Genomic DNA, 113714 nt, shown 5'->3' with positions numbered 1-113714 from the left:
CTCATAATCCAGCGACAGCGGCGCCTCGTGACGCGTAGCGCGCCAGATACTCAGCGCCTCAAGTAACCAGCCGTAGTGCCCCTCCTCCGTGCGTAGCATCACGCCCTGGTTATCCCAAAGCGTATCGTCTAAATCAAACGTGATAGCTGCTAGTGCGGTCATGGTGTGTTTCCAGAAGGGCGGCGCTTGGCGCGTGGGTGGGCGGCGTCATAGCTGGTCGCCAAATGCTGCCAGTCGAGCCGAGTATATACCTGGGTGGTGGAGAGGTTTGCGTGGCCTAACAACTCCTGAACCGCACGCAGATCCTGGCTTGATTCAAGCAAATGGCTGGCAAACGAGTGGCGCAAGCGGTGAGGATGCAAGTGCTCGGGCAAGCCCCGGCTAACAGAGAGTTGGGCAAGACGTTTTTGAATGGCTCGATGCCCCAGCCGCGCCCCACGCTGGCCCACAAAAAGCGCCGTTTCACCCTCTGGTGCCATGGTTGCCCGGCAGGCAATCCACTCCGCCAGGGTGTGCTGGGCGCGCTGCCCGACAGGCACCTGGCGTGGCTTACTGCCTTTGCCTATCACACGTACGCGGTTGGTCTGCAGATCGTGAAGGTCCAGCGCGGCAAGTTCTGCCAGGCGCAAACCACTGGAGTAAAAAAGCTCCAGCATGGCCTGGTCGCGTACGGCCAAGGGGGAGCCATCATGCGGGCTATCCAGAAAATGGGCCAATGCATCCACATCGACCGGGCGCGGCAGGTGGCTGGGTTGCTTAGGCGTGCGCAGTAGCGCGACCGGGTTATCGGCAAGAATTCCCTGCTTGACCAGGTCATCGGCAAAGCGCGAAAGCGCCGCTCGGCGTCGTGCAAGGCTGCGTGCGCCAAGCCCACGGCTGCGCTCTGTGCCTAGAAAAGTGCGCAGCAGCGCCGTATCCAGCAGCGCTGGGTCCTGTATTTCGCGCTGCTCGGCAAACCGGCACAGGGCGCTTAAATCCTGCTGATAGGCGGCGACGGTTGCCGGGCTTGCATGTTGGCCTAGCGCGCCGATATAGCGTGCCACCGCTGCGGCAAGAAGCGACTCAGCCATACGTTTCCAAGCGAATTAAAAGCCGTGCCACGATATCCCCAAGATACTCGGTAAACAGCGTATCCATGCTGGCGCGATAGCAGTCAGGGTTGGGGCTTGCCAGTAGCAGGTATCCCAGCGACTCGCCCGCCGAGAGGCGCGAGATAGCGCAGGAGCCCGCTTTACGTGGCGCTTTAGTATGCGGCAATAGGCACTTCCAGTCGCTAACGCTTAACTTGGCACAGCGGCTGGTTTTACCGTCCAGTAACGCGGCCAAACGTGTACTGGCGTGCTGGTCCAGCACATGGCGCGGAGGCTGGGGCATGGTGGGTTCGCTATCGCTTAACGACGCCGGGCACCAAAGCGCCATCGCGGGCGTATCAAAGCGCTCGTTAAGCTGAGTCGCCAGAGCTTGCGCTAAGGCGTCACGGCTATCCGCTTCGACCAGCGCCATCAGCGTTTCCCGTAGGCGCCGATACTGAGCTTCGTTGTGCCGAGCAGTTTCCAGTAAATGCTCCAGACGATCTTCAGCCTTTTCCGCCCGCTGACGCAAGTCCAGCACCAGCCTCTCAAGCAGCGATACCGCACCATCAATATGCGGGTGCGGCACTTTAAGCTGCTGCAACAACCCTTCACGGCCTACAAAAAAATCGGGATGCCGGGCAAGCCAAAATGCTACCTGGTCTGGATCGAGCGTCTTGCGCGGTTCAGGGGCTTGAGACATCACCGTTCTCCTTGTATCCGTTACGCGTCACTATCAATTAAGTGCTACGCGACCATCAAAAACGCGTGTAGCCGGGCCGACCATAATCAGCGACGCTTCCGGGTCGGGCCACTCGATCGTCAGCTCGCCGCCGGGCAGGTGAACGCTCACCGGGCTTTTCAGGATGCCCTGGCGGATTCCGCTAGCAACGGCGGCGCACGCACCGGTACCACAAGCAAGCGTTTCGCCACTGCCCCGCTCAAATACCCGTAGACGAATCTGGTTAGCCGAAAGAACCTGCATAAAGCCCACGTTAACACGCTTGGGGAAGCGAGGGTGCGCTTCCATCAACGGCCCAAAACGCTCAACCTGGGCGCGCTCAACGCTTTCCACCTGCAATACCGCGTGGGGATTACCCATGGATACCACACCAATGTGAAGCGTTTCACCGTCGACCTCAAGTTCGTGTAATGGTTGGTCGCCTGGGGCCTCAAAGGGTAGTGCTGCCGGGCTAAAGCGCGGCCGCCCCATATCGACACGCACAAGGCCATCGTGCTGTACGTGCAACACCAGCGGGCCACCGGCTGTTTCTACGTGAATCTCATGCTTGTGGGTCAAGCGCTGGTCGCGCACAAAGCGCGCAAAGCAGCGAGCGCCGTTGCCACAGTTCTCCACTTCACTTCCGTCGGCATTGAAAATACGGTAGCGAAAGTCCATCTCGGGGTTGCGGGGCGGCTCAACCACCAGCAACTGATCAAAACCAATCCCAAAGCGACGATCAGCCAGCTGTTGGATATGCTCCTCACGCAGCCGGGCACGCTGGGTTACCAGGTCAACGACCATAAAGTCGTTGCCCAGGCCGTGCATTTTGGTGAAATGCAGAAGCATTAGTGCGCTCCTTCAGGCAGCAGCGCTTCGCCCGCCCAAAGGCTTTCGACCGTTTCACGGCGCCGTACCACGTGACACGTATCGCCATCGACCATTAGCTCGGCAGGGCGCGGACGGCTGTTGTAGTTGGACGCCATAACAAAGCCGTAAGCACCCGCTGAACGCACCGCCAGAAGATCGCCTTCGGCAATCGCAAGCTCACGCTCTTTACCCAGAAAGTCGCCGGTTTCGCACACCGGGCCGACCACGTCATACACCGCACTTGGGCGAGTTTCACGAGTGTCCACCGGCACGATAGCCTGCCACGCCTGATACAGCGCCGGGCGAATCAGGTCGTTCATGGCCGCATCAACAATGGCGAAGTTCTTGGTTTCGCCGGGCTTCAGGAATTCAACCCGCGTCAGCATGACGCCTGCATTGGCGGCAATAGAGCGGCCTGGTTCAAACAGCAGCGTCAGATTTTCGCCACCTTCCCAGCGCGACAGGCGAGCTAACAGCTGGCTTGCATAATCAAACGGCTGCGGGGGCGTTTCATCCCGGTAAGGCACGCCCAAGCCGCCGCCCAAATCCAAATGATCAATCTCGATACCCCGTTCGCGCAGGCGCTCCATCAGCATCAATAGCCGATCCAACGCGTCCAAAAACGGAGCGGTTTCGGTCAACTGCGAACCAATATGGCAATCCAGCCCCTTCACCTCAAGATTCGGCAGGCTGGCCGCCAGCTCGTAAACCTCAAGCGCGTCATCGACCGCGATGCCAAACTTGTTGTCCTTGAGCCCGGTGGAAATATACGGATGAGTGCCCGCGTCCACGTCCGGGTTAACGCGCAGCGAAACCGGGGCAACGTTACCCAGCTCCCCCGCTACAGCGTTTAAGCGCTCCAGCTCAGGGCGAGATTCAACGTTAAAACACTTGATGCCGACTTCAAGCGCACGGGCCATTTCGTGGGGCTGCTTGGCAACACCTGAGAACACCACTTTTTCAGGGTCTCCTCCGGCTGCCAGCACGCGCTCAAGCTCACCAATGGAGACAATATCAAACCCGGCGCCTAGCCTTGCAAGCAGGCCCAACACCGCCAGGTTAGAGTTGGCTTTAACGGCGTAGCAGATCAAATGCGGGTGACCGCCAAGCGCTTCGGTGTAAGCGCGAAAGTGGCGCTCAAATGTTGCCTTGGAATAAACGTAACAGGGCGTGCCGTGCTCTGCGGCAATCTGCGAAAGCGGCACATCTTCGGCGTAAAGCACGCCGTCGCGATAGTTAAAATGATCCATAATGTCGTCTCTCCTGCAGCCGCTTACCCAGCCTGTTCGGCCACACCGTTATCGGGTGAGTTATCGTCGGGCAGGTAAAGCGGTCCCTTCTGACCGCAACCCGCGACGAATAAAGCGATGATCGCGATAAGCGCTAATGTTTTCATGCCTGACCCTGCAGTAACGAGAGCGCCTCGCGGGCGCGCTGTGCTGCGGCACGCACCTGATTGGGCGCCGTACCGCCAATGTGATTACGCGCGGCTACCGAGCCTTCCAGCGTCAGTACGTCAAAAACATCCTGCTCGATGATAGAGGAGAACTGTTGAAGCTCTTCCAGACTCATTTCCGAGAGATCTTTTTGGGTTTTCAGGCCGTAAGCAACCGACTGGCCGACGATTTCATGGGCATCGCGGAAGGCAACGCCTTTACGGACCAGATAGTCGGCAAGGTCGGTGGCGGTAGAGAACCCACGCCGCGCCGCTTCATACATGCTGTCTTTTTTCGGCTCAATGGCAGGCACCATATCCGCGAACGCTTTCAAGCAGTCGCGCACCGTATCCACCGCGTCAAACAGCGGCTCTTTATCTTCCTGATTATCCTTGTTGTAGGCCAGCGGCTGCGACTTCATCAGCGTCAGCAGGCCCATCAAATGACCATATACGCGGCCTGTTTTACCGCGTACCAGCTCCGGCACGTCAGGGTTTTTCTTCTGCGGCATGATGGAAGAGCCGGTGCAGAAGCGGTCAGGCAGGTCGATAAAGTCAAACTGGGCACTGGTCCACAACACCAGTTCCTCGCTCATGCGCGACAAGTGCATCATTAAGATGCTGGCAAAGCTGGTGAATTCAATCGCGAAGTCGCGATCCGATACGGCATCCAGCGAGTTTTCTGCCGGACGCTCAAAGCCCAGCAGCTCAGCGGTGACGTGGCGGTCAATCGGGTACGTAGTCCCCGCCAGCGCAGCGGCGCCCAGCGGCAGTACGTTAACGCGTTTACGGCAATCCAGCAGGCGCTCATGGTCACGGGCGAGCATTTCCTGCCAGGCCAGCAGATGATGACCAAAGGTGACCGGCTGGGCGGTTTGCAGGTGGGTAAAGCCGGGCATGATGGTATCGGCTTCGCGGTCGGCAAGCTCGATCATGCCTTCGCGCAGGCGCTTTAATTCCACCTCAATGACGTCAATCTCGTCGCGCATAAACAGGCGGATGTCGGTCGCTACCTGATCATTACGCGAACGACCGGTGTGAAGCTTCTTGCCAGTGATACCGATCTTGTCGGTCAGGCGTGCTTCGATATTCATGTGGACGTCTTCAAGCGGCACCGACCAGTTAAATTCGCCGCGCTCGATTTCACCTTGAATTTCGGTCAAACCGTTAATAATCGCGTCGCGTTCTTCGTCGGTCAGCACGCCTACGCGGCTAAGCATGGTGGCGTGGGCAATAGAGCCCTGAATATCCTGGCGCGCAAGGCGCTGGTCAAAGGTGACAGACGCGGTAAAACGCGCAACAAAGGCATCGGTAGGCTCGCTGAAGCGACCGCCCCAGGACTGATTCGTAGCTTGGCTCATCGGAGGTATATCCTGCTGACAAAACAAAAGAGTCGATGGCGGAAAGTGTAACAGAGTCATTGCGCTTATGGCTTGAGTTCGGGCCGCCCACGTTTGCAGAATAATGGCGTTTGGCCCGCCGAGCACTTATCTTTAAGGCAATTCTTTAAGACTGCTCTTGGAGACAGCTTTTGAAGACAGTGGCTTAAAACAGCTTCTTAAAAACAGCCAGTTATTTTTACTGTGCGCCCGGGTGCTTTATGATGAGACACATCATAGCTTGACGCGCCGCGTTAGCGGCAAAGGGAGAATAACGTGTCATCCATCACCAAACTGCGTATTGCTACGCGGAAAAGTCAGTTGGCCATGTGGCAAGCCGAGCACGTCCGTGACCGCTTGATGGCTGCCCATGAGGGCCTTGAGGTTGAGCTGGTCGCGCTCTCTACTAAAGGCGACAAAATTCTCGACACCCCTCTGTCTAAAATTGGCGGCAAGGGGCTATTTGTTAAAGAGCTGGAAGACGCCATGCTGGATGGCCGCGCGGATATTGCCGTCCACTCGATGAAGGATGTCCCCATGCTTTTCCCCGAAGGCTTAGGGCTTTCGGTTATTTTAGAGGGCTCAGACCCTACCGATGCGTTTGTATCCAACCATTATAAAAGCATCGATGAATTGCCTGAAGGGGCCAAAATAGGCACCGCCAGCCTGCGTCGCGGACTCCAACTTCGTGAAGCTCGCCCTGACCTGCAAATTCTCAGCCTGCGCGGCAACGTGCAAACCCGACTGGCCAAACTGGACGATGGTGAATTCGATGCCATTATCCTGGCGACCTCTGGCTTAAAACGCCTGGGCCTTGAAGAGCGTATTGCCCAGGCACTGCCGCCAGAAGTGTGCCTGCCCGCCTGCGGCCAAGGCGCGCTGGGCATTGAGTGCCGCCTGCATGACCCGGAACTGATCGGCCTGCTGGCTCCGCTGGATGACCCGGACACCGCCACCCGCGTACGTGCCGAACGCGCCATGAATACGCGCCTGGAAGGCGGCTGCCAAGTACCGATTGCCGGTTTCGCGGTGCTCGACAAGACCAATGAGACGCTGTGGCTGCGCGGGCTGGTGGGCAATCCTGAGGGCACCGAAGTATTGCGTGCTGAAGGCCGCGGCTCAATGTACGAGCCTGAAGCACTGGGCATCCGTATTGCCGAAGAGCTGCTTGACCAGGGTGCAGGCGATATTTTGGCCGAGGTCTACGGCAACCACGTATGACACAGCCAGTGCTGATCTGCCGACCAGGCAAGCGCGGTGAAGTGCTTGCCAATACGCTGCGCGCAACGGGCGCTTGGGTAGAGCCAATGGCGGTGATGAGCCTTCAAGCGCTACCAGAAGACCCGCTGATGCGCCGTGTCTGGCTGGATATTGACCAGTACGACAAGATAATAGTGGTTAGCCCCTTCGCAGCCCTGTGTTTAGGTAACGCGTTGGACCGCTACTGGCCACAGCTGCCCACTGGCATTGCTTATTATGGCGTGGGGAGCGCTACGGCAGAGGCACTGTTTGACCAGTTGGGCGTACGGGTACGCATCCCATCAGCAGCGGCTGACAGACCCGGTGCTGACCAACAAAAGGCTGGAAATGAGCGCGGCGATAACACCAGCGAGGCACTTTTAGCGCTCGCCTCACTGAAGAATGTCGCACATCAGCGGATATTACTGGTGGCGGGAGAAGGTGGCCGAACGCTACTGGCCGAGACGCTGACAGAACGCGGTGCTCAGATGACCCGGGTCGCTGTGTATCGGCGCATTTTTCAGCCGCCTTCGGCCTCACTCCAGGCCCGCCTTGCTACGGGAGATTTTCGAGCACTCATCGTCACCAGCAGCGAACTGCTCGAACATCTGGCAAAATGGTGTGATCAAACAGCGTTGAACCAACCGCTAATCGTTTCCAGTCAGCGTTTAGCTACACTGGCCGGTACACTGGGTTTTTGTGACCTCAAGGTGGCGTCGGGAGCAACGCCAGCTGCCCTTGCAGCTGCGTTGTGCAGGTCCTGTAATCCTATGGGTGCCGATGTCGATCAAGGAACTTAATTAAGGGCTAGCGACAGATGAGCAAACAACCAAACGACCAGGAAGACGTACAAAAAGCGTCCGCCGACGCGCCTCAAAAAAGCGCCACGCCGGGCGAAACTGCCGCGTCTACCTCAGCTCCCTCGCCATCAAGCGCGGTTGAAAGCAGCCCACCCGCAAGCTCGGCTGCCGAACCATCAAGCAACGCGCCTAAAAATGCTAGCTCTCGTCGGCGTGGCAAAAACAGCGGCAAACCTGACGCGGCCTCTGCCACCGCCCCCCCTCCCAGTACGACGCCTAACAGCGAAAAACCGACAGCCAGCGTTACAGAACCTGCCACGGCTAAAAAAGAGCCCGATGGCAATACGGCAACGCCCAATCGCCCCTCCGGTAACGGTGGAAAAGGCACAACGCCGCCTCCCCCAAGTGGAGGTGAGCAGCATAAAGGCCGCAAAGGCGGCCTGTTAGCCTTGGTGTTGGTACTGGTGCTGGGCGTGGCGCTTATTGTGGTGGCCTGGCAAGGCTGGCAACGCCTTAATAGCCAGCAACAGCGCATCAATGCGTTAAGCCAACAGACTGACAGCAGCGCGACGCAGCAATCCGTGAGCGAGCTTGAATCACGCATTGAAAGCAGCGAACGCGAACGTACCCAGGCCCTTGATGGCACGCTGGAAGAGTTACGCAGCGAGCTTGATAGCTACCGCAGCGACGTCAACAGCACGCTGGATGACGTGCTGAACCAGCTTTCCCAGACGCAAGACACCGACGACCGCGATTGGCTACATGCAGAAGCGGCCTATCTGCTGCGCCTGGCAAATCAGCGCCTCCAGCTTGAAGGCGATGTTGACGGTGCTGCTGCGCTGCTGCGTACCGCCGACGCCCGCCTGGCGGATGCTGACAACCCAGCGCTAACCGCCGTGCGTCGTGATATTGCTAACGAGCTTGCCGAACTGGATGGCGTGCCGCGTGTGGATCGTACGGGACTCTATCTAGCGCTTAATGCGCTGCAAGAACGCGTTTCCAGCCTGCGTCTTTCGCAGGAAGTGGAAGAAAGCGCCGTCACCTCCGGCATTGAGCAGCCGCCTACCGGCAACTTCCAGCGTCAACTGGCACGTTTTGGTGAAGAGCTTAAAGACCTGGTCGTGATTCGTCATCACGACGAACCGATGGAAATGCTGGTCACTCCCGAGCAAGAGTCGTACCTGCGCCAAAGCCTGCGCTTGATTCTTGAGCAGGCCCAGCTTGCCCTGTTGAAAGAGGAGCAGCCGCTGTATGAAGCCAGTATCGATAAAGCGCTGGAATTACTTAACGGCTACTACGACCTGGACAGCGAGGCCACGCAAAGCGTGATCTCAAGCCTTCAGGAGCTTAAGCAAGCGGATATTGAGCCCGAACTGCCGGATATCAGCGCCTCCCAGCAGGCCATGACCCACTTTATTGAAAACCGCTTCAGGACGCGCCAGCAAAATGGCGAAGAGGGAGGTGATGCATGAGAAAACTTATTCTCCTGCTGGTCGCGGGCCTAGCCGTCGGTGCCCTGTTTGGGCACCTGATGATGTCAGTACCTGGTTATTGGTTAATTCGGGTAGGTGAAACCTCGGTCCAGACCTCGTTCTGGTTTGGCCTGATTCTGCTGCTGGCCGCATTTATTGTGGTGCATTTTGCACTGCGGCTGCTGACCGGCATCCTTCGTCCTGTGGGCCGTTTCCGTACCTGGAACAGCCGTGCGCGTAATCGCCGTGCCATGAAGCGTACCGTGCGTGGTTTGGTCGCCTTGACGGAAGGCCGCTGGAAAAAAGCCGAAAAAACCCTGGTCCACGCCGCCAATGACTCCAGCACGCCGCTAGTTAACTACCTGTCGGCCGCCCTGGCAGCACACTACCAGGGTAACCACACTAAATCTCAAGAGCACCTGAACCAGGCCCAGCTCACCACCGAAGGCGCCGACACGGCCATTGGCTTGATGCAGGCGCAGCTGATGATTGATCGACAGCAGCCTGAAGAGGCGCTGGCAATTCTGAATCGCCTGGACAGAAAACTAAGCGACCACCCGCAGGTACTGAAACTGCTCAAGCAGGTACACCTGAGCGTCAACGACTGGGAGGGCTTGCGCTGGCTGCTGCCACGCCTGGCTGCCCAAAAGCTGATTGCCCAGCAGGAGCGCGAGCAGCTTGAATTCAAGGCGTACCGTGAGCTGATTCTGTTTGAAGCTAAAAATCCCGGTAATATCGAGCGTGTTCGCGGCCTCTGGGCAGACATGCCCGAGTACCTGCGCGGCAACACCGAACTGGTCGTGCTGTATACCGATGCGCTGGTCCAGTCGAACGAAGAGAGCATCGCCGAGCGTCTGCTAAACCACTCGCTGGATCATCACTGGGATGCCCGGTTGGTGAAGCGTTATGGCCTGCTTAACGTGCATGCGGCGCGCCAACTGACAAAAACTGAAAAGTGGCTGCAAGAGCGCCCCAATGACCCCGAGCTACTGCTAACCTGTGGCCGCCTCTCCCTGCGTACCGGCAAGTGGGAAAAAGCCCTGGAGTACTTTGAGGCCAGCCAGCGCCAGCGTCCCAATGGAGAGGTGTGCGCCGAGCTTGCGCGTCTCTACGCAAGCCTTGGCGAACACAATAAAAGCCAGCTTTACTACCGCCACAGCGTAGAAATGCTAGCGCAGTCACTGCCTTCGCTCCCTCAACCCAGCGATGCCAGCGACAGCCAAAAACCGGATACGAAAGCGACCACAAAACGCGCTTAAGGTACGCTACGAAAAAGGGGCGCCCTGCGAGGTGCCCCTTTTTTTATGCCGTTGATCCGTCCTGAATAGCGTTTCCCGTCACGCCTGCGGTGGAGGCGTTGCCGCCCCTAGAGACTGCTCTTCAGCTTGCGTGGGTACGGGCAGCTCTGACGTACAGTGTCCGCAGCGGGTCGCTTTGATAGGCACCGTCATAAAGCAGTAGGGGCAGGGTTTTTCGACCGGACTTTTGGGCGCCTCTACCTCTTCGCGCTTTAAGCGGTTGATGGTTCTCACCAGCATGAAGACCACAAAGGCAACAATCGTAAAACTGACGACCGCATTGATAAACAGGCCAAGGTTGAGGGTCACCGCACCATCTGCCTGAGCCGCCGCAAGTGTGGGGTACGGTGCTGACGTTGCTCCTTCTCGGAGCACGACAAACAGGTTAGAGAAATCGATACCGCCGACCAACAGGCCGATCACCGGATTCATGACATCTTTTACCAGGCTTTGCACAATCAGTGTAAACGCGCCGCCGATAATGATGCCCACCGCCATGTCTACCACATTGCCTTTAACGGCAAACTCGCGGAACTCCTTGAAAAACCTGGCCATTGATGCCTCCTTACGCATTCAGATTATGAGCTTATAGCGTTTTTGTGTGCAAAGCCTTTGGGTTCAATGACTTATTAAAACGACGCTGAATGTTGAAAAAACGTTTCGCTAATCACTGACACCCGCTTAGTATCGGTATTTACCGCCTTTAAAACGACCTCAAGCATTCTATTTGCGACACCCGTTGAGTTGCCTTTCAGATTGCTTTGTCAGTATAAGCGTCATTCGTGCCAATATGCAGGCAAGCAGCACGTATCTAGCGCAGGGGCTCACAACAAGACACCAGCGACATAGAACGATAATAAAAAGAACATCAATGATGTTAGGTGATAGAGGTAAAGACCATGACCACCGATCAATCCCAAAAAACCATGCCAGTAGGTCACTCGCACATACCGCAAACGCTCGGTTTTCTGCTGCTGGACAACTTCACCCTCATTTCGCTGGCGTCAGCGATTGAACCACTGCGTATGGCAAACCAGTTGGCGGGGCGAGAGCTTTACCGCTGGTATACCTTGACTCAGGACGGTGCACCGGTGCGCGCCAGCGACGGCCTTAATGTGACGCCGGACGCCTCTATCCATGCGCCGCTCTCACTTGATTGGGTAGTCGTATGTGGCGGGGTCGCTCCTCAGCACAGCGTTAGCCGCGAGCATATTCAATGGCTACAGGCTCAGTCGCGCCAGCTGCGACGCTTGGGTGCTATCTGTACCGGTAGCTGGGCGCTGGGTCAGGCGGGTTTACTGGATCATTATGAAATCAGCATTCATTGGGAGTGCCTGGCCTCTCTTCAGGAAGCATTTCCGAAAATCGTCCTGACGACGCGGCTGTTTTCCATTGACCGTGACCGTTTCACTGCCTCGGGCGGCACGGCGCCGCTGGATATGATGCTCAACCTGATCGCTCACGATCACGGCAAGGAGCTTTCCGCCGGTATTTCCGAAATGTTCGTCTATGAGCGTATGCGCAACGAGCAGGATCAGCAGCGCGTGCCGTTAAAACACGTGCTGGGTACGACGCAGCCCAAGTTGCTGGAAATCGTCGCGTTGATGGAATCCAACCTTGAAGAGCCGCTTGAGCTTGATGAGCTGGCAAGCTATGTCGATGTTTCCCGCCGCCAGCTGGAGCGACTGTTCCAGCGTTACTTACACTGTTCGCCTTCCAGGTATTACCTGAAGCTGCGCTTGGTCAGGGCGCGCCAACTGCTCAAACAAACGCCTCTCTCGATCATTGAGATTGCCTCGGTATGCGGCTTTGTTTCTACCCCGCATTTTTCCAAGTGCTATCGGGAATGTTTTGGTATTCCACCACGCGATGAGCGCCTGGGCATCCATACACGCCAAAAAGCGCCGGAAAAAATTCCTCCGCTGCTGAAGCGCTGGGGAGCAGAACCTGTCAGCAACGAGCCGGCATCAAGCGCGCTGCTGGCTCTGGCCTATGCCCAGGGCGAACCCACCTTTGCCAGCGTTCCTCTTGGCTAAACGGGTGTACCACCGCTGAACTAGAGCTGCCGCAAGGCGGCTCTTTTTTTGTACCGTGTTTTCTGTTTATTCACCAGGCTTCCTGCGCCTGCATTTCTCATGATGACGCTTTTGGAATTTCCATCGTCGTTTCCAAGAGCAGATAGGCACCACCTCAGCGCTATGCTCCCTACATAAACAATTCAGGAGCCACGTTATGAACCCTGCCGAATTACACCAGGACGCCATCATCATTGACGGCCTAATCATTGCCAAATGGAATCGCGAACTGCTGGAAGACATGCGCCGTGGCGGCCTGACGGCAGCCAACTGCACTGTCTCGGTTTGGGAGGGGTTCAAGGCAACGGTGGACAATATTGTCGCCTCCAACAAACTGATGGAAGAGTGCAGCGACCTGGTTCGCCCGGTGCGTACCACTGCCGACATCATGCGCGCCAAGGAAGAGGGCAAGACCGGGATCATCTTTGGGTTCCAGAATGCGCACGCCTTTGAAGATCAGATCGGCTACGTCGAGATCTTCAAACAGCTCGGTGTGGGCATTGTGCAGATGTGCTACAACACCCAAAACCTGGTCGGCACCGGCTGCTACGAGCGTGACGGCGGGCTGTCCGGCTTTGGCCGCGAGATCGTTGCCGAAATGAACCGTGTGGGTATGCTGTGCGATCTTTCCCACGTAGGCGCCAAGACCTCTGAAGAAGTCATTCTTGAGTCCAAAAAGCCGGTGTGCTACTCCCACTGCCTGCCCTCCGGACTCAAGGAACACCCGCGCAACAAGTCGGATGCAGAGCTCAAGTTCATCGCCGACCACGGCGGCTTTGTCGGCGTCACCATGTTCACCCCGTTCCTCAAGAAGGGCGTTGATTCGACCATCGACGACTACTGCGAAGCGATTGAGTACATCATGAACATCGTGGGTGAAGACGCCATCGGTATCGGCACCGATTTCACCCAAGGCCATGACCAGAACTTCTTTGAGTGGCTGACCCACGACAAGGGCTACGCCCGCCGCCTGACCAGCTTCGGCAAGATCATTAATCCCGAAGGTATCCGTACTATCGGCGAATTCCCCAACTTGACAGAGGCGCTTCTCAAGCGCGGCCTGAGCGAATCTCAGGTCAGAAAAATCATGGGCGAGAACTGGGTTAGAACCTTGAAGGATGTGTGGGGCGAATAAGTACATGCACAGTCTGTACTGCCGTTCGACGAGACCCTGGAAGCCACTGAATAACTCAATGTCTTTTGAATAAATATAAGTGTAAGGAATACAACCGTGACCAAAACCGCCCCCGAACTCCCGATTGACGTCGACAGCGAAACCGGTATCTGGACAACCGACGCGCTGCCGATGCTGTATGTCCCGCGCCACTTCTTCGTCAACAACCACGTCGCCATTGAAGAGGCCCTGGGTGCTGAAAAATACGCCGATATCCTCTACCAAGCGGGCTATAAAAGCGCTTGGCACTGGTGTGAAAAAGAGGCCGAACTCCACGGTATGGAAGGCGTGGACGTGTTCGAGCACTACATGAAGCGTCTTTCGCAGCGCGGCTGGGGCATCTTCGTGACTGAAGAGATTGACCTGAATGCAGGCACGGCCCGCGTGCGCCTTGAACACAGCGCCTTCGTGTATCAGATGGGCAAAGTGGACCGTAAAATCGAGTACATGTTCACCGGCTGGTTTGCCGGTGCCATGGACCAGATTCTGAGTGCGCGTGGAAGCTCGCTGCGCACGGTTGCCGAACAGACCCAAAGCGGCGCCGAAAAGGGCTGTGAGTACGGCCTGTTTGTTGTCACGCCCAAGAACTGAGGATCGCTGCCATGGCATTTGAGGCACTGTTCAAGCCGATCCAAATCGGCAACCAAACCATTCGTAACCGTGTGGTCAGTACGGCCCACGCCGAGGTGCACGCCACCGACGGCGGCATGACCACAGACCGCTACGTCAAATACTACGAAGAGAAGGCCAAGGGCGGCTGCGGCCTGTGCATCTGCGGCGGCTCGTCGATTGTTTCCATCGACAGCCCCCAGGGCTGGTGGAGTTCGGTCAATCTCTCGACCGACCGCATCATCCCGTACTTTCAGAACTTAGCCGATGCCGTGCACAAGCATGGCGGCAAGATCATGATCCAGATCACCCACATGGGCCGTCGCTCACGCTGGGATGGCTTCGACTGGTCGACGCTGGTATCGCCGTCGGGCATTCGCGAGCCAGTGCATCGCTCGACCTGCAAGACGATCGAAGTAGAAGAGATCTGGCGCATTATCGGTGACTTCGCCCAGGCCGCGCGCCGGGCGAAGGAAGGCGGTCTCGACGGCGTTGAACTCTCTGCCGTACACCAGCACCTGATTGATCAGTTCTGGAGCCCGCGCGTCAACAAGCGAACCGATGAGTGGGGCGGCAGCTTCGAAAATCGCATGCGTTTTGGCATGGAAGTGATCAAGGCGGTGCGCGCCGAGGTGGGCAATGACTTCGTGGTGGGCCTGCGCATTACCGGGGACGAGTTCCACCCCGATGGCCTCGACCACGAGGAGATGAAGCGCATCGCGGCCTATCATGACGCCACCGGCATGATCGACTACTTCGGCGTGATAGGCTCTGGCTGTGATACCCACAATACCTTGGCCAACGTCATTCCCAACATGTCGTTTCCGCCGGAGCCCTTCCTGCACCTGGCCTCGGGCATCAAGGAAGTGGTCAATGTGCCGGTCATCCATGCCCAGAACATCAAGGACCCCAATCAGGCCCAGCGTATTCTTGAAGGTGGCTACGTGGACCTGGTGGGCATGACCCGTGCTCATATTGCCGACCCGCACATCATCGCCAAGATCAAGATGGGCCAGATCGACCAGATTAAGCAGTGCGTGGGTGCCAACTACTGCATCGACCGGCAGTACCAAGGACTCGACGTGCTGTGTATTCAGAACGCCGCGACCGCACGTGAATACATGGGGCTGCCGCATATTGTCGAGAAAAGCGAAGGCCCCAAACGCAAGATAGTCATCGTGGGCGGTGGCCCGGGGGGCATGGAAGCGGCACACGTATGTGCCAAGCGCGGTCATGATGTCACCCTGTTTGAAGCCCAGGATCAGCTCGGTGGTCAGATAACCCTGGCCTCGAAAGCCCCCCAGCGCGATCAGATTGCTGGCATCACTCGCTGGTACCAGCTGGAGCTGGCACGCCTTGAGATCGACCTGCGCCTGAGTACCCGTGCCGACGAAGCGACCATTGCTGATCTGCGCCCGGACATAGTAATTCTGGCCACCGGCGGGCAGCCGTTCCTCTCCCAGGTACCGGAGTGGGGTTACGACAGCGACCTGGGCAAGAGCCTGGTGGTCAGCACTTGGGACATTCTTAGCGGCAGCGTAGCGCCGGGCAAGAATGTACTGGTCTACGACACTATCTGCGAGTTCTCCGGCGTTTCAGCGGCCGACTACCTGGCAGACAAGGGATCAAAGGTCGAGATCGTTACCGACGATATCAAGCCGGGTGCCGCGGTGGGTGGCACCACCTTCCCGACCTACTACCGCAGCCTGTACGAGAAAGAGGTGATCATGACCTCGGATCTCGCCCTGCATAAGGTATATCGCGAAGGCGACTCACTGGTGGCGGTGCTTGAAAACGAGTACTCCGGCGCGTTAGAAGAGCGGGTGGTGGATCAGGTGGTGGTAGAAAACGGCGTGCGCCCGGATGAAGCCCTCTACTACAGCCTCAAGGAGCAGTCGCGTAACAAGGGCCAGACCGATATCGAAGCGCTCTACGCGATCAAGCCTCAGCCCTGCCTGTCTGAAAGCGGCAATGGCTTCGTGCTGTTCCGTCTGGGTGACTGCACCGCGCCACGCAACACGCATGCCGCCATTTATGACGCGCTGCGGTTATGCAAGGACTTCTGACCCACTAACGCTGTAAGCTGAATGTCATGGGCCATCAGGCTCATGACATTTCGTACTTACGGTGTCTCTGAGAGGAGAGACGCCATGCTTGATACCCTCCTACCGATACTGCTGTTTTCTGCGCTGTTACTGGCTGCCATTGGTGCTGTGCGCCGTGTGCGTCTGTGGCGCCAGGGGCGGCCCTCTCCTGCACCGATTATCCGCGGCCTGATGCAGGTACCCAGGCGCTACCTGGTGGATCTACACCACGTTGTCGAGCGGGATAAACTCATCTCCCATACCCACGTGGCCACCGCGGGCGGCTTTGTGCTGGCCGCATTACTGGCGATTGTGGTGCATGGCTTTGGGCTTGATAGCACTATCTTGGCCTGGGTATTGCTGGCCGCCACGGTGAGCATGTTCCTGGGTAGTTTAGTGGTTGCCAAGCGGCGCAGCCCGCCACCTTCACGGCTTTCCAAAGGCCCTTGGATGCGCCTGCCCAAGAGCCTAATGGCGTTCTCCATCGGCATGTTCGTGGTGACACTGCCCACTGCCGGTGTTCTGCCAGAAGGCTTTTTCCAAAGCGGAGCAGGCTGGCTGGCTGCACTGGTGCTGGCCGGTGTCATCACTTGGGGCCTTGGCGAGATGTTCTTCGGCATGACCTGGGGCGGGCCGATGAAACACGCTTTTGCCGGCGCCCTGCACCTGGCCTTTCATCGCCGCCCCGAGCGTTTTTCCAAGCGCGCTGGCGGAGAGCACCGCTCAACCGGGCTCAAACCGTTGGCGCTGGATGACGAAAGTGCCAAGCTCGGCGTTGAGGTACCGGCTGACTTCACCTGGAACCAGCTGTTAGGCTTTGATGCCTGCGTTCAGTGTGGGCGCTGTGAAGCCGTCTGCCCGGCCTTTGCCGCCGGTCAGCCGCTCAACCCCAAGAAGCTGATTCAGGACATGGTGGTCGGCATGGCAGGCGGCACCGACGCCCACTATGCAGGCTCGCCCTACCCCGGCAAGCCGGTCGGCGAGCATGGCGGCAGCCCCCACGACCCGATTGTTGCCCGCACGGGTAGCGCATTAGTGGATGCCGAAACGTTGTGGTCCTGCACGACCTGCCGCGCCTGCGTTGAAGAGTGCCCCATGATGATTGAGCACGTTGATGCCATCGTCGATATGCGCCGCTTTCTGACCCTGGAACACGGTAATACGCCCAATAAGGGCGCCGAAGTGCTAGACAACCTGATTGCGACCGACAACCCCGGCGGCTTCGAACCTGACTCACGCCTGCACTGGGCGGCAGACCTCAATCTGCCGCTGATGGCCGACAAGCGCGAAGCCGAGGTGCTGCTGTGGCTGGGCGATGGCGTGTTTGACATGCGCAACCAGCGCACGCTGCGCGCGTTTATCAGTGTGCTGCGTGCTGCCGAGATCGACTTCGCCGTACTGGGTAATGAAGAGCGTGATAGCGGCGATGTCGCCCGCCGTCTGGGCGATGAGGCTACTTTCCAGAGTTTGGCGCGGCGCAACATTAAGACGTTGAGCCAGTACCGCTTCGCACGCATCGTTACCTGTGACCCGCACAGTTTCCACGTGCTGAAAAACGAGTACGCCGATCTCAGCACCGCCGACATGCCTTCCCGGTATGAGGTTTTCCATCACAGCACCTATATCAACCAGCTCGTCACCGACGGCAAGCTCACGTTCAAAGCCTGGAAAGGCGGCAACGTGACTTATCACGACCCCTGCTACCTGGGCCGCTATAACGGCGAATACGAAGCCCCACGCGCGGTGCTCAAGGCGCTAGGGATTGAGGTTAAGGAGATGGCCCGCTCTGGCTATCGCTCGCGCTGCTGTGGCGGCGGTGGCGGTGCACCGATCACCGATATCCCTGGCAAGCAACGGATTCCCGATATGCGTATGGAAGATGTTCGCGAAACCGGTGCTGACCTGGTCGCGGTAGGCTGCCCACAGTGTACTGCGATGCTTGAAGGCGTGGTAGAACCCCGCGCTGACATCAAGGATATCGCCGAACTGGTCGCCGACGCGTTGATCATCACAACGTCTGACGAAAAGGCGACCCAAAGTAAGCCCGCGCCAGCATCACCGCGCGCCACCCTGGAGGTAATGCCATGAGCGAGCTTGTTCGTCGTGACCCTCGTAAAGAGTGGATCGCCCGCAACCGCCTGCACCCGCAACATCTTGAGATGCTCGCCGAACTGGGTGGCGGCGCAGTAGCCAGCGAATGGATGGGGCCTAACGGCGTGATGCGCCGCAACCCCCATGCGGTCGGCTTCATCGGCCCCAACGGCATTCGACGCATTGATCGTAGCGGCGTCCAGCAGGCGGCACAGGCGCCAGGGCGCAGCGTTGAGGCCAAGGATACGAGGACGCCGGTCGCTGTCGATACCCCCGCCTTTATGGTGGCGGTCGTACCGGATATGGCTGGTGGGCGCCTTTCCTCCCACGACCGTGATCTGTTAGGGCTTGCCCGCCAGCTAGCCGATGCCGACCCGGCCCAGCCTGGTGCCGTACTGGCCGTAGTGTTTGGCGAGCATAAAGAAACCACCTTTGACGAGGCGGGTATTGACCGGCTACTGCACCTGGAAGGCGAGCGTTTCTCGGGCTACCTGCCGGAGCTTAGCGTCGCCACCCTACAGAGCGTAGATCGTGAAATGACGCCCCGCTACTGGCTGCTACCCGACTCAAGCGTTGGCGGTGAGCTCGGCAGGCGCCTCGCCACAAGGCTTGGCGAGCGCCCGGCCGCTCAGGTCTGGCAGGTCGAGGCAGACACTGAAAGCGCAACCGGCTGGCGCTGTACCGCACGTGGTGCGGCAGGTAGAAACGACATTACCCGCGCCCTGCCCCGTATCGTACTGGCCTTAGCCGAGTGCGCCGACCCGGTCAGCGAAACCCGCCACGCGGCTGAGCCGATCACACTTTCTAACGGGCTTCCCGAAATACTCGGCCGCATTGAGGACATGGGCGAAGTCGCGGTGGACCCGGCCAGCGTATCGCTCGCGGAAGCAGAATTTATCCTTTCTGCTGGCAATGGCGTGAAAAGCTGGGATAGCTATCATCACGCTGCCGAGGTGCTCGGCGCCACCAAAGGCGCCTCACGGGTGGTGGTGGATGACGGCTTTATGCCGCGCGACCGCCAAGTGGGCGCCACCGGCACCTGGGTCTCTGCCCGCGTTTATGTAGCGGTAGGAATTTCCGGCGCTATCCAGCATCTTCAGGGCATTCAGAGCTGCGAGAAGGTGGTGGCGATCAACCTCGATGAAGGCTGCGATATGGTCAAACGTGCCGACCTGGCAGTGATCGGCGATGCCAGCCAGATACTCGCTGCCCTTGTTACACGGGTTGAGCAGTACCGCGCTGAACAGCAGGAGAATCGCGATGCCGCATGATGTCAGTAACAAAAGTGCCAAGCAATCAACCGCCAACGCGCTGAACATCGCTGTACTGGTTTCGGTAGGCCAACACCCACTGACCGCGCGCGCACGCCGCGCCGACCAGGATGCCCGAGCGGTAGAAATGGCCCTGACGCTGGAAAACGCCTCGGTCAGCCTGCTACATGCCGGCCAGCAAAATAGCGATCATGAAGAGGCCATCCGCGGCTATCTCGGCATGGGTATCAACTCTGTTGGCTTGATCGAGCAGCAACCCCACGCCGATGTAATCCCCGCGCTGGCCAACGCGTTACGCGCCAGCGCCCCGCAGCTGGTGCTGACCGGTACTCGCGCCGAAACCGGCGAGGCCTCGGGTGTAACGCCCTACCTACTGGCTGAGGCGCTTGGCTGGCCGATCATTACCGGTCTAGCGGCGGTAGAAAAGGTCGAGCAGGGAGTGATCACGGTGCTGCAAGCATTGCCGCGCGGCAAGCGGCGGCGCCTGCGCATTCGTCTACCGGCGCTTGCCACGGTGGACAGCAGCGCGCCCGCTGCCCGCCAAAGTGCCTTTGGCCCCGCCAGGCGCGGCGAGTTAGCCCATCAAAAAGCGGCCAGCGAGCTTGATGAAGCACTAAGCACTTGGCAGTTCCAGCCAGCGCGCAAGCGTCCCAAGCGGCTTAAGATCGTTAAGTCATCATCGGCGCGTGACCGTTTCAAAGCCGCCGCTGCCAAGTCCGGCGGTGGTGGTGGGCAGACGCTTAACGACGTCACCCCAGAACAGGGTGCCGAAGCGATCTTCAAACTGCTCAAGGAGGAAGGAGTACTGCGTTAGGCGCACTGCTTCATGATAACGATACTGTCAGCCCGCCTTCTCGGCGGGCTTTTTAGTCCAGGTTCACAAGCGGCAAACGGTCAAACGTACTACTTCCCCATAAAGCCCGGGTATAGCCGCAGGCGCTGCCTTTCCAAATGCAGGCCAATCCCCGCATGTACCATCAGCACGCTGATCACCACCGCCCCGCCCGCAAGCGTTGAGGCTGTGGGCTGCTCGCCCAACAACCACCATACCCAAAGCGTACCCAGCGCGGTTTCAACCAGATAGAACAACGCCACTTCCGTCGACGGCAGATAGCGGGTAGCGCTGTTGATCAGCACGGTGGCCAGCGGCATCTGAATAAGCCCCATCACCGCGAGGACGCCATAGCGCGGGGCATCCAGCGCAAACGGCGAAGCCAAAGGCAGCGCGATTGCCGCAGAAAGCAAGCCCCCGCCAGCAATCACCACGATGCGATCAATGCTCGGAAAGCGGCGCAGCACCGTCAAATTACCGCCAATCGCCGCTGCCGCCGCCAGCGCATAAAGATTGCCTACCAGCATGCCGTGAGCGCCCTCGCCCATAAAGACCAAACTCATGCCCAGCATGCAGACGGCGATCGCAACCAGCGTGCGCAAAGCGACACGCTCTTTGAGAAACACCCGTGAAAACAGGGCGGCGAACAACGGCGCAGTGCTAAGGATCACCACCACGTTGGCTACGTTGGCGTTCATCACCGCGAGTACGAAAAGCGCCGAAATCAGCCCCAACAGTATTGCCGAAACCAGCGATGAAAAAGGGTTCACGCGTAGCGTGGCCAGTCGGTTGCCTCGACAACACGCAAGCCCCAGCACACAGAACATCAAAAAGCCGCGCCAGAAGACGATGGTCCAACCCTCGGTATCGGCAAGGCGGATCAGCAGGCCGTCGAAACTGAGAAACACCACCCCCAGTACCACCATCAACAGACCGCGCTGATAACCACTTAACTGCATGATATTGACTCCCGGTTGGCAGAAAAAGATAACCGCTCACGCATGGGCGAGCGGTTAAGCGTAACAGTTGAGCGCAGGCTCACGGCCCAGGCCGTGTTAACGGCCAGGTGACACGGCCACCGGCGCAGTTGAAGCCTTCTGCTGGCGAGGGCGAACTACCCAGAACCCTACGGCTCCCGCCATCAGCAACATGCTCCCGCAGCCGACCGCCAGCATATAGCCACCCTGCACGGCACTGCCAGGCACACTGAACTGCTCGGCGAACCCGGCCAGCGTGACCGCGTACTGTTGCCAGAGAAATACCCCAATGGCGCCACCGGAAAGTATGGTGCACAGCGCAATCACACGGGTGCCTGTCACCCAGCCACTGACGGCCTGAGCATCAAATGTATGCAGAAACGTCTGGTACTCTTTCTCGGCCTGGCTGACATGGGTAAACCTGGAAGCCAGCGTAATCGCCACCAGCGCCATCAAGGTGCTTAGCAGTACCGGGTGCAAATATACCGGCAGGCTAAGCCACTCGGCCTGAATCATCATCGACAGCGCGACGTTGCCCACAAAGCCCACCGCCAAGCCCCAGCCCGCGCCTGCGGCGGTAATCCGCTTGCTCCAGATGCTCATCAAGGCAACCGGCCCCCAGGAAGAGGCAAATAGCGTGGCGGCAAACCATACCACTGACATAACCGCAGGCGGTTGAAACAGCGCCAGCAGCAGTGCTATCAAGCCCGCAGCGAGCACCGCAATACGGCTTTTTCGCATGGCCGACGTCTCATCTTGCGAGGCTGAGAGGATATCGTTGGAGAGGCTAAAGCCGATGATCGACAGAAACGTCGAGCAAGACGATAGCCCCGCCGCAAAGACGCCCGTTAGAATGACCACGCCAAGCCAGGTTGGCAGCACGTTGAGCGCCACCCAAATCATGGAGCGCTCCGGGTCCAGCCCAGCATCGTAAAGATTGATGGCCGCCCCGGTCATCATCATCAATGCGTAGAAGATGGCCAGCGCCACCGCCGTCAACATGGCCGAACGCATCACCACGTGCTCATTGCGGGCCATCAGGTAACGGCTGGATTGCCAAGGGCTCGCCGCCAGCACCGCCGCCCACACAAGGCCGAGTGTTAGTCCCCAGGTAAGCGCCTCGCCAGGCGAAGAGAAGCTGGCCTCAGGCCCTTCCAGCACGCCGTGCCATAGCGCAATGCCGGGCTTGTCGGTTTGGGTAAGCAGGCCTTCCACCACACCGTTCCACCCGCCCAAATCTTGAATCACATAGATCGAACCGCCCAAGGCTGCCAGCGAGAAGATCACAAACATGATGGTGTCGGTGAGCATGACACCGGGCGATCCCGAATAGAGAATAAAACCCGTATACGTTGCCCACACCAATACCAACCCGACCCAGTACGGCATACCGGTCAGCTCAGAGAACATGATGCCCGCGCCCTGCATAACGCCTAACAGATACGCGCCCAGGCCGATAATTGTGGTCAGCCCGGCAATTACCTGAACACGGCGTGAGGCAAAGCGCTTGCCAAAAAATTCCGGCACGGTACGTGCCCCGCTACGCCGAAGGTAACGCCCAAACACCAGCGCACCCAGCAGGCATCCCGAGGTGCTGACGGCCGCGAAGATCAGCATCACAAACGGATAGCCCTGATAGGCAAAACCCGTTTCACCGAGAAACGCGCTGGTGCTGAGATAGCTTGCTACCAGCGTGCCCAAGATAAAAAACGTGGGGGCATTGCGGCCAGCAACCAGATAATCATCCAGACCTTTGACGCGCCGTCCGGCGAGATGCCCGATAACAAAGTAGCCCACCAGGCTGAGCAGTATTGCGATGGTGTAAATCATGAGAATAGCCGTCAGGTTATTAATATTGTTTAGCCATGGTGCAATGCTTTGGCTGTCTACTCTTTGCTATTAGCGGCAACGCATGCAGGAATCACGACACGATATCCGCTAACCAATAGGGGCGCCATTGAAATGGCGCCCCTATTGGCAACAACAAAGTACAGCAACAAAATCTGACTATCGCGCTATTTTGGGCACCGCATTGAGCTCGCGCCACTCCTTGTGAAGCCCTTTATAAAGGCTGAAACACATCAGCAGAAGCACCAGCGTAAAGGGTAACCCTGTCGCCACCGCGCCTGCTTGCAGCGCGCTAAGCGCCGCGCTACCGCCACCGTAAAGCAGCACACCAGCGATGACACCTTCAAGCGCGGCCCAGAACACCCGCTGCCCCTTGGGCGCATCGGTTTTCCCGCCCGCGGTGATATTGTCGATGACGAGGGAGCCAGAATCCGCCGAGGTAATGAAAAAGACCAGCACCAGCACAATCGCCAGCGTCGAGGTGATGCCAGTGAACGGCAGTAGCTCCAGCATGTGGAACATGGCAAGCGAAACGTCGCTGATGCCGTTGGCTAATTCGCCCATGCTATTTTCGGCCTGAAACAGTGCCGCGCCGCCAAAGGTGCTCATCCATACCAGCGTGACCAGCGTCGGCACCAACAGCACCGCAATCAGGAACTCGCGTACCGTGCGCCCCCGGGATACGCGGGCAATAAACATCCCCACAAACGGCGACCAGGAGATCCACCACGCCCAGTAGAAGATGGTCCAGCCGTGATACCAGACGTCATCATCGCGGCCAATCCAGTTCGAAAGCGGCAGGATATGGCTGACATAGTCCACTGCTGTGGTGCCAATTCCCGTTATAATCATCAGCGTCGGTCCGGCGATTACCACAAACAGCAGCAGCACTGCCGCGACCACCATATTGATGTTCGAGAACAGCTTGACGCCGCCGTCGATTCCCCGCCATACCGAAAACAGTGCAATCACCGTAACCACCAGGATGATTGCCATCTGTGTTCCAAGGGTATTGGGTATGCCGAAAAGATAGGCAAGCCCGCCAGCCGCTTGGGTAGCGCCAAAGCCAAGCGACGTTGCCAAGCCAAAGATGGTTGCCAATACGGCAAGAATATCAATGGCATGGCCTGCCCAGCCGCGTGTTCGCTCACCCAAAATCGGGTAAAAAGCAGAGCGCAGGGTTAGCGGCAAGCCTTTATTGTAGGTAAAAAAAGCCAAGGATAGCGCGACAACGCCATAGATCGCCCATGGATGAAGCCCCCAATGAAACATGGTGGCTCCCATAGCGGCGCTAGCGCCCTCCGGTGTACCTGGGGGAATATTCAAGGGTGTACCGTACCAATCGGTGTAGTAGGCCACTGGTTCAGCAACACTCCAGAACATCAGCCCGATACCCATACCCGCCGCAAACAGCATGGCGAACCAGGAGGTGCGCGAGTATTCCGGCTTGGCATCACTTCCGCCCAAGCGTATCCGCCCAACCGGAAGACAGATAAGCGCCAGACAGAACACTACAAAAATATTACCCGCAATCATGAACAGCCAGTCGAAATGCTCAATCGACCAGTTCTTGGCAAGGCCAAGCTGGGTATTCGCAGCATCGGGATAGATCAGCGCATAAAGAATAAACAGCAGAATGGCGAGTGCGGAGAGCGGAAAGACGGGGTTATGGAAATCCAGCCCCATCACCTGCTTGTTATCCTGACCGGGGGTCAAAACAGGATCATCATGGTCCATAGGTTATCCTCGTTGTTATTTTTTTCTGTACGCTAACCGCCGAGGTGGCGGATAGGGCGTTTAAATTTTTAGGCGATACTCACTTGCCCAGTTATTCAAAACCGACCCCGGCATAGCTATTGCCGCGTTGCCAGCGCTATTGCCAGCCGATTTATAGGTACACTGACAGACCAACAACCAACACAAGAGAGGATGCCGTCATGATGATTGTCGAACTGATTGATGGTGATGATTTTCGGGCACAGCTGACCGCGCTGGGTATCGATATTCCAGAGAACGCCGACCCCGATACATGTGCTCAAATCGCCGCTGAGGCCCATCGCAAGCAGGCGGTTACCGAGCTGCCAACGTTGGTGCGCAAGCTTATCGATCAAAAGGACATTCTGCTGCCTTCGGTGCGCCACGCTATTGAGCGTTTTCTGCCCTTTGAGTAAGGGCATGAGCTGATTGATTAATGCGTTGATGAACGGATTGGCAATTGCTAAACGCAGGCTGGCCCGCCAACGCGGGCCAGCCCATCATCAGCGTGCAGTTAGCCCTGCGCCAACTGCAGCGATACGCTATCGCTTCCCAGATTGCTGAGCATGCGCTCGGAGTACCAATCAATAAAGTCGATGACGCCAAACTCGTAGGTTGGTGAATAGGGGCCGGGCTGGTAGGCCTTGGAGTTGATACCGCGCTGATTCTCTTCCGCCAGTTGGCGATCCTGATCGTTGGTGGCGTCCCACACGCGACGCATGTTTTCCGGGTCGTAATCCACGCCCTCTACCGCGTCCTTGTGCACCAGCCACTTGGTCGTGACCATGGTTTTCTGCGGGCCAAGCGGCAATACACGGAACACGACGGCATGGTCGCCCATGAAGTGGTTCCAGGAGTTGGGCAGGTGCAGAATGCGCAGCGAGCCCATGTCCGGGCTGGTCAACCGGCCCATCAGCTTGTTACACGCTGGCTTGCCATCCATGGTCATGGACACCACGCCATCAAGTAGCGGTGTGCGCGTCAGGCGGTTACGCTTGTCAAAGCGCTTGAGCCGCCAAGGCACCTGCTCGCCGTTCCAATCGGCCTGCTTGCGGGTCACCAGGTCTTTATATTTGTCCGTCGCGCGCGGGTCTTCGGTATCGTCAAACTCGATTAGCGAGTTCAAAAGCTCTGGGTGCGCACCATTACAGTGATAACACTCGCGGTTATTCTCGATGACCAGCTTCCAGTTGGCCTGCTCAATAATACTCGACTCTACAGCGACCTTGACGTTATCCATCTGGTACGGCTCAAGGTAGTGCTCAAGCGTCTCCAGGAGGTCGTCGATGGCGGGCGGGTTATCGCTCAGATTAATAAATACAAAGCCCCCCGCCGTGCGCACGTTAACCGGCTTCAGCCCGAACTGGTTAAGGTCGAAGTCCGTACCCATGTCGCTTCCGGCAAACAGCAAGCGGCCGTCAAGCTCGTAAGTCCACTGATGGTAGGGGCATACCAGTTTAGCGACTTTTCCTTTGTCCTTGGTGCACAGCCGTGAGCCACGATGGCGACATACGTTATGAAAAGCATAAATCTGGCCTTCACCGCCACGCACAATCACAACGGGATTATCACCGATTTCCAAGGTCATAAAGTTGCCCTTGGCCGGGATCTCGCAGGTCATCCCTGCGAATAGCCACTCTTTTTCAAAGACTTCCTGCATGTCGAGCGCAAACAAGCGGGCGTCGTTATAGAACGGTTGGGGTAGAGAAAACGCGTGCGCGCGGGACTGTAGCATATCAACCGTCGCTTCACGCATGGCAGCCAGAGGGTCGTTGAGTGTGTCATCCATTGTCTTGTTCATACCAGATATCCTTTTAAATACCGCCTCCCTTACCCAGGGTGGCGACAGAGTCATTAACCAAACGTAATTGTGTTGTTGTTAAGTTGCTGAACCTGGCGATTGTGTGAAGCGCGCAGCGCTTGCTACTTGTTGATGGATTGTGGTCCACGCCATTTGCTTTCAATTGTCTGCCCACGACACTATGTGGCGTGGCGACGACGTGGGCGGAGATTTTTGATAGGCAGAAGGTGCCGCAAGGTAAGTGCGTGTCGCTAACAGGCAAGCTGGTCATAAAGCGCGTACCCAGAATGCAGGTTAATGGTGCTGGACCGTGCAGACAGGACGGGCCGGTGAAGGCAACGCGATAGCACGGCCATATTGAGACGACGATGACAACGAACTTCTTTAATCCCGTCACGACCCAAACCTGGACCAACGGCCGCCACCATGTGCGGTGCGTCAAGATCATTCAGGAAACCTGGGACGTTCGCACGTTCTGCTTTATGGCTGAACAGCCGGTAATGTTCTTCTTCAAGCCGGGCCAATTTGTGACACTAGAGCTCGAAATTGATAATCAGCCCGTTATGCGCTCCTATACGATTTCAAGCTCTCCCTCTGTGCCTTACAGCTTCTCAATCACGGTCAAGCAGGTGCCGGGAGGCCAGGTCTCCAACTGGCTGCATGCCAATTTAAAGGTCGGCGACGAGCTGGTGGTCCATGGCCCGGTGGGCAACTTCAACTCCATCGACTTTCCTGCCGAAAAGGTACTGCTTCTCTCAGGCGGTGTAGGCATCACACCGCTAATGTCGATGACGCGCTGGCTCTTCGATACCAACGCCAACGTCGATGTGGAGTTCATCCACAGCGCCCGTGCCCCGCGCGATGTCATTTTCCATCGCGAGCTGGTGCACATGTTCTCGCGCATCCCCGAATTCAAGCTCCATATCGTGTGCGAGAAGAAAGAAGATATCGGTGAGGCATGGGCTGGCTACCGCGGGTTTCTAACCCAGCCCATGCTTGAGCTGATGGCACCGGACTTCCTTGAGCGGGAGATCTTCTGTTGCGGCCCCGTACCGTATATGAATGCCATCAAAGCGATTTTGCGCGCCAACAACTACAACATGGACCACTACCATGAAGAGCTGTTTGGCGAGACGCCGGTTGACGTTCAGGAAGACGTCCTGGAGCTTGCCGAGCAGGCCGAAGTGGAAGCCGAGCTAGCAGAGCCTGAGGATCTGATCAACATCGAATTTGCCCAGTCGGGCAAAAGTGTACGTATACAAGCAGGCGAAACGGTTCACGCCGCAGCCGCCAAGCTGGGGCTGCATATTCCCAAGGCTTGCGGTATGGGCATCTGCGGCACCTGCCGAGTGGAGCTGAAATCTGGCGAGGTGGAAATGGAGCATAACGGCGGTATCACCGACGAAGATATTGAAGAGGGCTACATCCTGTCCTGCTGCAGCAAACCGAAAGGTGACCTGGTAGTCGACTTCTAATGCGGTAGCCCTTCACTCACCACTAGCCCGACCCAAAACGGATACTGAGCTCCTCGGTATCCGTTTTTTGTGGCGTACACTCGCCTTAAGCGAACACAAAAAACGCCCATGGCACGTAGCCATGAGCGTTATTAGCGTTGGTTACCGCTTCTTTTAGCGCTTAATCAGGCAACACCAAGCAATCCATGCGGATCAAGCACGAACTTGCTGGCCACGCCCGCATCGAACTGCTCGTAACCTGCTGGCGCATCTTCCAGCGAAATCACCTGGGCGTTAACGATCTCGGCAATGTTCAAACGCCCGTGCAGAATGGCCTGCATCAGCTGGCGGTTGTACTGCACTACCGGCGTCTGGCCGGTATGGAACGAGAGCCCCTTGGCCCAGCCCTGGCCAAAGCGCAGGCTCAGGCTACCAGTTTGTGCAGCTTTCTCGGTCGCACCCGGATCTTCCGTTACGTATAGACCTGGAATGCCGATAGAACCGCCTTCGCGAGTGACTTCCATCATCTGGTTAAGCACCACTGCCGGCTGTTCTTTACCGCCATGCCCGATCGCTTCAAAGCCCACCGCATCAATGGCGCTGTCCACACTAGGCTCGCCGACCACCGCAGCAATCATCTCGCCCAAACGGTCATGCTTGCTTAGATCAATCGGTACAAAGCCCATCTTGCGGGCGTGCTCCAGGCGATCCTTGTTGAAATCGCCAATCATCACTACCGCTGCGCCTAACAGGCGTGCCGAGGCGGCAGCGGCCAGCCCTACAGGGCCTGCGCCCGCTACGTACACGGTGGAACCCGCACCAACGCCCGCTTTCAAGGCGCCGTGGAAACCGGTCGGAAGAATATCGCTCAACATGGTTAGATCGCGAATCTGGCTCATGGCCTGATCACGGTCCGGGAACTTGAGCAGGTTGAAGTCAGCGTAGGGCACCATTACGTAGTGCGCCTGACCGCCCACCCAGCCACCCATATCAACATAGCCGTAGGCACCGCCCGCTCGGTCATCGTTAACATGCAGACAAAGACCGGTGTGGCCCTCTTTACAGGTGCGGCAGCGGCCGCAAGCGACGTTGAAGGGAACGGATACAATATCGCCAATGTTTAGAAACTCGACGCCCTTGCCTTTTTCGATCACCTCACCGGTGATCTCGTGCCCCAGCACCATACCGGTAGGCGCCGTGGTGCGTCCGCGCACCATGTGCTGGTCGGAGCCGCAAATATTCGTGGACACTACTTTCAGAATGACACCGTGATCAATGGGCTTGCCATGGGGCGTTTCCATTTTCGGGTAGGCGATATCCTGAACTTCGACTTTACCGTCGCCGATATAAACAACACCACGATTGTTGGACATGCGAAATCCTCTCTTCCGGGTGCTGGCGCAGTCTCAAGAGGTTTTCTCAGAGAGCGGTCTCAAGGACGCTATCAAGGGCCACTCCAACAACTGCGCTGGCATCATTATTTTAAATCGAGCTGGCGTATGTGAAGCGCTTTCGAGAAACGCTTCCTGATCAGCAGGCCAATTAAAGATTAGCCTGTTGCCGCAGCATGACGCACCCGGCCTACCCGCAATTACTTATAAACGACGTCGAGCAATAAATGAGCGACGCCTTATAAAGGCCCATAAAAAATTCACGTCGATGTCGCAAATACGCCGAGCGGTGACGTCGGTAAGCATCTTGGGGGGCAAGCCCAGCGATACTATCGCGGCACGATAGCGTGAATGGTGATGCCATTCCTGACGCTAACAAACTCCCAGACCGAATATAAGCGACTAGCCTGGAGACCCAGATGACTCACAATAATTTTTCTCCCGAAGCCCGCTTGGCCAACTACGACACGGCCCTTGCCTCGGCAATCGCTGAAGAGACAGCGCGTCAAGAAGCCCACATCGAACTGATCGCCTCTGAGAACTACACCAGCAAGCTGGTGATGGAAGCACAAGGCACCCAGTTGACTAACAAGTACGCCGAAGGCTATCCCGGTAAGCGCTATTACGGCGGCTGTGAATTCGTCGACAAGGTGGAAGCGCTGGCTATCGAGCGGGCTTGCAGCCTGTTTGGTGCCAACTATGCCAACGTACAGCCCCATTCCGGCGCTCAGGCCAATGCGGCGGTATTCATGGCGCTGGTAAGTCCTGGCGACACTATTCTGGGCATGAGCCTGGCCCACGGCGGCCACCTGACCCACGGTGCAGCCCCCAACTTCTCGGGCAAGCACTACAACGCTATCCAGTACGGCCTGGTCGAAGGCACCGGCGAAATCGACTACGACGAAGTAGAGCGGCTGGCGCGAGAGCATAAGCCGAAAATGATCATTGCGGGTTTCTCGGCCTATTCACGCGTGGTCGACTGGCGCCGTTTCCGTAACATCGCCGATGAAGTCGGCGCCTATCTGATGGTCGATATGGCCCACGTAGCGGGCCTGGTAGCTGCTGGTCTCTACCCGAGCCCGCTGCCCTATGCCCATGTCGTGACGACCACGACCCACAAGACACTGCGCGGCCCGCGCGGCGGCCTGATTCTCTCCGCCGATGGCGACGAGACGCTTTACAAGAAGCTCAATGGCGCGGTATTCCCCGGCCAGCAGGGCGGCCCGCTGATGCATGTGATCGCGGCCAAAGCGGTGGCATTCAAAGAGGCCATGAACCAGGACTTCGTTAACTACCAGCGTCAGGTTATCGCCAACGCCCGTGCGATGGCGCGCATCTTCGTTGAGCGTGGTTTTGATGTGGTTTCCGGCGGTACCGACGATCACCTGTTCCTGGTCTCGCTGATCAAACAGGGCATTACCGGTAAAGATGCCGACGCAGCCCTTGGGCGCGCGCATATCACGGTCAACAAGAACACCGTGCCCAACGACCCGCAAAGCCCCTTCGTTACCTCGGGCCTGCGCATTGGCACTCCGGCGGTAACCACCCGCGGAATGGTTGAGGCAGACTGTGAGCACCTGGCAGGCTGGATTTGCGACATTCTTGACGTACTGGCCGACCAGCAGGACACCACTGACGTAGAAAACCAGGTACGTGAAAACGTCGCCGACCTGTGTGCCCACTACCCGGTATATGGCCAAGCCCAAACCACCAGTGAGCACGTAGCCGATAGCGCCTCAATCGCCTGACGATAGCCGCCAGCCGGCTCCGCGGAGCCGATCAAGGAGAAACTTTATGCAACGTTATTCCGGCTTCGGACTGGTCAAACATGCGCTTGGACATCACGAGAACTGGGAGCGCCAGTGGCGCAACCCTGAGCCCAAGAAGCGCTACGACGTCATCATTGTCGGTGGTGGCGGTCACGGACTAGCCACTGCTTACTACCTGGCGAAAGAGTTCGGCATCAAGAATGTCGCCGTGGTTGAAAAGGGCTGGCTGGGCGGCGGCAACACCGCACGTAATACCACCATCGTACGCTCTAACTATCTATGGGATGAATCAGGGCGGCTTTACAACCACTCGCTGGACCTGTGGAAGGGCCTCTCCCAGGATTTGAACTACAACGTGATGTTTTCCCAGCGCGGTGTACTCAATCTGGGCCACACCCTGCAGGACATGCGTGATATTCAGCGCCGCGTTCACGCTAACCGTTTGAACGGTATCGACAGCGAGGTAGTCACTCCGCAACAGATCAAGGAGATCGAGCCTCAACTGGATATTTCCAGCCGCGCCCGCTACCCGATCATGGGCGCTTCCTGGCAGAAGAGTGCCGGCGTGGCGCGCCACGATGCGGTGGCCTGGGGCTATGCGCGTGGTGCCGATGCTCTCGGCGTGGATCTTCTGCAGAATACCGAGGTCACCGGCTTCAAGATTCGCGATGGCAAGGTGCTGGGCGTCCACACCAACCGCGGTGATATCGAAGCCAATACCGTGGGCTGCGTGGCGGCGGGCAACTCCGGCGTATTGGCTAACATGGCGGGCATCAAGCTGCCGCTGGAATCCCATCCGCTGCAGGCATTAGTGTCCGAGCCGCTCAAGCCGGTCCTCAATACCGTCACCATGTCCAACCACGTTCACGGCTACATCAGCCAGTCCGACAAGGGCGACCTGGTCATCGGGGCGGGCATCAACGGCTACGTCGGTTACGGCCAGCGCGGCAGCTACTCGACCATCGAGCACACCCTTCAGGCCATCGTCGAGATGTTCCCGATGTTCTCTCGGGTGCGTATGAACCGCCAGTGGGGCGGCATCGTCGATACCTGCCCGGATGCTTGCCCGATCCTGTCCAAAACGAAGGTTAAAGGTCTGTATTTCAACTGTGGCTGGGGCACCGGTGGCTTCAAGGCGACCCCCGGCTCCGGGCATGTTTTCGCCGCAAGCCTGGCCAAGGGTGAAATGCACCCCATCGCTGCGCCTTTTTCCATCGACCGTTTCAATACCGGTGCGCTGATTGATGAACACGGCGCCGCTGGCGTGGCGCACTGAGGAGAGCCCATCATGTTTTATATCTTCTGCCCCTACTGCAAGGAGCACCGCGAGGAAGAGGAGTTCCACCCTCGCGGCCAGGCCCACTTGATGCGCCCTTCCGACCCGGACAACACCAGCGACGAGGAGTGGGGTGACTACCTGTTCTTCCGCAACAACCCGCGCGGCATTCACCACGAAATGTGGGTGCACTCGGTGGGCTGTCGCAAGTTCTTCAATATCACCCGCAATACGGTGACCTACGAAATTCTCGAAACCTACCCCATGGGTGAGCAGCCAAGCATTACGGCGGCAACGCCCGATGCTCGTCACGAACAAGGTGGTCAGGTGGCCGATGGCGGCTGGCAGACCGTGGGCGCACGGCCTGAAAACAAAGCACTGAATGAGGAGGCCTCGTCATGACCCAGAAAAATCGTATTGATGCCGGTGGGCGTGTCGATCGTTCCCAAGTGCTTGAATTCACCTTTAACGGTCAGCGTTACCAGGGTCTGAAAGGCGACACGCTCGCTTCGGCACTGCTCGCCAACGGCGTGAACATCGTCAACCGTAGCTTCAAGTATTCACGCGCTCGCGGCATTGTCGCCGCCGGTGCCGAAGAGCCCAATGGCGTTGTTCAGTTGGGCGCCAAGGATGACACCCAAGTGCCCAACGTCCGCGCTACCCAGCAGGGCCTGTACAACGGCCTGGTGGCGCGCAGTACCAATGGTTGGCCCAACGTTCAGCGTGACGTAATGAGCTGGGTAGGCAAGCTGGGCGGTGGTTTTATGCCGCCAGGGTTCTACTACAAGACGTTTATGGCCCCTGCCTCAATGTGGATGACCTATGAGAAGTATATCCGCATGGGCGCGGGGCTAGGTCGTGCACCGACCGAGTCCGATCCAGACATTTATGATCACATGCATCATCACTGCGATGTGATGGTGATTGGCGCGGGCCCAGCGGGGCTTGCCGCGGCGCTTTCTGCCGCGCGTTCCGGTGCCCGTGTGATCCTGTGCGATGAGCAGGAAGAGATGGGTGGCTCGCTGCTGGATAGCCGCGAAACCCTGGATGGCGTTTCAGCGACGCGCTGGGTTGAGCAAACAGTGAAAGAGCTTGGCGCGATGGATAACGTGACGCTGCTGCCACGCACCACCGCCAACGGCTATCACGACCACAACTTTGTCACGCTGCACGAGCGGCGTACCGAGCACCTGGCCGATACCGCCCGTGAAGCGGGCTTCCCCGGTGAATCACGTGCGCGTCTGCACCGTGTGCGTGCCCGCCAAGTGGTGCTGGCCAGCGGCGCCCACGAACGCCCCTTGGTGTACGCCAACAACGACTTGCCGGGCACCATGCTCGCAGGCGCCGTTTCCAACTATATTCGCCGCTACGCGGTGGTGCCCGGCAACAGCCTGGTGCTTTCCACCAGCAACGACCACGCTTACCGCGCAGCACTCGACTGGAAAGAAGCCGGACGTAAGGTCGTCGCCATTGTCGATGCCCGCGCCAACCCTGATGGCGACCTGGTTCGCCAGGCACGCGACAGCGGTATTCGCGTGATCACCGGCAGTGCCGTCATCGAAGCACGCGGTAATCAACGTGTTACCGGCGCACGCGTCTCGGCCGTTGATCTTGAGCGTTTCGTGGTGACCGGCAAAGCCGAAGAGCTTGAGTGCGATACCATCGCCACCTCCGGCGGCTATAGCCCGGTGATCCACCTCTCCTCACACACCGGCACACGCCCGGCATGGGACGAAGAGTTGTTAGGTTTTGTGCCCGGCACGGTCAAGGGCATGCAGTCGGCTGGCGGCGTGGCGGGCTATTATGCCCTCGGCGAAACGCTTGCCGATGGCGCTCGCATTGGGTGTCAGGCAGCGCTGGAGTGCGGCTTTAACAGCGCCGAGGAAGCTGCCCTGCCCGCCACGCGAGCGCGGCGTGATGCGCCTTCCTGCGCGCTTTATCAAGTGCCGCATGAAAAGAGCGCCCTACGCGCGCCCAAGCAGTTTGTTGACCTGCAAAACGATGTCACCGCGGCGGGTATTGAGCTTGCCACCCGCGAAGGCTTTGAATCCATTGAGCACGTCAAGCGCTACACGGCGCTGGGCTTTGGTACCGACCAAGGCAAGCTTGGCAACATCAACGGCATGGCGATTGCTGCACGCTGCCTGAAACGCTCGATTCCCGAAGTAGGCACCACCGTGTTCCGGCCCAACTATACGCCGGTGACCTTTGGCGCCATCGTTGGCCGTCACTGCGGCGAGCTGTTTGACCCTGAGCGCTACACCGCGCTGCACCAGTGGCACGTGGAAAACGGCGCCGAGTTCGAGGATGTCGGCCAGTGGAAACGCCCGTGGTACTTCCCCCGCACCGTGAATGGCAAGAAAGAAACCATGCACGATGCAGTCAACCGCGAGTGCCTGGCGGTGCGCGAAGGCGTGGGCATTCTGGATGCCTCGACGCTTGGCAAGATTGATATTCAAGGCCCGGATGCCCGCGAGTTCCTCGGTCGCGTCTATACCAACAAGTGGGCCCAGCTCGCCCCTGGCCGCGTGCGTTACGGCCTGATGTGTAAAGACGACGGCATGCTGATGGATGATGGCACCACCAGTTGCCTGGGTGATAACCACTTCCTGATGACCACCACCACCGGCGGCGCGGCAGGCGTGCTCGAGTGGCTAGAATTGTGGCACCAGACCGAGTGGCCGGAGCTTCAGGTCTACTTCAACTCGGTGACCGACCACTGGGCAACCATGACCGTGACCGGCCCGGACGCCCGCAAGCTTTTGTCCGAGCTGACCGACATGAATCTTGATAAAGAGAACTTCAAGTTCATGGATTGGCGCGATGCCACGGTCGCCGAGGTGCCCGCGCGCATCTTCCGCATTTCGTTCACCGGCGAGCTGGCGTTCGAGATCAACGTGCAAGCCAACTACGCCATGCATGTCTGGAAGAAGCTTTTCGAGCACGGTAAAAAGTACAACCTGACGCCTTACGGCACCGAAACCATGCACGTCCTGCGGGCGGAAAAAGGCCTGATCATTGTCGGCCAGGATACTGACGGCTCGGTGACGCCGGAAGACCTCGGCATGCGATGGGCGATCGGCTACGACAAGCCCTTCCCGTGGATCGGCAAGCGCGCCCTGTCACGCCCCGATACCCGCCGTACGGACCGCAAGCAGTTTGTCGGCCTGAAACCCAAAGACCCAAGCGTGGTACTGGAGGAAGGCGCCCAGGTCGTCTTTGACGGCAAGCAGTCGATCCCTATGGACATGAAGGGGCACGTAACGTCGAGTTACTACAGCGCCTCGCTCAAACACGGCTTCGCCCTTGCCGTGGTAATGGGTGGTCACGAGCGGATGGGGCAGACCGTCTATATTCCCATGACCGATGGCACAGTGCATGAAGCTGAAATCGTAAGCCCTGTCTTCATCGATCCAAAAGGAGAGCGCCAGCATGTCTAACGCGAGTGTACCTAACGTTTGCGAGTTCAACACCGTGCCCGACGGCAATCCGCAGGTCGAATCTCCTCTGGCGTGGAGCTACCAGCAGCACCCGGCGCCCCGCACTAACGGTCAGGCAGGCGTTGTCCTGCGTGAAAAAGCACTGCTGGGCCACCTGGTGCTGCGCGGCGGGGCCATCGTGCTCGATGAAGCGGTTCGCGCCACGCTGGGCATGAGCCTACCAGCCAAGCCCAATGCTCTGGAACACGACGATAGCGGCGAGCGCACTATCCAGTGGCTCTCGCCCGACGAATGGCTAGTGATTGTGCCGGGCGGCGAAGAGGGCGCGCTAGAAAGTGCGCTGCGCCAGGCCTTGGGCGATGCCCACGTGAGCATCGTCAATGCAAGCGGCGGCCAGACAGTGCTAACGCTAAGCGGCGACAACGCCCGCGAGGTGCTGATGAAGTCGGTCTCCTATGACGTACATCCCAGCACATTTACCGTGGGCAAGGGGGTAACCACCATGTTTGCCAAGGCCACCGTGGTTTTGCGCCGCCCTTCCGAGACACACTGGGAATTGGTGGTGCGCCGCAGCTTTGCCGACTACTGCTACCGTTGGCTGCTCGACGCCTCGGCGGAATATGGTATCGACACACAATAATAAGCCGGCAGGCCGGCACCACCGGCCTGCCCTGACTGCTGATCAAGCTGATGAAAGAGAAGCGCCATGAGCCGAATGACGGATACCTGGATACTTGCCGCCCAATGCCCCAGCATTCTGGGCACGGTCGATGTGGTGACCCGCTTTTTAAAAGAGCAGCACTGCTATATCACCGAACTGAGCTCATTTGATGATCGGCTGGGTGAACGCTTTTTTATTCGAGCGGAGTTTCGCCCCGAGCGAGAAGCGTTTGATGAGCAGGCGTTTCAGGAGGATTTTCTGCCACGCGCCACCGACTTCGGCATGACATTTGAACTGACCCCTCCCGCCAAGCGCACGGGTGCGGTCATTCTGGTATCCAAGGCAGATCACTGCTTAAACGACCTACTCTATCGCTACCGTACCGGGCAGTTGCCACTGGATATCAAGGCGATTATCTCCAATCACCCGGATCTTGAGCCCTTAGCGAGCTGGCATGATCTGCCTTACTATCATCTGCCTATCACGCCCGAGACCAAGACCGAGCAGGAGTCCCAGGTACTCGAGATTATTGAGAATACCGGGGCGGAGCTAGTAATTCTGGCGCGCTACATGCAGGTATTGTCACCGAGCATGTGCGAGCTGTTGAGCGGGCGAGCCATCAACATTCACCACTCACTACTACCGGGCTTCAAAGGTGCCAAGCCCTACCACCAGGCCTACGAAAAAGGCGTTAAGCTGGTAGGCGCTACGGCGCACTACATCAATAACGACCTGGACGAGGGGCCGATTATTGCTCAAGGGGTGGAGCCAGTTGATCATGCACACTACCCTGAGGACCTGGTCGCCAAAGGGCGCGATATAGAGTGTCTGACGCTCGCCCGCGCCATTGGCTATCACCTTGAGCGGCGAGTCTTTCTGCACAATGGGCGCACGGTGGTATTTGGCAACTAGCCGCGCTTGCTTGACGCTATGCCTTGCACCCACAGAACAATCATCAAGTCTGCTCATTGATCGACGACAGGACAAGGTTACGCGGCATTAATTCGCGATTCCCCTGTCCAACGTTGGGTGAGCCGACTTTTTATTTCCCATTCAGAGGTCTTCCATGCCTATTAGTGTCTTCGACCTTTTCAAAATTGGCGTCGGCCCCTCCAGCTCACACACGGTCGGCCCCATGATGGCGGCCTTCAAGTTTGCGGCCGTTCTGCGCGATAGCCAATTGCTCGACCAGGTGAGCCGACTGGAAGTGCATCTGTATGGCTCGCTTTCCGCCACGGGCATCGGCCATGGAACCGACCATGCCATTATCATGGGTTTGCTGGGCGAACGCCCGGACACCATCGACCCATCGATTATCAACACCACGATTGCGGCGTTGAAAGAGACGCGTAGCCTATCGCTGGGGCGCCAGAAAGATGTCACGTTTGAATGGGACCAGGACATTATCTTTCATGAAGAGAGCCTGCCCCATCACCCGAACGCCATGAAACTTTGCGCCTTTGCCGAAGATGGCAGCCTGCTGACCGCCAACACATACTACTCGGTAGGCGGCGGTTTTGTGGTTGACCAAAACCAGGTGGATGCCAAGCTTGAAGACATGGATACCGCCGAGATCCCCTTCGACTTTAACTCCGCCGAAGAACTACTCGCCATCTGTAAGCGCGAAGGCATGAGCATCAGCCGCCTGATGATGGAAAACGAGAAAACCTGGCGCGGCGAGCAGGAAGTAAGAGACGAGCTGTGGCGCATCTGGCAGGTCATGTGCGAGTGCATCGATAACGGCCTGACCCACGAAGGCATTCTACCCGGTGGGCTTAACGTCAAACGCCGGGCAAGGCAGCTGCATCAGCGCCTGCAGGCGGCCGAGCAGAACGACTGCCTGATCGCCACAACCTTTTCCGCCATGGAGTGGGTCAACATCTTTGCCCTGGCGGTGAACGAAGAGAACGCTGCGGGAGGGCGCATGGTGACGGCCCCAACCAACGGGGCAGCGGGTATTATTCCCGCCGTGCTGCACTACTACATGAAGTTCCAGGCGGGTGCCAATGACCGCAATGTGGTGGACTTCCTGCTTGCCGCCGGTGCCATCGGTATTCTGTGCAAGAAAAATGCGTCCATATCCGGCGCCGAAGTGGGCTGCCAGGGCGAGGTGGGCTCAGCGTGCGCCATGGCCGCCGCAGGCTTGGCCGAGGTGATGGGCGCTACGCCTGAGCAGGTCGAAAACGCGGCTGAAATAGGTCTTGAGCACAACCTCGGCTTGACCTGCGACCCAGTAGGCGGGCTGGTTCAGGTGCCCTGCATCGAGCGCAACGCCATTGCCACCGTCAAGGCGATCAACGCCGCCCAAATGGCCCTGCGCGGCGACGGCACTCACTATATCTCTTTAGATAAAGTTATCCGCACCATGCGTGATACCGGCAAAGACATGCTGGACAAGTACAAGGAAACGTCCAAGGGTGGGTTGGCGGTTAATGCGATTGAGTGTTAGCGCAGCGCTTTAGCCACGTTACACGCCACAATGTGCCAAGTTGCATTGTGGCTTTTAGGCGTCAGCATTAAGCTTCACGTCTAGCGCCTAATATCCCCGGTTCTCTCTCAGCTCCCCTTCTCAAGACCAACCTGCCTATAAGCGTTGTCTTTACCTTGACTAAAGTCGTAGCCAGCTCATCGTTTGAATACTGGTAGGGTATACGACTTTATTACAATGCCTAAACGATTGGCTGAAAAATGCCCCAGTTGCTGGCTTGGCAACAGCTAAGTTCATAAAGGTAATGTTAAGTTGTCGCTTATACCTTGGAGGCATCATGGAGCTACGCCACCTTAGATACTTTTGCATTGTGGCCGAAGAGCTTAATTTCACCTGTGCTGCTGAAAGATTGCACATGTCGCAACCGCCTCTATCGCGCCAAATTAAGCAACTAGAGCAGGAAGTGGGTGCCGAATTGTTTGAGCGAAGCTCAAGAGGGTTGCGCCTAACGCCTTCTGGTGTATTTTTTCAGCAGCACGCTTTGCAGATATTAGAAAAAGTGGAAGTCACCATCGATGCCACGCGACATATGGCGCGCAGCAAGCGTGCGCTATTCGGTATTGGTTTTGTGCCATCTGTTTTTTATGGACAGCTTCCGACATTAGTCCGTGACTTACGCCGCATTGAGAATGTTGAACTTACACTGGCAGAACTCACAACAGTACAACAAATTCAAGCACTCAAAGCAGGCCGCATCGATATGGGATTCGGACGCATTCGCATTGACGATCCAGACGTAGAGCAGGATATTCTCTTCGATGAACCGTTAATTGCAGCCCTCTCGAGCGGCCATCCACTCGAGGGTACGACCCCGACCTGCGAGGAGCTGGCTCGCTATCCCCTCATTGTCTTCCCCGCAAAACCACGTCCCAGTCTTGCGGATATGATACTAGGTATTTTCCGACGCCAAGGTTTAAAGGTTGAGGTGGTACAGGAGGCGAACGAGGTACAGACAGCGCTTAGCCTTGTCGCCTCCGGTATAGGCATTACATTGGTCCCAGAGCAAGTAAAACGCGTTCAACGTGACGGTATTACCTATGTAGCATTGGCAGACAAGACCATAACCTCCCCCGTTATCTGCAGTCGTCGGCGAGGAGAAAAACCCTCGCCTCTAATGCAGGAAGCCAACGCTATCTTAGAGGTGCTCGTGGAAAATCGCCGTTCTGGCCGTTACCCATAGCACCACCCTTTATGGGCGCAGTATGGCGACCGGACAAGCCGCTTCATGCAGCACTTCGTGACTAACGCTGCCAGCCACTACTTGCGAAAGACCACTACGTCCATGGGTTGTCATGGCAAGCATCGTATTATGACGACTTGCCAAATAGCTGACGATAGAGTCCGCTGTACCGCCACCCCAAGCTGGGCCGCAAATATTTGCCCAAATGCCAGGGCATGCAAAGCACTTTTACTATCATCAACCGCCACAACGATCTTTTCCATGGTCCACCCCACTACCGCGTAAGCAGTATCACGGTTATTAGGTTTTATGGTTAAGCGAGTTAAAACGTCGATGCAGCAGGTTATAGGCAAGCGCCCCAACGACCACTCCCCAGAAGGCGGAGCCTAAGCCTAGAAAACTAATGCCAGAGGCGGTGGCAATAAACGTAATGACAGAGGCTTCCAGATGGCTCTTTTCGGCCGCAAACGCACTGATATTACTACTAATCGCGCCAAGCAGTGCAAGGCCTGCGAGTACCGCCACAAACTCCCCTGGCAACGACGTAAATAGCGCTACAATAGTGCCTGCAAAAATAGCACCAAATAGGTAGAAAATCCCGTTTGCCACCCCGGCAACATAGCGCTTAGCAGGATCTTCGTGAGCTTCCTTACTGGTACAGATTGCCGCGGTAATCGCTGCGATTACCGTGGTGATACCGCCAAAAAAAGCGGTGAAAAAGGACGTTGCGCTAGCCACGATAACGATTGGTCTGGCCGGGGTCGAATACCCAGAGGCGCGTAGAATCGCCATGCCGGGTAGGAACTGTCCCGTCAAACTCACCAGTACCAAGGGAATGGCCAAGCTCAGGGTCGCATTCCAAGACCACTCGGGGCGAATAAGCTGGGGCTCGGCAAGCTGGAGTGCCACTCCCTCCAGGCTCGCGCCCTCCAGCAAGACGGCTAACGTGATACCAGCAATTAATAGCAGTACCAGGCTATAGCGCGGAGTAAGTCGCTTAAAGAGCAAATAAGCGATAATCATACCAATCGCCAGCGCCGGCACACTCTCTAAAGAGACGAAGACGCCCACCCCGAATTGGAACAGAATGCCTGCCATCATCGCGCTGGCGATGCCTGGCGGTATCATTCGGATAATGCGGTCAAAAGTGCCTGTAACGCCGATCAGAAAAATGATCACAGCGGCTGTTAGGTAGGCGCCCACCGCTTCATTGAGCGTCAACCCCGGGAACAGCGTTACCAACAGCGCAGTCCCTGGCGCCGACCAGGCGGTCACCACCGGCACTTTTAACCATAGGCTTAAAAAGATACCCGAGATAGCTGCGCCGATAGAGATAGCCCATACCCAGGACGTCATCATGGCACTGGATATTTCGGCACTCTGAGCCGCTTGGAAAAAAATGGCCAAGGGCCCAGAGTAAGAGACCAGTACCGCTACAAAGCCAGCAGTGATGGCTGGAGTCGACAAATCCTTTTGCAATTGCTTATGAAATTGCATGCAACACACTTCCCCGTGTCAGTATTTAACGAGCAACCAACGGCCCCGGCAAGCATCTGCTTGCTGGGGCCGTATCAAGCAACGCCGAGGTGAGTTTCAAGGCGAGAGGTCAGCTGCTCCACGAGTAAAAATGACGTCAAAGTCTTTGGTTTCGACGATTGCCGAAACAACTACACCCAACACCAACGCCCAAAACGTGGCGCCAATGCCAAGAATCTGAATACCAGAAGCGGCGATCAGAAAGGCGAACAACGCGCCTATTTCATGCTTTCTGCCAGAAAAGGCGATGGCCATCGAGGAAGTAATCACCCGCATTAGCGCCAATCCCGCAATAATGGCGATGAAATAGCGCGGCGTAGCCTCCAGTAAGCTGACCACGTAACCGTAGAATGGCGCGGCAATTACGAAAATAGCTCCTGCTATCACGGCAGCAACCCAACGTTTATCGGGGGCTCCCGCTTCTGGAGAAGCGCATACGCCGGTCATGGGCGCCGCAATGCAGGTGCTATGCAGATTAAAGAATGACGACACCATGGTACCTAAGCCCCCTACAGCGGTAATCGCATTCGCTGGCGCATCTTTATAGCCCATCCCCTTTATCAAACCGACTCCCGCTGGGGTCTCCATTCCAATCAGGATGATAGCAAGTGGTAAACCATACGTTAGGAAAGCTTCCAGCGTAAACGCTGGTATGATGAACTCAGGGAATCGAATAGTGGCGTCGATGCCGGATAAATCAACGCCTGTCACAGTTAGATAGACAAGACCAGCCACCATCGAAATGATCAATGGCGGAATCTTGCGAAAGAGCCGAGAAGAGATAAAGAACGCCAGTATCATGATCGACGCTGGTACAATGGCACTTTCAAGTGGCTTGACCATATTGAGACCGAAACTAAGCAGCATTCCACCCACCATGCCCATCACTATCGGCATCGGTATCAAGCGCATGACGATCCCCATTATCCCCGTCACACCGGCAACCAGCGTGATAGCCCCAGCAATAAAGCTAGCGCCCAAGGCAGCTTCCAAGCCGATTACCGGAATAACTGCGGCAAACATCAATGCCCCGGGAATGGAGTTAGCCATGGGCAGCGGCAAACGGTAGTAAGCGGGCATGAAAAGCCCAAACAGGCCATTGATCATCAAGTAGCTGATAACCCAGATCATGATGAAGGAGGGGTCGAGGCCGGCCGATGTGCCCGCACTGATGTGAACGACGCCGACGCCGAGCCCTAATATACCCGCTACCAACCCCGTACTGGCATTGTCGGCATTGAGATCGCGCAGAAAATCACGGGGCGCATGTCTTAAGCTGACACCCTTCTCGATATGTTTCACGGTGTGCTCCAGGGGATTATTGTGCTTAGAGTTATTGTTAACACTTACTACAGATTTATTTTTAATCGACTCGTTAGCCGAGGTCACCGCCTGCGACAGGAAGCACGCTGCCGGTGATATAACTGGCCTCATCGGACGCAAGGAATAGAATAGGAGCGACCATTTCATCCAGCGTGCCATAACGTCCCATTAAGCAGCTCTGCTTCGTCTGATCAATATGGGCTTGAAACCATTCTTTTTCCGTCTCGTTCGTTGGCTCTGGCGTTCCACGCGAAATACGCCTTGGCGGTGCTTCCGTGCCACCGGGTGCCGTTGCAACAATACGAATACCGTACTCGGCATACTCAAATGCTAGCGACGCGGTTAATGCATTAATACCGCCCTTCGCTGTCGAATAAGGGATACGATGAATACCCCGGGTTGCCGCTGAAGAAACATTGACGATCACACCTTGCCCTTGAGCTACCATGGCTGGCAGCACTGCTCGACAGCACCAAAGCGAGGGCATCAGCGAGCGGTTGATCTCCGCCGTAATCTGCGTTTCGGTAAACTCGGTAAATGGCTTGAAGTTAATCGCTCCGCCTACGTTGTTAACCAGAATATCGATACGGCCAAAGTGAGCGAGCGCCGTATGCATCGCTTGCTCAGCGCCTCGCCACGTTTCCAAGTCAGCCTGTACCGCAATCGCTTCGCTTCCTTGCTTACTAATTTCAGCGACAACTTCGTGGATAGCGTCAGCGCGATCTATCAGTACCAAACGCGCACCTTCAGCGGCTGCGCGCTCGGCAACTCGTAGCCCAATCCCTTGAGCAGCCCCGGTGATCACCATTATTCGATCTTGAAAACGTGCACTCGCGAAACGTTGATTACTCATGCGCTCTCTCCCACTTGGTTAGGAGTGAACTTCTCATAGTGAAAGCTTTGCGGTTCAATGCCTTCTGCGTCGAAGTGCTTTAGAACGGCGTCTACCATCGGGGGCGGGCCACACAAGTAAATGTCGACATCGCCGTCATGCATTACGCTGGCATCCATATGGTGCGTCACATACCCTTTACGTGGATGCTCGCTGGCTTCGTCGACGACGACGGTGGCGTAACTGAAGTTTGGTAACTTCTCAGCGAAAGCATCTAACGCGTCGGTTTTGACCAAATGATCATCTTTATTGGCACCGTAAATCATATGGATCGGCGCATCACAGCCCTTCTCGACCATCTGCTCAAGCATGGAAAGGAATGGCGCTAATCCCGTGCCGCCCGCCAACATAAGGACAGGACGTGTCACTTCGCGTAGATAGAAGCTGCCCAGCGGACCAGTGAGCGTAAGCTTGTCGCCCACCGCGGCGCGTTCAGTCAAATAGCCACTCATTACCCCATTGGGAATATTACGAATTAAGAAAGTGGCACGCTTATGACCGGGCTGCGAGCTAAATGAATAGGAGCGGTGTACTTCAGTACCGGGAACATCAATATGAATGTATTGGCCAGGTAAAAAAGCGAGGCCTCCTTCATCACCCAGATCGACCACCAGTTCAATACTGTCTTCGGAGAGCTGTTCAACCGCTGCTATCGTGCCTTCGAGCTTGCCTACTTGTGTTTTACACAGCGTGGAGGCCACTGGCACTTGGATCACACAATCCGAAGAAGGCACCATTTGGCAAGTAAGTATCTGCCCCTCAGCGGCCTCCTCATCGGAAAGCGCTTCCTCCAGGTACTCATCACCCATATCAAATTGGCCCTGCTCGCAGTGACCCTTACAGGTGCCACACACGCCGTCTGAGCAATCCATGGGTAGGTTAACTTTTTGCCGGTAAGCGGCATCAAGAACGGTTTCCCCTTCTTTACAGCCGATGAAGCGAGTCACTCCGTCTTCAAAGTTGAGGGCGATGGTATAGCTCATGATTAACTCTCCTCTACCATCGGGTCAGACGTGATAAACGTCGATAACCTGATGGATATAGTCGTTATTAAGCTGCACGACTTTTCTTGTGATCAACGGCATCTCACCCGACACGTCCAGCGTATAAAACGAGCTGCCGAAAAAGCTGTCGGTCTTCTTGTAACGGTGGCTTAGCGTGTGCCAGTTGAAACGCAACTCCACCGTGTCGTCGTCCTGAGACAAAAGCTCAATATTCGTAACCTGATGGGTGGTGCGCGGTTCCGGCATACTCGCTCCGCTGCGTTCGGTTTTGATTCGGTAAACACGATCTTCCAACCCTTCGCGGTTGGGATAGTAAATCAACGAAATTTCACTGTGCGGATCGCGGGTCAACTGATCGTCGTCATCCCAGGCGGGCATCCAGTACTCGGCATCTTTGCGGTAAAGCGCGAGCCATTCGTCCCATTCCCGATCGTCCAGCAGTCGCGCTTCGCGGTACAGGAAGGCTTGGAGTTCGTGATAGCTAATGCTCATGGTCTTTTCCCTCTCTTCACAGACACTCAGGCGGATGCGGTGGCGATAAACTGGCTACGCTCTTTATCGATGGCGCGCAGCATCTCGTGGACCCAGTGCTTGTGGTGCAGCACGTAGAGCCCTTCGTCTTCCGGGGAGGCCCCGCTGAGTAGCGGTTTCATGCCAATCGCCTGGGCGTTTTCATCAGCGCCTTCGATCCACTGCTGAGCACCGCGAGAGAGGTCATTCCATTCCGCCAAGGCGCCGTCGTAGCCCTCCTGACAGGCGCGGAATTCTTCAAGGTCATCTGGGGTGCCCATACCGGAAACGTTGAAAAAGTCTTCGTATTGGCGAATACGCAACCGGCGGTCCTCCGCCGACTCCCCCTTGGGGGCGAAGCAGTAGATCGTGACTTCGCTCTTGTCCACGGAGAGAGGACGAATCACGCGAATCTGCGTGGAGAACTGGTCCATCAGATAAGCGTTCGGATAAAGGCAGAGGTTGCGCGTCTGGTTGACGATTGAGTCGGCACGAGCCTCGCCAAACTGCTCCTTGATCCAGTCCTTACTCTGATAGACCGGACGAACATCCGGGTTAAGCAGCTGCGTCCAGAGCATCATGTGACCGTTTTCGTAGGAGTAGAAACCGCCCTTGCTCTTCGACCAGCCGTCGGCATCGACCGACTTGGTGCCACCGGCGTCGTAATTGCGTCGCTCCATAGTCGAGGCGTAGTTCCAGTGCACAGAGCTTACGTGGTAGCCGTCGGCGCCGTTCTCGGCACCCAGCTTCCAGTTACCGTTAAAGGTATAGGAAGACGTGCCGCGCAAAATCTCGAGGCCTTCCGGGGCCTGGTCGACAATGTTGTCGATTACCTTGGTGGTTTCGCCCAGATGCTCGTCAAGCGGCATAACATCGTCGCTTAAGCTGCCGAACAAAAAGCCCTTGTAGTTCTCGAAACGCGGCAGGCGCTTGAGGTTGTGAGATCCATCCTGCTTGAAGTTCTCCGGATAGGCGCCAGTTTTCTCGTTCTTGGCCTTGAGCAGTTGGCCATCGTTCTTAAACGTCCAGCCGTGGAAGGGGCAAGTAAACGTGCCCTTGTTGCCACGCTTGCGGCGGCACAGGGTCGCGCCGCGGTGGGCACAGGCGTTGATCAGGCCATGCAGCTCGCCCTGCTTGTCGCGGGTAATGATTACCGGCTGGCGGCCCATAGTGACGGTCATGTAGTCACCTGGCTCGGCGACCTGACTTTCGTGGGCCAGAAACAGCCAGTTGCCTTCGAAAACGTGCTTTATTTCAAGTTCGAAAAAATCGGGGTCGGTAAACATGCTGCGGTGGCAGCGGAACCGGCCGTTGGCCGGGTCATCTTGAACGGCATTGCGAACACGGGCTTCAAGTTGATCAAGCTTCACGGTCATGATCGCGCTCCTCGGGGTTATTATGATGTGCTGTTGAACTTGAGAACGACAGGTTTCAGGGGAGTCTGCCGTTCTCATGGGGTGGACAGTCAGGTGCTGTGCCGAGGGACTTATACCTTGGCAGTACCCGCCAGTTGACTGGCCAGGTCTTGCTCGTCCTCTTTGGCACGGGGCCGAGCGTGGCGTGCCTGAAGCTCCGGGGCAGAGACTTGTGTCAGCTCAACATCGAATACTACTTGGGAGAATGGACCGCTCAGGTCCCGCTGGGCGATTTCAGCCGGGTCGTCGATGCGCTCGGCGGGGATCACCAACTCTTCTCGAGTGGCGAAGGCGAAGTCATCAAACGTGTAGGGGTCGCCCGCCAAGTTGATCTGGGTGGTCAGGTGCTGATGGCCCGGGGCGGAAACGAAGTAGTGGATATGGGCCGGGCGCTCGCCATGACGGCCAAGCGACTTGAGTACCACATCGGTGGGCGCGCCTTCGGGAACGCCGTAACCGGAGGGAATGACGCTATGAGCGGTATAACGACCGTCACTATCGGTGTAGATCGTGCGGCGCAGGTTATACTCGGACTGCGACGGGTCAAAGAAAGAGTAGCCGCCCTTGTCGTTGGCGTGCCATATCTCAACCTTGGCCCCGGCAATCGGGGTGCCATCCACGTCCCGAACCTGGCCGGTCAGCCACATGGTCTCGCCTTCGGTGGTTTCGTCGGCCATACGCGCAAACCCTTCAGCTTCCGGGGCACCGGCCACGTACAGCGGGCCTTCGATGGTACGCGGCGTGCCGCCGGTGCGCTGGGCCTCGGCATCGATGGCATCGTGACGCATATCAAGGAAGTGATCGAACCCAAGGCCCGGCGAGAGTAGGCCGAACTGGGTCTGGCTACCCAGCGCGTTGAGCAGATTAACCGCCGCCCAGTACTCTTCTTCGGTGACATCGAAGTCATCGATCAACTTGAAAAGATCGCCCACCAGGCGATGGACAATCTGCTTGGCACGGCCATTGCCGCCAGCCTGGTCGAGCCCGGCGACCGTGTTAATGAAGTCTTGTACTTCTGGCGTGTCGAAGATTTTCACAGTCATTATATAATCCTCAGATTTTTATAAGATATTGTTCTATTAGTAATAAGCTGACGTGGTGCGTATTTGTTTAACTATCATCTTCGCGAATGGAGGAGGGATGGCGGCACAAGGGCTTGACGCTGATCTCCATATACGGAAATAGTGGGAGATTGCTAACGAGCTCTTGTAACTCAGCATTATCTTTAACGTCGAAAATACTGACATTGGAGTAGCTGCCCGCTACCCGCCATAAGTGACGCCACTTGCCCTGACGCTGTAGTTCTTGCGAATACTCTTTTTCGGTTGACTTGATCCTGGCCGCCTGCTCAGCCGGCATATCGGGCGGTAGTTTGACGGTCATTTCTACTTGAAAAAGCATGCCTATCTCCTTTCTAAATCACGTGTACGCTTAGTGATGGCAACTTGAACACAAGGGTTATTTACGGGCGTAATGGGCCAATTTATCTTCGTCCAGCGTCATTCCCAGACCCGGCCCTTTAGGCACCTCGACACCGAACTCGGTGTAATTGAGAGGCTCGACGACGATGTCGTCTTTTTGCAAAAGCGGGCCAAACATCTCGGTGCCCCAAGCCATTTCTGGGAGGATGGACCAGGCGTGAAGTGATGCGGCTGTGCCGATAGTGCCTTCCAGAAGCGTACCGCCGTATAAACCTATACCGGCGGCCTGAGCGACGTGGGCCAGCTCTAAGGCGCCATAAATGCCGCCAGCCTTGGCCAGTTTGATAGCATAGGCACCGCTGAAGCCGCGACAGATAAGGCCCAGCCCGTCGCGCGCATCCTGCACTGCTTCGTCTGCCAGCATAGGAACGTTAAAGCGGTTGGCTAACCGCACTAAACCGGCGTGTTCCCGTGCAGGGATAGGTTGCTCAATCAGATCAATGCCAGCATCTTGAAGCGCCTGGATACCACGCACCGCCACGGACTCATCCCAAGCCTGATTGACGTCGACACGTACACTGGCACGATCGCCTAACGCCTCTTTAATCGCCGCCACATGACGGACATCCTGGTCGACAGGGTTAGCACCTATCTTCAACTTGAAATCACAGTGGCGGCGTTGCTCCAGGCGTAGTAGCGCTTCATCGATATCCTTGGCGGTATCGCCACTAGCCAGCGTCCATAACACGGGGAGATGCGCTTGCTGATGGCCGCCGAGAAGTTCGCTGATGCTCAGGTCCAAGCGCTTCCCCTGCGCATCCAGCAGCGCCGTTTCGAGTGCCGACTTGGCAATCATATTGCCGCGGGCATGCCGATTGAGCCGTGTACGCAGGGAGTGGATGTTAGTAGAAGGCTGACCAATCAGCAGAGGTGCTAGATAAGTATCGATATTGCGTTTGATACTTTCTGGACTCTCTGGGCCATAGGCCAGGCCACCGATAGTAGTGCCCTCTCCGAGCCCTTCGATACCATCAGAGTGGCGCATACGCACGATGACCATGGTCTGGCAGGCCATGGTTGCCATGGAGAGTTTGTGGGGACGAATAGTCGGTAGATCGACTAGCAGCGTCTCGATATGTTGGATGACGGTTGACATGGCAACTCCGGCGTAAGGCAATCATTTCACTGAATATCAGTTTGATTGGCGCTGTCAGCCGGAACCAATATTGTTTAAGTGCTTTGCCATACCAAGGAGGTATTACCAGGGAGTAATTAGCTCGGCAGTTTTAGCATTCCGACGCCATTATTGATTCACTCTCGTCACTGCCAAAGCCTGTCGGAATCCATTGTTTTTTGTTAATTATCAATTACTTGAGAAAACACCCGACAACTAAGCAACTCATTCCCAAGAATTGGATGGCGTAGCGTACGGGAAATAGCTGTTTTCTTGCACAAGCAGCTCCTGCTACTTGCTATATAAGGTATCTACGAACTTGAAAACCTATGCCTTACTGTGGCTTGTAGCGGTAACCTTCTTTCTTCAAAGTACACTGAGTTATGAATCTTTTGCGACAAAAGAATAAGCCGCTACTGCCGAATCAGCGTCATTTCACGGCTTACTTGGTAGTAACGTTAGGGAGCTAAGGCTAATTTATGTCTTGCTGCCACCACATCATCATAGGGGTCATGGTCCCAAAGCCACTCGAAACGGGTTTCCAGATTTTCGATCAGCCTGGTTTCATCGGCGCTACTACCAACACCGGCATATTCGTAGATATCCCCGGCTTCATGGGATGTTCGCTGTGCCTTGCAGGTGCGGTCATAGCGCACTTGCTCAAAGGCAGACAGCACATCACTCACATTATGGCGATCACAACTAGCATCTGTCAGCAGGCTGGCTAGCACATAAGCATCTTCAAGTGCCAGGCCGGCTCCAGCCCCTTGGTGCGGCACTAGCGCATGAGCAGCGTCGCCAACGATTAACACGCGATCCCGATGGTAACGGGTTAACTCAGGTAACTCATGTAATGCCCACCGCATTGGTTCTGGAATACATTCCAGGATAGCCTGGCAAGCAGGACCCCAATCTTTAAACACCCCCAGCATTTCTTTGTGAGTTACGGCTTGTACCCACTCTTCACCTTCGGGTAGCTTGGGATTTGTTGTCGAACGATCAGTAATAAAGGCGACAACATTAACCAATTGCGACTGTTTAACTGGGAACGTCAAGATGTGACGATCTTTACCAAGATACATTTGAGGTACTAGTGCTAAACGCTTCTTGCTGCCGTGAGCCTCTAAGGTAGTCTCTAGTTCACTTGTCGGGATCATGCCACGGTAGGCGTAAGTACCACTCCAAAGCGGCGTAATCTCGCCGTACTGCTCTGGGGGTAAAACGTGCTGACGCACTGCTGATTTAATCCCGTCAAAGCCTATAATCACGTCGCCGGTGAAGTGCGTACCGTCACTGAAGTAAGCCGTTGCACTCTTGGCATCCTGCTGCACCTCGATACAGCGCTTGCCGAAGTGAGCGATGCCGTCTGGAAGGTTGGCAACAATGGCATCCAGAAAATCAGCACGGTGCACCGAGGATTGACCAACGCCTGGTGCTAAGCTGGCAGTTAAATAAGTGTCATCACTGCCACGCCGCCATTCAAACCACACATCTTCAAAGGGCGCGGGTGAAGAATCGGCAATACGTTGATAAGAGGCTTCCAATCCCAGCCGTTGAATAGCTTTCACAGCATTAGGGCCAAAGGAAACTCCAGCACCAATCTCAGAGAACTGGGGGGCTGATTCAAAAAGCTGAACATCAAGCTGGCTATCGCGGGATAACGCAACCGCAAAGGCCACGCCACCGATGCCACCACCGATAATACCAATAGAAAGACGTTTTTGTTGCACCTGTGTGGCTTGCATATTGTCACTCCGGTCAGAGATTTATCGTTATCATGTTGAGCTTTATGCTCTTGCCCTAACGCTATCCGGATGAAACAGCAGCCACCACACAGCCCTCTTCATTCGAACTATAAGCGGTGCTAATAACATTACGAAACAATGAGTTGGAATCAGTTCATTTAAATTCAATAGACCAATGTCGAACAAATGACGAGGCATCGAGGGATGGTAAAACTTACGGATATCGACCTTAACCTACTGGTTGTTTTTGATCTTTTGTACCAGGAACAGAACACCCAACGGGTCGCTCTACGTTTAGGTATTACCCAACCTGCCGTGAGTCATGCGCTTAAGCGTTTAAGGCTTTTACTGCTGGACGAGCTCTTCGAGCGCACTTCTCAAGGGCTTCAGCCAACGCCGCGCGCCAGTCAGTTGCATCCCGGCATCGCCGATGCACTCGCAAGAGTGAACGATACCTTGAACATAAACGAGGTTTTCCATCCCGCGGTGAGCGAGCGCACCTTTAATATCAACATGACTGATATTGGCGAGATCGTCTTTCTGCCGCGCTTGCTTGAGCATCTTTCAAAAGCAGCGCCGGGCGTGTCACTGACAACCGTGCGCAGCCGCAATAGCGACCTGAAACAGGAGATGGAGGCGGGTCAGATCGACCTATCCGTTGGCCTTATTCCACAGCTTGGAGCTGGTTTTTATCAACAGCGGCTATTTGGGCAGCGCTATGTGTGCCTGATGCGCCAGGGCCACCCGTTGGCCACCGGCGAGTTTGATGTGGAGCGTTTTCGCACCGCTTCTCACGCCGTGATAGTGGCACAAGGTACCGGCCACGGCATCGTAGAAGAGCAGCTGGCACGTGCCAAAATCACGCGCCCCGTCAGGTTAACGTTGCCGCATTTTGCCGCCGTTCCTTATATCATCAGCAACAGCGACCTAATCGTCACGGTGACCGATAAATTGGCCGAAGCTACCTGCGAGCGTTTTGGGCTAACGATTCGAGAGCACCCGTTGGCGTTTCCCGAGATCCCGATCAACCTTTTCTGGCACCGCCGCTTTCACCAGGACCCTGGCAGTCGGTGGTTGCGTGGGCTGATGTTCACGATGTTTTCCGAGTAATTACAACGAAAAAGCGCCAAATTCATCCAAATATATCTCCTGCCATTTGGATGAAATTATCAAGCACGGGAGATGCGCTGCTCCTTCGCCACGCCAGCCAAAGTGGCATATCACAGGTTGTTAACTCTTCTAGCTCAATAAAACGGATGCCTGGCATGGGATGGCAGCGACTGGCAGCCGGGACAATCGCTATCCCCAATCCTGCCGAGACCATACTGAGGATGGTAATGTTATCCGCGCCATACTGCACCACGCGAGGCTCAAAGTTTAGCCGTGCAAAGTGCATGATCACACGATCATAATAGACCGGAGAAATACTGCGGTACCCCCATACAAACTCAGCCTCAGCAAGGTCCGCAAGTTTTGTCGGAGGCAATCGTGCCCAAGACGAAGAGGTGGGTACGGCGAGTATTAGGTGATCTTGCTGAAGTAGACGTGCGTCGATGCCCGACGGAGCATGCTCATCGTGATAGATAATACCGACATCAAGACTACCCTGTTGCAGCTTTTCTAACTGAGGGCCGGAAAGCAATGGCAAGACATCCAGCGCCACATGGGGATAGCGGCTACGATAGTCGCCCATGAGTTTAGCCACTTCGGTTACCCACAAATGCGTCACGGTTATACCAAGGCTAAGTTTTCCTGTTTGCCCACTGCCCAGTGCTAACAAGCGCGCCTTGATATTCGCACGCTCGTCTAACATGCGTGTAGCATCGTCGTAAAGCGCACGCCCCGCCACTGTCAATCGGATCCCGCGAGCGTGGCGATCCAGAAGTGGTGTACCAACCTGTTCTTCTAACAGGCGCATCTGCCGTGTCAACGCAGGCTGTGCAACGTGTACCTTGCGGCTAGCCCCAGAAATCGATCCGCTCTCCACCACGGCAATAAAATACTCCAGTTGACGAAACTCCATGGTTTGACAACACCTCGTATACGCCCGTGAACCACAAGTAAAAGCAGCTTAGTTACCAACACTTTAAACCATACCGCCCACCCATACCTAAATGATATATCTAACATCTAAAAGATATATTTTTGATATCCCAATGCTTGTTTCATAGTGAATAAACAATCCATAACAAGACTCGCTATGACGAGCAGGAAACCCGATGAACAAGACATACCACTTTCTAACAGGGCTGCACTTTGCGGTGTGCACCCTGGCAATGATCTGGCCCGGCGCACTGATCGCCAATCGTATCGAACCCACCGTACTCGGACTGCCCTTTCTATTTTTCTGGTACATCCTCTGGATGCTGATTCTATTTGTCGGCATGTGGGTAGCCTTTGTGATTCGCCACGGAGGTGATCGCCATGAATGATTCAATCATTGTCGTCGGCATCACCCTGACCTATCTCGCTCTGGTGCTATGGGTGGGACTCCGCGCTCGCGGTCAGAAAAATTCAAGTCTAGAGGGCTATGTAGCAGGTGGACGCCATGTTGGCGTGGTGATTTTGTTCTTCATCCTCGGCGCTGAAATATTCTCCGCCTTTGCCTTCTTGGGCGCGCCGGGCTGGAGCTATCAGCATGGTGCACCAGCCTTCTATATTCTCGCTTACCTGTCGCTGATGCCCATCACCATTTGGGCCATGGGGCCACGAGTGGCCAAGCTAGGCCGAGAACGGGGCTATCTCACCCAAGGCGACATGATTGCCGATCACTACCAAAGCAAAACGCTGGGTATGCTGGCTGGCGTGATCGGTGTGCTAGCGCTAGTACCCTATCTTACGATTCAGATTGCCGGTGCAGGCCTGTTGTTTCAGGCGGCTACTGATGGCCTGATTCCCTTCTGGCTGGGGGCATTGCTAGCCTTCCTGGTAGTTGCCGCCTACGTCTTCTGTAGTGGTCTGAACGGCATCGGGTGGACCAACCTACTCCAAGGAATCATGATGATAGTCATCGCTTGGTTCCTGGGCCTCTCCATCTCTGAGCGCCTCTACGGCGGCGTGGGCGAAATGTTCCACCAGATCCAGTTAACCATGCCTGAATACCTGACCATGCCTGGGGCCACTGGTATGAACTGGGGCTATTTCAGTACTGCGGTGCTGGTCAGTGCTTTCGGCGGTGCCATGTGGCCGCATCTGTTTATGAAGTTCTATTCGGCGGACAGCGGTAAGACGCTGCGTAAGGTTAGCGTCTTTTACCCGCTTTACGCCTATCTGTTGGTGCCGCTATTGTTTATCGGTTTTGCGGGCATTTTGACCTTCTCCGACTCTCCTTTAGAACGCTCCGATACGGTGCTCCTGCGCATGGTAATGGACGCGGCCAACTTCTCACCCTGGGTGGTCGGCTTGATGCTTTCTGGCGCGCTGGCCGCTGCCATGTCTACAGGCGCTAATCTAGCTCATACCGCTGCCGTAGTGTTGGTGCGTGATGTGGTTGGCCCCACCATGATGAAAGGGGCAAACGAGAAGGCGATCATCAGCGCAACACGCGGGAGCGTGCTCGGCTTGTCATTGATCGCCTACCTGTTTGCACTGGCCAACCCCTCGTCGCTGGTACTACTCCTACTCGGTGCCTATGGCTTAATTGTTCAACTCTTCCCGATGGTCATTGGCGCGCTGTTTATGCCACGCCTACGCCGCGCTAGCGTCATGGCGGGCGCCCTATTCGGCAGCCTGGCCTACTTGCTGATGGAATTCGCCTGGAACTCTCCACTTGGCTGGCACGCTGGCATCTGGGCGATGCTGATCAACGTCGGCACTGTGGCTGTCTGGCAGTGGTTGGTTAACCCCACCCTTGCGGCCCCTACGTCAACATCTCCCCATTGAATGCCTGGAGAAATACATGGCTACCCAAACAGAATGTTTCAATTTAAAAGATGCTATCAGCAAACAGGCCGAGGCAACGTTCGTAGATATCCAAACGCTATATCGCGAGTTGCATCGAATGCCAGAGCTTCCCTTCCAGGAGTATAAAACCAGTGCGCGTCTCGCCGACGCTTTGGAAAGCCTCGACTATGAAGTAACACGCGGCGTAGGCGGCACGGGCGTCGTCGCTCTAATGCATAACGGAAGCGGCCGTACGGTCATGCTGCGTGGCGATATGGATGCCCTCCCCATCAAGGAAGAGACTGGACTCGATTTTGCCAGTAACGAAACCACTACTACGTCAGATGGTAATGAAATACCACTGATGCACGCTTGCGGGCATGACCTACACAGCAGCTGTATTGTAGGAACAGCTGCTGTGATGGCAGCGCTAAAAAAACACTGGTCCGGCACGTTGATGCTCATCTGTCAGCCTGCAGAAGAGATTTTTGGCGGTGCCAAAGCGATGTTAAATGATGGCCTCTACGAACGCTTCCCACGCCCAGACATCATTTTAGGTCAACACAATATGCCAGCATTAGCAGGAAGTGTTGGGCATATTTCTGGCAGCGCCATGGCCGCATGTACTAATTTGGCGGTGACTATTCATGGCGCTGGGGGCCACGGGTCTATGCCTGCACAAACGGTAGATCCGGTCGTGATCGCAGCGCATGTGGTCACCCGGCTACAGAGCATCGTTTCCCGGGAAGTACCACCGGAAGAAACCGTGGTGGTCACCGTAGGAAAGCTCCACGCGGGCACCCAAGCTAATATTATCCCCCACTCCGCCGAACTTGAGATTAATATCCGTAGCTTTGATGATGTGCTGCATAGCCAAGTAGTGGCATCTATTAAGCGTATTATCCGCGCAGAATGCGAAGCGGGCCGCTCGCCCAAACTGCCAGAATTCCGAATACTCAACGAGACTATCGCTCTGCACAACGATCCGATGGCGGTAGAGCATGTTCGCCATGCCCACACTGAATATTTTGGCGATGCCAACCTTTTCGCCATGCCACGCCTTAATGCCAGCGAGGATTTCCCGCTGCTTGGCAACGCCGAAGCCAGCGGTTTTGGTGGCAAAGATATCCCCTACGTCTATTGGTTTATTGGCGCCACGCCCGCTGATCGCTGGGCAAAAACCTTAGGAACGAGCGTGTCGCAGAAAATGCGCCACCTTGAAATGCCTCATTCACCTTACTACTTTCCGGGTAATGACGTGACGTTGCGAACCGGTATTGAGGCAATGGCAACCGGCGCTCTCGCCTATTTAGCCTAGTGTCACTGCAACCTTAACGGCCACGGTCTACCAGCACAGCCGTTAAGGTTTTGGCTTGGCCCACGCCGCGCGGGTGCTGTGGGCAGCCGTTTTATTGGTAATCTTCCAAGTACCGTCGATCTTCACCAGGGCAATAACATCGACCCAAGAGTCTGCAAGATTGTCGCTGTTATCAAAACCCAGTAGCACGCTGGCCACGTCCCCGGCTTGGGTGACTGCAATAAAACGGCTTGTGACCTTTCGGTAGCTATTTGCCCAGCGTTCAAAACGAGCGCTGACCAAATCAGTCGCTAGAATGCCTTCAGCATCCACAGCAAATATCCACGCATCCTTATGAAAGGCCTCCTGCAATTTTTCCATACCGCCTTGAAAGCCATCAACATATAGCTGCACGACGTGTTTAATTACATCAATCTCGAAGGCATTACCTACTGTAGTAGCGTTATTCATGTTTGAACTCCTGCAAATAATTTAGCGTTTTTTATAACTTTTATAGCCTTGGCATCTCGCGGGCCTGTTGCCAGCTAGCTATTGGGCGCTGGTACTGGGCGCATAGCACAACCGTACGGTCGACCAACGCCGCATTGGAAGGGCCAGCGTATTTTCCCAGGGAGTTTACTAACGCAATAATAGAGACGCCGATAGGCGCCCTAATAACCGCCGTAGCCGTGTTACTGACCCGCATGGTGATGAACCAGCTGGCAAACATTAGCCCGAAAACGATTTGAGCGGGTCTAGTGTCGACGGTGAGAACCGTTAACAATGCAAAGCTCACCCACGCCAAGCGCTTAATCGTCTGCTGAAAGGGTGTATTCAAGCTGTTGGCGTTAGCGGTTGAACGCGCCATATACTCCTTGCACTGCACCTACTGGCGAGTTTCCAAGCCAGTGACGCAAGTCTCGCCGTGGTTCGCCACGTCGCCCAGATCAGTTGCCAGTACGCCAAGCAGCTTCTCGGCGATTAGCTGAGGCGCTTCTACTGAAGGCACATGACCTACGCCGTCAAAGATCTTAAGCGATGCGCCGTCAAGCTCGGCAGACAAGGCTTCCAGTGTCGCCGGCGGCGTGGCCAGATCTTCACTGCCGCCAAGTAGCTGCACCTTGACGTTCTTGTTGGAGAGCTTGCCGGTAAACGTCTCGCGGCCGAGCATTTCACACAGCTGAGCGTAGGATTCATCGTCGCCGCGGCCCATCTGAATGCACCAGCCCGCTTTCAGCGCGGGGCTTGCTTCAAAGGCCGTGGGCGCAAACCAGCGCGGCACAATCTCTTGTGACATCGCCGCGAGACCTTCCTGACGCACGCGACCCGCGCGAGTGTTCCAGAGCTCTGAGTTGCCGATAACCGCGCCGGTATTGGTGAGCGTGGCAGAGAGCAAACGGTCGCTGTGCTCAGCGATCAGCTGTTGACCGATGACACCACCAATGGAAGTACCGACAAAGTGAAAGCGCGCAGCGCCTGAAAGCTCTGCCAGCGCCAAGGCCTCGGCGGCCAGATCCGCGGGCGTAACCTGTGCGCCACTGACCGCCTGACTAGCCCCGTGACCAGGCAGGTCCCAAGTCAGCACGCGATAGCGTGGCAAGAGTACCGGGATGATGTCATCCCACACGGCCTGGCTCATGCCCAAGGGGTGCGCCAGCACTACCAAGGGGTTAGCTTCTATGCCGAGCAGCCGATAGGCCACGCTGCGGCCATTGATGGTATGAAATGCCATGGCGACCTCCGTTAAACGCGTTCGATCAGTGTGGCGATGCCTTGGCCAACACCCACACACATGGTGCATAGCGCGTAGCGCTTGCCGCTGTTTTGCAGCTCATGGGCGGCGGTGAGCAGCAACCGTGCGCCGGACATGCCCAGCGGGTGACCTAAAGCAATCGCTCCACCGTTAGGGTTTACCCGAGGGTCATCATCGTCCAGGCCAAGGTCACGCATGCAAGCCAGCGCCTGAGCAGCAAAGGCTTCGTTAAATTCAAATACATCAATCTCATCTAGCGAGATACCGGTGCGCTTAAGCAGTTTCTGTACTGCCGGTACCGGGCCATAGCCCATGATGCGCGGTTCAACGCCAGCCGTTGCCATCCCGATGATTTTTGCCATCGGTGTCAAGCCGTACTGCTTAACTGCGGATTCGCTTGCCACTAGCATGGCAGCCGCGCCGTCGTTGACGCCGGAGGCGTTGCCTGCTGTGACGCTACCGCCATCACGGAAGGGCGTCGGCAAGGCCGCGAGTTTCTCCAGCGTGGTTTCCCGCAGATGCTCATCGGTATCAAATACCAACGGCTCCTGCTTACGGCGAGGAATCTCGATGGCGGTAATCTCTTGAGCAAAACGCCCAGCCTTTTGGGCGGCGGCCGCTTTCTGCTGGGAGCGCAATGCAAAAGCGTCCTGATCTTCCCGGGAAATCTTGAACTGCTCGGCGACGTTCTCCGCCGTTTCGGGCATGGAGTCCACCCCGTAGGCTTTCTTCATTAGCGGATTGATAAACCGCCAGCCGATGGTGGTGTCTTCGATTTTTTGCCCGCGGGCGAAGGCGCTGTCGGCTTTGCCCATCACGTAAGGCGCGCGCGACATGGATTCCACGCCGCCGGCCAGCGCCAGCTCCATCTCACCGGCTTTAATCGCCCGAAACGCTGTACCTACCGCGTCCATTCCGGAGCCGCATAAGCGGTTCATGGTGGTGCCGGGGACCGAGGTGGGGATGCCTGCCAAGAGCGACGACATGCGCGCGACGTTGCGGTTATCCTCACCAGCCTGGTTGGCGCAACCCATAAACACTTCTTCGATCGCGGCAGGATCAAGATCCGGCGCGTCGGCCAGTACGGCCTTGAAGATCGTGGCGGCGAAATCATCCGGGCGCACACTTGCCAGCGTGCCGCCAAACCGGCCTACGGCGGTACGTCGTGGGTGACATAAATAAACGTTTGTCATAACCGACTCCTTATTCACCCGTGTGAGCGCGTTCGGTGCGGGCTTTCAGCTCGCGCAGGATCTCAAGTTCTTTCTCACTGGGCTCAGGAGTGCTCTCAAGCTGGTCGGCAAAACGTATCTCCCAGCCGGTCGCCTCCATCACGTCCTCGCGATTAACACCGGGGTGAAGCGATACCACGACAAGCTCTTTGGTGTCGGGGTCGGGCTTCATTACGCATAAATCGGTGATCACCCGGGTAGGGCCTTTACCGATATTAGGCACGTTATCGCGCCCTTTGCCGTCACGGCCAAAGCCTAGCGTGGTAACAAAATCGACATCTTTTACAAACGCCCGTTTGGAGTGCTTCAGGGTAATAAATACCTCACCCGCGTTGGTGGCAATTTCCGGCGCCCCACCGCCGCCCGGCAGGCGTACTTTAGGTGCTTTGTAATCGCCAATCAGCGTGGTGTTGAGGTTAGCAAAACGGTCAATTTGTGCGGTACCCAAAAAACCCACGTTCACTTTGCCGCCCTGTAGCCAGTAACGGAACATTTCCGGTACAGCCACGGTGGTGAGTGCTGATTCGCACAGCTCGCCGTCGCCGATGGAGAGCGGCAGAATGTCCGGCTTGGTTTGCAGCGTGCCGGATTCGTAAATCAAGACTACGTCTGGCGCATGGGTAAGGCGCGCCAGGTTGGCAGCTTCAGAAGGCAGGCCGATTCCCACAAAGCAGGTGGTGCCGTTTTCCAGCGCGCGTGCCGCCGTGACGGTCATCATTTCAGAAGAGGTATATTCCAGACTCATCAGACGTTCTCCCCTGCATGATTTTGAACACCCTTAAAGACGTTCTCATCGAGCCACTGAGTAAAAGTGTCACGATCGCGAGCGATGGCGTCCCACTCCTTGTAGAAACGGTTACTGCGACCGTAATAGCCGTGAGTGTAAGAGGGCAGCGCGCCTTTCTCGGCCACCGCAATGGCACTGATCGCCCAACCTGGAATCACGCAGGCATTGGGATGCGCCTTCAAGTCATCGACGATCTCTTCGACCGTGACGATGCTGTGTGTGGCGGCGAGTATGGCTTCCTTCTGTACGCCGACAATTCCTTCCACCAGCACGTTGCCCTGGCGGTCCGCACGCTGAGCGTGAACGATGGACACATCCGGGCGTACCGAAGGCACGGCGGCTAAGCGCTCACCAGTAAACGGGCACTCGATGAATTTGATCTGATCGTTCACGCTGGGCAGTTCGCTGCCGATGTAACCGCGGAAAACAGCCATCGGCAAACCCGCAGCCCCCGCTTCAAAGGCGCAGGCCATGGCCGCGTGACTGTGCTCAAGAATCTCAACCTTGTGCGGCCAGCCTTTCTCAACCGCATCACGTAGGCGGTGTAATGAGCCAACGCCTGGGTTGCCGCCCCAGGAGAAAATCACCTTTTTGGCGCAACCAGCGCCGATTAGCTGATCGTAGATGATGTCGGGAGTCATGCGGATCAGCGTCAGGTCACGCTTTTGCTGACGGATCACTTCGTGACCTGCAGCAAACGGGATGAGATGGGTAAAGCCTTCCATGGCCACGGTAGCGCCGTCTTGAACGTAGCGTGCTACCGCGTCATGTAAGCTGAGAAACTCGGCCATTATGGGTGCCTCTTAGCGGGTCGTTGGCATACTTGCTGGTGGCGATTAACACATTGTTCGCAAAGCGAACATGAATCCTCTATACGAACAAGTTACTGCCGAACGTGAATGGGGTCAAACCCCACCACGCATGCCTAACGCCCCATTACGACACCTGTCTATTTCATGAAATAAAATAAACATTTGTTTTTAAATGATATTATTTCGAATCCAACCATTTCTGGGCACGCTTCACCTGAGCCACACTACTACCAAGGTATAAAGCCGGATCGCAAGCTTTGCACAGCGATTCGTTATCAATAATTCCGTTTGTCTCAGGGTGCTCAGCCAGTACATCCATCAACACGTCGGCATAATCCCGGGATTCGCGACGCGAGGTTTCCGCTGCCGCAGCACTTACTGTTTTGGCATGATCTGCGCCTAGTGTCGGGGTCAATAGGCGTGCTACCGGCTCAGCCATGATGCCCCCCCAGTAGCCGCCAGTTTCTCGGCAGCGCCCGCTGCATGAGGGTGCGTCCGATCATGGGCGTATGGCTGTGCGTGTTCATGAGATTTATCGCTGCCGCGCGGCAGCGCAACAACAGGCTATCCAGCGCGGCCAGCCGCGGCTTGAGCAACAGCATCAACGCAGCGTCGCTCCTTGGTGCCAGTAACGCTTGAGATCGTTAGTGAGAAGCGCCCGGCTTTGCTTGACGAAAGGGATGGCGACGTTACCGCCGCTGGCGATGCCCTCAGCCATTTCAGCGATATTGAAAGAGACATTTTCCAACTGCATCTGCTGACTCGTGCCTTTGGGCACCGTGCCACTGGCTTCCTGAACTCGACACGTCCGCCATTCGAACTATGCGCTAAAGAACGAAGGATCTTTTTCAACCGTCATTCAGCAGCCGCTTTGACTCGCCATTGAATGCGTCTTGACTTTGGCAGGAAGCGGCCATGATGAATACTCTCAGTTATGACCAAGCGAAAGAGGCCGATATTTTCAGTTGCAAAAAAGTAAACTGTATCGCTGGCGTAACGCCAAGATGCGGTCAGATATGGTTCTTTTTGTGATTAGAGAGGCATTTTTCCTACAGCAAGCCTGATAACCCGCGTGAATGTTTAATAGATTTCTTGTTGCGCTTTAAACAACACCTAGCGAGCCTTTATGATCGCTTCAAGAGCCGCCTGATACCCATGGATCCCAAGCCCGGCGATCACCCCGTCGGCGCGCAGCGACACGTAGGAATGGTGACGAAAACTCTCGCGTTTGTGCACATTGGAGATATGCACTTCGATGACGGTGCCTTCGAACGCGTTTAGCGCATCGAGTATGGCAACCGATGTGTGCGTATAGGCTGCCGGGTTGATAATTATCGCTTGGCTGCCGTCCTGCCGGGCGGCGTGTATTGCATCAATCAGTGCGCCTTCATGGTTGCTTTGAAAACAGTTGATTTCCCACCCTGCTAACACTGCCGTCTCGCGCAGTTGTTTATTCACGTCATCCAGAGTTTCATGACCATAGATTTCGGGCTGCCGGGTGCCTAAAAGGTTGAGGTTCGGCCCGTGCAGTACCGTTACTTTTTGTTGGCCCATAAGTAGCTTTCCTAATGGCGAGTAAAGCAAATGTAAGGCGCACATGCGCCGTGGCAAAGACTAAGCGAATAATTGTTCGCCATTCGAACAACGTGTTACATTGGAATTTTGAAAATGCGTCCAAGCGGTGAATTATTCGTTATGAAAGACTCTTTACAAGAAGACACTCTCACACCTGATAGCCGTGACTTTGTTTCAGCGCTTGCCAGTGGCCTGGATGTAATCTTGGCGTTTGACGATACGCATTCGCGCATGACGTTAAGTGAGGTCGCCGCGCGAACCGACATGAACCGCGCCAAGGCGCGCCGCTTTCTACTGACACTGCATGCCTTGGGCTATGTTCGCAAACATCAGCGCTATTTCGAGCTGGCGCCCAAGGTCTTACAGCTAGGCTATTCATTTCTTTCTGCGAACAATTATCGTAGCGTTATCCAGCAGTACTTGGAAGATATTACCGCGCAAACTGGTGAGTCCTCATCGCTTGGCCAGCTTGAAGGTGACGATGTTATCTATATCGCACGCTCGGCCGCCCCCCACCGCTTGATGGCGATCTCCCTTTCCGTGGGTACACGTCTGCCGGCGGCTCACACCTCAATGGGTCACGTATTGCTTGCCCAGCTCTCTGAGCAGGCGCTGGAAAGCTACCTTGAGCGTATCGCGCTGAAGCGCTACACCGATAAAACCATTATCGACAAGGGCGCACTTAAAAAGCGGATTGAAATGGTGCGCGAACAGGGCTATGCCATCGCTGACCAGGAACTGGACTCGGGCCTGCGCTCATTGGCAGTACCTGCGTTTAATGCATCCGGCCAACTGCTTGGGGCAATCAACATCAGCACGAACGCAGCGCGCATTGATATGGATACACTACTGGTAGAGTACTTGCCGCTTCTACACGAAAAAGCGGCTCAGATACGCGCGTCTATTACGACGTGAACGAAGGAGTGATGATGGAAGGGATTGAATGATAAGCCACGCTTCGCTGAAGAACTCATGATGATGAATGCCCCATGACCCTCCCCCTCTACCTAGGCCTCCCCATGTGGGCCAACCAGGATTGGCAAGGCAGCCTGTATGCCCGCCACGCCAAGACAGATCTGCTCAGCGACTATGCCAGCGTATTCTCCAGCGTGGAAGGTAATACGACCTTTTATAGCGGTGCGCCAAAAGCAGAGACCGTTGCCGCTTGGGCTCGCCAGGCGCCTGCTCATTTTCGCTTCTGTTTTAAATTACCTGCCAGTATCACCCATGACCAGCGGCTTACCCATTTGGATGATGTCTGGTCCTTTTTAGCCGCACTTGAACCACTGCATGATCGTCTCGGCCCTACCATGGTCCAACTACCGCGAGATTTCGGGGCGGATGAGCTACCAAAGCTAGAGGCCTTACTGGCTGCCTGGCCCGCTCACTTACCATGCGCGGTTGAAGTTCGTCATCCTGTTTTTTTCCACAAAGGCGCAGCTGAAAAAGCGCTTAACCAATTGTTGATAACTTATTGTGCCAACCGTGTAATGCTGGATGTACGCCCTGTCTTTTCAACCCCTGCCGAGGGCCACGCGGGACTTGCGCACGCTCAGCAGGAAAAGCCGAAACTCCCGTTACACGTGCTTTCCACAGGTAATTTTCCGGTCATTCGCTTTATTGGCCATATTGACAAAACGATTAATACGCACTACTTCGCCCCTTGGAAAGCCCGCCTCCACCTGTGGATAAGTCAGGGGAAAACCCCTTTCTTATTTGTGCATACTGCTGATAATCACGAGTCTCCCGAGATGGCACGCCAGCTATACAATGCGCTTGGCGAACTTGCCGACCTACCCCCGCTTAGCGACTTTCCAGGTGAGGCACAAAACCTGTTGTTTTAAGCTAATATTAATTTAACCTAACTGGCACGGGGCCTCTTGATCGGATAAATTGCGCATACTCTTTGAAAAGCGCAGAGCCGTCTGTGCTTTTCGAACATGCGTAAATGGGGCGCATAGCGGCTTATTACAATTCAACCAACAGTAGGTGATGTATGGCAAAACTTGCACATGCACAATGGTCATCGCGTATGGGCTTTGTGCTTGCAGCTGCCGGTTCAGCGGTAGGCTTAGGGAATATCTGGCGCTTCTCATATATGACCGGTGAAAGCGGCGGCGCTGCTTTTGTTCTGGTCTATCTTGCATGCGTAACGCTGGTTGGCCTGCCCATTCTGGTAGCGGAATGGATGATTGGTCGCCGGGGCCAGAAAAACCCGATTAACACCATGTCCGACCTTGCCACGCGTCACGGACGCTCCAGGGCTTGGGCAACTATCGGTATTAGTGGCGTTCTGGCGGCCTTTTTAATTCTATCTTTTTATAGTGTTATCGGCGGCTGGTCACTCAATTACACGCTGGGGTCGGTGATCGGGACGTTTAACGGTCAGGATGCTGATGCCGTCGGGGCTATTTTTGGCGACCTGCTGGGCAGCCCTACAACGCTTCTACTTTGGCACACCGCGTTCATGGTGCTGGTCATTGGTATCGTGGCGCGTGGTGTGACCAAGGGGCTTGAAGCCGCTTCACGACTTCTGATGCCTGCGCTGGTCGTGCTTCTTTTGATTCTGGTCGGCTATGGCGTAACAAGCGGCTCCTTCGGTGAAGCACTTGCGTTCATGTTCAGCCCTGACTGGGGTGCACTCGACGGTGGTGTCGTACTAGCGGCGATGGGCCAAGCCTTCTTCACCCTATCATTGGGTATGGGCATCATGATGGCGTATGGCTCTTATCTGGGCGAAGACGTCAACCTGATTAGCACAGCGCGTACCGTTATCATCCTGGATACGGTCATTGCCCTGCTTGCAGGTCTTGCGATTTTCCCCATTGTGTTCGCCAACGGGCTAAGCGCAGGCGAAGGCCCAGGACTCATCTTCGTAACGCTACCTCTGGCCTTTGGCAACATGGCGGGCGGCACTATTCTCGGTTTGATGTTCTTCCTGCTGCTGACGTTTGCCGCCATTACGTCGGCTATCTCGCTGCTGGAACCGGTCGTTGAGACAATCGAAGAGCGCACGCCCTTGAGCCGGGTAGGATCGACACTGGCGAGCGGTATTGCGGTGTGGGTACTCGGTGTGGCGGCGCTGCTGTCATTTAATGTGTGGTCCGAGGTACTGTTATTCGGCCTCAACATTTTTGACTTCCTCGACACCTTCACCAGCAAGATTTTGCTGCCGCTGACGGGTCTGGGCGCGATTATCTTCTTCTCGCTCTGTTTGGACAAAGAAGAAGCGCGCAAGGAGCTGCGGTTAGATATCTACGATTTCACCTTGTGGAATCTACTCGCCAAGTACGTGGCGCCACTCGGTGTGATTATCGTATTCCTGACCGGCTTGATCTAGCGATGCCTACGCCCTGCCGCTTGGCAGGGCAGCACCATGTGGGTACTGCTTAAACACCGAGCTACATGCCGTTAGTGCAACTCGCTCTCTTGCCGTTCGTCATCGTCTGGCAGGGGGGCGATATCCCGGTATAACTTCTGAAACTCCCGATGCAGTTCAATCCCTCGGCGAGCCCGTAAATTGCGTTGTGCGGCGCTACGCTGGCGCTGAGCATGCTCATCCACTTCCATGCCCATAAAAATATCCAGCAACTCGCTTTTGACCGAGGTAATTCGTTCGACGTTTTTCATGATCGACGTGCCTCTAGGTGAATATGTCTTCGTCCACCTGCATCTGTGGCGACTGTTGAATGATGCAGTGCGACACTTCACTTCTTACTATACCTTACTTGACAGTATGATGACGAAACCTGGCGAAATGCGTTAACGCCTTTTAAACGAACGCCTAAACATCGTTTCGCTGCCCTTTTATGCCATCACTCAGGCATACTGTGGCAAATGCTGACAAATACAGCAAAGCGCGCAGTGCAAAACGCGCGCACTGGATAATCGAGGAGCTGAACGTGAGTCGCGCCCTGTTCGATGAGATGAGACGCCGCATGGAGCACTTTCGCCGCTCCGAACAAAAAGTGGCACGCTTTGTACTGCGTAATCCTGACGAGGTTATCCACATGCGGATCGTTGACCTCGCCACCGAAGCCAACGTTAGCGAGCCTACCGTGGTGCGCTTCTGTCGCGCCCTGGGCTGCAATGGCTTTCAGGATTTTAAACTGCAGTTAGCGCAAATGCTGGCGTCTGGCAGCCAATTCGCGCAGTTCTCAATGAACGATAGTGACTCCGTTGCTGAGTTCTCACACAGTATTTTTGACTCCACGGTCGGCACCCTGCTTTCGGTACGTGACCGGCTCGATAACGACGCACTGGGCCAAGCGGTTAATGCGCTGACGATGGCCAATCGGGTGGAGTTTTACGGCTTTGGCGCCTCAGGCGCTGTCGCGTTTGATGCACAGCACAAATTTTTCCGTTTACAGATATCTACATCGGCCTATGCGGACCCGCACATGCAGAACATGTCGGCGGTGACCCTTAAAGAGGGTGATGTGGTGGTGGCTATTTCTCAAACGGGCCGGACCAAAGCATTGGTCGCCAGCGTGCGCCTGGCCCGTGAAGCGGGCGCTACAGTGATTGGCCTGTGCCCCAGCGGTTCCCCCTTGGCAGAAGAGGTCAGCCTGCCACTGTATATTGATGTTCACGAAGATACCGAGATCTACACGCCGCTCAGCTCTCGCATCGCCCACCTGGTGTTGATTGATGTGCTCGCCGTGGGCGTTGCCAAAACCCGCGGCCCCAAGCTGGCTGAGCAGCTTAAATCGGTGAAGAAAAGCCTGAATACCCTGCGCTACCCTGAAGACAACTAAATCGTCGTACGCTAACGCCTGTATGCACAGACAGTTCACCTGCTGTGCTAAACTACCCGCCCCTTTTCGATCCGGCAGCGGCTTTTATGGACGACGTCACGGCGATACTCGATCAGCTCAACACAGCCCAGCGTGAGGCAGTCAGCGCTCCTCAGGGTAATCTTCTCGTGCTGGCCGGTGCAGGCTCCGGTAAAACTCGGGTACTTGTTCACCGAATTGCCTGGCTGATGCAGGCAGAGGGCCTGTCGCCCTATGCGCTACTGGCAGTCACCTTTACCAACAAGGCTGCCCGCGAGATGCGCACGCGTCTTGAAGCCCTGCAGGGAATCTCCTTGCGCCATGTTTGGGTAGGCACGTTCCACTCTATTGCTCACCGCTTGCTTCGAACCCATTGGCAAGACGCTCGGCTACCGCAAAACTTCCAGATCATTGACTCCGATGATCAGCTCCGGCTGGTGAAGCGGCTGCTCAAGGATTACGCCATTGACGATGAGCGCTTTCCGCCGCGTCAGGTTCAGGGATTCATCTCAAGCTGCAAGGAAGAGGGCTTACGCCCGCATCAGGTGAACGTTGATGGCGATGCCTACATGGCGCAAATGGTAGAGCTTTACGAGCGCTATCAATTAACCTGTGAACGCGGCGGGCTGGTGGATTTCGGAGAACTACTGCTTAGAAGTCTTGAGCTTCTGCGGGATAACCCGGCGCTTTTGAATCATTATCGTGAGCGCTTTGGGCACATATTGGTGGATGAGTTTCAGGACACCAACACCTTGCAGTATGCCTGGCTAAAGCTGCTGAGCGGCATGCAAACCCCCATGACCGCAGTGGGCGATGATGACCAATCCATTTATGGCTGGCGCGGCGCCAAGGTCGAGAATATTCGCCGGTTTGAGGAGGAATTCCCACAAACGCAGACGGTGCGCCTTGAGCAGAACTACCGTTCAACCAGTGCCATTCTGGATGCTGCCAATGCGCTGATCAGTCACAACAGTGACCGGCTGGGCAAGAACCTGTGGACCGATGGTATCGAGGGCGAGCCTATTTCTGTCTACGCCGGGTTTAACGACCTGGAGGAGGCACGTTATATCGTCGACACTATCAAAGAGAAGGTCGATGAAGGCGTTAACCGCCGTGATATTGCGATTCTCTACCGCTCCAATGCTCAGTCGCGACTGCTGGAAGAGACGCTGATTCGTCAAGGCATGCCTTACCGTATTTACGGAGGCCACCGCTTCTACGAGCGTCTGGAAATCAAGAACGCCCTCGCCTATTTACGCTTACTGCTCAATCGCGATGACGACGCCTCGCTTGAGCGTGTGATCAACGTACCGACCCGCGGCATTGGCACGCGTACCGTGGAAATTCTGCGCCTGCGCGCGCGCGAACAGAGTATTTCACTTTGGCAGGCACTGCATGATGCCCTTCAGGACGGTACGTTAAAGGGCCGTGCGGCCAACGCGGTACAGACGTTTGCCAACCTGATAGAGCAGTTGGATAACGACGCGGCAGGCTTAACCCTTTACGAAATTATCGATCACGTCACCGAGCACACGGGCCTGATTGAGCACCATAAGAGTGAGCGCGGAGAGAAAGGCCAGGCGCGGGTCGAAAACCTCGAAGAACTGGTCACTGCTGCCCGAGCCTTTACCCAGGGTGATGCGTTTGAAACGCCCGAGGCGGGCGAAGGCATGGCCGCTCTGGAGGCATTTCTTTCCGAGGCGGCGCTTAACGCAGGCGACCATGAAGCTGAAGAGTTTGAAGATAGCGTACAGTTAATGACGCTTCACTCTGCCAAAGGCCTCGAGTTTCCGGTGGTATTTATTGCCGGTGTGGAGGAGGGTCTGTTCCCGCATAAAATGTCGCTCGAAGAGCCGGGGCGTTTGGAAGAGGAGCGCAGGCTCTGCTACGTGGGCGTTACCCGTGCTATGCAGAAACTCTACCTGACCCACGCAGAAACTCGCCGCTTACACGGCAAAGAGGTGTTTCCGCGTCCCTCGCGCTTCTTGCGTGAATTACCGCCGCACCTGCTAGAAGAGGTTCGCCTGCGCGGCCATATCTCACGCCCGGTAACCGCCGGCCGCACCAGTTTTGCGCAGCAGCGTGTTGAAAGCGATGGCGATTTACCTGCCCTGCATGTGGGCCAACGTGTTGGCCACGCCGTCTTCGGTGAAGGCATTATTCTTAATGCCGAAGGCGAAGGCGCACGCGCCAGAGTACAAGTGAGCTTTGAAGGCGAGGGCGTTAAGTGGCTAGTGCTGGGGTTTGCCAAGCTAATCCCGCTGTAACGCCTATGTTAAGGGGAAGTGTCTTAACAGGTTGCCCAATAAAACCGGGTTAGCGCATACTGGCGAGCGGACACGTACGCTCACGCGTAACGCAATAATAATCGTATTTATTCGGAGTTATAGCCGCCATGCAACGCCGCCAATTCTTAAAAACCGCTGGCTTAGGTGCTGCCGGTGTCGCTGCCGCCCCCTTTGTAGCGACCGCGCATGCAGATGAAACGTATACCTGGGACATGGTGACCTCTTGGCCGAAGAACTTCCCGGCGCTAGGCACGGGCGCCAACGACTTCGCCCTCCGCGTTGAGCAGCTTTCCAACGGCCGTATGAAAATCCGCGTACACGGCGCAGGCGAGCTGGTACCTGCATTGGAAGTGTTTGATGCGGTATCGGCTGGAACGGCAGAGATGGGCCACTCCACGCCCTATTACTGGCGTGGCAAGCTCCCGGCTGCCCAGTTCTTTACCGCCGTGCCCTTTGGTATGTCAACGACTGAGATGAATGCGTGGCTGTATCACGGCGGTGGTCAGGAGCTGTGGGACGAGGTTTACGCCAAGCATAATCTTAAGCCGTTCGCAGTGGGCAACACCGGCCCTCAAATGGCGGGCTGGTTCAAGAAAGAGATCAACTCGCTGGACGACATGCAAGGCCTTAAACTGCGTTTGCCAGGACTTGCCGGTGAAGCCATGAACGGCATCGGTGTCAGCACCGTGAATATGCCAGGCTCTGAGATTTTCACCTCGATGCAAACGGGTGTTCTGGATGCCGCCGACTGGGTAGGCCCTTACAACGATATGGCGTTTGGTCTGCATCAAGTGGCCGACTACTACTACACCACGGTGTGGAACGAGCCGACCGCAACCGTCGAGACGATGATCAATCTGGATGCCTGGAATGCCTTGCCAGAAGATCTGCAGGACGTTATTCGCGAAGCAGCACGCGCGTCCAACCTGGCCATGTACACGGAGTTCGCTTACCGCAACGCGCAGGCGCTAGAGACACTGGTTGATGAGCATAACGTTCAGCTACGCGAATTCCCCGACGATGTTGTTCAGGCACTCTACGAATCCTCGCAAACCGTGATCCAAAACCAGGTTGAGGGCGATGAAGACTCACGGCGCATTTATGAGTCGTACGCTAACTTCCAGAACCTTATCCGCCCGTTTAGTGATATCGGCGAGTATGCCTACCTGAAAGGTCGTGATGCCGTTGGCGGTTAATCGCTACCCACGGTTGATAAAAAGGGCGCCCAGGCGCCCTTTTTTTGCAAGCCATTGTGCAACCTGATGAAGGGTCAGCAGGCCTTAACCATGCACGGCACGGATACGACCATTATCGTCCAGAGCGACCATGACGAAACGCGCCTCAGTGACTTTTTGGCGCTCTTCAAGGCGCCGCCCATGAGGAATACGCACCCATACTTCGACATCGATCTTAAGAGAGCTGCGGCCAATTTCCTGTACATGAGTGTAAACACTCACCATGGAACCCACGCGCACAGGACTTAAGAAATCCATCGATTCGATGGCCACTGTCGCAGTACGCCCGCCGGCCTCACGACCGGCTGCCAGTTCTGCCGCCTGATCCATGTGATTAACCAGCCACCCGCCCGAAATATCGCCGTAAAGGTTGGTATCCTGTCGAGAAGCCAGTAATTTGAGTGTGAGCAGACCTTGGGGGGCCGGAGCATCATCCAGGTCGGTTTCTAAAAGTGTCATAAGTCGGTCGCTTAATAGGGTTATTGTTGTGTGGTTGCTGCATAGCAATATAAGGCATTAGTTAATCATACGAGGGCATACGTTTGAAGCGCATTGGTTGGTCGTCAGGGAAGAAAAATCGCCTGTGTTTTACGCTTACCACGGTACTAATGCTATTCGCATCAGCTGCCTGGGGGCAACCACAACCGATTAGCGGCACTCTGAGTGCGATTGGCTCCGACACCATGGCCGGACTCATATTGCGCTGGGGCGAGGCGCTAGCCGTGCGCTATCCAGGGATTAACGTGCAGTTTCAGGCTACTGGCTCGGCCAGCGTACCGCCAGCGCTTACGGCGGGCACTGCACGGCTTGGCCCCATGTCACGCCCCATGAATGACCAAGAGCGACAAGCGTTTATCGATCGCTACGGTTACCCACCGCTAGAACTTAAGGTGGCCAGAGATGCGCTTATTCTGGTCGTTCATCGTCATAACCCCTTGCGGGCCATTACGCGCCAACAGGCCGATGCCATTTTCTCCACCGGCCAAGCGTGCGGCGCCGATAAGCCGATAAGACGCTGGAGCGAATTGGCCGCCACACGCGAGTGGCCCTATGGAAATATCGCCCTACATGGGCGCAACCTGGCATCGGGCACCTATGGGTTGTTTCAGGACGAGGTGCTGTGTGATGGCCAATTCCGCCGCGACATCAGCGAGCACCCGGGCTCTTCTGCTGTTGTCGCGGCCGTGGGTGAGTCGCCCAACGCCATGGGATATGCCGGATATAATCACCTGACACCGATGGTACATGCGCTGCGCTTTGTTACCGAGGAGGGGGAAGAAATCGCGCCCAGCGAGCAGGCTGTTCAGCGTAACGAGTACCCGCTATCACGCGATCTTTACCTCTACGTTAATTTGCCGCCAGATGAGTCACTACCCGCCGCCGAGCAGGCATTTTTAGCGTTTATTTTATCGGAAGAAGGCCAGCAAATTGCCCGTGCGGCGGGTTTTGTACCGCTGCCCGATGATGAACTCGCAAATCAGCAACACTGGTAGCTCACTATCATCCAATTGTCATAAAAGTGTCTTAGAGTAAGGAGAACTCACCATGCAACCCATCTTCGCGACGGCCATGCCTTCCCTATGATGTTGATATGATCCCACCTCGCGTTCCTGCTTCTTATCAGCCGCTACGCCAGTTTAAAAATCGTGTCGCCACCGGCCTTATTACGGCGGGGGGCATCGCGGTGCTGCTCGCGATTCTGGCGATTGGCGTGTTTTTATTTTGGGAAACGCTGCCACTGTTGGCATTGGATAAGACCTTTGCCTTCGATAAGCTCTCGCCATTGGTATGGGGAACGCTTAAAGCGGCCTTGGCGGCGATGCTCTTCGCGCTTCCTATCGCCTTGGGCGCCGCCATGTACTCGGCGTTATTCATGTCAGCACGCTTGCGCAGCCGGATTAAGCCGACTCTTGAGATGATGGAGGCAATGCCCGGCGTGGTAGTGGGATTTATTGCCGGTTTAGTACTTGCTCCATGGGTGGAGCGAAACCTGGCCAGTACGCTGGTGCTGCTGGTATGGCTACCAATCAGCGCGGGGCTTGCGGGCGTACTCTGGTACATGGCCTCGTCTCGCTGGCATCGGCGACTGCCGTTTTCCTGGGCCGGGCTATGGCTTGTACCCTGGCTTATCGGCATGGTGGCACTGGCGGTGTGGTTGACGCCCTTGCTGGAGCAACTCTTTCTGGGCGGCGATCTGCGCCGCTGGTTAGAACAACGCTGGGGCATGGACTACGTCACTCGCAATGCGCTGATTGTAGGTATCGCCATGGGGTTTGCGGTAATACCCAGCATTTACTCTCTTGCCGAAGATGCCCTTGCCGACGTCCCGCCCTCCCTGATGGAAGGCGCCCAAGCGCTCGGGGCCAGCCGCTGGCAGGCGCTATGGAAAGTCGCGCTACCAGCGGCGGGGCCGGGTATCTTTTCTGCGGTGATGATTGGCATGGGTCGTGCGGTAGGTGAAACCATGATTGTGTTAATGGCCAGTGGCAACACCGCTCTGCTGAGCGCCAGCCCCTTTGAAGGCATGCGATCAATGGCCGCTGCCATCGCGATTGAGCTCCCAGAAGCCTCCCCCGGCGGGTTTACCTATCATCACCTGATTCTAGCGGCGCTGGTACTGTTTCTATTTACGTTTTTAGTAAACACCCTGGCCGAAGCGGTGCGCTTACGTATGCGCCGCCGCTACCATAAAGTGGGGCATTACTAATGAGCCGCCTATTCGCCTCCGCTTCCAAGCATCGGCTCGATAAATTATGGCCGTGGCTATGCGCCGCTAGCGTTGCCTTGTCACTTTTAATGTTAAGCGCGTTACTTACACTCTTGCTTGTTCGTGGGTTAGGCCATTTTTGGCCCGCCACGCTTGAAGAAATAACACTACGCTCGGGTAGCGTTGTTGCAGGGCAAGCTATTCGCGAAACGCCACTGCCTCAGGAAGCAGGGGTTGAGCGCCTCTATTTTAAAGGTAACCGTGATGTAGACGGCGTCAGCTGGCACTGGGTAGATATCGACGATATTACCTCACGTACAACACCGCACGACCTGATCCGCCTGGAACGTGCTCCGTGGGGCAGCTTTATTGGTCGTCTGGCCGCAGTAGAAACCGCTCAACAATCGTTGCATGGCCGCGAAGCGTGGGACTATTTAAACAACGCGCTTACCCTACCGGCTAATCAGCGCCCGCCCGGGCAACTGCTGCTGGTCACGGCACAGGGCGAGACGTTACGCCAACCTCTGGACAGCGTTAGCCAGGCACTGGCACCTAACGCCATGTCCTGGTGGCAAAAAACGCACACCTGGGGCACTAACGTTTGGCAGTTTTTAAGCGAGGGACCACGCGCGGCCAATACCAGCGGTGGCGTATGGCCGGCTATTTTCGGTACGGTGCTGATGGTCATCTTAATGTCCGTAATCGTCACCCCCTTTGGCGTACTGGCCGCTATTTATCTTAATGAAATTGCCCATCAAAACCGACTTACCCGGTTAGTACGCATTGGCGTACGCAACTTGGCGGGCGTGCCTTCTATTGTGTACGGCGTGTTCGGCCTTGGCGTATTCGTTTACGGCATTGGCGGCACGCTGGATAGCTGGTTCTTTAGCGATACACTGCCTTCGCCAACGTTTGGCACCGGCGGTCTTTTATGGGCCTCTTTAACGCTCGCGCTATTGACGCTTCCTGTCGTGATTGTGGCCACCGAGGAAGGGCTTGCTCGCATCCCCGATGCTCAGCGTGAGGGGGCAGTAGCGCTGGGGGCCACCCGTCTGGAAATGCTAACGCGTATTGTCCTACCCATGGCTACTCCTGCCATGCTAACCGGCGTTATTCTCGCTATCGCCCGCGCCGCAGGCGAAGTAGCTCCGCTTATGCTGGTGGGGGTTGCCAAGTTAGCTCCGCAAATGCCGGTCGACGGTGAGTTTCCTTATGTGCATCTGGAGCGCAAATTTATGCATCTTGGCTATCATCTATTTGATACTGCTTTTCATGGCGAGGATGTACAGGCCGCTATGCCTCTGGTTTACGCCACGGCGCTTCTTTTAGTGGTTATTATTTTGGTGCTTAACCTAACTGCCATATTTCTGCGTCATTATTTTAGGCGCCAACGAGGAAGCGAATGCTAGCGTCATTAGATATAGCCAATGCCCCACAGGCGCCGGTGACGCACTTTTCATCCGAGCACTGCGCCTTGAGTATCGACCAATTTAACCTCGCCTATGCGGGGAAATCGGCGTTGCGTAATTTAACGTTGAGTGTGCCACGCCACCGGGTAACGGCCTTTATTGGGCCTTCAGGCTGTGGCAAGTCAACACTGCTACGTGCCATTAACCGGTTGCATGACCTTAACGAGAGCGTGGAACACAGTGGGCATATTCAGCTTGAAGGGCAGGATATTTACGCTGCGCAGATGAACGTGACCGAGCTACGCCGCCGGGTAGGCATGGTGTTTCAAACGCCCAATCCGTTTCCCATGTCGATCTATGAAAATGTCGCTTTTGGCTTGCGTTTACAGCATCGCCTACCCAAGCGGCAACGCGATGACATTATCGAGTGGGCGCTGACCTCAGCAGCCCTATGGGATGAGGTAAAAGACCGCCTGCATCGTTCAGCGTGGCAGCTATCAGGTGGTCAGCAGCAGCGCTTGGTCATCGCTCGAACGCTAGCCGTTCAACCGGATGTGCTACTACTGGATGAGCCGGCATCAGCGCTTGATCCCATTTCAACGCTGAAGATTGAGGAGCTGATTCGTAACCTTAAATCACAGCTAACCCTTATCCTTGTCACCCACAATATGCAGCAAGCCGCACGGGTCTCCGATTATACGGCCTTTCTACACAACGGAGAGCTGGTTGAGTACGGCCCTACCGACCAGGTCTTCACTAATCCGCGTTTACAGCGCACCGAGAACTACATCACCGGCCGCATGACGTAGTCGTCAATCATCAGGCCTAACTAACCCAACATCAGGAGTGCTCAATGGATATTACGAGCGATACCCACAGCCAGCATATCTCGCGCCAGTTCAACCAAGAGCTGGAAGAGCTAAAAACCCACCTGATGGCCATGGGCGGCCTGGTGGAAAAACAGGTTCAGGATGCCGTATTCGCCCTGCTGGAAAACGATACCCGCTTGGCTGAAAAAGTGCGCGATAACGACCGGCAAGTGAACGATCTTCAGCTGCAAATTGATGAAGAGTGCACCCGTGTATTGGCACGCCGCCAGCCTGCAGCATCAGACTTACGCCTGGTGCTTGCCGTTATTCGTGCCACTTCAGATCTTGAGCGTATCGGCGATGAAGCCAGCAAGATTGCGCGTAATGCAATCCTGCTCAGCGAAAACACCAGCACGGTTCGTGGCTTAATTGAAGTTCGTCATATCAGTGAGCATGTACGTAAAATGCTGCGCGATGCGCTGACAGCCTTTGCCCGTTTCGATACCGACTTGGCGATGAAGGTAGTGCGTGAAGATGAGTCGGTCGATGATGAGTACGGCAGTGCCATGCGCTCATTGATGACCTTCATGATGGAGGACTCGCGCTCAATTAGTTCAATCCTCAGCATTATGTGGGTGCTGCGCGCGTTAGAACGCGTCGGCGACCATGCCGACAACCTGGCGGAGTACGTTGTGTATCTCGTGAAGGGGCTCGATATTCGACATAGCGACCTGGACACCGTCGACCAGAGGGTAACGAAAAAGCCTTGACCCATGAGGCATTTCCTCTTGCAATACGTCTGGGCGGATACCCGCCTGGACGTTTGTATTGATGAGGACTGCTTGAATGTTGGATGCAATAACAGCGCTTAGCCGAGGTACGCGGCTGGTCTATCAAAAAGGCCTGCGGCGTTATATTTTTCTTCCTATCCTCGTCAATATTATTGTTTATGCCGCCATGTTCAGCTTTGTGATTACGCGCTTTTCAGGCTGGATTGGCCACTGGATGACATTAGTACCTGCTTGGCTGGATTGGCTTTCCTGGCTGATCTGGCCGCTGTTTGTGGTTAGCCTTATTGTCATTGTATTCTTCACCTTTACCCTGATCACAAGCTTTATTGCGGCGCCTTTTTACGGCTTTTTAGCGGCTAAAGTGGAAATTCAAGAAACAGGCCGTATACCGCTGGATGATCGCGGGCTGACCAAAACGGCGCTTGATGCGCTAGGCCGAGAGCTGGTCAAACTCGCGTATATCGCCCCACGCGCCATTGCCCTCTTTATCATCAGCTGGATTCCAGGGCTCAACCTCTTTGCGCCGATTCTATGGGGGCTGTTCTCCGCATGGGTAATGGCCATTACCTATCTGGACTATCCTATGGATAATAATAAGGTCTCGTTCAAGGATATGCGTCAACGGCTTTCCAGGCGCTGGTGGCAAAGCCTCAGCTACGGCGGGCTCGTGACTCTGGTTACCTGGATACCGCTTGCCAATCTTTTTCTGATTCCGGGGGCCGTAGCAGGAGCCGTACTAATGTGGGACCAATATTATCGTACGGCGAATGAGCTTACGATCCAGCGGCCCTCGTAACACCTGAAAAGTCATGCTTTTTTTCTACGCTTTTAAACGCGAAACCCCGCTTTAACGGGGTTTTTAATGCTTTCAGTAGTGGTTTACCAGTCCAGGCTATCGCCTTCTTTGTGATTTAACTCGGTCGATTCGAACGAATGGGTGTTACGACGCTGGGCGCCATCCTGATCCCGCTGCAGCTGGCTTGACGGTGCATAGTTGCCGTTCATATGATCACGCTGACTATGGTTAAGCTCACTGGGTGAGTAGTGAGGACTAGACGTGCTAGTGGATTGCGGCATGTCGATGACATCGCTGCCGACTGCACGATCTTTAGTACGCTCAATAGAGCTTTGGGCAAAAGCTAGCGGGCTTGCAATCAAACCGATAGAAATACCTAAAATACCTACCGTTTTTAAAACTGCTTTAAATGACATAACGCTCTCCTGATGTGGGGTGCCGCTCACCTGTCTTGGCTATTATCACACTAACGTAAATACCATTGCACTGAAGGGTGAGAAGCGATCAGTGCCTTTGACTGCAAGATTATGGTCCAAGTGCCCAAACATCCCAAATTCATGAAATGCTGAATGATTAAAAATATTTTTAAACACGACCACACAAATAAAGCTATCCAAGTAAATAACAAGCTAACATTTTTTTAGTGTTGGCACAGCACCATGGTGAACAAGCTAAAAAGCTCGTTATCAACCTTTGCGTTTAAAAAGCATGAAAGGGGTCATCACGCCGTGGGACAAGAGAATCGTGAAAAAACTATTTGAGCGAGGGTAATGTTAAAAAAACGTAGATAGGAAAGGTTCAGTTTTAAAACCAGCCAAACACGACTGCTCATCAAGGGCTACATAACAAGATTAGGCCCTGCCATGGCAGGGCCCTAACCTCGCATCTATGGACAATATCTAGCGCTAGCTTCCACTCATTTTGCGGGACTCCAACCTTGGAATTTACCCTGACTAACGCTCTGATTGTCGCTTGATTCAATCCATGAATCGGTGAGCATCCATGCGATGGGACATCCTTATCCCGTGCTCGTTCCTAAACTGTAGTACAAATTTTTAGCACTGAGTGTTTAAACCGCTGGTCACTGGTCTTGACCAGTGGTCACAGAGCTATTTTGCTCAGGCAGGTCGCTCGGCTCAAATGACGTATCGCCGCCACCTGTTACACCCGTTGGACCACCATCCATCGACTCATTATGAGTTTCATGTTGAGAAGAACCTGCACCGGGACGAGTAGTATCGCCTGCACTTTCACCGTTCATATCCGAGAGCTCGTCTGCATCATAGGTAGATGCATCACCACCTGTACCTGTACCAGATGATTGCGGCTGCATGGGTTCTTCATCAGCTGTAATATCGTGGCTCGGGTCTACTGGTTCTTGGGCAAAAGCGAAGGGGCTTGCCAGTAAACCGAATGTTACACCTAAAATCCCAGCTTTCTTGAGTAGTTCCTTGGACATCATGTTCCTTCTCCTCGATCGCTGTTGATACCGCTAATCTTAAGGAAGTGCCTTCCTGGCGTACCATTTCCTGCGGTAATCTTCCTTGCCCAACTTAAAGCAGATGTAATGCCAAAAAACAAAAATAAAAAAATATTTCTTATTAATAAACAACTTAAAATAAATCCCGCGTGCCAATCATGCTCGCTGATCGAGTATAAGGGACCACCATAACTGACTAAAAATGACACATGAGCAGACTTGAACCATAGATGGCTGTCCATATGGCACGCTTGGATAAAGGTTATACAGAAGACCAGGGAAAAAGGCGGCTAGGAGGTAGCAGCCAGCCGAGTGGCGGGGAAAGTACAGCGAAATAGCGAACCTTCGCCAGGATGCGATTCAACCTGAAGCAGGGCATCATGGCGCAGCAGGATATGCTTAACGATGGCAAGACCAAGCCCAGTACCGCCTGTCGCGGTACTCCGGCCTTTATCAACCCGATAAAAGCGCTCCGTTAGCCTGGGGAGGTGGACAGGATCGATGCCCTCTCCATCATCTTCTACTTCTATGCATGCGCTTCCATCTTCCATGGGCGCCCAGCGCAGTATAATTTGGCTACCCTCTGGGGTATATCGCACCGCATTGAAAGCCAGGTTAGAAATGGCGCTACGTATTTCCTGCTCGCTCCCTATGAGCTGGGCGTCACTTTCAATAGCAACACGGACAACATGCTTACGGTGCGATAGCGCCAATGCATCCTGGCAGACGCTATTAAGCAATTGCTCAACCGACAGCGCCTGATGGTCCTGCCCGCCTTGATCTATTTCCAAGCGTGACAAAAGCAGCAGGTCGTTAACCAGATTTTGCATGCGCTGCGTCTGGTCCTGCATTTGCTCGATCCCTCGGCCCAAGCGAGGCGGAAGCTGCTCAGCCAAGTCACCATAGGTTTCGAGGTAGCCAGAAAGAACAGTAAGCGGCGTACGCAGCTCATGGGAGACGTTGGCCACAAAGTCTCTGCGCATCTCCTCAAGACGGTGCAAACGAGTGATATCCCGCGCCATCACCAGGCGCTCATCGTCGCCATACGAGGTAATTTGGTATTGCAGAATGCTGCGCTCATCAATGGGTGAGGTCAGCGTAAGCGGTTCGCTGTAATCGCGGGCGTTGAAGTAGCTGATAAAGCGTGGGTCACGCAACAAATTGGTAATGTGCTGGCCACGATCGTGCGCGGTTTGTAGGCCCAGCATATCCGTCGCTGCACTGTTCCACCACTCCAAATCACCGTGGCGGTCGAGCATTACCACGCTGTCGCGCATGGCCTCTGAGGATTCCTGGATACGCGCAAGCGTAGACCGCAATCGACCTTGTGTAATGCGCTGGCTTTTTTGGTAGCGGTAAAGACGATCAAGCAAATCCCCCCACATACCACCCGCAGCCGGGGGCTCGTTATGAGGATTAAGGGTTAACCATTGAAAGAGTACGCGCAACTGGCGTAAATGGTAAAAAAGACAAACGGCCAACCCGGCTGCCAAACCAAGGCCCGCTGAACCTAACAGCCACCCTAGGCAAACACCTATGGTCGCTAACCAGGCAATACGCCAAAGCTCACGGCTCCATAGGCGCACTGTTACACCCGGGCTGAGAAACGATAACCGGTACCCCGTACCGTCTGAATCAGGTTTTGGTGCACATCGCCTAACGCCTTACGCAAGCGCCGAATATGTACATCCACTGTGCGTTCTTCAACATACACATTGCCGCCCCATACCTGGTCCAGCAGTTGGCTGCGTGTATAGGCTCGCTCCTGGTGGGTCATAAAGAACTGCAGCAGGCGATATTCAGTGGGCCCCATTTCCAGCGCCTTGCCATGCGCACTAACACGGTGGCTGACGGGGTCAAGTAGAAGGCCGTTAATTTCGATGGGGTCTTCTACGCCACGCGGGGTGGTGCGTCGCAATACGGCTTTCAAGCGCGCGACCAACTCACGGGGCGAGAAGGGTTTGGTGATATAGTCGTCCGCGCCCGCCTCAAGGCCTTGAATCTTATTGTCTTCCTCACCCTTGGCGGTGAGCATAATAATCGGCATTTCGGCGGTGGCTTCTTCACGCTTAAGGCGTCGCGCCAACTCAATACCACTGGTACCTGGCATCATCCAATCCAGAAGCAGTAAGTCAGGCTGATGGTCAACGACTAACGCGTGGGCATCCTGGGCGTTATCCGCTTCAAGCACGCGATAGTCAGCCATTTCCAGCGCCACTGCGATCATTTCGCGAATAGGTGCTTCATCATCGACAATCAAAACGGTCTTGGCGGTCATTCCAGGGCCTCACGGTGCTCAATGAAAGGTAATTCAATGACATCTCAGTGACAATAACACCATGACTTGATGACACTTATATGACAATAGCCAATAACAAGAACGAATGACAGGCCTAATCACGCTTTGCTAGAGCGGCCCGGCCACTGGCCACCAACTTAGCGCAATGCCGGCAAAAACCAGCAGCCCTGACCAGTAGTTATTCAAAAAAGCCTGAAAACACGGGTCGCGTTCACGATGCCGAATCAGGCGCTGTTGATGAATAAAGGTGGTCGCCATACCGGCAAGGCCCAGCCAGAAAAAACCACCCAGCCCCACACGAACACCCACAAAGGCTAACAGCACCAATGTCGCCAGTTGCAGTAATCCAATCATCAAGCGGTCTGCACTGCCAAACAGCACCGCCGTTGATTTAATACCAATTTTCAGGTCATCGTCGCGGTCGACCATGGCGTATTGGGTATCGTAAGCAACCGTCCACAGTACGTTCGCAAAAAACAGCAACCAGGCTTCCACAGGTACATATCCCAGCACCGCCCCAAACGCCATGGGGATTGCCCACGAAAAAGCCGCCCCCAGCACCACCTGAGGAAGATGGGTGTAACGCTTCATAAAGGGGTAGATAAACGCCAGGGCCACGCCACCAATCGACAGCAGCACCGTAAACCAGTTGGTCAGCAGCACTAACACAAACGCAACAGTGACCAGCCCAATAAACAGCAGTTTGGCTTCGGTTTCACTGATTCGCCCCGTCGCCAGTGGACGATGTTTCGTGCGCTTAACGTGGCCATCAACATGGCGGTCAGCGTAATCATTCACAACGCAGCCAGCAGCGCGCATAACATAAACACCTGCCACAAAAATAAGCAGCACGTTGCGACCAGGCACCCCGTTTGTAGCCACCCAAAGCGCCCATAAGGTAGGCCACATCAATAGCCAGGTACCAATGGGGCGGTCCAGGCGCATTAAGTGTAAAAAATCAGCGACTCGCGCCCATCCGACTGGCCGCAACAAAGAACGATCCATGCCTACCTCACGTAAAGAAGAGATGCCGAGCAAGCCTACCGCGAAGACAAACGAAGGTCATCTGCCATGGTGGATAAAAAGTACTCTTGTACAAGTAGCGATAACCCACCATGTTGAAACACTGAGCGCCGCCCCCAACGACTTTTCACGCCAGCAACCTGAGGGAAGGCAAAGCGTGGCGCACCGCTCGTAGCTTCAAGAGGGCCGCGTACTAAATCTGGCTGGCGAAACAGCCAACTGCCCAGCGAGCGCTCACCAAGTTGCTCCAATCGCTGGCCTTTTAGCTGTGTTAAGGGGGCAACCGAACGTGCGACCACCCAAGGATTATCACCCACGCACAGGGCGACCTCCCTTAACCAGGCATAGCGACGAAGCTCAATCCCCAACGCCTGCGCTTCATCATGCAGAGGCACGCCGACACCCTGGCGCAGCAGGCGAACACGGAATGGTTGCCCTGCGCCTGCCGCTTGCAAGCGAGCCGTTAGCGAATCCGTAGACGCAACCCACTTCCACCAGGCAGCGCTCATGGCGGGGCGTAACGCAGCCACGGGCTGCCAAACAGGAAAGGCATGCGTTTGCCGAAAAGAGGACGTCACCACCAGATACTCCTAGGCAAAAAACAGAGAAGCTAGTGTAACATGGTGGTCTTAAAAGCTTTTACGACACCGATTATTTGGGGATGGCATGCCTGCATCACATCCGGTTAGCAACCCGACTGGCCACGCTGAGTTGATCATCATTGGCACCGGCATGGCAGGCATTGGGCTTGCCCGTGCGCTACGTCGCCAAGGCGATAAGCGCTCGATTATTTTGGTGAGCGCAGACAGCGGCGAGGACTACAGCAAGCCGCTGTTATCTACCGGCTTTGCAAAACGCCTCTCGCCCAACCAACTGGCCAGGCATTCAGCCGCGGTACTGGCCGATGAGCTGGATGCCCATGTGCTTACCCATACGTCAGTAGAGCACATGACACCAGACACACACACTATACAGCTTAGTGACGGGCAAACACTTGCCTACGATACGCTGGTGCTGGCGACCGGCGCTGAACCCCGGGTGCCTTTTGCCATTCCAGAAAACGTTGCTCGCTACTGCTTTACCATTAACGATCTCGACGACTATCGCCTGTTCCATCACGCGCTGAACGATCGCCCCGCGCGCATTGCCGTTATCGGCGCAGGATTAGTCGGCTGTGAATTTGCCAACGACCTGCAGGCAGGTGGCCATCAAGTCACTCTGATTGCTCCAGAGGCCACGCCGTTACCCAAGCTATTACCAGAACCGCTGGGGTTTGCGCTGAGTGATGCCTTTCAGGAAGCCGGTATAAAGCTTGCGCTTCACCGCACGATTAAAGAGTTAGCCCCAAATAATGACAGCACGGTTCGGCTAACGCTTAGTAACGATGACACCGTCAACGCCGATATTGTTTTACTGGCAACCGGCCTTACGCCAAGAACCGCGCTGGCAAAGGCCGCCGGGCTTGCCGTTTCACCACAAGGTATTCAGGTAGACCGGTATCTGCGCACTTCGCACCCGCATATTTATGCCTTGGGCGATGTTGCTTGCATAGAAGGCCTCAATGCCATGTACGTCCAGCCATTACAAGCCAGTGCCAAAGCACTCTCGGCAACGCTTGCCGGCTCACCAACGCAGGTCAGCTTTGGCGCCTGGCCCATCATTGTGAAAACGCCGCTATTGCCCGTAGTGGCCTATCCGCCTTCGGCGATACCCGAACACTGGCGAATTGAGGGCGAAGGGGGTGATATGACGGCGCTTGCCGAAGATAAAGACGGGAATTTAGTCGGTTTTGCGTTGACAGGCGGCTGCGTGAGACGGAAAGTGGAGCTTTCCCGGGCAGCTCCCACACTGCTGGGCTGATTTTTATCGCGTTCACGTCTAGGCTGGATAAGCTAGCTTGGCCTAGTGAGTGCTTTTAACAACACCACGATGCTTTACGCTTACTTTTAATGAGGGGAATTTCCTATGCGCAAACCTGAACTCGCCGCTGCCATCGCTGAGAGTGCCGACCTATCCAAAGACAAAGCAGGCCAAGTCCTGAATGTTATTCTGGATGAAATCACCAACAGCGTTGCGAAAGGCGAAGATGTGGCATTGATTGGTTTTGGTACCTTTACCGTACGTGAGCGTGCAGCACGTACCGGCAAAAACCCGCAAACGGGCGCACCTTTACAAATTCCGGCCAGCAAAAATGTTGCCTTTAAGCCGGGTAAAGCGCTTAAGGACGCCGTTTCCTAATGAAACTCAAGCTGACGCTGTGGCTATTGAGCCTAATGCTCAAGCGTGCCCTGCGCCGCAAGCCGCGCTTTCGTGAACAGCTTGAAAGGATGCGTCACTTGGACTGGGGCATTGCGACGGAAGACTTGAGCATTGCTCGCTACTACCGGATGACCCCCAAAGGGGTCTCTTCAGGTAAAGGCCTGCCAGTCGATTTGGATCTTGAATTGCGCTTTCGCGATCAGGAAGCCGCATTACGTATCCTTAGAAAGCCAACGCAGCAAGCTTTCCTCGATGGAATGCTCAACGGCGAGGTACGCCTTGTCGGTGACTCCACCGATATGAACAAGCTGCAAAAACTGCTGAAGTATTTATAACGCTTCTTCCAGCGGTTCTACCCGCCACCCGTAGGTGGCGGGTTCCTACGCGTTTCACCTGCCCTCCTCCCACCATAATGTTGGCACAGCGCCAGGGGCAAACGTGATCGTAACGGCCGGACGTACCGACAAGCATGACTGGCTGCACCGTTTGGGGCTCAAGACCGTACTGAATCACCGCCTTCCTGATTACGCCAGGCAACTCAATAACACGGCGCCTTCTGGTATTACGCGCAATTTTGAAAATATCGGGGGCAGCGCTCATTGGGTTGCTCAATGGCGATAATATAGGCAAGCGTGTGGTCGAATGGTAGGGGCTTATCTGCTCCAAAACGCATAACGTGATAACCCCAAAACCATAGCAACGAACCAGCCCTAGGGCTTATACTAAAGTCTAACAACGACTGACAATAAGAGCGTCTATGCCTATTTCACTGCCGCTTCGGCGTCTTTGGACACTTGATAAGTTTGCCTATAGCCTGCGCGTTTTTATCGCATTCAGCGCAGCCCTGCTATTTAGCCTTTATCTTGGCGACATCGCCCTGGTAATACCGCTGTTTCTGGGCATTATCGCCTGCGCGCTCTCCGAAACCGATGACAGCTGGCAAGGCCGCTTACAGGCACTGCTGGTAACCCTGGTATGTTTTACCTCAGCCTCATTTATCGTGCAGTGGCTGTTTCCTTGGCCATGGCTGTTTGCGCTGGGGCTGGGAGTATCCACGTTCACCCTCATCATGTTGGGCGCTATCGGCCAGCGATACGCCACGATTGCCTCAGGCACGCTGATTTTATCGATCTACTCAATGATCAATATTGAGCAGCACGGCGGTGTGGATGCCGATGTGGCCTCACGCCAGTTGCTGCTGTTGGCGGGTGCGGCCTGGTACGGGGTTATTTCCGTTGTCTGGTGTGTTCTTTTTTCTCGTCAACCCGTCAAGCAGAGCATGGCGCGCGTGTACAAGACGCTGGGCGAGTTTCTGATTCTTAAATCAGCGCTGTTTGAACCCGTACGCGGGGTCGATGTAGAAGCCCGTCGCGTGGCGCTGGCACGCCAGAACGGGAAAGTGGTGGATGCCCTCAACCAGGCAAAAGAGATGATTTTTCGTCGTCTGGAAGGCCAGCGTGGAAGTCAAAAGCTTAACCGTTACCTACAGATATACTTTATTGCTCAGGATATTCATGAACGGGCAAGCTCGACCCATTACCCCTACAGCGCCCTCACCGAAGCATTTTTTCACCATGACGTACTGTTCCGCTGCCAGCGGCTTTTGGATCAGCAGGGCCGCGCCTGTCGTCAGCTAGCCAAATCGTTACTGCTGAAGCGCGCTTTTGACCATAAGCAGAGTGAACAAGCCTTGGCCGACCTTAGGGCCTCTATCGATAATTTGAGCGAACGCGGCAAACCCGAATGGCGCAAACTGATGCACCCGCTTAATGCGCTGGCGGACAACCTCGCAACGCTCGAAGCACAGATCGCCAGTGCTCATAACCCGGATACCACCAACGACCGCGAAGATAGCGCGCTCTATGATCGCTCGCCCTCCAGCCTGCTGGAAGCGTGGAAGCGAGTACAGCTTAACTTTACCCTTGGCTCGCCCACCTTTCGCCACGCGGTACGCCTGACAACCGCGCTCATGGCGGGCTACGGCCTGCTTCAGTGGCTGGACCCCGAACAAGGCTTCTGGATTTTGCTGACTACCCTGTTTGTATGTCGGCCTAACTTCGCCACGACGCGACGCTTTCTTTCCCAACGCATTTTGGGCACGGTACTTGGCCTTACGGCAGGCTGGGTGTCGATCAGCCTGTTTCCCCAGCCAAGCGTGCAGAGCGTGATTGCGGTGGCCGCTGGCGTCACCTTTTTTGCCAACCGGGAAAAACGCTATGTCGTGGCGACAGCGGCCATCACGTTGCTGGTGCTGTGCAGCTTTAACCAGGTAGGCGACGGCTTCGACCTTATCTGGCCGCGCTTGTTTGACACCTTAATTGGCTCGCTGATTGCAGGACTCGCGGTGTTTTTTATTCTGCCCGATTGGCAGGGCCGCCGGCTGTATCGGGAAGCGGCGAAGACGGTTACCAACCACCGCCGCTATCTGGATGAAATTATTCATCAATACGAAGAGGGCAAGCAGGACGACCTTGCGTACCGCTTGGCACGGCGCAATGCCCACAATGCCGATGCCGCGCTTTCTACCCTGCTCACCAATATGCTTCACGAGCCGGGCCACTACCGCAAACAGGATGCCGATAATGGCCTACGCTTTTTGGTGCTCTCCAATACGCTGCTTAGCCACCTCTCGGCCCTGGGCGCCCACCGGCACCGCTTGCTGGAAGGCGAGGATGACGCCGCCTTGATGCCATCCGCTAAACGGATCAGCGAACTTCTGGGCCAGCTTGCCGAGCAGTTGGACAAGCGTCAGCTGGTTGCCCCGCTCAATGAGCCCGTCAGCGAGCTACTCACACAGCTGGATGAGTCCGGCAAGACAAGCTCTGACGAACAAGCCGTGGTGATGTATCGCCCTATTCAAAGCCAACTACGCCTCATCACCGAACAGCTAGCGCCTTTGGGTGAGGCGGCGAATCGCTTGACCCGCACATCAGCCTTCATCGAGGAAGCTACCCGCCCTAACGCTAGCGTTTAAACGCACCGTTACTGACCGCTATACCTGCCCGTAGCGGCCTGCGGCCTCGCCCAACCACCGCCGTACCAGCACGGCGGTTATTTGCGGCTCGCTTTGCAGCTCGCACGCTAACGCGGTGACGCGCTCTAAAAGGTCAGCATCGCGTTCCAGGTCGGCTATTTTCATCTGTGCCAGGCCCGTTTGTCGGGTGCCTAACACCTCGCCCGGGCCGCGGATTTCCAGATCTTTTTCAGCGATACGGAAACCATCAGTGGTCTCACGCATGACGCTTAGGCGCTGGTGAGAACTTTTGGAGAGCGGCGGGTGATAAAGCAGTACACAAAAGCTTTCCGTGCTCCCTCGGCCCACGCGACCACGCAATTGGTGAAGCTGAGAAAGCCCCAGGCGTTCCGGGTTTTCAATAATCATCAAGCTGGCATTCGGTACATCTACCCCCACTTCAATCACCGTGGTGGCGACCAACAGATCCAGTTCACCCTCTTTAAAAGCAGCCATCACGTCGGCCTTCTCGCTGGCCTTCATTCGCCCGTGGATCAAGCCAATGGCAAGCTCCGGTAACGCGTCGGTTAATTCCTGGCAGGTGACTTCCGCCGCCTGGCACTGCAGCACTTCGGACTCATCAATCAGCGTGCACACCCAATAGGCCTGGCGACCATCGCTGCAGGCACGGCGAATCCGCTCAACAACCTCCGGGCGGCGCTCGTCAGACACCACTACCGTTTTAACCGGCGTACGCCCCGGCGGTAGCTCGTCAATCACCGAGACATCCAGGTCCGCATAGGCGCTCATGGCCAGCGTGCGGGGAATAGGTGTCGCGGTCATGATCAGTTGGTGCGGCGTTAACCCACCCGCTTCGCCTTTTTCACGCAGAGCCAAGCGTTGGTGGACCCCAAAGCGGTGCTGCTCGTCGATGATGGCCAGCCCCAGGCACTGAAAATGAACGTCGTCCTGGAACAGCGCGTGGGTGCCGACCACCATACGTGCGCGACCATCGGCGATGGCTGCCTTGGCATCCAGGCGGGTTTTGCCCTTTAACTTGCCCGCAAGCCAGGCGACTTCAATACCCAGTGGCTCAAACCACGCCTTAAACGCCCGGTAGTGCTGCTCAGCAAGGATTTCGGTAGGTGCCATTATCGCCGCTTGGCAATTGCCTGCCAGGGCCGCTAGCGCTGCCATGGCGGCCACCACGGTTTTCCCCGACCCCACATCGCCTTGCACCAGGCGCAGCATGGGGGCAGGGCGGCTTAAATCCAGCGCAATCTCCTCAAGCACTCGCCTTTGGGCCCCCGTTAAGGCAAACGGCAACTGGGCTAAAAAGCGTGCCTGAAGGCTGCGCCCGGAAGACAGTTGAGGAGCGCCGTCGGCCTGAATACGCAGGCGCACTTCACGCAGACTTAGTTGATGCGCTAAAAGCTCTTCCACCGCCAGACGGCGCGTGGCGGCATGCTGGCCGCTGGAAAGCTTATCAATATCAACATCAGGCGGGGGTTGATGCAGCAAATGTAGGCAGGCGTGCAGCCCCGGCAGGTGAAAACGCTGACGCAGCACGTCAGGAATGACATCCGGCAGCGCTTCGGGCGCGCTATCCAGTACGCCAAGCGCCTGCTGCGTCAATGCGCGCAAGCGGGCTTGATTCAAGCCTTCGGTGGTGGGGTAGATGGGGGTGAAATACTCATCGACCGGCGTTTCGCCCGCTGCATTCAAGCGATATTCGGGATGGTAAATTTCAAGCCCGGTGGCCCCAGCCCGCGCTTCACCAAACGCACGTACCGAAACGCCCGGGCGCAACTGCTGCTGTTGGGCAGGCGAAAAGTGAAAAAAACGCAGGCTTAGAATACCGCTACCATCGCGCAGGCGTACCAATAGGCTTCTCCGCCGCCCTTTTACGACATCAGAGGCGGTCACTTCACCCTCTACCACCGCTTCCTGCCCGGCGCGTAGCAGGCCGATTGGCGTTAAGCGGGTGCGATCCTGATAGCGTAGCGGCAAGTGAAAAAGCAGATCGCTTACGTGTTCAATGCCCAACCGCGAAAGCTTGAGCGCCAACGCTTCACCGACGCCTTTAAGCGCAGTGACGGGGCCATTAAGATCGCTCATGAGCGCGCTTTACCCTTTTGGGCGGGCTGTTGGCACTGGCTGATGGCATCCACCAAGGCGTCGATCGCTTTAGGGCGCGGAAAGCTGGCTCGCCAGGCGATCGCTACCGTCCGTGAAGGGGCGGGATCCACAAAGGGCCGACTCTCAAGCATCGCGTTTTCATACTGATCGGTGCCCAACGCTGACTGCGGCAATACGGTAATGCCTAGCCGTGACGCCACCATATGCCGAATGGTTTCCAGCGAGCCTCCCTCGGCAATCAAGGTGTTATTCGGGTTGTTAAGCTTCTGGCTAATCGCCGGGCACGCCTCAAGAATCTGGTCTCTAAAGCAGTGGCCTTCACCCAACAGCAGCAAGCGCTCTTCCAGCAGCTCCTCTTTACGAATAGCCTCGCGCTCTACCCAGCGGTGATTTGCCGGTATCAAGACTTCAAACTGCTCTTCGTAAATAGGCTTGGTCACAATATCGGTGTCCGTGAACGGTAGTGCCACAATAATGACATCCAGCTCACCATTTTTTAACTTGGCACGTAACGTTCCGGTCATACCTTCTTCAATATACAGCGGCATTTGCGGCGCAATATCGGCAAGCGCAGGAATCAGGTGCGGAAACAAGTAGGGACCAATCGTGTAAATAGCCCCAATGCGTAGTGGATTGGATAGCTGATCCTTACCCGCGCTGGCCATTTCATAAATCAGCCGGCTTTGCTCCAGCACGCGCTGGGCCTGAGCAATGATCTTCTCGCCAAGGGGGGTTACTTGAATCGTGGATTTGGAGCGCTCAAACAGCGGTATATCAAGCTCCTCCTCCAGTTTTTTCACCGCCACAGAAAGCGTGGGCTGCGACACATGACAGCGTTCAGCCGCGCGACCAAAGTGGCGCTCTTGGGCAAGGGTTACGATGTAGCGAAGTTCTGTTAAAGTCATAACGGCGCCAGTGGGCATCCTCTCGTAGCAGCTCATGACGGATATCATGGCAGTCAGCGGGACGAAAAGGGACAGGAAATGCTGATGACGATGTCACATCTCGCAGCGAGTTTGTATCCAATAGGGAATATTTATCAAAAGGAGTGGACAAGGTGAAGCTAACGATACTGATTATCGGTTGTGGTGATCTCGGCATTACCTTAGGACGCCAGTTGATTGATGAGGGGCACCACGTCATTGGCGCACGTCGTAAAACAGCGGCTTTAGAAGACACCGGCATTGAACCTCTGGCGCTTGACCTTAATGATCTTGATGAGGCCAATGCATCTGCACTCCCCCAAGCGGACTACGTCATTTATAGCGTAAGCGCTGACCGCTTTGAAGAGAGCGCTTACCAAAGCGCCTATCCGGACGGTCTAAAGCGCGTACTGAGCGTGATGGAACAGCACAAAAAACCACCGCGTCGGGTCTTTTTTGTCTCCTCTACCAGCGTATATGGTCAGCAGGAAGGCGAGGAGGTGACCGAGGATAGCCCAACCGGCCCTACCAGCTTCTCTGGCATGCTGATGTATGAAGCGGAGCAACGGCTGCTTAACCATTCGCTACCCGGCACTGTGGTGCGTTTTTCAGGCATTTACGGGCCTGGCCGTGACCGCTTGATTCACCAGGTAGCAGAAGGCCGCATCGCTGCGGTTACGCCGGTTATCTACTCCAACCGCATTCACCGGGATGATTGTACCGGTATTCTGGCGCATTTAATTCGCAGCCAGGAAAGCGGTCAACCGCTGGCGGAACTTTACCTGGGTAGCGACTGCGAGCCGGTCACCATGCATAACGTGATGGCCTGGATAGGCAAGCAACTGAAGGTGGAATCAACCGATACCATGCAGTCGCCGCTGCGCCGCCGGGCCAGTAAGCGCTGTAATAACCAACGTATCCTTGGAACCGGCTATCAGTTTCGCTACCCAAGCTACCGTGAAGGCTACGCTCAGATACTCAAAGAGGGCGGCTTTTTAGAGACTCAGAAAGCCTGATTGAAAACTTCCGGGTAAAAAAGCGTTACTTCAGATAGCGAAGCAGTCGATAGCAGACGAGATAATCAATACGCAAACACCGACTGGGCGCTAAACGCTCAGCCGGTGTTTTTTATAGCGAAAACGTCATTAACGGTTTAGTCGCCGATGACCATTACGGCTTCGGCTTCTACCTGGCTGCCTTTAGGCAGCGCTTTAACACCCACCGCGGCGCGGGCAGGAAACGGTGTAGAGAAAAACTCTTCCATTACTTTGTTAACGATGGCGAAGTTATCCAGGTCGACCAGGTACAAATTCAGTTTCACCACATCGCCAAGCGAGCCTGCGGCTTCTTCGCAAACGGCTTTCAGGTTGGTAAATACCTGGCGCGCCTGTGCTTCGAAGTCCTCGGACACCAGCTCCATGGTCGCTGGGTCTAGCGGAATCTGACCAGAGAGATAGACCGTATTACCCGCTTTGATCGCCTGCGAGTAAGGGCCAATCGCGGCGGGGGCTTTGTCAGTATTAATAACGGCTTTATTGCTCATGCGGTGTTTCGCTCCTCAGTTATTCAGTACTCGTCGTTCTTCAGTACCAGTCATTATTAAGCGTTAATTATCCAACCAGCGTGTTTGTATAAAGTTTAAAAGGGGGTCTGTTTTTTTCAAAAATAGGTAATGACTGCAATAGCGGTACGTGGCCGGTGCCGGATGGCAATTCGGCCAGGCCGCTTTAATAGGTTTAGTTGGTCATACGGGTAATTTTTCCGACGTTCGGCAAATTACGAATGCGTTTGATAATACGTGCAAGGTGAACGCGGCCTTTGACCGACAGCGTGAGATTCACCGTAGAGAGGCGCGCATCACGCTCTTCAATGCCAATTCGCTCGATATTGGCATCAGCATCGGTCACCAGCCCTGCAAGCTCCGCGACGAGGCCTCGACGGCTTTCAATTTCAATCCGCAATGCGACCGGGAAGTCTTCATCAATCGCGTCAGACCACTCAAGCGTAAACAGCTTATCAGGATCGTTTTTATGCTCTATCAGGTTTCTGCACTCGGCGCGATGCACCACCAGTCCTTTACCCATAGAAAGATGGCCCAACACCGGGTCGCCAGGAAGCGGATGGCAACAGCGAGCAAAGTTAATCACCATGCCTTCGCTACCGCTTATCAGCACGGCTTTGCCACCATCAAAGGTACCTGAACGGGAATCGGGATGATCACCATGAGCGACGTCCATCAAGCGCCTGGCGACCACATGCGCCATACGGTTGCCCAGACCCAGCGACTCCAGAAGGCTATCCTGTGAGGCTATTTCCAGCTCTTTTAACGCTTGCTGAAGCACGCTGTCGTCAAGCTCTTCCAGGCTGGTTTCAAACGGCGCCAGCGCCTTGTTAAGGAGCCGCCGACCAAGCGTAATCGCTTCGGTTTGCTGCTGATGCTTCAGCGCGTGGCGAATAGCCGAGCGCGCCTTGGCCGTCGAGACAAAGCTAAGCCAGGCAAGGTTGGGGCGTGCGCCGGGCGCGGTGATAATTTCCAGCGTCTGGCCACTTTCCAAGCGTGTTGAAAGCGGTGCCAAATGGCGATCAATTCGGCAAGCAATACAGTTATTGCCGATATCGGTATGCACGCTATACGCAAAGTCGATCACCGTGGCGCCTTGGGGCAGCTCCATGATGTCGCCTTTTGGGGTAAACACGTAAATATCATCGGGGAACAGATCGTTTTTGACGTGTTCGATAAACTCCAATGAGTTCCCGGCGTGGCGCTGCATCTCCAATAGGCCTTTCACCCATGCCCGGGCGCGCGCATGGCTGCCTTCAGCAATCGGATGCGTGGTCTGCCCCGCTTTATAGAGCCAGTGAGCCGCAATACCGTTATTGGCCATGGCCTCCATTTCGCGGGTGCGGATCTGCACTTCAATCGGCATGCCGCGTGGCCCAAACAGCGTGGTGTGAAGACTCTGATAGCCGTTGGCCTTGGGGATGGCGATATAGTCTTTAAAGCGCCCAGGCACCGGCTTATATAGATTATGCACCACGCCCAGAATACGATAGCAGTTGGCGACATCCTCGGTAATGATCCGAAACCCGAATACATCCATGATTTCAGCAAACGGTTTACGCTGGTCGCGCATCTTTTTATAGATCGAGAGCAGGTGCTTTTGCCGCCCCATGACCGTGCCCTGCAACACCTCTTCATCCAGGCTTTGCTGCAGTGACGACTGGATTTCACGCATGGCGCTACGCCGATTCCCCCGGGCGCTGGCGACCGCTCGCTTGATACGCTCTGAACGCATGGGGTGGATGGCTTGAAACGAAAGATCTTCAAGCTCAATACGGATCGTATTGATGCCTAGCCGCCCGGCAATACGGGCATAAATTTCCAGCGTTTCTCGGGCAATACGGCGTTTTTTATCCGGTCTGAGCGCACCAAGCGTACGCATGTTATGCAGGCGGTCAGCTAGCTTGACGATAATGACGCGAATATCCCGCGACATCGCCAATACCATCTTCTGGAAGTTTTCCGCCTGAGCAACGGCTTTATCTTCAAAGGTGATCTGGGTCAGTTTGGAAACGCCATCGACAAGCTCCGCCACCGGATCGCCGAACTGGGCAGCCAACGCCTTTTTGGAAACACCGGTATCTTCAATGACATCATGCAGCATGGCGGCCATCAGGCTTTGATGGTCCATGTGCATATTGGCCAGAATATTGGCCACAGCAAGCGGATGGGTAACGTAGGGCTCACCCGAGCGCCGACGCTGGCCATCATGGGCCTGCTCGGCGTAATAAAAGGCGCGCTTGACCTGCTGGATCTCATCTGAGGGTAAATAGCCGCCGAGTCGATCGGCCAGGTCATCAATGGTGAACATTTACCGCGCCCCTGCTCGTTTCAGCCTTAGTCGTCGATTTGGGCGCTGGGCGCCATGGCGGGACGCACGCGAACAGGCGCTTCAACAGGTTCATCGAGTACGGTGTGGTCCACGAGGCCTGCCGCAATTTCACGCAATGCCATCACGGTAGGCTTATCGTTTTCCCAAGCCAGCTGGGCATCACGCGAGCCACGTGCCAATTGGCGGGCGCGCTGGGTGGAAATCATCACCAGCTTGAAGCGGTTTTCGACATTTTCCAGACAATCTTCAACGGTTACGCGAGCCATGGGGCCTTCCTGTAATGACGACGCTGGGCCGATGTTGTTGGATAACGCCACCGGCCCAGCGAAAAAGAATAGTGATAGAACCTGATAGATTACTCGACGCTGGGCGCCTGTGACAAGAGCGCATCCAGTAGTGGCGCATGGCGCTCGCTAACCTTGGTAAGCGTTAAGCGGCGACTGATCACCAGCGACTGCAGTTCCCGAAACGCCGTGGTGAAGTCATCGTTAATGACCAGGTAGTCGTACTCATTAAAGTGTGACATCTCGCTAACCGCATCACGCATGCGCCGTGCAATCACTGCATGTTCATCCGTACCGCGATTCGCCAAGCGGTGTTCCAGTTCGCCAAGCGATGGCGGCAGAATAAAGATGGATACCGCCTCAGGCATTTGTTTGCGTACCTGCTGCGCGCCCTGCCAGTCGATTTCCAGAATAACATCCTGGCCCGCTTTCAACAGTGTTTGGACCGCCTCGCGCGACGTACCATAGTAATTATCGAAGACTTTGGCATACTCAAAAAAGTCGCCACGCTTAATCATCGCTTCAAAGTCAGCCACCGTGGTGAAATGGTAATTAACGCTATCCACCTCACCGTCACGCTTAACGCGGGTAGTATGCGATACCGAGACCTGAATGCCATCAAGGCTTTCAATCAACTCGCGAACCAGACTGGTTTTGCCTGCACCCGACGGGGCGGAAACAATAAAAAGCGTACCTTGGGACATACAGCGCTTCCCTTGTTAGCGAAAAAACGGTTAGTAAAAATAGTTAGTGGAAACAGCTAGTGAAAACAGTTAGTGGAAACAGCTAGCAAAAAGATCGTTAGCGGAGCAAGCAAAGCAACACGCTTATTTAAGGTGCGCAGTATCGCACACCCTCTGCGCGGACTGTAGAGTTTGCGTAAGTACCCAAGGAGGTTGGATGCGCAGCACGCTGGTTATATTGGCTCTTATTGCACTTGGCGTGGCCGTGCAAAAAGGCATTATTGACATTCCTCGCCACTGGGCACCGTGGGCTCCTCTTCATATCGATGATCCAATAACGCCCGTTACTCAGCTAAAAATCAAACGCTTAAGCAACAATAGAGACGCCTGTTTAGCCGCGCTGAATACCGTGCCAGACAGCGAGCTGAGCTATACCCCCCTTGCCGATTACTCCCCCACCGCAAACTGTCCACTGACCAATATTGTACGTATGCAGGCCAGCAGCGTGCGCTTTAACCAAAGCTTTGTGGCTTCCTGCCCGCTAGCGCTTGCCTGGGTGATGTACGAGCGTCACGAACTGCAGCCGGCGGCGCAAGCAATCATGGGAAGCCGCGTGGCTCAGGTCAATCACGTGGGCAGCTTTGCCTGCCGCAATATTTACCATCGTGAGAACGACCGGCGCAGTGAGCATGCCACGGCGGAAGCACTGGATGTTATCGGGTTTCAGTTTGAGAACGGCCAACGTATAACGCTGATCAACCACTGGGATGATGAAGGGGAAACAGGAGAGTTCTTGCGAGCAGCGCGGGATGGCGCTTGCCGTACATTTGGCAACGTATTGGGGCCTGATTACAATGCCGCGCATGCCGATCACTTTCACATGGGCATGCGCGGTTTCCGATTATGCCGTTAAAACCCCGTGCTTTAAGAACATCATCCTTTAAGAGAAACAGGCCCTTAAGAAAAATAAGCGATGACGAACGAGCAGTGGGCTTTCACGCTTAATCGCGGTCTAGATTGATATCGTCTTCATCGGTCAGGGCGCCCGTTGCGGCACCAACGCCTGCGCCTAGCGCGGCACCGCCCGTGACACTGCCACCCGTGGCAGCGGCAGCGCCCGCACCCACAGCGGCACCTACCCCAGCGCCACTCGCGGAGCGTTCACCCGTTGTCGTACCGCAGCCAGCTAAACCAATTGTTAGTGCGGCAATAGCGCTCAACGTTAAAACACGCGATGTCTTGATCAATTGAGTATGCATAGTCACCTCCTTATGGGTTGCACCCTTATACCCTAGGAATGAATGGCTATTTATGCCACTTTTATAACCCCACAGCCACGCTGTCGGTGCGTTTCTCAAGCCAGCGCCCCCACGCAAAAATCGCTAGCCCGCATAGCGCCAGGCCCGTGCCCACCAGCCCCGTACTCGACCAGTTCAAACCCGCACTAATTGCCAACCCGGCAAGCCAGGCACCTAATGCATTAGCGCCATTAAACGCAGCATGGTTAAGCGAGGCCGCCATGGTTTGAGCATCCCCGGCCACATCCATTAAGCGGGTTTGTAACGAAGGGGCAAGGGCCATACAGGTACCCACAAGCCCAACGCACAGAAGCCCTGTCCATACGTTATTGGCAGCAAAGTAATAAAGCCCTTGAATCAAGGCACACCAAACCAGAATTTTTGGAATGGCCCTCATCAGGTTCTTATCCGCCATGCGACCACCGACCAGATTGCCAATAATCGACCCCACACCGAAAATCACCAGTACCAGCGGCCCCAAAGCCTCGCTCATGCCCGCCTGTTGCGTCAGGGTGGGCATCACATAACTAAAAATCGAGAACATACCGCCACAGCCGATACAGGCAATGGCAATGGTCACCAGAACGCGAGACTTGGCCAGTGCCGACAGCTCACGCAGCGGGCTTGCGAGTGCATCAAACGGCTGCACCGGCACCCACCCGCGAATTAATAGCGCGGTCATTAACGCTATAACGCCTACCCCGGAAAACGCGATTTGCCAGCCAAACTGGTTACCCGCCCAGGTACCCAGCGGCGCGCCGATTAAAATGGCCGTGGTTAAGCCCAGCATGACACGGGAAATGGCCCGGGCACGTTGATCAACCGGCACCGCCCCCGCGGCGACTAATGCCGCAACGCCGAAGTAGGCGCCATGCGGCAAACCTGCCACAAAGCGCAGCCCCACGAACGACCAGAACCCTGGTGCCATGGCACTGGCAATATTGCCGATGGCAAACACCAGCATCAACGCAATTAATAACCCCCGCTTGGGCACGCGCGCGGCCAATGCGGAAATCAACGGAGCCCCGACCACAACGCCTAACGCGTAGCTGCTGATCGCGTAGCCAACTTGCGGCACGCTAACCGCCAGGTCGCTCGCGACACGGTTCATCAGGCCCATTATGACGAATTCACTGGTGCCAATACCAAACCCACCTAGCGCCAAGGCGAATTCGGCCAAACGCGGGTTACGCGCCAGCCCTTGGGGCGACTCTTGCATTTTTTCTCCTCAGACGCGCCAAACGCCTGCTTAACAAACGGCCGTATAGTGGGGCGATGATCGCAGGATTAGACGAAAGTATAAATATGTTCAATGAAATATTAGCAGGCGAGTGTTTCACTTTAACAGACTACGCTTTGAAGCAGGCCTGCGTTAAAAGGCTTAATCCACAAAGCACCTTTAACACTCTGCATCCGTAAGGCGTATATGACCCCTGACACCATTGAACAGGCCCTAAAAACGCTCGCCAGGGCCGACACGGATATCGCCCGCGCCCTTCCATTGGTAGGGGCGCCCTCGCCACGTGTGCGTGATAAAGGCTTTGCGACGTTCTTCTCCACCATCGTCAGCCAGCAGCTTTCCACGGAAGCAGCTCGTGCGATTATGAGTCGCGTGAATATCCTGCTGCCGGAGCTTCACGCCCAAGCCGTCCTCGACACACAAGGCCAGGCACTGCGTGATGCCGGGCTCTCGTGGCGCAAAATCGAGTACGCCAAGGGGCTTGCCGAAGCAGAGCTTGCCGGCACCTTCAGTGCCGATGGGCTTGAGCATCTAAACGATGAAGACGTGATTGCCACGATTACTCAACTGCGCGGTTTTGGGCGCTGGAGTGCGGAAATCTACCTGATGTTCTCACTCAAACGCCCCGACATCTTCCCCGCCGACGACCTCGCCCTACGCGTGGCATTAGGCCGCTTAAAAGGTTTAGACGACAAACCCACGCCCAAGCAGGCACGAAAGCTTACGGAACACTGGGCGCCCTGGCGCAGCGTGGGGTCGCTATTTCTGTGGCACTACTATCGCGGCGAGCCGGTTTAAGAATAAAGCATTTAGGCGTTCAGTCCGCCAAATTTACCGGCCTGATAATCCTCGACCGCCTGCACAATTTCTTCCCGAGTATTCATCACAAACGGCCCGTGCGAGTAAACCGGCTCATCGATGACATCGCCATGACCAAACAGCAGCTGAGCGTCGCTTGCGGCTTCAATCACAATGCTTTCGCCCTCCCGGTCCAGTTCAACCAGTTGGTGGGGGTTGGTGGATTCACCACTCACCGTCACGTCGCCACTCACCACATACAGGAACACCTGCCGCCCAGCGGCAACGGGCAACTGCTCGCGCGAACCGACAGACAGCTTAAGCGTCGACATAAACACATTGGTTAACGTCTCGATAGGGCCGCTCGTATCGCCCCACTCCCCGGCGATCAGGTTCATTTCGCCACCACCTGGTAGCGCAACTGCCGGAATTGAATCCTGTTGCAGCCCCACATAGCGCGGTTCGCTCGTTTTCAGGCGCGCAGGCAAGTTGATCCACAGCTGCAAAATTTCCAGCGGACCACCGTCACGCAAAAACTCAGCGGGCGAGATTTCCGCATGCACAATACCGCTGCCCGCCGTCATCCACTGCACGCCGCCTTTACGAATCACGCTCTGGTGCTTGGCGCTATCGGCATGAGCAAGCGAGCCTTCCAGAATAAACGTTACCGTTTCAAAGCCACGATGCGGGTGCGGGCCAAACGGCAAGCCTTGATTATTGGCCGGGTAAATCTGCGGGCCGTGATGATTCAAAAACAGAAAAGGATCCAGTTGATCAAGACCCGGCCCAGGCAGCGGCCGCCGAGTGACCAGATCACCAATATCATCGCGGTGTGCCGGGTGCTGGGCGGTAACGCGGCGAACTGAGTTAACGGATGAGTCCGACATAAAATACTCCTTAACAAATTACCTTTAGCTTAAAACCTAAGCTAAAGAATGAGGAGCGAATAGTTTTCTTTGGATTGTTCAAGGAAATTGATGGGTGCTTATCTACATATCGGCTTACGCTTATATTTTCACAGGTAAAATTGCTATTGTTGAGGCCGGCCTAGTTGCCATCTTTTATTACGCCTGAGGTTAAGCCTATGACTGAGCAGAACCCAGCGGCCTTTAGCGACCTTATTAGCGCAATTACCCAGCAGATAGAACAAGCACGCGGACAGGTGCGCCAAGCCGTCAACACAGCCATGGTGCAAAGCTACTGGGAAATAGGCCGCTTGATTATCGAGCATGAGCAGCAAGGCAACAGCCGTGCGGAATACGGTAAGCAACAGTTACAGCAGCTTTCGAAACAACTAACCGAACGGCTGGGTAAGGGCTTTGATGTGCGCAACCTACGTAATATGCGCCAGTTTTATCAAAACTATCCAAAACGGAACGCAGTGCGTACCGAATTGAGCTGGACCCACTACCGCACCCTGTTACGGGTGGAAAATGCTCAAGCCCGCGACTGGTATTTGCAAGAGACCATCAACCAAAGCTGGAGCGCGAGAGCTTTAGAGCGCCAGATTAGCGCCCTCTACTACGAGCGCCTGCTAGCCAGTCAGAATAAGGCGCTGGTATAACAGGAAGCAAAAGACAACACCCAGCCGCTGGCGGAAACCGCCAAGGACTACCTGCGCGACCCTTACATTCTGGACTTCCTTAACCTGCAGGATAAAACCTACCAGGAAAGCCAGTTGGAACAGGCCATTATCAGTAACCTTCAGCAGTTTCTGCTGGAACTAGGCAAAGGCTTTGCCTTTGTGGAGCGCCAGCAGCGCATCCGCTTTGACGACGAAGATTTCTACATCGACTTGGTATTCTATAACTTCAAGCTGAAGTGCTTTTTACTGGTAGACCTGAAGCTCGGCAAGCTAAAGCATCAGGATATCGGCCAGATGGATACCTACGTGCGCCTATATGATGAACAGCGCAAAGGCAGCGATGACAACCCCACCATCGGCTTGGTGCTATGCAGTGAGAAAAGCGAAGCCGTGGTGAAGTATTCAGTACTCGCTGACCAGAAGCAGCTGTTTGCGGCAAAGTATCTGCCGTACCTTCCCTCCGAGGAGGAGCTCAAACGTGAGCTGGAACGCGAACGAGCGCGCGCCATTGAACAGCTTCAGTAACAGACATCGAGAACGAGTGAATTAGTAGTAAAAGTACTTTTCCGATGCCAGAGAGCAGTTGCCTTCTCACGCCACTTCAAGTCAGTCTAGATAAAGCCGACCAACCAGCTCGGTGCGATTGGTAACGTCGAATTTACGATACAGGTGATCGAGATGGGTCTTGACCGTAGAGGGGGCGATACCAAGCTCACGCGCCATGGCCTTGTTGCTGAGCCCTTGGCGCAACAGCGGCAGCAGCTGCTCTTCGCGCTCGGTTAACGCCACTCGCGCATGCTCGGGCAGCGCCGGAGCGGGTTCAAAGGCGCTGGTCGAAACAGCCAGCTGGAGCATTTCCTGAAGTGATTGCAGCGTATCAAACTCCTGCGGGGTAAATCGTCCGTAGTGTGACTTTCGCAGCAGTGACATGCCTATGGCTGGGCGGCTCTGGATATAAAACAGCACTTCGGTCACGTCCACAACGTCGTGCTGACTCAGAAACGTCTGATAGCCCTCGTTGTGTTGTTTCGATTGCAGCGCCTGGGCATCACGCAGGGAAACCACCCCACCGCCGATACGCTGGCAGTAACCGGGTTGAAGCGGGTCGAGGTGACGGTAGCGACGCAGGTAGCTGTCGTGCATCTGGGTAGGGTCGCCGTGAAGCTGGAAGTCAAACGCGCTTAAGCGATCATTGATGCGATAGAACGCCGCCAGCGAGGCGGGCACGGCCCGGGTGAAGGCATTCAGACAGTGGGCACCCAGTTCCTGAGGAGTGTGCATGGCAGGCCGACTCCATGTTGGTCGATGTCTTCAACATAACGAGTCGGCCGCGTGCGGGCAACGAGAATCTGCTGCCCGTCACCCCGTCGCGCCTCAGTTGAGGGCCGTCACGCTCTCCGGCAGCAGGGCGCCACCATCAACGATAATGGTCTGCCCGGTAATGTATTTGGCCAGATCGGAGCCGAGAAACAGCATAGCGTTGGCGATATCTTCCGGTGCGCCCAAGTGACCTAGCGGAATACCGCGCTCAAGGCTCTGGCTGTGCTCGTCATCGCCGAGGTTATCCATCGCTGGCGTGCGGATCATGCCCGGCTCGACGCCGTTGATGCGAATGTTGGAGCCGCCCATTTCAAGCGCCGTGTTGCGGATGAAGCCGTTGACCGCCGCTTTAGAGGCGGCGTAATGGGTCAGGCCCGGATAGGCGACCCGATTGCCGGTAACCGACGACGTACACAGAATCACGCCCTGGCCCTTTTGCTTGAAATGCGGTAGCAGCGCCTGAGTCATCCAGAAAAGCGAATGCACGTTAACGGCAAACGTACGCTCGACCTTCTCCCGGGTGAGTTCTTCCAAGGGTGTCAGCGGGAAGTAACCTGCGTTGTGCACTAGCACATCGACCGGATCGCTGCCCTCTATCATGGCGCGGGTGGCGGCCTCGTCGGAAAGATCCACACCGTGAGCCTGAACCTGAAGCCCCTCTGCCGTCAGCTTTTCGGCCACGCGTTTGGCCTGCTCTTCGTTGATATCGGCTAGCGTGACGCGGGCTCCGGCTTGGGCAAAGCGGGTCACGATGGCTTCACCGATGCCCTGGGCACCGCCGGTGACCAGCACATGCCGGCCGCTGTAATCGATGCTGATACTCATGGACTATAACTCCAGTCATGAAAGGAAATACGGCCGGGTGGGACAGCGGCCCGGCCGTACGGCACAAGGGTCAGGCGGTCGGCGAGAGCGCCTCGAAGGCCAGCGTTGGTATGTCGACGATATGCGAGCCGCCGTCGGCCATGATCATGGCGCCGGTAATGATGGCGGAAGCCGGGCTGACCAGAAAGGCGCAGATCTCGGCGATCTCCTCGGCACAAGCCGCTCGCCGCAGCGGGACATCCCGTGTCACCCGGGCGTAGGCATCATCGAGCGACTCGTTATAGTGTGCCATCAGCGGCTGCATTTCCTCATCGGCCATCGGCGTTCGAATCCAACCCGGACAGACGCAGTTAACCCGAACGCCTTTGGGGCCGTAATCGCGGGCCAGCGAGCGGGTCAGACCCACGAGTGCGTGCTTGGCCGTGGTGTATCCACATACATCTCTGCCAGCCTGAAACGAGGCCAACGACCCCAGCAGCACCATGGTGCCCTCGCTCTCGATCAGGTGCGGCAGACACGCCCGGGCACTATAGAAGGCGGTGTCCAGATTGAGGCGCATCGCCCACTGCCAGTCCTCGTCGGACATGTCGGTGGCCGCGCCCAAGTCATGACCTCCAGCACTGCAGATCAGGCTATTAATCCGACCAAAGGTCTTGAGGATGCGCTCGCAAAATCCTTTCCATTCCGAGGCGCTGGCAGCATCACCAGAGAGTACCATTGCGCCGATCTCTTCGGCCAGCGCCTCAAGCGGCTCACGCCGGCGGCCGATCAGCACGACATTGTTACCAAGCGTGGCCTGCTGGCGCGCGCAAGCCTCTCCCACGCCGGTGCCGGCACCGGTAATGACGACAGTACGGGTCTCAGAGGTCATCAGGATACTCCGCACTTGCTAGGCGCTGGCAGTAAGACGCTACCGGGAAGTTAGCCAGCGGTGCATCTTCAGTATCACCCACACCGATAATCTTGCCATCGCTGCGATGGTTCTGCTCATCGATCATGACGATGCCGAGCGTCGGAACGATCTTTTCACGCCAGATGAACAGATAGAGTTCGTCTGCAATCTTGTAGTAATGACAAGCATCTGTATCACACAAGCTTTGTTCGACTCCTGCTAGGCAATTCCAAGTGTAGAATTTCTCATTCAGATAAATATGTTCATACACCTCGGTCGGACTGTAGCGGTAGAGGTTGCGCACACCGATCAGCTCATCCGTCGTGGCGTGGGTAGGGGCGCCGTCGGTAAAGGACTTGTTCAGTGTGCCGTGGCTGACCTCGACCTTTACATCGGTCAGGGCACGGCCGCTCAGGGCGCGCTCATACATTCCGGTCTTGATAACGTCAAACGTGGGCAGGGTGCCGATGACCTGAGTGTAGCTGTCGGTCAGCGTATCCAGCACGACGGTGTATGAGGTCGCCGGACGGGTGTTTTCATCCAGCCAGTCGAGCAGATAGATGCCCTTGCGCACAGAGGTCATGCGCACCCTGACGGCCTGGCCTTTATCGATTCGAAGCTGGTCATGCTTGATCTCGATACGGCGAATATTTCCGTCGGCGTCGTACAGTTCAATGTGTTTGCCGCTTAAATCGACCGTGTGGTCCAGCGCATATGAGTCCGGCTGAAAGCCCTTTTCAAGGCCAGCTACCGAGATCCAGTCGATGTGGGAAGGTGTCGTTGTCATATTATTATCTCCTTGAGTCTACACGAGAGTCATGTTCACCAATGGCGGTGAACGTTTTTATCGTCGGTGCATAGCCGTTGGCAGAAAATCCCCCAAATGGGGGAGATCAAGAACATCGTGAAGAAGGAGGCAGGCAGAGGAAAATGTCTGGCAGCACCGAACAAGAATGAAGACCGGTTAAGGAGCAGATTGAGTGTCAGGCTACTCGCACCAGCCACACAACAATTAAACCGGCAGGAGATGACTCATTATGCTCGACACTTCAAAGACGGGATCAGTACCCCAAACAAGTACTTCTACGCGACGGCAGATCGGCTTCAAGACCATGATTGCGATCTGTGTGGGCTGCGTAGTGGTTCAAGGCTCTATGGCATCCGCACTTATGGGATTTGGTCTCGGAGGCCTGAGTTTTCTAGCCGCCATGCTCGTTGCGGCGCTGTTTGCCGTCTGCAATGCCATGACTTTTTCGGAATTGTCACTGATGTACCCACAGGCAGGCACGCTTGCAACCTACACCCAGAAGGCCATTGGGCATTTTCCTGCCATTGTCTCGGTGTTTGCAGGCTACGTGGTAGTGGCCATATTCGCGATACCTGCCGAGCTTTTGCTCGTGGATGCCCTGCTTCAGACCCTGTTCCCGACCCTGCTTCCGTCGCATCTGATTCCGATATTACTGGTGGCAATACTGGCCATGCTCAATATTCTGGGTACGGATGTCTTCGCTAAGCTTCAGAATGTATTCACCTTTGCCATGGTCATCGCCATTTTTATCGTCGGCGCTGTTGCGCTACTTCAGCCGCCATCACCTGATATTGCCAGCGCCGCGGCAGGTATTAACTGGGGCGGCGAAGGCATTACTAACGGCAGTTTCATGGGCCTGGTTGCGCTTGCCATGTGGTTGTTCATCGGCAGTGAGTTCATTTGTCCGCTGATCAATGACATTCGTCAGCCGGAAAAACGAATCCCGCGGGCTATGTTTCTGTCGCTTGGCATCATCTTCGTGCTATTTACGATGTTCTGCCTCGGTGCGGGACATTACCTCTCCGTTGAAACCCTGACCACCTCGCCTCTACCCTATGTCAACCTCGTCGACGGCGTCTTTGGACAGGCCGGGTTGATCATTGCCACCGTAATGGGGCTGACTGCCACCTGCAGCACGGTCAATACGGTGCTGGCCGCCGTACCACGTATGCTCTCGGGGATGGCCGATAACGGCCAGGCATTCAGCATCATGGGCAAAATGCATCCGCGCTATAATACCCCTTGGGTTAGCATCCTATTTTTGGCGCTGAGCGTGATTATTCCCTTTTTGCTGATCACGCCTGATCAGATCATTATGCTGCTAATCGGTGCTGCGACCAGCTGGATTTTAGCCTACATCGTCGCGCACATTGATGTGCTCGTGCTACGCCGTCGTCGGCCGGCGCATCGTCGCCCTTATCGCACACCGTTCTACCCACTGCCGCAGATTATTGGTATCGCTGGCATGGCCTATGTGGCCGCCAACGCCTCCCCCTCACCCGACATGACCGTCATGATCTATACGCTACTGGGCGTAGTACTGGGCGTCGTCAGCTTGATCGCGATCATCTGGGTCAAGTTCAAGATGAAAAAGGGCCTATTCGAGCCGGATCTTAGCGAATAAGGCACACATCGCTCATGGCAAAACGCAGGGCGCTCCAGAAAGGGGCGCCCTACCTAGTTCAGGCGGCATCAATCACAATGTCAGCACCCTTTTCTGCCACCGCAATGGTCGGGGCATTAGTATTCCCCCCGGGCAGGGTGGGGAAAACGGAGCAGTCGATGACGCGCAGTCCTTCTACTCCATGAACCTTTAGTTCAAGACCAACCACCGAATGCTCGGCATCAGGGCCCATCCGGCAGGTGCCCACCGGGTGATAGGTCGTTTTACAGTATTGGCGGACGAAGGTCTCAAGCGCCTGCTGGTTGTCCTCCATGCTCTGCGCCATCAGATGGCGCGCCTCAGGCGGCGAAAAAACCTCATCGATCACGCTTGAAAGCGCCGGCGTATCAAGTAACGCCATTCCGGCGCGCAGCGAACGCACCTGATGTTCAAGATCCTCAGGTGCGTCAAGGAAGTTGGCGTTGATGGCCATGCGCTGCTCTTTGCCTGAACCAATCAGGCGTACCGTACCGCGCGAGACCGGCCGCAGGTGGCCAACCTTGAGCGTAATACCATGCGTCCGCCCTCGACCGATGCCGTTGGGATCGTCCCAAGTGTCGAGCACCGGCATAAAGTGAATCTGAGTGTCTGGGCGGCCTTCATTGGCAGTATCCAGAAAGGCGCCGCCCTCCAGCACGTTGGAGGTCATGAGGCCGCGACGATGCAGTAGCCATTCGACCCCGTGGCGCAACGCCTTCAAGCCAACATCTTCACCGTACAGGGAGGTCGGGTCCTTGAGCGTGGCGTTGATTGATAAGTGCAGATGGTCCTGCAGGTTGTCGCCTACCGGCAAGTCACGGAGGCACTCAATGCCCTGCTCGCTCAGGTGATCGCGAGGACCGATGCCGGAGGCCATCAAAATCTTCGGACTGCCGATTGCGCCAGCGCTAAGGATGACTTCGCGTCGTGCATGAAGGGTCATTTCGCCTTTTTTGGAATGATGGGCCTTGACGCCGATGGCCCTGCCCTTTTCGATGATCACTCTCTCGACATCGGTATCAGATAAAATGGTCAGGCGCGAATCGTGGCGCACCTCGCTCAGATAGGCCTTCGAGGTACTGTAGCGTTCGCCATTGAAAGTGGTGGTCTGGTAGTAGCCCACTCCCTCGCGGGTATTGTCGTTGAAGTCATTGACGTAGGGCAGCCCGAACTCCTGTCCGGCGCGCACGAACGCTTGCGATAACGGATGGCGATAGCGGTTTTCGCTCACTCTCAACGGTCCATCATTGCCGTGCAGGGGCCCGGCCAGCGACTCGTTGCCCTCACTTCGAATGAAGTATGCCAGCAGATCGTCATAGCCCCAGCCGGTGCAGCCGTGGTCGTTTGCCCAGCCATCATAGTCGGTACGATGCCCGCGAATATAGATCATGCCATTGACCGAGCTGCTGCCGCCGATCAGTCGCCCTTGGGCGATGGACATGGCGCGGTTATTAGTCGCGCCGTGCGGGGTGGTCATGTAGGGCCAAGTCCGGGTCGGAATCACCTTGCCGACCGCGGCAGGCATACGAATAAGAAGGCTTGCGTCCGACCCACCAGCCTCAATGAGCAGCACAGAAACATCCAGCGCCTGAATCAAGCGATGCGCGATAACGCAGCCAGCCGAGCCAGCGCCGACGATGATGTAGTCGTAGTGGTGGTGTCGCATTTTGTCTCCTTGACGAACGAGAGCGCCCGTGGCGCATCAAGGAAAGCGTAAGAGCCGGATTAGGTCATCAATTGACTACATGTGCCAGGTTGTTGACTGTGCCTGCCTCATAGAATTTATTCTTTTTATATCAGCAATTTAAATAAAAATACTTTAGTAGAATACCGTTGCTTATGGGCGCAGCGAGGCATTAATTATGTGGTTCCATTCGCTGCCACACCAATGCGATCAACCAGCGCTAACGCTTCTTGACGGTAGGCATCTGAGTAACGGGTATCCGTTTTTTCTTCATTGATGCTGTCAACCTTGCCATGGTTCATTTCATCGTAGCGTATTACGTTTTTTTAGGTCTCTACTTATCGCCCCGGTTATAAGGGAGGAGATTGCCTAATCAATATTAGCCAGGAGCCTCATCAAGTTTATGATGTTAGTTTCGGGGAAAATCCCCGCTGTGCATGCTAAAAGAGCGGCATAATATAGAGTGTCTTATTGGGTGAGTAGTACCACTCTAAGGGTAAGATCAATTAATAGAACCTACGTTATGCAGTTACTCGATTATAGGTTGCAATACAAGAAGCAACTCTTTTCACAAGGTGAAACCAGAAGTTGCAGAACTAGCCCCTCTGAGTAGAAAGTAAGATTCTAAAAATTCCATACTTTTCTTTTCAGCAGGCTTATCATGACTACCCAGCCTAATATTCTATTTATCATGGCCGACCAGCTGCGTGCCGATTATCTGGCCTGCAATGGGCACCCCCATATCCGCACACCTAATATTGATGCACTGGCCGCTAAAGGCGTCAATTTTGCTAACGCTTATTGTCAGGCGCCGGTATGTGGGCCGTCCAGAATGTCGTTTTATACGGGGCGATACGCGGCAAGTCATGGTGCAAGCTATAACAATGTGCCGCTACGCGTTGATGAACGTACGCTAGGTGACTACCTTCGCCCGCAAGGGTACCGAACGGCCCTCGTTGGTAAAACACATATGCGGCGAGATGTTGAAGGCATGGCGCGCCTGGGGCTTGATCCCGACTCCTCACTCGGGGTGTTGATTAGTGAGTGCGGTTTCGAGCCCTTCGAACGCGATGATGGCTTGCATCCGGATCAATCCGCTAATCCAGATCTTCGCTACAATCAGTACCTGCGTAGTAAAGGCTACAATAGCCAAAACCCATGGCACGACTATGCCAATTCTGCAGAGGATGAGAGTGGTGATCCGCTAAGTGGTTGGTATATGCGTAATAGCCATCTCCCTGCGCGAGTAAGAGAAGAGGATTCCGAGACCGCTTATACCACCAATCGCGCCATGGATTTCATCCAGGAAGCCAGCGGTACTCCCTGGTGTCTGCATTTGAGCTATATCAAGCCGCATTGGCCCTACATGGCGCCTGCGCCCTACCACAATATGTATGGCAAAGAGGACATCGTGCCTGCCATTCGTTCTGACAAGGAGCGACGTGATACTCATCCAGTGCTCAATGCTTTTATGCAGCATTCTGAGTCGATCGAATTTTCCAAGGAGGAAGTGCGCGAGCGCGTTATTCCTACCTATATGGGCATGATCACTCAATTAGATGACCATATCGGCCGCCTGGTAGGATTTCTCGAAGAGCGCGGCGAGCTGGAGAATACCGTGATCGTTCTTACTTCCGATCACGGTGATTATCTGGGCGATCACTGGCTGGGCGAGAAGGAGTTGTTCCACGAACCCAGTGCCAAAATCCCGATGATCATATTCGATCCACGCTCTCAGGCCGAGGCCACTCGCGGAACCCGTTTCGATAATCTGGTAGAAGCGATCGATCTGGTGCCTACGTTTATAGACGTTGCAGGCGGCAACAGCCAAATGCTGGATTACCGCCTCGAAGGGCGCTCACTACAGCCGTTAGTTCATAATGAAAAGCCCTCACAGTGGAGAAACTATGCGTTTAGCGAGTCCGACTATGCATGGCGGCCAGCACGCCAAGCGCTTAATTTGTCCGTTGAACAGGCCAAGGCCTATATGATCACTGACGGGCATTGGAAATACATCCACTATGAGCATCAGCGCCCACAGCTTTTTGATTTGAAGACGGACCCAGGCGAGCTCAACGATCTTGTTCCAGGCAATAACCATGCGGATGTATGTAGCAAGTTGGAAAAGGCGCTCGCGGAGTGGTGTTTTTCACGCAAACTAAGGGTGACGATGAGTAACCAACTGATTGAGGCCAACACCGGCATGGCGCACAAGCGTGGCTATTTATTCGGCGTTTGGTGAGCCATTGATACTGGTGGCAATGAGCGATAACTCCACTTGAGACCGCTAAAAAACGATACCCGGCGGTCAAGTGCAAAACAGGAAAGCAGCCACAGTTATACATTATGTGATCGAGTGCAGATGCTTATAAAGAGCACTCTGCTCTCGATTAGTGCTTAATTAATAAATGTATAATACTTTAATTCCGAAAAATTTATATATTATTTAATGTTTTGGCTCGTTAAATTATAAGCCCGTAAAACACCCCAGCATTAAATCTAAAATAGCTTTAACTATTACCGTATTGCTATTGACCAACTATTTATACACACTCCGAGGCTGCCTCGCATGGCATTTAAACCATCACATGGTCTACCCTTTTTAACCTGGAGCCGTACTCTAAATCGAAAAACCCTTTATGCCGATTTAATGGCGGGTCTCACGGGAGCCATTCTGGTTCTTCCTCAAGGCGTCGCCTACGCATTTATTGCAGGTCTTCCTCCGGAGTTCGGCCTCTACTCGGCGATTATTGCGGCGACTGTAGCAGCCCTTTTCGGCAGCTCCTGGCATATGATTTCCGGGCCTACTGCTGCGATTTCCATCGTGTTGGCGAGCGTCGTAGGGAGTTTAGGCGCATTAACGAGCGCTGAATATCTTGCGATAGCTTTAACCGTTACGCTTTTGGTCGGCATCATTCAGTTGGCCATGGGGATGTTACGTCTAGGTAGCCTGGTCAGCTTCATTTCTCATACCGTCATCATTGGATTTACCGCTGGCGCGGCCATTCTCATTGCTATCAGCCAACTTCCTAACCTGCTTGGTATTACCCTTACCGATGGAGCGGCAGGGCTACTGAATTTGGCGGCGATAGTCCGAACACTGCCTGATATCAATACGTTTGCCTTGGCAGTTGGCGCCGTATCACTGGTCGTATCGCTAGTGGCACGACGCCTTCACCGCCGCTCGCCCCATCTTCTGCTAGGGCTTGTCGCCGGAAGCCTGGCCTGCTGGTTAATGGACGGAGCCGCCCATGGCGTTGCCATGGTAGGGGCGCTTCCCGGAACCCTGCCGCCGTTTTCGCTACCTCAGCTATCACTGGATAACCTGTATACGCTGACTTCCGGCGCCTTTGCTATTGCGCTTTTAGGCTTAATCGAGGCCGTTGCCATCGCGCGTGCTATCGCTTTACGCTCACGTCAGACCATCGATGGTAATCAGGAGTTTATTGGTCAGGGGCTGTCCAATATCGTAGGCAGTTTCTTTTCCTGTTATGCCAGCTCAGGCTCTTTCACTCGTTCCGGAGCCAATTACGATGCCGGTGCCCGTACGCCGATGGCCGCGATTTTTGCCGCTGGCTTGCTGGCCTTGATTCTCTTGTTTGCGCCAAGCATTACTGTCTATCTACCGTTACCCGCCATGGCAGGTGGCATCATGTTGATTGCCTGGAATCTAATCGACTTTCATCATATCGGTCAGTTAATTCGCCACAATCGCCAGGAAACGATCATACTGATAGTAACGATATCCGCCACGCTATTCGTAGCATTGGAGTTCGCCATTTATGCCGGGGTACTGCTTTCCCTCGCGCTTTATCTAAAGCGTACTTCAAGGCCAACAGTGATGGAGGTGGCGCCGCTTCAGGATCACCCTCGGCACCATATTCGCAATGTACATCGCTACGCTCTGGAACAGTGCCCTCAACTGAAAATACTGCGTATCGATGGGTCTCTCTTTTTCGGCGCGACTGACCACGTTCAGCAACGTTTGCGTGTATTTAGCTCGTCACCCGGCGTGAAGGTATTGATCATTGCAAAGGGAGTCAATTTTATTGATACCGCGGGTATTGAAATGCTGCTTCAGGAAGCACGCAGATTGCGCGATCAAGGCGGCGATTTAATGATCAGCTCACTTAAAGGCACCGTTCTCGATGAGCTGGATCGGCGAGGTGATTTAATACGTTTTGAAGAAATAAATTTGTTTGAAACCCCCAAAGGCGCAATCGAGGCGACTGTTAAATTGCTCTCTCCTGACATTTGCTATACTTGTGATAAAAGAATTTTTGCAGAATGCGGCCCAAATTATAAAGAGAGCAATCTCATTGCGCGGCAGGTTTAAATACTCCTGACCTTATATGGCCGCTCCTTTAAAGACCCGCGACAGCGTGGAGCCAGTAGGCACTCAACGTGATATCTGGCCACGCAAGATGCCCACTCCAGCACCGCTAGACGTTTATATCTAAACGTGATCGAAAGCGGGTCAGTGCGACCTCCGATCCAACTGATTTTACACTGTGAAATATGAGCTTGCCTTTCTAGCTATTTAAGCCCTATCTTGTCGTTTATTAACATAGTCATAATATTTTATATGCAATAAATACAAAAACTTAAAAGGAAGTGTCATGCCAGTCTCCGCTAACATACGTGCTTTGATACCCATAGCTATTACCGTACTCATGTATATGATAGGAACACTCCTGGTTGTTGAATCGCTCTATACGGCTAGATTCGGTGTGCTTGATGATGCGCTTGTACGTGTTGGCAGCTTCACGCTAGGTGCACTCTTTTTACTCGTGAGCTCTCTCCGCCAAAGCAGTACTGTATGGCATCGCTGGGTAGATATTGCACTTATCGTATTAATTGTTGTTGCGGCTTGGCGTTACTCCATTATTTCGGGTTATCTCGAGACAGGGCTTTATCTTCTTCAACCGCTGGACCTCTGGTGCGGCTTGGCAGGTGTGCTGGCTTTACTGGAACTCACTCGGCGGGTTATCGGCCTGCCTTTGGTGCTGGTTGCTTTATGTGCCACCACTTACGCTTATTTTGGCGACCTGCTTCCTGGGATCTTTAGCCATGCAGGCGTCTCCTACAGTGAGCTGATTCAAACATTTTGGTATAGCTTTGACGGCGTTTTTGGTCAGCCGCTAGCCGTGGTTGCCAGCACTATTTTAATTTTTATCATTTTTGGGGCCGTGCTTGAGTCTTTGGGTATAGGTCAGGTTCTCCTCAATCTGTCCCTCCGTACACTGGGAAGATTTCGGGGTGGGGCTGCTTATGCTGCCGTCATGGCAAGTGGCCTATTCGGAACGGTTTCAGGCAGCGTTGTCGCCAATGTCGTAGGCACTGGTGTAGTCACCATGCCCATGATCAAAAAAAGTGGTTTCAGTGCCAGGTTCGCAGGAGCGGTAGAAGCGGCTGCCTCTAGTGGTGGTCAAATCATGCCACCCATTATGGGGGCCCTCGCATTCATAATGGCTGATATGACCGGCATTCCTTATCTACAAATTTGCTTGGCCGCATTGATTCCTGCTCTGCTCTTTTATGCGAGCTTATTTTTAAGCGTTGGTGCCGAAGCTCGCCGAGTTGGCATTACGGCGCCGGACCGTCGAACGCTACCCACCCTTAGCCGGCAAGACTGGCTATTACTTTCGGCTTTTGTACTCCCGCTCATACTCATCGTTGTACTAATGATGCAGGGGCGCTCTCCTGCTACAGCGGGGCTTTGGGCTACTTTAGCCGCGTTGGTATTAGGGCTAATATTTAATCCGCAAGCACGCACCTTTAAAGTGCTTAAGGAAATTGTGAGTGGAAGTGCAAGTTCTGGCAGCACCATTCTTATTGCCGTGGGCGCTGTAGGCATCATTATTGCTGTAATGAACCTTACAGGCCTTGGCCTACGCTTCGCTTCCTCTATTCAAGCGGTGGCCGATGGATCTCTCATTCTATCGCTCGTACTAATGGCACTGGCATGTCTGGTATTAGGAATGGGAATGCCCACAGTTCCAGCGTACTTGATCATCATTCTGATCATGGGCCCGGCTGTTGAAGCATTAGGGATACC

At 55.5% G+C, this 113714-nt stretch carries 109 protein-coding genes (1 of these 109 running past the window's edge); 51 read left to right on the top strand and 58 right to left on the bottom strand.

Annotation, left to right across the window (positions count from 1 at the left end):
• The 7 genes in view from ACT3TJ_RS03620 to argH are tightly spaced (at most 33 nt apart) and all read right to left on the bottom strand, a layout consistent with a single transcriptional unit that may run on beyond the window.
• Positions 1–162: the 5' end (the start) of an HAD family hydrolase gene (locus ACT3TJ_RS03620; RefSeq protein WP_444639551.1), read on the bottom strand. It extends 579 nt beyond the left edge of the window; only the first 162 of its 741 coding nucleotides appear in the window; the start codon lies at positions 160–162; the stop codon falls past the left edge of the window.
• On the bottom strand, positions 159–1070 hold the full coding sequence (locus ACT3TJ_RS03615) for a tyrosine recombinase XerC (protein WP_444665472.1): 912 nt from the start codon (positions 1068–1070) through the stop codon (positions 159–161). Before ACT3TJ_RS03615 ends, ACT3TJ_RS03620 begins: the two co-directional genes overlap by 4 nt.
• Positions 1063–1773, bottom strand: coding sequence for a DUF484 family protein (locus ACT3TJ_RS03610; RefSeq protein ID WP_087110456.1), 711 nt, complete (start codon positions 1771–1773; stop codon positions 1063–1065). Before ACT3TJ_RS03610 ends, ACT3TJ_RS03615 begins: the two co-directional genes overlap by 8 nt.
• A gap of 33 nt (positions 1774–1806) precedes the next feature.
• Positions 1807–2640: a diaminopimelate epimerase gene (gene dapF, locus ACT3TJ_RS03605; RefSeq protein ID WP_193054045.1), complete on the bottom strand. Its 834-nt coding sequence runs from the start codon at positions 2638–2640 to the stop codon at positions 1807–1809.
• Positions 2640–3911 (bottom strand): diaminopimelate decarboxylase, encoded by a 1272-nt coding sequence (lysA, locus tag ACT3TJ_RS03600; protein WP_444665471.1) that lies wholly within the window; start codon positions 3909–3911, stop codon positions 2640–2642. Before lysA ends, dapF begins: the two co-directional genes overlap by 1 nt.
• Before the next feature lie 23 nt (positions 3912–3934).
• Positions 3935–4057 (bottom strand): LPS translocon maturation chaperone LptM, encoded by a 123-nt coding sequence (gene lptM, locus ACT3TJ_RS03595; protein WP_087110450.1) that lies wholly within the window; start codon positions 4055–4057, stop codon positions 3935–3937.
• On the bottom strand, positions 4054–5457 hold the full coding sequence (gene argH, locus ACT3TJ_RS03590) for an argininosuccinate lyase (protein ID WP_193054047.1): 1404 nt from the start codon (positions 5455–5457) through the stop codon (positions 4054–4056). The genes lptM and argH overlap by 4 nt, the downstream gene beginning before the upstream one ends.
• 294 nt (positions 5458–5751) lie before the next feature.
• On the opposite strand from argH, the gene hemC reads away from it, so the two are divergent.
• Genes hemC through ACT3TJ_RS03570 form a run of 4 tightly spaced genes read left to right on the top strand, consistent with a single transcriptional unit; the run spans position 5752 to position 10245 of the window.
• Complete coding sequence (gene hemC / locus ACT3TJ_RS03585; RefSeq protein WP_444665470.1) at positions 5752–6696, top strand: hydroxymethylbilane synthase; 945 nt, start codon at positions 5752–5754, stop codon at positions 6694–6696.
• A complete protein-coding gene (locus ACT3TJ_RS03580) occupies positions 6693–7514 on the top strand; it encodes a uroporphyrinogen-III synthase (protein WP_444665469.1) in 822 nt (273 codons plus the stop codon). Before hemC ends, ACT3TJ_RS03580 begins: the two co-directional genes overlap by 4 nt.
• Before the next feature lie 17 nt (positions 7515–7531).
• Positions 7532–8986 (top strand): uroporphyrinogen-III C-methyltransferase, encoded by a 1455-nt coding sequence (locus tag ACT3TJ_RS03575; protein ID WP_444665468.1) that lies wholly within the window; start codon positions 7532–7534, stop codon positions 8984–8986.
• Entirely contained in the window at positions 8983–10245 is a 1263-nt protein-coding gene (locus tag ACT3TJ_RS03570; protein WP_444665467.1) for a heme biosynthesis HemY N-terminal domain-containing protein, read from the top strand. Before ACT3TJ_RS03575 ends, ACT3TJ_RS03570 begins: the two co-directional genes overlap by 4 nt.
• Before the next feature lie 78 nt (positions 10246–10323).
• Here the strand turns inward: ACT3TJ_RS03570 and mscL are convergent, their stop codons facing one another.
• Entirely contained in the window at positions 10324–10839 is a 516-nt protein-coding gene (gene mscL, locus ACT3TJ_RS03565) for a large-conductance mechanosensitive channel protein MscL (protein WP_444665466.1), read from the bottom strand.
• Between the two features lie 344 nt (positions 10840–11183).
• Between mscL and ACT3TJ_RS03560 the strand changes: the two genes are divergently transcribed.
• From ACT3TJ_RS03560 to etfB, 7 genes are all read left to right on the top strand, one after another.
• Positions 11184–12320 carry a GlxA family transcriptional regulator gene (locus tag ACT3TJ_RS03560; protein ID WP_444665465.1) on the top strand — a complete coding sequence of 379 codons (1137 nt, stop codon included), beginning with the start codon at positions 11184–11186 and terminating at the stop codon, positions 12318–12320.
• 196 nt (positions 12321–12516) lie between these two features.
• Positions 12517–13494, top strand: a complete 978-nt coding sequence (locus tag ACT3TJ_RS03555) for a dipeptidase (protein ID WP_193054053.1) — start codon at positions 12517–12519, stop codon at positions 13492–13494.
• Positions 13495–13590: 96 nt separating this feature from the next.
• Positions 13591–14124, top strand: a complete 534-nt coding sequence (locus ACT3TJ_RS03550) for a DUF5943 domain-containing protein (RefSeq protein ID WP_192526879.1) — start codon at positions 13591–13593, stop codon at positions 14122–14124.
• Positions 14125–14135: 11 nt separating this feature from the next.
• On the top strand, positions 14136–16208 hold the full coding sequence (gene dgcA, locus ACT3TJ_RS03545) for a dimethylglycine demethylation protein DgcA (protein WP_444665464.1): 2073 nt from the start codon (positions 14136–14138) through the stop codon (positions 16206–16208).
• Between the two features lie 84 nt (positions 16209–16292).
• Positions 16293–18314, top strand: a complete 2022-nt coding sequence (locus ACT3TJ_RS03540) for a (Fe-S)-binding protein (RefSeq protein WP_444665463.1) — start codon at positions 16293–16295, stop codon at positions 18312–18314.
• A complete protein-coding gene (etfA, locus tag ACT3TJ_RS03535; protein WP_444665462.1) occupies positions 18311–19588 on the top strand; it encodes an electron transfer flavoprotein subunit alpha in 1278 nt (425 codons plus the stop codon). Before ACT3TJ_RS03540 ends, etfA begins: the two co-directional genes overlap by 4 nt.
• Positions 19578–20402, top strand: coding sequence for an electron transfer flavoprotein subunit beta (etfB, locus tag ACT3TJ_RS03530; RefSeq protein ID WP_444665461.1), 825 nt, complete (start codon positions 19578–19580; stop codon positions 20400–20402). Before etfA ends, etfB begins: the two co-directional genes overlap by 11 nt.
• An 89-nt stretch (positions 20403–20491) precedes the next feature.
• On the opposite strand, the gene ACT3TJ_RS03525 is transcribed toward etfB, so the two are convergent.
• The 3 genes from ACT3TJ_RS03525 to ACT3TJ_RS03515 all read right to left on the bottom strand — a co-directional run bounded on the left by ACT3TJ_RS03525 (position 20492) and on the right by ACT3TJ_RS03515 (position 24982).
• Complete coding sequence (locus ACT3TJ_RS03525; RefSeq protein ID WP_172116823.1) at positions 20492–21379, bottom strand: DMT family transporter; 888 nt, start codon at positions 21377–21379, stop codon at positions 20492–20494.
• A gap of 96 nt (positions 21380–21475) precedes the next feature.
• On the bottom strand, positions 21476–23227 hold the full coding sequence (locus ACT3TJ_RS03520; protein ID WP_444665460.1) for a sodium:solute symporter family protein: 1752 nt from the start codon (positions 23225–23227) through the stop codon (positions 21476–21478).
• 177 nt (positions 23228–23404) lie between these two features.
• A complete protein-coding gene (locus tag ACT3TJ_RS03515) occupies positions 23405–24982 on the bottom strand; it encodes a BCCT family transporter (RefSeq protein ID WP_444639562.1) in 1578 nt (525 codons plus the stop codon).
• 200 nt (positions 24983–25182) lie between these two features.
• On the opposite strand from ACT3TJ_RS03515, the gene ACT3TJ_RS03510 reads away from it, so the two are divergent.
• Positions 25183–25416: a hypothetical protein gene (locus tag ACT3TJ_RS03510; RefSeq protein ID WP_444665459.1), complete on the top strand. Its 234-nt coding sequence runs from the start codon at positions 25183–25185 to the stop codon at positions 25414–25416.
• A 98-nt stretch (positions 25417–25514) separates the two neighbouring features.
• On the opposite strand, the gene ACT3TJ_RS03505 is transcribed toward ACT3TJ_RS03510, so the two are convergent.
• Positions 25515–26801 carry an aromatic ring-hydroxylating oxygenase subunit alpha gene (locus tag ACT3TJ_RS03505; RefSeq protein ID WP_444665458.1) on the bottom strand — a complete coding sequence of 429 codons (1287 nt, stop codon included), beginning with the start codon at positions 26799–26801 and terminating at the stop codon, positions 25515–25517.
• A 368-nt stretch (positions 26802–27169) separates the two neighbouring features.
• Between ACT3TJ_RS03505 and ACT3TJ_RS03500 the strand changes: the two genes are divergently transcribed.
• Positions 27170–28276, top strand: coding sequence for a hybrid-cluster NAD(P)-dependent oxidoreductase (locus ACT3TJ_RS03500; protein ID WP_192526870.1), 1107 nt, complete (start codon positions 27170–27172; stop codon positions 28274–28276).
• Between the two features lie 164 nt (positions 28277–28440).
• Here the strand turns inward: ACT3TJ_RS03500 and fdhA are convergent, their stop codons facing one another.
• Positions 28441–29628 (bottom strand): formaldehyde dehydrogenase, glutathione-independent, encoded by a 1188-nt coding sequence (fdhA, locus tag ACT3TJ_RS03495; protein ID WP_192526869.1) that lies wholly within the window; start codon positions 29626–29628, stop codon positions 28441–28443.
• 437 nt (positions 29629–30065) lie between these two features.
• Between fdhA and glyA the strand changes: the two genes are divergently transcribed.
• From glyA to ACT3TJ_RS03455, 8 genes are all read left to right on the top strand, one after another.
• Positions 30066–31394 (top strand): serine hydroxymethyltransferase, encoded by a 1329-nt coding sequence (gene glyA, locus ACT3TJ_RS03490; protein ID WP_192526868.1) that lies wholly within the window; start codon positions 30066–30068, stop codon positions 31392–31394.
• Between the two features lie 46 nt (positions 31395–31440).
• The gene (locus ACT3TJ_RS03485) at positions 31441–32691 is read left to right on the top strand and encodes a sarcosine oxidase subunit beta family protein (protein WP_192526867.1); all 1251 of its coding nucleotides are present in this window, start codon (positions 31441–31443) and stop codon (positions 32689–32691) included.
• A gap of 12 nt (positions 32692–32703) precedes the next feature.
• The gene (locus tag ACT3TJ_RS03480; protein WP_172116814.1) at positions 32704–33093 is read left to right on the top strand and encodes a sarcosine oxidase subunit delta; all 390 of its coding nucleotides are present in this window, start codon (positions 32704–32706) and stop codon (positions 33091–33093) included.
• Complete coding sequence (locus ACT3TJ_RS03475) at positions 33090–36131, top strand: sarcosine oxidase subunit alpha family protein (RefSeq protein ID WP_442352852.1); 3042 nt, start codon at positions 33090–33092, stop codon at positions 36129–36131. Before ACT3TJ_RS03480 ends, ACT3TJ_RS03475 begins: the two co-directional genes overlap by 4 nt.
• Positions 36124–36771 carry a sarcosine oxidase subunit gamma gene (locus ACT3TJ_RS03470; RefSeq protein WP_442352853.1) on the top strand — a complete coding sequence of 216 codons (648 nt, stop codon included), beginning with the start codon at positions 36124–36126 and terminating at the stop codon, positions 36769–36771. The genes ACT3TJ_RS03475 and ACT3TJ_RS03470 overlap by 8 nt, the downstream gene beginning before the upstream one ends.
• A 66-nt stretch (positions 36772–36837) precedes the next feature.
• Positions 36838–37704 carry a formyltetrahydrofolate deformylase gene (gene purU, locus ACT3TJ_RS03465; RefSeq protein ID WP_442352854.1) on the top strand — a complete coding sequence of 289 codons (867 nt, stop codon included), beginning with the start codon at positions 36838–36840 and terminating at the stop codon, positions 37702–37704.
• A gap of 154 nt (positions 37705–37858) precedes the next feature.
• A complete protein-coding gene (locus ACT3TJ_RS03460; RefSeq protein WP_444665457.1) occupies positions 37859–39241 on the top strand; it encodes an L-serine ammonia-lyase in 1383 nt (460 codons plus the stop codon).
• Between the two features lie 316 nt (positions 39242–39557).
• Positions 39558–40460, top strand: a complete 903-nt coding sequence (locus tag ACT3TJ_RS03455) for a LysR family transcriptional regulator (RefSeq protein WP_192526861.1) — start codon at positions 39558–39560, stop codon at positions 40458–40460.
• A gap of 9 nt (positions 40461–40469) precedes the next feature.
• Here the strand turns inward: ACT3TJ_RS03455 and ACT3TJ_RS03450 are convergent, their stop codons facing one another.
• The 11 genes from ACT3TJ_RS03450 to salA form a co-directional block, all read right to left on the bottom strand.
• A complete protein-coding gene (locus ACT3TJ_RS03450) occupies positions 40470–40655 on the bottom strand; it encodes a universal stress protein (RefSeq protein ID WP_287078264.1) in 186 nt (61 codons plus the stop codon).
• A 105-nt stretch (positions 40656–40760) separates the two neighbouring features.
• Positions 40761–41957 (bottom strand): benzoate/H(+) symporter BenE family transporter, encoded by a 1197-nt coding sequence (locus tag ACT3TJ_RS03445; RefSeq protein ID WP_442352857.1) that lies wholly within the window; start codon positions 41955–41957, stop codon positions 40761–40763.
• A gap of 96 nt (positions 41958–42053) precedes the next feature.
• Entirely contained in the window at positions 42054–43298 is a 1245-nt protein-coding gene (locus ACT3TJ_RS03440; RefSeq protein WP_442352858.1) for a benzoate/H(+) symporter BenE family transporter, read from the bottom strand.
• A 73-nt stretch (positions 43299–43371) separates the two neighbouring features.
• Positions 43372–44172, bottom strand: coding sequence for a benzoate diol dehydrogenase BenD (gene benD / locus ACT3TJ_RS03435; RefSeq protein ID WP_442352859.1), 801 nt, complete (start codon positions 44170–44172; stop codon positions 43372–43374).
• Positions 44169–45194: a benzoate 1,2-dioxygenase electron transfer component BenC gene (gene benC, locus ACT3TJ_RS03430; RefSeq protein WP_442352860.1), complete on the bottom strand. Its 1026-nt coding sequence runs from the start codon at positions 45192–45194 to the stop codon at positions 44169–44171. Before benC ends, benD begins: the two co-directional genes overlap by 4 nt.
• A gap of 24 nt (positions 45195–45218) precedes the next feature.
• Complete coding sequence (gene benB / locus ACT3TJ_RS03425; RefSeq protein ID WP_442352861.1) at positions 45219–45707, bottom strand: benzoate 1,2-dioxygenase small subunit; 489 nt, start codon at positions 45705–45707, stop codon at positions 45219–45221.
• A gap of 26 nt (positions 45708–45733) precedes the next feature.
• Positions 45734–47179: a Rieske 2Fe-2S domain-containing protein gene (locus tag ACT3TJ_RS03420; RefSeq protein WP_444665456.1), complete on the bottom strand. Its 1446-nt coding sequence runs from the start codon at positions 47177–47179 to the stop codon at positions 45734–45736.
• A 32-nt stretch (positions 47180–47211) separates the two neighbouring features.
• A complete protein-coding gene (gene catA / locus ACT3TJ_RS03415; RefSeq protein ID WP_192526855.1) occupies positions 47212–48183 on the bottom strand; it encodes a catechol 1,2-dioxygenase in 972 nt (323 codons plus the stop codon).
• Between the two features lie 67 nt (positions 48184–48250).
• Complete coding sequence (catC, locus tag ACT3TJ_RS03410) at positions 48251–48541, bottom strand: muconolactone Delta-isomerase (RefSeq protein ID WP_087110376.1); 291 nt, start codon at positions 48539–48541, stop codon at positions 48251–48253.
• 57 nt (positions 48542–48598) lie between these two features.
• Positions 48599–49717: a muconate/chloromuconate family cycloisomerase gene (locus ACT3TJ_RS03405; RefSeq protein WP_087110375.1), complete on the bottom strand. Its 1119-nt coding sequence runs from the start codon at positions 49715–49717 to the stop codon at positions 48599–48601.
• Positions 49718–50193: 476 nt separating this feature from the next.
• The gene (gene salA / locus ACT3TJ_RS03400; protein WP_442352862.1) at positions 50194–51480 is read right to left on the bottom strand and encodes a salicylate 1-monooxygenase; all 1287 of its coding nucleotides are present in this window, start codon (positions 51478–51480) and stop codon (positions 50194–50196) included.
• 204 nt (positions 51481–51684) lie between these two features.
• Here salA and ACT3TJ_RS03395 point away from each other — a divergent pair, with 204 nt between their 5' ends.
• A complete protein-coding gene (locus tag ACT3TJ_RS03395; protein WP_442352863.1) occupies positions 51685–52590 on the top strand; it encodes a LysR family transcriptional regulator in 906 nt (301 codons plus the stop codon).
• A gap of 22 nt (positions 52591–52612) precedes the next feature.
• Here the strand turns inward: ACT3TJ_RS03395 and ACT3TJ_RS03390 are convergent, their stop codons facing one another.
• Complete coding sequence (locus tag ACT3TJ_RS03390) at positions 52613–53503, bottom strand: LysR family transcriptional regulator (RefSeq protein WP_442352864.1); 891 nt, start codon at positions 53501–53503, stop codon at positions 52613–52615.
• A 196-nt stretch (positions 53504–53699) separates the two neighbouring features.
• On the opposite strand from ACT3TJ_RS03390, the gene ACT3TJ_RS03385 reads away from it, so the two are divergent.
• The 3 genes from ACT3TJ_RS03385 to ACT3TJ_RS03375 are packed head-to-tail and all read left to right on the top strand — an operon-like array spanning position 53700 to position 56680.
• The gene (locus tag ACT3TJ_RS03385) at positions 53700–53912 is read left to right on the top strand and encodes a hypothetical protein (RefSeq protein ID WP_442352865.1); all 213 of its coding nucleotides are present in this window, start codon (positions 53700–53702) and stop codon (positions 53910–53912) included.
• Entirely contained in the window at positions 53905–55362 is a 1458-nt protein-coding gene (locus tag ACT3TJ_RS03380) for a sodium:solute symporter family protein (RefSeq protein ID WP_442352866.1), read from the top strand. Before ACT3TJ_RS03385 ends, ACT3TJ_RS03380 begins: the two co-directional genes overlap by 8 nt.
• Before the next feature lie 16 nt (positions 55363–55378).
• Entirely contained in the window at positions 55379–56680 is a 1302-nt protein-coding gene (locus ACT3TJ_RS03375) for an amidohydrolase (protein WP_442352867.1), read from the top strand.
• 42 nt (positions 56681–56722) lie between these two features.
• Here ACT3TJ_RS03375 and ACT3TJ_RS03370 read toward each other — a convergent pair whose 3' ends face one another.
• The 10 genes from ACT3TJ_RS03370 to aroQ form a co-directional block, all read right to left on the bottom strand.
• Entirely contained in the window at positions 56723–57130 is a 408-nt protein-coding gene (locus ACT3TJ_RS03370) for a nuclear transport factor 2 family protein (RefSeq protein WP_442352868.1), read from the bottom strand.
• Positions 57131–57170: 40 nt separating this feature from the next.
• The gene (locus tag ACT3TJ_RS03365; RefSeq protein ID WP_442352869.1) at positions 57171–57527 is read right to left on the bottom strand and encodes a hypothetical protein; all 357 of its coding nucleotides are present in this window, start codon (positions 57525–57527) and stop codon (positions 57171–57173) included.
• Between the two features lie 18 nt (positions 57528–57545).
• On the bottom strand, positions 57546–58391 hold the full coding sequence (locus ACT3TJ_RS03360; RefSeq protein ID WP_442352870.1) for an alpha/beta fold hydrolase: 846 nt from the start codon (positions 58389–58391) through the stop codon (positions 57546–57548).
• Positions 58392–58402: 11 nt separating this feature from the next.
• Positions 58403–59605, bottom strand: a complete 1203-nt coding sequence (gene pcaF, locus ACT3TJ_RS03355) for a 3-oxoadipyl-CoA thiolase (RefSeq protein ID WP_442352871.1) — start codon at positions 59603–59605, stop codon at positions 58403–58405.
• A gap of 10 nt (positions 59606–59615) precedes the next feature.
• Positions 59616–60389 carry a CoA-transferase subunit beta gene (locus ACT3TJ_RS03350; protein ID WP_087110357.1) on the bottom strand — a complete coding sequence of 258 codons (774 nt, stop codon included), beginning with the start codon at positions 60387–60389 and terminating at the stop codon, positions 59616–59618.
• A complete protein-coding gene (locus tag ACT3TJ_RS03345) occupies positions 60389–61222 on the bottom strand; it encodes a CoA transferase subunit A (RefSeq protein ID WP_442352872.1) in 834 nt (277 codons plus the stop codon). The genes ACT3TJ_RS03350 and ACT3TJ_RS03345 overlap by 1 nt, the downstream gene beginning before the upstream one ends.
• 199 nt (positions 61223–61421) lie before the next feature.
• Positions 61422–61682: a hypothetical protein gene (locus ACT3TJ_RS03340; RefSeq protein WP_442352873.1), complete on the bottom strand. Its 261-nt coding sequence runs from the start codon at positions 61680–61682 to the stop codon at positions 61422–61424.
• Entirely contained in the window at positions 61675–61845 is a 171-nt protein-coding gene (locus ACT3TJ_RS03335; protein ID WP_444665455.1) for a hypothetical protein, read from the bottom strand. Before ACT3TJ_RS03335 ends, ACT3TJ_RS03340 begins: the two co-directional genes overlap by 8 nt.
• Positions 61845–61997 (bottom strand): hypothetical protein, encoded by a 153-nt coding sequence (locus tag ACT3TJ_RS03330; RefSeq protein ID WP_442352874.1) that lies wholly within the window; start codon positions 61995–61997, stop codon positions 61845–61847. The genes ACT3TJ_RS03335 and ACT3TJ_RS03330 overlap by 1 nt, the downstream gene beginning before the upstream one ends.
• Before the next feature lie 359 nt (positions 61998–62356).
• A complete protein-coding gene (aroQ, locus tag ACT3TJ_RS03325) occupies positions 62357–62797 on the bottom strand; it encodes a type II 3-dehydroquinate dehydratase (RefSeq protein ID WP_192526825.1) in 441 nt (146 codons plus the stop codon).
• Positions 62798–62938: 141 nt separating this feature from the next.
• On the opposite strand from aroQ, the gene ACT3TJ_RS03320 reads away from it, so the two are divergent.
• From ACT3TJ_RS03320 to ACT3TJ_RS03310, 3 genes are all read left to right on the top strand, one after another.
• A complete protein-coding gene (locus tag ACT3TJ_RS03320) occupies positions 62939–63733 on the top strand; it encodes an IclR family transcriptional regulator domain-containing protein (protein WP_442352875.1) in 795 nt (264 codons plus the stop codon).
• Positions 63734–63807: 74 nt separating this feature from the next.
• Positions 63808–64662, top strand: a complete 855-nt coding sequence (locus ACT3TJ_RS03315) for a DUF72 domain-containing protein (RefSeq protein ID WP_444665454.1) — start codon at positions 63808–63810, stop codon at positions 64660–64662.
• A gap of 152 nt (positions 64663–64814) precedes the next feature.
• Complete coding sequence (locus tag ACT3TJ_RS03310) at positions 64815–66158, top strand: sodium-dependent transporter (protein WP_441677723.1); 1344 nt, start codon at positions 64815–64817, stop codon at positions 66156–66158.
• 71 nt (positions 66159–66229) lie between these two features.
• Here the strand turns inward: ACT3TJ_RS03310 and ACT3TJ_RS03305 are convergent, their stop codons facing one another.
• Positions 66230–66448, bottom strand: a complete 219-nt coding sequence (locus ACT3TJ_RS03305) for a PA3496 family putative envelope integrity protein (protein WP_087110325.1) — start codon at positions 66446–66448, stop codon at positions 66230–66232.
• A 272-nt stretch (positions 66449–66720) separates the two neighbouring features.
• On the opposite strand from ACT3TJ_RS03305, the gene hexR reads away from it, so the two are divergent.
• The 3 genes from hexR to ACT3TJ_RS03290 all read left to right on the top strand — a co-directional run bounded on the left by hexR (position 66721) and on the right by ACT3TJ_RS03290 (position 71077).
• Complete coding sequence (gene hexR / locus ACT3TJ_RS03300; protein ID WP_172116806.1) at positions 66721–67575, top strand: transcriptional regulator HexR; 855 nt, start codon at positions 66721–66723, stop codon at positions 67573–67575.
• Between the two features lie 86 nt (positions 67576–67661).
• Positions 67662–69860, top strand: a complete 2199-nt coding sequence (gene uvrD, locus ACT3TJ_RS03295) for a DNA helicase II (protein WP_193056992.1) — start codon at positions 67662–67664, stop codon at positions 69858–69860.
• Positions 69861–69988: 128 nt separating this feature from the next.
• Positions 69989–71077 (top strand): TRAP transporter substrate-binding protein, encoded by a 1089-nt coding sequence (locus ACT3TJ_RS03290; protein WP_193056993.1) that lies wholly within the window; start codon positions 69989–69991, stop codon positions 71075–71077.
• An 84-nt stretch (positions 71078–71161) separates the two neighbouring features.
• Here the strand turns inward: ACT3TJ_RS03290 and ACT3TJ_RS03285 are convergent, their stop codons facing one another.
• Positions 71162–71575 (bottom strand): acyl-CoA thioesterase, encoded by a 414-nt coding sequence (locus ACT3TJ_RS03285; RefSeq protein WP_087110319.1) that lies wholly within the window; start codon positions 71573–71575, stop codon positions 71162–71164.
• Between the two features lie 149 nt (positions 71576–71724).
• On the opposite strand from ACT3TJ_RS03285, the gene ACT3TJ_RS03280 reads away from it, so the two are divergent.
• The 6 genes from ACT3TJ_RS03280 to cysZ all read left to right on the top strand — a co-directional run bounded on the left by ACT3TJ_RS03280 (position 71725) and on the right by cysZ (position 77628).
• The gene (locus ACT3TJ_RS03280; protein WP_444665453.1) at positions 71725–72609 is read left to right on the top strand and encodes a PstS family phosphate ABC transporter substrate-binding protein; all 885 of its coding nucleotides are present in this window, start codon (positions 71725–71727) and stop codon (positions 72607–72609) included.
• 98 nt (positions 72610–72707) lie between these two features.
• Positions 72708–73823, top strand: a complete 1116-nt coding sequence (locus tag ACT3TJ_RS03275; protein ID WP_193056994.1) for an ABC transporter permease subunit — start codon at positions 72708–72710, stop codon at positions 73821–73823.
• Positions 73823–75232, top strand: a complete 1410-nt coding sequence (gene pstA / locus ACT3TJ_RS03270) for a phosphate ABC transporter permease PstA (protein WP_193056995.1) — start codon at positions 73823–73825, stop codon at positions 75230–75232. Before ACT3TJ_RS03275 ends, pstA begins: the two co-directional genes overlap by 1 nt.
• Positions 75226–76041: a phosphate ABC transporter ATP-binding protein PstB gene (pstB, locus tag ACT3TJ_RS03265; protein ID WP_192526819.1), complete on the top strand. Its 816-nt coding sequence runs from the start codon at positions 75226–75228 to the stop codon at positions 76039–76041. The genes pstA and pstB overlap by 7 nt, the downstream gene beginning before the upstream one ends.
• A gap of 44 nt (positions 76042–76085) precedes the next feature.
• A complete protein-coding gene (gene phoU / locus ACT3TJ_RS03260; RefSeq protein ID WP_442352895.1) occupies positions 76086–76811 on the top strand; it encodes a phosphate signaling complex protein PhoU in 726 nt (241 codons plus the stop codon).
• A gap of 76 nt (positions 76812–76887) precedes the next feature.
• Complete coding sequence (gene cysZ, locus ACT3TJ_RS03255) at positions 76888–77628, top strand: sulfate transporter CysZ (protein ID WP_193056996.1); 741 nt, start codon at positions 76888–76890, stop codon at positions 77626–77628.
• Between the two features lie 83 nt (positions 77629–77711).
• Here cysZ and ACT3TJ_RS03250 read toward each other — a convergent pair whose 3' ends face one another.
• The 6 genes from ACT3TJ_RS03250 to ACT3TJ_RS03225 form a co-directional block, all read right to left on the bottom strand.
• Positions 77712–78044, bottom strand: a complete 333-nt coding sequence (locus tag ACT3TJ_RS03250) for a hypothetical protein (protein WP_444665452.1) — start codon at positions 78042–78044, stop codon at positions 77712–77714.
• A gap of 665 nt (positions 78045–78709) precedes the next feature.
• Positions 78710–79090 carry a hypothetical protein gene (locus ACT3TJ_RS03245; protein WP_444665451.1) on the bottom strand — a complete coding sequence of 127 codons (381 nt, stop codon included), beginning with the start codon at positions 79088–79090 and terminating at the stop codon, positions 78710–78712.
• A 308-nt stretch (positions 79091–79398) separates the two neighbouring features.
• Positions 79399–80694 carry a phosphate regulon sensor histidine kinase PhoR gene (gene phoR / locus ACT3TJ_RS03240; RefSeq protein WP_444665450.1) on the bottom strand — a complete coding sequence of 432 codons (1296 nt, stop codon included), beginning with the start codon at positions 80692–80694 and terminating at the stop codon, positions 79399–79401.
• A gap of 2 nt (positions 80695–80696) precedes the next feature.
• Complete coding sequence (phoB, locus tag ACT3TJ_RS03235; RefSeq protein ID WP_087110299.1) at positions 80697–81386, bottom strand: phosphate regulon transcriptional regulator PhoB; 690 nt, start codon at positions 81384–81386, stop codon at positions 80697–80699.
• A gap of 129 nt (positions 81387–81515) precedes the next feature.
• Positions 81516–82412 carry a 4-hydroxybenzoate octaprenyltransferase gene (gene ubiA, locus ACT3TJ_RS03230; RefSeq protein ID WP_444665449.1) on the bottom strand — a complete coding sequence of 299 codons (897 nt, stop codon included), beginning with the start codon at positions 82410–82412 and terminating at the stop codon, positions 81516–81518.
• 35 nt (positions 82413–82447) lie between these two features.
• Positions 82448–83011, bottom strand: coding sequence for a chorismate--pyruvate lyase family protein (locus tag ACT3TJ_RS03225; RefSeq protein ID WP_444665448.1), 564 nt, complete (start codon positions 83009–83011; stop codon positions 82448–82450).
• 85 nt (positions 83012–83096) lie between these two features.
• On the opposite strand from ACT3TJ_RS03225, the gene ACT3TJ_RS03220 reads away from it, so the two are divergent.
• The 5 genes from ACT3TJ_RS03220 to yccS all read left to right on the top strand — a co-directional run bounded on the left by ACT3TJ_RS03220 (position 83097) and on the right by yccS (position 87663).
• Complete coding sequence (locus tag ACT3TJ_RS03220) at positions 83097–84290, top strand: NAD(P)/FAD-dependent oxidoreductase (protein WP_172116794.1); 1194 nt, start codon at positions 83097–83099, stop codon at positions 84288–84290.
• Positions 84291–84395: 105 nt separating this feature from the next.
• Positions 84396–84668: an HU family DNA-binding protein gene (locus ACT3TJ_RS03215; protein ID WP_018918476.1), complete on the top strand. Its 273-nt coding sequence runs from the start codon at positions 84396–84398 to the stop codon at positions 84666–84668.
• A complete protein-coding gene (locus ACT3TJ_RS03210; protein ID WP_193057292.1) occupies positions 84668–85024 on the top strand; it encodes a hypothetical protein in 357 nt (118 codons plus the stop codon). Before ACT3TJ_RS03215 ends, ACT3TJ_RS03210 begins: the two co-directional genes overlap by 1 nt.
• A gap of 103 nt (positions 85025–85127) precedes the next feature.
• A complete protein-coding gene (locus ACT3TJ_RS03205; RefSeq protein ID WP_444665447.1) occupies positions 85128–85310 on the top strand; it encodes a hypothetical protein in 183 nt (60 codons plus the stop codon).
• A 136-nt stretch (positions 85311–85446) separates the two neighbouring features.
• Complete coding sequence (yccS, locus tag ACT3TJ_RS03200; protein ID WP_444665446.1) at positions 85447–87663, top strand: YccS family putative transporter; 2217 nt, start codon at positions 85447–85449, stop codon at positions 87661–87663.
• Positions 87664–87681: 18 nt separating this feature from the next.
• Here yccS and recG read toward each other — a convergent pair whose 3' ends face one another.
• Together recG and ACT3TJ_RS03190 are read right to left on the bottom strand one after the other, a co-directional pair.
• Positions 87682–89760 carry an ATP-dependent DNA helicase RecG gene (gene recG, locus ACT3TJ_RS03195; RefSeq protein ID WP_193057295.1) on the bottom strand — a complete coding sequence of 693 codons (2079 nt, stop codon included), beginning with the start codon at positions 89758–89760 and terminating at the stop codon, positions 87682–87684.
• Positions 89757–90686: a hydrogen peroxide-inducible genes activator gene (locus ACT3TJ_RS03190; RefSeq protein ID WP_172116789.1), complete on the bottom strand. Its 930-nt coding sequence runs from the start codon at positions 90684–90686 to the stop codon at positions 89757–89759. The genes recG and ACT3TJ_RS03190 overlap by 4 nt, the downstream gene beginning before the upstream one ends.
• A gap of 152 nt (positions 90687–90838) precedes the next feature.
• Between ACT3TJ_RS03190 and ACT3TJ_RS03185 the strand changes: the two genes are divergently transcribed.
• On the top strand, positions 90839–91720 hold the full coding sequence (locus tag ACT3TJ_RS03185; protein ID WP_193057296.1) for an SDR family oxidoreductase: 882 nt from the start codon (positions 90839–90841) through the stop codon (positions 91718–91720).
• 137 nt (positions 91721–91857) lie between these two features.
• Here ACT3TJ_RS03185 and ACT3TJ_RS03180 read toward each other — a convergent pair whose 3' ends face one another.
• The 4 genes from ACT3TJ_RS03180 to gmk form a co-directional block, all read right to left on the bottom strand.
• Positions 91858–92247, bottom strand: a complete 390-nt coding sequence (locus ACT3TJ_RS03180; RefSeq protein ID WP_087110278.1) for a RidA family protein — start codon at positions 92245–92247, stop codon at positions 91858–91860.
• Positions 92248–92440: 193 nt separating this feature from the next.
• Positions 92441–94576, bottom strand: a complete 2136-nt coding sequence (locus ACT3TJ_RS03175; RefSeq protein ID WP_172116787.1) for a RelA/SpoT family protein — start codon at positions 94574–94576, stop codon at positions 92441–92443.
• Between the two features lie 26 nt (positions 94577–94602).
• The gene (gene rpoZ / locus ACT3TJ_RS03170) at positions 94603–94863 is read right to left on the bottom strand and encodes a DNA-directed RNA polymerase subunit omega (RefSeq protein WP_087110274.1); all 261 of its coding nucleotides are present in this window, start codon (positions 94861–94863) and stop codon (positions 94603–94605) included.
• Between the two features lie 89 nt (positions 94864–94952).
• Complete coding sequence (gene gmk / locus ACT3TJ_RS03165) at positions 94953–95585, bottom strand: guanylate kinase (protein ID WP_172116786.1); 633 nt, start codon at positions 95583–95585, stop codon at positions 94953–94955.
• A 196-nt stretch (positions 95586–95781) separates the two neighbouring features.
• Between gmk and ACT3TJ_RS03160 the strand changes: the two genes are divergently transcribed.
• On the top strand, positions 95782–96477 hold the full coding sequence (locus tag ACT3TJ_RS03160; RefSeq protein ID WP_193057297.1) for an extensin-like domain-containing protein: 696 nt from the start codon (positions 95782–95784) through the stop codon (positions 96475–96477).
• Positions 96478–96565: 88 nt separating this feature from the next.
• Here the strand turns inward: ACT3TJ_RS03160 and ACT3TJ_RS03155 are convergent, their stop codons facing one another.
• Positions 96566–96823 (bottom strand): hypothetical protein, encoded by a 258-nt coding sequence (locus tag ACT3TJ_RS03155; RefSeq protein ID WP_193057298.1) that lies wholly within the window; start codon positions 96821–96823, stop codon positions 96566–96568.
• A gap of 61 nt (positions 96824–96884) precedes the next feature.
• Complete coding sequence (locus ACT3TJ_RS03150) at positions 96885–98081, bottom strand: MFS transporter (protein WP_193057299.1); 1197 nt, start codon at positions 98079–98081, stop codon at positions 96885–96887.
• A 207-nt stretch (positions 98082–98288) separates the two neighbouring features.
• Between ACT3TJ_RS03150 and ACT3TJ_RS03145 the strand changes: the two genes are divergently transcribed.
• On the top strand, positions 98289–98900 hold the full coding sequence (locus ACT3TJ_RS03145) for a DNA-3-methyladenine glycosylase family protein (RefSeq protein ID WP_193057300.1): 612 nt from the start codon (positions 98289–98291) through the stop codon (positions 98898–98900).
• A gap of 11 nt (positions 98901–98911) precedes the next feature.
• Here ACT3TJ_RS03145 and ACT3TJ_RS03140 read toward each other — a convergent pair whose 3' ends face one another.
• On the bottom strand, positions 98912–99787 hold the full coding sequence (locus ACT3TJ_RS03140; protein ID WP_193057301.1) for a pirin family protein: 876 nt from the start codon (positions 99785–99787) through the stop codon (positions 98912–98914).
• 197 nt (positions 99788–99984) lie between these two features.
• Between ACT3TJ_RS03140 and ACT3TJ_RS03135 the strand changes: the two genes are divergently transcribed.
• Both ACT3TJ_RS03135 and ACT3TJ_RS03130 read left to right on the top strand, forming a co-directional pair.
• On the top strand, positions 99985–100464 hold the full coding sequence (locus ACT3TJ_RS03135) for a DUF1016 N-terminal domain-containing protein (protein ID WP_444665445.1): 480 nt from the start codon (positions 99985–99987) through the stop codon (positions 100462–100464).
• Positions 100465–100491: 27 nt separating this feature from the next.
• Complete coding sequence (locus tag ACT3TJ_RS03130; RefSeq protein ID WP_444665475.1) at positions 100492–101010, top strand: PDDEXK nuclease domain-containing protein; 519 nt, start codon at positions 100492–100494, stop codon at positions 101008–101010.
• An 81-nt stretch (positions 101011–101091) separates the two neighbouring features.
• Here the strand turns inward: ACT3TJ_RS03130 and ACT3TJ_RS03125 are convergent, their stop codons facing one another.
• The 4 genes from ACT3TJ_RS03125 to ACT3TJ_RS03110 all read right to left on the bottom strand — a co-directional run bounded on the left by ACT3TJ_RS03125 (position 101092) and on the right by ACT3TJ_RS03110 (position 104309).
• Entirely contained in the window at positions 101092–101766 is a 675-nt protein-coding gene (locus ACT3TJ_RS03125; RefSeq protein WP_193057303.1) for a helix-turn-helix transcriptional regulator, read from the bottom strand.
• 93 nt (positions 101767–101859) lie between these two features.
• Complete coding sequence (locus ACT3TJ_RS03120; RefSeq protein ID WP_193057304.1) at positions 101860–102630, bottom strand: SDR family oxidoreductase; 771 nt, start codon at positions 102628–102630, stop codon at positions 101860–101862.
• A gap of 70 nt (positions 102631–102700) precedes the next feature.
• Complete coding sequence (locus ACT3TJ_RS03115; protein ID WP_193057305.1) at positions 102701–103501, bottom strand: SDR family NAD(P)-dependent oxidoreductase; 801 nt, start codon at positions 103499–103501, stop codon at positions 102701–102703.
• The gene (locus ACT3TJ_RS03110; protein WP_193057306.1) at positions 103491–104309 is read right to left on the bottom strand and encodes a MoaF C-terminal domain-containing protein; all 819 of its coding nucleotides are present in this window, start codon (positions 104307–104309) and stop codon (positions 103491–103493) included. Before ACT3TJ_RS03110 ends, ACT3TJ_RS03115 begins: the two co-directional genes overlap by 11 nt.
• Positions 104310–104559: 250 nt before the next feature.
• On the opposite strand from ACT3TJ_RS03110, the gene ACT3TJ_RS03105 reads away from it, so the two are divergent.
• Positions 104560–105954, top strand: coding sequence for an APC family permease (locus tag ACT3TJ_RS03105; RefSeq protein ID WP_193057307.1), 1395 nt, complete (start codon positions 104560–104562; stop codon positions 105952–105954).
• A gap of 58 nt (positions 105955–106012) precedes the next feature.
• Here the strand turns inward: ACT3TJ_RS03105 and ACT3TJ_RS03100 are convergent, their stop codons facing one another.
• On the bottom strand, positions 106013–107638 hold the full coding sequence (locus tag ACT3TJ_RS03100; RefSeq protein WP_193057308.1) for a GMC family oxidoreductase: 1626 nt from the start codon (positions 107636–107638) through the stop codon (positions 106013–106015).
• Positions 107639–107832: 194 nt separating this feature from the next.
• Complete coding sequence (locus tag ACT3TJ_RS03095) at positions 107833–107958, bottom strand: hypothetical protein (protein ID WP_264299236.1); 126 nt, start codon at positions 107956–107958, stop codon at positions 107833–107835.
• A 359-nt stretch (positions 107959–108317) separates the two neighbouring features.
• On the opposite strand from ACT3TJ_RS03095, the gene ACT3TJ_RS03090 reads away from it, so the two are divergent.
• The 3 genes from ACT3TJ_RS03090 to ACT3TJ_RS03080 all read left to right on the top strand — a co-directional run.
• The gene (locus ACT3TJ_RS03090) at positions 108318–109898 is read left to right on the top strand and encodes a sulfatase-like hydrolase/transferase (RefSeq protein WP_193057309.1); all 1581 of its coding nucleotides are present in this window, start codon (positions 108318–108320) and stop codon (positions 109896–109898) included.
• A 327-nt stretch (positions 109899–110225) separates the two neighbouring features.
• Positions 110226–111992 (top strand): SulP family inorganic anion transporter, encoded by a 1767-nt coding sequence (locus ACT3TJ_RS03085; RefSeq protein ID WP_193057310.1) that lies wholly within the window; start codon positions 110226–110228, stop codon positions 111990–111992.
• Between the two features lie 283 nt (positions 111993–112275).
• Positions 112276–113714 (top strand): TRAP transporter permease (locus ACT3TJ_RS03080; RefSeq protein ID WP_444665444.1); only part of this gene is annotated, 1439 nt, incomplete at its 3' end.

It is taken from the genome of Halomonas sp. AOP30-A1-24 (assembly GCF_052378165.1).
Classification (GTDB): Bacteria; Pseudomonadota; Gammaproteobacteria; order Pseudomonadales; family Halomonadaceae; genus Vreelandella; species Vreelandella citrativorans.
Note: the sequence above shows the minus strand (reverse complement) of the source record. Positions and strands in the feature narration are given on the sequence as shown.

Excerpts from the sequence above, each read along its gene's own strand:
- ACT3TJ_RS03190 (WP_172116789.1), bottom strand. The coding sequence starts at position 90,686 with ATGACTTTAACAGAACTTCGCTACATCGTAACCCTTGCCCAAGAGCGC.
- ACT3TJ_RS03245 (WP_444665451.1), bottom strand. The coding sequence starts at position 79,090 with ATGATGTCCAAGGAACTACTCAAGAAAGCTGGGATTTTAGGTGTAACA.
- ubiA (WP_444665449.1), bottom strand. The coding sequence starts at position 82,412 with ATGGATCGTTCTTTGTTGCGGCCAGTCGGATGGGCGCGAGTCGCTGAT.
- ACT3TJ_RS03375 (WP_442352867.1), top strand. The coding sequence starts at position 55,379 with ATGGCTACCCAAACAGAATGTTTCAATTTAAAAGATGCTATCAGCAAA.
- ACT3TJ_RS03555 (WP_193054053.1), top strand. The coding sequence starts at position 12,517 with ATGAACCCTGCCGAATTACACCAGGACGCCATCATCATTGACGGCCTA.
- ACT3TJ_RS03175 (WP_172116787.1), bottom strand. The coding sequence starts at position 94,576 with ATGTTCACCATTGATGACCTGGCCGATCGACTCGGCGGCTATTTACCC.
- ACT3TJ_RS03485 (WP_192526867.1), top strand. The coding sequence starts at position 31,441 with ATGCAACGTTATTCCGGCTTCGGACTGGTCAAACATGCGCTTGGACAT.
- ACT3TJ_RS03405 (WP_087110375.1), bottom strand. The coding sequence starts at position 49,717 with ATGTCAACCGTCATCCAACATATCGAGACGCTGCTAGTCGATCTACCG.
- ACT3TJ_RS03575 (WP_444665468.1), top strand. The coding sequence starts at position 7,532 with ATGAGCAAACAACCAAACGACCAGGAAGACGTACAAAAAGCGTCCGCC.
- ACT3TJ_RS03505 (WP_444665458.1), bottom strand. The coding sequence starts at position 26,801 with ATGAACAAGACAATGGATGACACACTCAACGACCCTCTGGCTGCCATG.
- aroQ (WP_192526825.1), bottom strand. The coding sequence starts at position 62,797 with ATGGGCCAACAAAAAGTAACGGTACTGCACGGGCCGAACCTCAACCTT.
- pstB (WP_192526819.1), top strand. The coding sequence starts at position 75,226 with ATGCTAGCGTCATTAGATATAGCCAATGCCCCACAGGCGCCGGTGACG.
- ACT3TJ_RS03510 (WP_444665459.1), top strand. The coding sequence starts at position 25,183 with ATGATGATTGTCGAACTGATTGATGGTGATGATTTTCGGGCACAGCTG.
- phoB (WP_087110299.1), bottom strand. The coding sequence starts at position 81,386 with ATGACCGCCAAGACCGTTTTGATTGTCGATGATGAAGCACCTATTCGC.
- ACT3TJ_RS03095 (WP_264299236.1), bottom strand. The coding sequence starts at position 107,958 with ATGAACCATGGCAAGGTTGACAGCATCAATGAAGAAAAAACGGATACC.
- ACT3TJ_RS03120 (WP_193057304.1), bottom strand. The coding sequence starts at position 102,630 with ATGAGTATCAGCATCGATTACAGCGGCCGGCATGTGCTGGTCACCGGC.
- uvrD (WP_193056992.1), top strand. The coding sequence starts at position 67,662 with ATGGACGACGTCACGGCGATACTCGATCAGCTCAACACAGCCCAGCGT.
- ACT3TJ_RS03470 (WP_442352853.1), top strand. The coding sequence starts at position 36,124 with ATGTCTAACGCGAGTGTACCTAACGTTTGCGAGTTCAACACCGTGCCC.
- ACT3TJ_RS03350 (WP_087110357.1), bottom strand. The coding sequence starts at position 60,389 with ATGAGTCTGGAATATACCTCTTCTGAAATGATGACCGTCACGGCGGCA.
- ACT3TJ_RS03330 (WP_442352874.1), bottom strand. The coding sequence starts at position 61,997 with ATGCAGTTGGAAAATGTCTCTTTCAATATCGCTGAAATGGCTGAGGGC.
- salA (WP_442352862.1), bottom strand. The coding sequence starts at position 51,480 with ATGCAAGCCACACAGGTGCAACAAAAACGTCTTTCTATTGGTATTATC.
- ACT3TJ_RS03610 (WP_087110456.1), bottom strand. The coding sequence starts at position 1,773 with ATGTCTCAAGCCCCTGAACCGCGCAAGACGCTCGATCCAGACCAGGTA.
- pcaF (WP_442352871.1), bottom strand. The coding sequence starts at position 59,605 with ATGACAAACGTTTATTTATGTCACCCACGACGTACCGCCGTAGGCCGG.
- ACT3TJ_RS03155 (WP_193057298.1), bottom strand. The coding sequence starts at position 96,823 with ATGCATACTCAATTGATCAAGACATCGCGTGTTTTAACGTTGAGCGCT.
- ACT3TJ_RS03285 (WP_087110319.1), bottom strand. The coding sequence starts at position 71,575 with ATGACACTTTTAGAAACCGACCTGGATGATGCTCCGGCCCCCCAAGGT.
- ACT3TJ_RS03085 (WP_193057310.1), top strand. The coding sequence starts at position 110,226 with ATGGCATTTAAACCATCACATGGTCTACCCTTTTTAACCTGGAGCCGT.
- ACT3TJ_RS03360 (WP_442352870.1), bottom strand. The coding sequence starts at position 58,391 with ATGGCATTTCATACCATCAATGGCCGCAGCGTGGCCTATCGGCTGCTC.
- catA (WP_192526855.1), bottom strand. The coding sequence starts at position 48,183 with ATGACTGTGAAAATCTTCGACACGCCAGAAGTACAAGACTTCATTAAC.
- benD (WP_442352859.1), bottom strand. The coding sequence starts at position 44,172 with ATGAGTAATCAACGTTTCGCGAGTGCACGTTTTCAAGATCGAATAATG.
- lptM (WP_087110450.1), bottom strand. The coding sequence starts at position 4,057 with ATGAAAACATTAGCGCTTATCGCGATCATCGCTTTATTCGTCGCGGGT.
- ACT3TJ_RS03290 (WP_193056993.1), top strand. The coding sequence starts at position 69,989 with ATGCAACGCCGCCAATTCTTAAAAACCGCTGGCTTAGGTGCTGCCGGT.
- ACT3TJ_RS03315 (WP_444665454.1), top strand. The coding sequence starts at position 63,808 with ATGACCCTCCCCCTCTACCTAGGCCTCCCCATGTGGGCCAACCAGGAT.
- ACT3TJ_RS03320 (WP_442352875.1), top strand. The coding sequence starts at position 62,939 with ATGAAAGACTCTTTACAAGAAGACACTCTCACACCTGATAGCCGTGAC.
- ACT3TJ_RS03475 (WP_442352852.1), top strand. The coding sequence starts at position 33,090 with ATGACCCAGAAAAATCGTATTGATGCCGGTGGGCGTGTCGATCGTTCC.
- ACT3TJ_RS03100 (WP_193057308.1), bottom strand. The coding sequence starts at position 107,638 with ATGCGACACCACCACTACGACTACATCATCGTCGGCGCTGGCTCGGCT.
- ACT3TJ_RS03345 (WP_442352872.1), bottom strand. The coding sequence starts at position 61,222 with ATGGCCGAGTTTCTCAGCTTACATGACGCGGTAGCACGCTACGTTCAA.
- glyA (WP_192526868.1), top strand. The coding sequence starts at position 30,066 with ATGACTCACAATAATTTTTCTCCCGAAGCCCGCTTGGCCAACTACGAC.
- ACT3TJ_RS03310 (WP_441677723.1), top strand. The coding sequence starts at position 64,815 with ATGGCAAAACTTGCACATGCACAATGGTCATCGCGTATGGGCTTTGTG.
- dapF (WP_193054045.1), bottom strand. The coding sequence starts at position 2,640 with ATGCTTCTGCATTTCACCAAAATGCACGGCCTGGGCAACGACTTTATG.
- catC (WP_087110376.1), bottom strand. The coding sequence starts at position 48,541 with ATGCTTTTTCAAGTAGAAATGACCGTCAAACTACCGCCCGATATGCCG.
- ACT3TJ_RS03560 (WP_444665465.1), top strand. The coding sequence starts at position 11,184 with ATGACCACCGATCAATCCCAAAAAACCATGCCAGTAGGTCACTCGCAC.
- ACT3TJ_RS03520 (WP_444665460.1), bottom strand. The coding sequence starts at position 23,227 with ATGATTTACACCATCGCAATACTGCTCAGCCTGGTGGGCTACTTTGTT.
- ACT3TJ_RS03105 (WP_193057307.1), top strand. The coding sequence starts at position 104,560 with ATGCTCGACACTTCAAAGACGGGATCAGTACCCCAAACAAGTACTTCT.
- ACT3TJ_RS03110 (WP_193057306.1), bottom strand. The coding sequence starts at position 104,309 with ATGACAACGACACCTTCCCACATCGACTGGATCTCGGTAGCTGGCCTT.
- ACT3TJ_RS03365 (WP_442352869.1), bottom strand. The coding sequence starts at position 57,527 with ATGGCGCGTTCAACCGCTAACGCCAACAGCTTGAATACACCCTTTCAG.
- ACT3TJ_RS03480 (WP_172116814.1), top strand. The coding sequence starts at position 32,704 with ATGTTTTATATCTTCTGCCCCTACTGCAAGGAGCACCGCGAGGAAGAG.
- ACT3TJ_RS03380 (WP_442352866.1), top strand. The coding sequence starts at position 53,905 with ATGAATGATTCAATCATTGTCGTCGGCATCACCCTGACCTATCTCGCT.
- ACT3TJ_RS03115 (WP_193057305.1), bottom strand. The coding sequence starts at position 103,501 with ATGACCTCTGAGACCCGTACTGTCGTCATTACCGGTGCCGGCACCGGC.
- ACT3TJ_RS03340 (WP_442352873.1), bottom strand. The coding sequence starts at position 61,682 with ATGGCTGAGCCGGTAGCACGCCTATTGACCCCGACACTAGGCGCAGAT.
- ACT3TJ_RS03500 (WP_192526870.1), top strand. The coding sequence starts at position 27,170 with ATGACAACGAACTTCTTTAATCCCGTCACGACCCAAACCTGGACCAAC.
- ACT3TJ_RS03220 (WP_172116794.1), top strand. The coding sequence starts at position 83,097 with ATGCCTGCATCACATCCGGTTAGCAACCCGACTGGCCACGCTGAGTTG.
- mscL (WP_444665466.1), bottom strand. The coding sequence starts at position 10,839 with ATGGCCAGGTTTTTCAAGGAGTTCCGCGAGTTTGCCGTTAAAGGCAAT.
- ACT3TJ_RS03540 (WP_444665463.1), top strand. The coding sequence starts at position 16,293 with ATGCTTGATACCCTCCTACCGATACTGCTGTTTTCTGCGCTGTTACTG.
- ACT3TJ_RS03420 (WP_444665456.1), bottom strand. The coding sequence starts at position 47,179 with ATGAGAACGGCAGACTCCCCTGAAACCTGTCGTTCTCAAGTTCAACAG.
- ACT3TJ_RS03250 (WP_444665452.1), bottom strand. The coding sequence starts at position 78,044 with ATGTCATTTAAAGCAGTTTTAAAAACGGTAGGTATTTTAGGTATTTCT.
- dgcA (WP_444665464.1), top strand. The coding sequence starts at position 14,136 with ATGGCATTTGAGGCACTGTTCAAGCCGATCCAAATCGGCAACCAAACC.
- ACT3TJ_RS03160 (WP_193057297.1), top strand. The coding sequence starts at position 95,782 with ATGCGCAGCACGCTGGTTATATTGGCTCTTATTGCACTTGGCGTGGCC.
- ACT3TJ_RS03135 (WP_444665445.1), top strand. The coding sequence starts at position 99,985 with ATGACTGAGCAGAACCCAGCGGCCTTTAGCGACCTTATTAGCGCAATT.
- ACT3TJ_RS03370 (WP_442352868.1), bottom strand. The coding sequence starts at position 57,130 with ATGAATAACGCTACTACAGTAGGTAATGCCTTCGAGATTGATGTAATT.
- ACT3TJ_RS03570 (WP_444665467.1), top strand. The coding sequence starts at position 8,983 with ATGAGAAAACTTATTCTCCTGCTGGTCGCGGGCCTAGCCGTCGGTGCC.
- rpoZ (WP_087110274.1), bottom strand. The coding sequence starts at position 94,863 with ATGGCTCGCGTAACCGTTGAAGATTGTCTGGAAAATGTCGAAAACCGC.
- ACT3TJ_RS03525 (WP_172116823.1), bottom strand. The coding sequence starts at position 21,379 with ATGCAGTTAAGTGGTTATCAGCGCGGTCTGTTGATGGTGGTACTGGGG.
- ACT3TJ_RS03280 (WP_444665453.1), top strand. The coding sequence starts at position 71,725 with ATGCTATTCGCATCAGCTGCCTGGGGGCAACCACAACCGATTAGCGGC.
- ACT3TJ_RS03145 (WP_193057300.1), top strand. The coding sequence starts at position 98,289 with ATGACCCCTGACACCATTGAACAGGCCCTAAAAACGCTCGCCAGGGCC.
- lysA (WP_444665471.1), bottom strand. The coding sequence starts at position 3,911 with ATGGATCATTTTAACTATCGCGACGGCGTGCTTTACGCCGAAGATGTG.
- argH (WP_193054047.1), bottom strand. The coding sequence starts at position 5,457 with ATGAGCCAAGCTACGAATCAGTCCTGGGGCGGTCGCTTCAGCGAGCCT.
- ACT3TJ_RS03390 (WP_442352864.1), bottom strand. The coding sequence starts at position 53,503 with ATGGAGTTTCGTCAACTGGAGTATTTTATTGCCGTGGTGGAGAGCGGA.
- ACT3TJ_RS03335 (WP_444665455.1), bottom strand. The coding sequence starts at position 61,845 with ATGCTGTTGCTCAAGCCGCGGCTGGCCGCGCTGGATAGCCTGTTGTTG.
- ACT3TJ_RS03090 (WP_193057309.1), top strand. The coding sequence starts at position 108,318 with ATGACTACCCAGCCTAATATTCTATTTATCATGGCCGACCAGCTGCGT.
- purU (WP_442352854.1), top strand. The coding sequence starts at position 36,838 with ATGAGCCGAATGACGGATACCTGGATACTTGCCGCCCAATGCCCCAGC.
- yccS (WP_444665446.1), top strand. The coding sequence starts at position 85,447 with ATGCCTATTTCACTGCCGCTTCGGCGTCTTTGGACACTTGATAAGTTT.
- ACT3TJ_RS03615 (WP_444665472.1), bottom strand. The coding sequence starts at position 1,070 with ATGGCTGAGTCGCTTCTTGCCGCAGCGGTGGCACGCTATATCGGCGCG.
- ACT3TJ_RS03580 (WP_444665469.1), top strand. The coding sequence starts at position 6,693 with ATGACACAGCCAGTGCTGATCTGCCGACCAGGCAAGCGCGGTGAAGTG.
- pstA (WP_193056995.1), top strand. The coding sequence starts at position 73,823 with ATGAGCCGCCTATTCGCCTCCGCTTCCAAGCATCGGCTCGATAAATTA.
- gmk (WP_172116786.1), bottom strand. The coding sequence starts at position 95,585 with ATGTCCCAAGGTACGCTTTTTATTGTTTCCGCCCCGTCGGGTGCAGGC.
- ACT3TJ_RS03210 (WP_193057292.1), top strand. The coding sequence starts at position 84,668 with ATGAAACTCAAGCTGACGCTGTGGCTATTGAGCCTAATGCTCAAGCGT.
- ACT3TJ_RS03455 (WP_192526861.1), top strand. The coding sequence starts at position 39,558 with ATGGAGCTACGCCACCTTAGATACTTTTGCATTGTGGCCGAAGAGCTT.
- ACT3TJ_RS03395 (WP_442352863.1), top strand. The coding sequence starts at position 51,685 with ATGGTAAAACTTACGGATATCGACCTTAACCTACTGGTTGTTTTTGAT.
- etfB (WP_444665461.1), top strand. The coding sequence starts at position 19,578 with ATGCCGCATGATGTCAGTAACAAAAGTGCCAAGCAATCAACCGCCAAC.
- benC (WP_442352860.1), bottom strand. The coding sequence starts at position 45,194 with ATGAGCTATACCATCGCCCTCAACTTTGAAGACGGAGTGACTCGCTTC.
- recG (WP_193057295.1), bottom strand. The coding sequence starts at position 89,760 with ATGAGCGATCTTAATGGCCCCGTCACTGCGCTTAAAGGCGTCGGTGAA.
- etfA (WP_444665462.1), top strand. The coding sequence starts at position 18,311 with ATGAGCGAGCTTGTTCGTCGTGACCCTCGTAAAGAGTGGATCGCCCGC.
- ACT3TJ_RS03305 (WP_087110325.1), bottom strand. The coding sequence starts at position 66,448 with ATGAAAAACGTCGAACGAATTACCTCGGTCAAAAGCGAGTTGCTGGAT.
- benB (WP_442352861.1), bottom strand. The coding sequence starts at position 45,707 with ATGAGCATTAGCTATCACGAACTCCAAGCCTTCCTGTACCGCGAAGCG.
- cysZ (WP_193056996.1), top strand. The coding sequence starts at position 76,888 with ATGTTGGATGCAATAACAGCGCTTAGCCGAGGTACGCGGCTGGTCTAT.
- ACT3TJ_RS03180 (WP_087110278.1), bottom strand. The coding sequence starts at position 92,247 with ATGAGCAATAAAGCCGTTATTAATACTGACAAAGCCCCCGCCGCGATT.
- ACT3TJ_RS03215 (WP_018918476.1), top strand. The coding sequence starts at position 84,396 with ATGCGCAAACCTGAACTCGCCGCTGCCATCGCTGAGAGTGCCGACCTA.
- phoU (WP_442352895.1), top strand. The coding sequence starts at position 76,086 with ATGGATATTACGAGCGATACCCACAGCCAGCATATCTCGCGCCAGTTC.
- ACT3TJ_RS03150 (WP_193057299.1), bottom strand. The coding sequence starts at position 98,081 with ATGCAAGAGTCGCCCCAAGGGCTGGCGCGTAACCCGCGTTTGGCCGAA.
- ACT3TJ_RS03385 (WP_442352865.1), top strand. The coding sequence starts at position 53,700 with ATGAACAAGACATACCACTTTCTAACAGGGCTGCACTTTGCGGTGTGC.
- ACT3TJ_RS03445 (WP_442352857.1), bottom strand. The coding sequence starts at position 41,957 with ATGCAATTTCATAAGCAATTGCAAAAGGATTTGTCGACTCCAGCCATC.
- ACT3TJ_RS03515 (WP_444639562.1), bottom strand. The coding sequence starts at position 24,982 with ATGGACCATGATGATCCTGTTTTGACCCCCGGTCAGGATAACAAGCAG.
- fdhA (WP_192526869.1), bottom strand. The coding sequence starts at position 29,628 with ATGTCCAACAATCGTGGTGTTGTTTATATCGGCGACGGTAAAGTCGAA.
- ACT3TJ_RS03275 (WP_193056994.1), top strand. The coding sequence starts at position 72,708 with ATGATCCCACCTCGCGTTCCTGCTTCTTATCAGCCGCTACGCCAGTTT.
- ACT3TJ_RS03460 (WP_444665457.1), top strand. The coding sequence starts at position 37,859 with ATGCCTATTAGTGTCTTCGACCTTTTCAAAATTGGCGTCGGCCCCTCC.
- ACT3TJ_RS03125 (WP_193057303.1), bottom strand. The coding sequence starts at position 101,766 with ATGCACACTCCTCAGGAACTGGGTGCCCACTGTCTGAATGCCTTCACC.
- ACT3TJ_RS03140 (WP_193057301.1), bottom strand. The coding sequence starts at position 99,787 with ATGTCGGACTCATCCGTTAACTCAGTTCGCCGCGTTACCGCCCAGCAC.